Raw genomic sequence first — 111,638 nt, forward strand, 5'->3', positions numbered from 1 at the left:
GGCGAGCAAGGAGGCAACTGTGGAGCTGACACGGCTTGTAGGTTCCTGCGACGAGGGCGAGTGCCCGACGCTGTACCTGACGGACCGGGGCACCCTCGCCGTCCAGGGCGAGCTCGTGACCGAACACAGCCTCCAGATCCCGGCGCACGAGATGTTGGTGGAGGTTCCCGTCGAACTCATTCGAAAGGCCGTCCGTGACAACCTCATCTAGGACTCTCGGGGATTGGTTCTCGGCGTTCGAGCGCGAGGCTTTTCGACTCGAAACGCTCGACGACTACAGCCAGTCCGGTGGAGTCGACGCCTACCGAGCCTTTCTCGCCGGTGAGGAACAGCCGGATGATTACAAGAACGCGGGATGGGTCAGAACAGTGGCCGATGCCACGCGGGCGGGCAAGCGCATGTACCGGGTGCACATCCTCTCGCGGCCGCTCACGGACTACCTTCGCTTCGAGCTCGCATGGGGATACCACCGCAATATGACGGCTGGTGAGGAGTTCTTCATCCTGGACGTCACCGACCGGGAGAACCCCGTTCCCGAAGCACCGGACTTCTGGCTCTTCGACGACGAGACTGCGGTCTCGATGAGCTACGACGGGGGCAAGTACCTCGGCGTCGAATTCCTCACTGGCGGCCGGGCCGCGGAACTCAGGGCGTGCCGCGACGCCGTGATGGCTCAAGCGATTCCGTTCTCCGAATGGTGGGCCGAGCACAGCGAGTGAACAGAACGCGGCTTGGACCGGCGCTGCGGGAACTGCGACAGGCCTCCGGAAAGGAGGCCAAGGCGGTGGCCCGCAGTGCCGTCATGTCCCCGAGCAAGCTGAGCAAGATCGAGACCGGCAAGGTGTCGCCCACCGTCGTGGATGTGGACCGCATTCTCACCGCTATAGGCGTGTCCGATGAGGTCAAGTCCGAGTACATGGCTGCCGCGCGGGCACAGGCCACAGAGGCGACCGCCTGGCGCCTGGTCCGGCGTCTCGGGTACCACCGCAAGCAGCAGCAGATCAAAGCGCTGGACGACTCCACCAGGCTTCTCCGCGTGTTCCAGCCCTCCCTCGTTCCGGGACTCCTGCAGTCGCCGGAGTACGTGCGTGCGGTCTTCGGGAGGAAGGGACTCGGTGAGGAACCGCTCGCACGGGCAGTCGCTGCGAGGCTGGTCAGACAGCAGTCCCTCTACGACGCCACGAAGACAATGCGGTTCGTCATCACCGAACCCGTTCTCCGGTGGCGTCTGGTGCCGCCTGCGATGATGGCCGGGCAGTTGGACCGCATCCTCTCCGCCTCTCGCCTGCCCCATGTCGACATCCGGATCGTGCCGCTGTCCGCACCGCAGTCCGATGTGCCGACGCACTCCTTCGTCATCCGGGACGACCGCACGGTGACGGTGGAGACCGTGCACGCCGAGGTCGCGGTCACCGATCCGCGGGATGTCGAGTTGTACATCCGCAAGTTCGATGGATTCGCGGCTGCGGCCATGGTTGGTGACGAGATGCGCCGAATGATCGAATCCATTCGAGACGAGTACTTGAGTGAAGAGCAAAGGCGAGGGTGAATGCACGGAATAAATCTCGGCCTGCCTCGCTCCGTTTCCCGGTGACCATTCACCTTTCATGGTTCGGGTCGACCTTTGACCGAACAGGAAATCCTCGCCGGCCACCCGCGTTCTACCCCTACATTTGTGCTCGCCCGATGATGGGAGCCGCAGGGAGTCCAGCATGCGCAGGAATCCGTCGTGCGCGCCCACCATTCGATGAGTGCGACGAAGCGGAGGTACACATGGCCACCACCGTTCCGAGTCGGCCGGGAGGCGTCCCGGTCTTCGACCGTGCCGAGTCCCGGCTGCCGATGGGTGTCGCCGGTACGACGTCCATGCCCGGGCTGGACGGCGAGAGCGGGCCCGGGAGGCCGTTCGCCTTCCGCTTCCTCGTCCCGGTCACCGGGGCCGGGGGGATCCTGCCCGCCGACATCGGCTACGACGACGAGACGCAGACCTGCATCTACGAGGGCCTCCCGCCCGGCGTCTACATGACCAGCAACCCGCCCAAGACCTACGGCCCGACGCAGCCCTCCGGGCAGATGGACGCGCCGGACGACCCGGGAAGCAGCAACGACTGAGATGCCGATCGCCGATGCCGTCCTCGTGCTGACGGGGACCTTCGATCCCACCGCCGACCTCGTGATCGAGGAGCTGAACCGGCGCGGAACCCCCGTCTTCCGGGCGGACACGGCGTGGTTCCCGTCGAGGCTGGCCCTGGCGGCCGGCCTCGACGGGGCCTCCGGCTGGACCGGCACGCTGGCCACCGAACGGCGCACGCTGGACCTCGCGGCCGTGCGGTCGGTCTACTACCGCCGCCCGACCGCACCGGAGTTCCCCGCTGAGATGTCGGCGGAGGCCCGCAGCGTGGCCTCCGCCGAGGCACGACGGGGGTTCGGCGGCCCGCTGTCGGCGCTGCCCTGCCGGTGGCTGCCGCCGCCGGGCCGCGCGGCGGATGCCGAGTACAAGCCGTTCCAGCTCCGGGTGGCGGCCGAATGCGGGCTTCGGGTCCCGCGAACGCAGTTCGCGGGCTTCGCGGCGCCGGACGGCAGCACCGTCCGCTGGTCGCTCTGAGGGTGCGGGAAGTCGGCGGCATCGACTTCCTGTGCGCGCGGATGCGGCTTTGCGCCGGATTCCGGCCGTTCTGGTCCGGATAGTGGCTCGATCGGTGCGCTTGTGAGTGACTGAGCGCGTGCATAGCGTGACCGGGTCGCGCTGCGACGCTCACACGAACGATGTGGAGGTGGCTTCGCCATGCCTGGAACGCCCGAGTACACCGAACCCATCGAGCCCACGGCCGCCGTCGCCGCGGCGAACCGGAAGGCCGCGGAGGAGTCCCGGGCCGCCGACGAGAAGGACGGCCGGGACTTCGCCGACGCCAGCCGGTTCATGATCGCCCCGCCGGACGTCCCGGTCATCATGTCCCGCAAGGGCGGGAGCGAGGTGGTCTGGGACTTCACCGCGTACGAGTTCCTCGACCCGGACCTGCGCGCCGAGATGCCGACGGTCAACGGGAGCCTCCACCGGCAGGGCGAACTGACCGCGGTCGCCGGGCTGTTCCACGTCACCAGCTGTCCGGCGTACCGGGTCTACCAGGTGCGCGGCTACGACCTCTCCAACATGACGATCATCGAGTCCGACGAGGGCCTGGTCGTCATCGACCCGCTCGCCTGCTACGAGACCGCGCAGGCCGCGCTCCGGCTGTTCCGGGACAGGACCGAGCTCACCAAGGAGCAGCGGCCGGTCAAGGCCGTCGTCTACACCCACTGCCACGTGGACCACTTCGGCGGTTCGCGCGGCCTGTTCGCCGAGCTCGGCGATCCGCTGGAGCCGGGCGTCCCCGTCGTCGCGCCGGAGGGCTTCCTCGAACACGCCGTCAGCGAGAACATCTACGCGGGCCCGGCGATGGCCCGGCGCGCCCAGTACATGTACGCGGCGCAGCTGGACAAGGGGCCGGCGGGGCAGGTCGGTGCCGGCCTGGGCCTGACCATCTCCACCGGCGAGGTGACCCTCGTCCCGCCGACCGTCCACATCGGCGGGCCCGAGCACCAGCCGGTGCCGAAGGCGCAGTGGAACGAGCAGGCCCACGTCATCCCCTGGCGGCCGGGGCTGTACCAGTACGAGCTGGCCGGCGTGCAGCTGCTGTTCCAGCTCACCCCGGGCACCGAGGCCCCGGCGGAGATGAACATCTACCTGCCGGGCGCCAGGGCGCTGTGCATCGCCGAGAACGCCACCCACACCATGCACAACATCCTCAGCCTGCGCGGCGCGCAGGTCCGGGACGCGCACGCGTGGTCGAAGTACCTCACCGAGGCGATCCAGACCTTCGGCAAGGAGACCGACGTCCTGTTCGCCTCGCACCACTGGCCGATGTGGGCCGAGGTGGACGAGTCGACCGGGAGTCCGAGCAACGCGCGCATCCTCGAATTCCTCAACGAGCAGCGCGACATGTACGGCTACCTCAACGACCAGACGCTGCGGCTGATCAACGCCGGCCAGACCGGCATCGAGATCGCCGAGGAGCTGAAGACCCTCCCGCCGGGCCTGAACGACCGCTGGTACGACCGGGGTTACTACGGTTCGATGAGCCACAACCTCAAGGCCGTCTACCAGCGGTACATGGGCTGGTACGACGCCAACCCGGCCCACCTGTGGGAGCTGCCGCCGGTGCAGGCGGGCGCGGCCTACGTGCGGGCGATGGGCGGCGCGGAGGCGGTGGTGGCCAGGGCGGCGGAGGCGTACGGCCAGGACACCCCGGAGGGTTTCCGCTGGGCGGCCGAGCTCCTGAACCACGTGGTCTTCGGCGCGGCGGCGCAGGACGGCGGGATCTCCGCGGAGGCCCTCCAGCAGGCCAAGGAGCTCCAGGCCAGGGTCCTCACCCAGCTCGGCTACGGCGCCGAGAACGGCACCTGGCGCAACGCCTACCTGGTCGGCGCCCAGGAGGTCGTGGCCGGTCCGCAGCCGGCGATCCTCAGCCAGTCCTCGTCCGACCTGATCCGCAGCACGAGCCTGGAGCAGTACTTCTCGGCGCTCGCCCGCAGCGTGGACGGGCCGGCGGCCGCCGAGCAGTACCGCGTTCCGATCGTGCTGGACTGGGTGTTCACCGATGAGACCGGCGTCGAGACCGGCGTCCGGTGCACCACGACGCTCCGCAACGGGGTGCTGGTCTTCGTCGACGGCGGCGACCGCCTCGTCGGCGTCCCGGACGCCGTCATCAGGCTGACCCGCGGGACGCTCAACGAGCTGGCCGAGCGGCCCGGGTTCAAGCGCAACTTCGACACGGCGGTCGAGGACAAGCTGGTCCTCCTGGAGGGCGAGCACGCCCAGGAGGCGGCGGACCGGGTCTTCGGCACGCTGACCCTCCCCGACCCGCAGTTCCCGATCGTCACCCCGTAACGGCCCACCCGGCAGGACCCGTTCCGGCGGTTCCCCGCTCCCCCGGGGGGCCGCCGGGGGGCCGCCGGGGGGCCGCCGGGATGCCGCCGGGATGCCGACGGGTGCCGACGGGGTGCCTCCGGGATCGGGACCGGCTCCGAACACGTCGCCCCGCCGAGCTGCTGCTCGGCGGGGCGAGGTGCTGCGGGGATCGCGCGGTCAGGGCTGCTGGGGGTCGGGCTGCTGGGGGTCGGGCTGGGGCGCGGTCGCCGGGCCCGCGCCGGGCGCCGGGCCGGTGGGGGCCCCGGTCCCGGTGCTGTTCGGGTTGGTCTTGGGCGCCGGGTCGGGGATGTCGGCCATCGGCAGGGACTGCTTGGGGGTGCCGCGCAGGGCCTGGTTCATGGCGTCCCGCCAGATCGGGCCGGGGCCGTCGGCGCCGAAGACCTCGGCGCGGTACTTCCCGTTGATGGTGATGTTGCGCATCTCCACGCCGCCCTGGGGGCCGCCGATCCAGACGGCGGTGGCGAGCTGCGGGGTGTAGCCGTTGAACCAGGCGGCCCGCTTGCGGTCCGAGGTGCCGGTCTTCCCGGCGATCTGCCGGTTGTCCTCCAAGCTGAGCGCCGCGCCGGTGCCGTTGTTCTCGGTGACGCCGTTCAGGACGGTGTTCAGCGCCCGCGCCGTCGAATCGGAGAACACCTTCTCGCACTGGCCGGCCGGGACGGGGACGTCCTTGCCGTCGACGGTGGTGATCCGGTTGATGGCGACCGGGGCGCAGTGGGTGCCCTGGGCGGCGAAGGTCGCGTAGACGTTGGCCATGGTCAGCGGGCTCATCTCCTCGACACCCAGGGCCATCGCGGGGACCTCCTCCAGGGGCTTGCCGCTGGCCTTGGTGGTGATGCCGAGCTTGTTGGCCATCTGCTTGACCGCGCAGAGGCCGATCTCCTGCTCCATCTGGATGAAGTAGGTGTTGACCGAGAGGGCCATCGCCATCTTCAGCTGGTACGGGCCCTTCTCGCTCGCGGACTCGTTGGGGACGACCGTCTTGGGGCGGGCGTCGTTCTTCCAGGTCCCTTCGCAGGTCTTCATCGTCGGGTACTCGAGCTTGTTGGGGGACGAGTACTCCTGGGTCGCCGGCAGGCCGGCCTCCAGTGCCGCGGCCGCGACGACCGGCTTGAAGGTGGAGCCGGGCTGGAAGCCGTTGCCGCCGCCCATCGCCGCGTCGACGTTGAGGTTGACGACGGTCTGGTTCTGGTTGGTGTCCAGGCCGTACGGGCGGGTCTGGGCCATCGCCAGGATCTTGCCGGTACCGGGCTCGACCATGGAGGCGGCGGCGGACACGGTGTCGGTGACCCGCACGTTGCTGCTCACCGCGTTCTGGGCGGCGGCCTGCTTGTCCGGGTCCAGCGTGGTGTAGATGTTCAGGCCGCCCTGGTTCCAGAACTTCTTGCGCTCGTCGGCGCTCTTGCCGAAGACCGGGTCCTGCTTGACCACGTGGCGCACGTAGTCGCAGAAGAAGCCCATACCGGCCTGCGCGGTGATGCAACCGTTCTGCGGGGCCTTGAAGTTGAGGCCCAGCGGGGTGGCCTTCGCCTCCTTCGCCTGCTCGGCGGTGAGGTGCTTGTTCTCCAGCATCTTGTCGATGACGGTGTCGCGGCGGTTCTGCGCGGCCTGCGGGTGCAGCTTCGGGTCGTACTGGGACGGGTTCTGCACCAGCCCGGCGAGCGTGGCCGCCTCGGCGACGGTCAGGTCCTTGTTGCTCTTGCTGAAGTAGCGCTGGGAGGCGGCCTCCACGCCGTAGGCGCCGTTCCCGTAGTACGTGATGTTGAGGTAGTTGGTGAGGATCTGCTCCTTCGGCACCTCCTCCTCCAGCTTGATGGCGACCTTGAGCTCCTGGATCTTGCGGCCCAGGGTCTTGCGCTGGGCCTCCAGGACGGCGTCCCGGTCGTCGCCGGCCTGTTCCACGTTGACGTTCTTCACGTACTGCTGGGTCAGCGTGGAGGCGCCCTGGGAGGTGGTGCCGCTCTCCGCGTTCTTGCTGATGGCGCGCAGCACGCCCTTGAGGTCGACGGCGCCGTGCTCGTAGAAGCGGGCGTCCTCGATGTCGACCTGGGCCTGTCGCATGAACGGCGACATCTGCTCGGCGGTGATGACGGTGCGGTCGCGCTCGTAGACCTTGGCGATCAGCCCGCCCTTGGCGTCGAAGATCTGGGTGGCCTGGGTGAGCGGCGGGGTCTTGAAGTCGGAGGGGACGTCCTCGAACCCCTCCGCCGTGTTCTTGGCCGCCAGCCCGATGCCGCCGGCGACGGGCAGGGCGAGGCCGGCCAGCAGGACGCCGGACACCACGCTCACCCCCAGGAAGGTCGCACCGAAGCGGGCCAGCCGGAGCGGCGCCTTGCGGGGCGGCTGGGCGGCCGCGTCCTCGGCGGAACTCCATATCGGGGGGTGGTTCGAATCCATTCCGGAATGCTAACCGGTGAAAGTCACCGGCCGAACGGTTTTTCGGGCGTGGTTGTCACGGCTGTGCAACAGGCGGGGGACCGGCTCCGGCAGGGCGGGTCGTGTACGCACTGAATGAATGCGGGGGAATTGGGTGGTCCGTACGCAATGCGGACCGATCCGTGTGCGGCGCCGCCCCCTCCCGTGGTCCTGCACTCACTGTGATGCGGTGGGCGGGCCGAAAGGTTGCGGGCGTCCGGTCAGGCGGCGGCACCTCCGGTCCCGGGGGCGGCGTCTTCGGCCTCGGGAGCGCTCTCCAGGACCGCTTCGACGTCGACCTCGACGTCGACCAGGTTGCCGACCACCGTGCCGCCCCGGTCCACCACGTCGTTCCAGCTCACGCCGAAGTCCTGGCGGTTGATCCGGGTGCTGGCGGTGAATCCGGCGCGCCGCCGGGGGCCCAGGTCGCGCCCGTCCTCCCACCACGGGGTGTCCCACTGCCCGAGGTAGGTCACGTCGAAGGTGACCGGGCGGGTCACGCCGCGGATCGTGAGCCGGCCGGTGACCTCGAAGCCGCTCGCGCTCACCTGGTGGACCTGCGATCCGACGAAGCTCCAGGTCGGATGGTGCTCGACGTCGAAGAAGTCGGCGCTGCGCAGATGCGCGTCCCGCTCGGGCGAACCGGTGTACACCTGGGTCGCGTCGATGGTCGCCTCGACCCTGGCCTGCTCCGGAGCGTCCGGGTCGACCTCCAGGAAGCCGTGCACGTTCTTCAGCTGGCCGCGCACGTAGGTGACCATCATGTGTCTCGCGCGGAACTCCGCACCGGTGTGGCTGGGTTCGAAGAACCATTTCGTGGTGGCCATGGCGACTCCGTGGGGTGGTGGCCGGCGGGTCCCCGAGATTCCCTCCAGCCAGCGTAGGACGAAGCCGGCCCGCGGTCGTCCGGACGGCGGCCGACCCGCACCGCCGCCTCCCCCGCACCGCGGCCGCCCGCCGGACTGGCAGCACCACCGCGACCGGGCCAGGCTGGTGGGGACGGACCGCCCAGCCGAGGAGGCAGGTATGACCGGCGAGCCGATCCCGGGGATCGACCCCACCGCGGTGCCCAGCGGCGAGGGCTGCGCGGAGTGCCTGGCCGGTGGCGGGTGGTGGTTCCACCTGCGGCGCTGCGCGGCCTGCGGCCACATCGGCTGCTGCGACTCCTCCCCGGCCCAGCACGCGACGAAGCACGCCCGCGGGGCCGGCCACCCGTTCCTGGTCAGCTTCGAGCCCGGCGAGGACTGGTTCTGGAACCTGGAGACCGGCGCGTACTACGAGGGCCCGCCGCTGGCGCCGCCCACCGCCCACCCGGCCGACCAGCCCACCCCGGGCCCGGCCGGCAAGGTCCCCGCCGACTGGCAGTCGCGGCTGCACTGACGGCCCCGCGGCCGCACCGGCGGCCCCGAGGCATTCGGCCGGGCACAACCGAGCCGGTCACAGCCGGGCCGAGCCGGGCACAGCCGGGCCGGTCACAGCCGGGCCGAGCCGGGCACAGCCGGGCCGGTCACAACCGAATCGTTCCGGCGGCCCCTTGCGCCTCGCAAGGGGCCGCCGGGCGCTGTCCGCCCGCCCGGACACGGCGGAAATCCGGGCGACTCCCGCGGGCTTGATCCTCTACGGTGAACGCGCCCAGGGCGGCCGTTTACCGCCCGTCGACGTGGCGCGACCAACGCGCCCGCACCCCAGGGGGTCCCCTGCCATGACGCGCACCCTTGTCGCAGAGCTCCACGCGCACCTCGGAGAGACGGTCACCGTCTACGGGTGGGTGAACACGCTCCGACTCCAGCGGCGCATCCAGTTCGTGCTGGTCCGGGACCACACCGGTCTCGTGCAGGTCACCCACCTCCGCGGTGGGGAGGGCGATGCCGTCGAGGCCGCCTTCGAGGGCGTGACGGTCGAGTCCGCCGTGAAGATCACCGGAAAGGTCGTCGCCAACCCGCAGGTCAAGCTCGGTGGGCTGGAGATCGTCCCGTCCCGGGTGGAGGTGGTCTCACCGGCCGAGCCGAAGCTGCCGATCGACGAGAGGACCGGTATCGACCAGCGCCTCGACTGGCGCTTCCTCGACATCCGGCGCCCCTCCCAGCACCTGGTCTTCGACGTCCAGACGACCGTCGAGCGGGCGATGCGCGAGGTGGCGGCCGAGGAGGGCTTCACCGAGCTGCACACGCCGAAGCTGATGGGGACGGCCTCCGAGTCGGGCGCCGAGGTGTTCGAGGTCGGCTACTTCGGCCGCACCGCCTACCTCGCCCAGTCCCCGCAGTTCTACAAGCAGATGGCCATCGCCGGCGGCATCGACCGGGTCTTCGAGATCGGGCCGGTGTTCCGGGCCGAGCCGTCCTTCACCTCCCGGCACGCCACCGAGTTCACCGGGGTCGACGTCGAGATCGCCTGGATCGACGGGGTCGAGGACGTGATGGCCTTCGAGGAGCGGATGCTGCACCGCGTCCTGGCGGCCGTGGCCGAACGCCACGGCGCGGCGATCGCCGAGCACTTCGGCACCGCGGTCACGGTCCCCGGGCTGCCGTTCCCCCGGATCACGATGGCCGAGGCGCTGGCCCGGCTCCGCGCCACCGGCTGGGACCGGGAGGGCGTCAAGGACGACCTCGACCCCGAGGGCGAGCGCGCGCTGTGCGCCCTGATCGCCGAGGAGACCGGGCACGAGTTCGTCTTCGTCACGCGGTTCCCGGCCGCCGTACGGCCGTTCTACCACCTGCGGCCCGAGGACGACCCGACCGTCACCGAGTCCTTCGACCTGCTGTGGAAGGGCGTGGAGATCACCACCGGCGCCCAGCGCGAGCACCGGTACGACCGTCTCGTCGCCCAGGCCCGGGAGAAGGGCATGGACACCGGGCCGCTCTCCGGATACCTCGACTGCTTCCGCTACGGCACGCCGCCGCACGGCGGGCTCGGTCTGGGGCTCGGCCGGCTGCTCATGCTGGCGCTGGGCCTGCCGTCGATCCGTGAGGCGACGTTCCTCTTCCGGGGCCCGCACCGGCTCGAACCGTAGGACTCGAACCGCAGGACCCGAACCGTACGGCTCGAACCGTACGGATCGAGCCGTGGACGGGAACGGGCGGCCGGAACGACGGAACGGGCCGCGCCCGAGGAGGTCTCTTCCTCGGGCGCGGCCCGTTCCGTCGTGTCCGTCGGCCGTCGTGTCCGTCGGCCGGATTCCGTCAGCTGCGGCGCAGGGCCTCGGTGAGCCGGTTGGCGGCTTCGATGATGGCCTGGGCGTGCAGCCGGCCCGGGTGGCGGGTCAGGCGCTCGATGGGGCCGGAGACGGAGACGGCGGCCACCACGCGGTTGGACGGCCCGCGGACGGGGGCGGAGACGGACGCGACGCCCGGCTCCCGCTCCCCGATGGACTGGGCCCAGCCGCGGCGGCGGACGCCGCTGAGCGCGGTGGCGGTGAAGCGGGCGCCCTGGAGGCCTCGGTGGAGGCGCTCGGGCTCTTCCCAGGCCAGGAGGACCTGGGCGGCGGAGCCGGCCTTCATCGGCAGGGTGCTGCCGACGGGGACGGTGTCGCGCAGGCCGGAGAGTCGTTCGGCGGCGGCGACGCAGATGCGCATTTCGCCTTGGCGGCGGTAGAGCTGCGCGCTTTCCCCGGTGACGTCGCGCAGGTGGGTGAGGACGGGGCCCGCGGTGGCGAGCAGTCGGTCCTCGCCGGCGGCGGCGGAGAGTTCGGACAGGCGGGGGCCGAGGATGAAGCGGCCCTGCATGTCCCGGGTGACCAGGCGGTGGTGTTCGAGTGCGACGGCGAGTCTGTGGGCGGTGGGGCGCGCCAGACCGGTGGCGGCGACCAGCCCCGCCAGCGTGGCGGGGCCCGACTCCAGTGCGCTGAGCACCAGAGCGGCCTTGTCGAGAACGCCGACGCCGCTAGTGTTGTCCATAGCATGATATTGCAGTCTCAGTTGGCGAGACGCAAGTCCGTTTCGATGTTCGCCATCCTCTCAGATACCCGCAAAGCGGCTCTTCCGGGACTCCGCGTCTCACATGCTGGATGTGCCGGAGGGTGTGCCGAGGCACCGGAACCGCGCGCGGCGAAACGGCGGGGGGAGCAGCAGGGGGAGCAGTGGGGGGAATGGCGGGAGAAACGGTGGGGGGAACGGCAGGGGAAATGAAAAAAAGCCCCTGCCGTGTCACTGTCGGACACGGCAGGGGCCGTAAGAAGAATTCGGCGGCGTCCTACTCTCCCACAGGGTCCCCCCTGCAGTACCATCGGCGCTGAAAGGCTTAGCTTCCGGGTTCGGAATGGAGCCGGGCGTTTCCCTCTCGCTATGACCACCGAAATGATCGGGCCGGGCAATTGCTCGAAAGCATTGCCTTCGCCTCGCTGCAAATCATAGCAGGAGGGAAAACGAGGGGATTCCGCGGCCTCAGCGGCCGGCGTCCGCCGGGCCGGCCCCGCGGACCGGCCGGGCCGGGTCCGGTGCCGAGCCGGGCAGCGGGCTGGTGTCCAGGTACCGGGTCTCGTAGACCCGCTCGGTGAACCGCCAGCCGTCCGCCGTGCGCCGGTACCGGTCGTGGTAGATCGCGTGGTTGATCCCCTGCCGGCCGTCCTTGAGGCGCGCGAGCTCGTAGATGTGGGCGCGGCCGGTCGCGGTGTCGCCGTCGATCACGACCGCCCCCGGGTGGGTGTTCTGGATGAAGAAGTCCCACTGCTCCTGGAGCTTCTCGCCGCCGGCCCGGATCTGCTCCGGGCCGGTCAGCTCGATCGGGACGTCGGGCATCCGCAGCACGCCGTCGGGGGTGAACAGCGCGGCGAGGCGGGCGCGGTCGCGCATCATCACCGCGTCGGTGAACTCGGCCTGCAGGGCCGTGATCTCGACGCGGTCGGCGATCGCCTGGAAGTCGTTCATCGGGTTCTCCGTTCCGTTCCACCGGTACGACGGACAGGACAGAACAGCCGCTCGATATGTGACATGAGCGGGAAGGCGTCACATCCCGGGCCGCCGCGCTGTCATAGGAGGAGCGGAGAGCCGTCGAGTCGAAGGGGTGGGGACAGGGTGCGGGAAGCAGGGGGCGGCACCACGACCGAGCCGGGCCCGGGCGCGATCATGGGCGAGCGGCGCCGGCTGATCGACCTGGCGTACCGGCTGCTCGGTTCGCCGGTGGACGCCGAGGACGTGGTGCAGGAGACGTACGCCCGCTGGTACGCGCTGCCCCGGCGGGAGCGGGAGGCGATCGTCTCGTCCGGCGGCTGGCTGACCACGGTGGCCAGCAGGATCTGCCTCAACCGGCTCGGCTCGGTCCGGGTGCGGCGGGAGCGCCACGTCGGCGGGTGGACCCCCGGGCCGCTGCCCGCGCGCCGGGAGTGGACGGACGCCGCGGCCGACCCCGCGGCCGATCCGGCCGATCCGGCGGGCCCGGCGGCGGGCCCGGCCGACCGGATCACCCCGGACGGGACGGTGAGCACGGCCTTCCTGGTGGCCCTGGAGGCCGTGACCCCGGCCGAACGGGTCGCCTTCGTCCTGCACGACGTCTTCGGCCACCCCTTCGTCGAAGTGGCCGCGATCGTCGGCCGCAGCCCGGCCGCCTGCCGCCGGCTGGCCGCCTCCGCCCACCGCCGGATCCGGGCCGCGCAGGCCCCGGCCGCGCCGGGGGCCTGATCAGCCGCGTCCGGCGGGTGCGCCCCCCGGAGAGGCTCCGGCCGTGGACACAGGGGCGGCCGATCCGGAGTCGTGCGCGGGCGTGAGGCGCGTCGCGCCGGGCGGGCGGGGCCCCCGTCCGGCGCGCGTGCGTCGTGTCCACGCCCGTGCGCACACCATCGAGCCCACCCCTGTGCGCCGATCGTCCAAAAACCGACCGATAAGGTGTTAATCCAACATTCATCCATGCCGCATAGCCTCCGGGGGCTAGCCTCATGCTGAACGTCATCGTCCGACCGGGAGGCGAAAGCCCCGTGCAAGGCACTGTCACCACACCAGGCGGCTCCACGGTGGCCGGGGGCCAGGGCGAAGCGTTCCTGCTCGTCGTGGACGACGAACCCAACATCCGCGAGCTGCTCTCCGCCTCGCTGCGTTTCTCCGGCTTCCGCGTCGCCTCCGCCGCCAGCGGGACCGAGGCGCTCGAACTGGTCGCCGCCGAGCGCCCCGACCTGGTCGTGCTCGACGTGATGCTCCCCGACCTCGACGGCTTCACCGTCGTCGAGAAGCTGCGCGAGCGCACCAGCCGCGGACAGATAGCCGGCCCGGCCCACGGGCACCCCGGCGACCACCTGCCGGTGCTCTTCCTCACCGCCAAGGACGGCGTCGGCGACAAGGTGCAGGGCCTGGCCGCCGGGGCGGACGACTACGTCACCAAGCCGTTCAGCCTGGAGGAGCTGATCGCCCGGATCCGCGCGATCCTGCGCCGGGCCGGCGGGCCCGCCGAGGACGGCCGGCTGATCGTCGCCGACCTCAGCCTCGACCCGGTCGCCCACGAGGTCACCCGGGGCGGCACCCCGGTCTCGCTCTCCCCGACCGAGTTCAAGCTGCTGCACTACCTGATGGCCAACGTCGGCCGGGTGGTCTCCAAGTCGCAGATCCTCGACCACGTCTGGGCCTACGACTTCGGCGGGGACCTCTCCATCGTCGAGTCGTACATCTCCTACCTGCGCCGCAAGCTCGACTCCGGCCCGGCGCACGGCCCCAAGCTGATCCACACCGTGCGCGGCATCGGCTACGCCCTGCGCCGCCCCCCGCAGGGCTGACCGGGTCCGCTCGTGCTCGCCCGCTTCTCCGCCCGGATGTCGCTGCGCGCCCGGCTGCTGGTGCTCGTGCTCGCCCTGGTCACCACCGGGCTCGCGGTCAGCGACACCTTCGTGCTCGGCACCGTCCGGAGCCAGCTGGTGCAGCAGCTGGACGAACAGCTCCAGCGCTACGGGCCGCCGCTCTCCCGCAAGCCCCCGGGCCAGCTGACCGCGCAGACCGCCGGCCGGCCCGCCGTCGCCGGCCGGCGGGTCAGCCTGCCCAGCCAGTACCTGGTGCAGTACCTCTCCTCGGACGGCAAGGTCCAGGCGCTGATGCGCCAGCCCGTCTCGGACAGCGACCCGGCGCCCCAGCTGGAGGGACTGGACCCGACCCGGACCGCCCCCGACGTCCCCTTCGACCTGCCCGACCAGCGCGGCCAGCACCGCTGGCGGGTCCTGGTGCTGCCGCTCCAGACCCCCCGCGGGCAGGCCGCCAACCCCAGCGCGTACGCCTCGCCGGCGGTCACCCCGACCCACGTCATGGTGGCGGTCTCCCGCGAGGACATCGACGCCACCCTCGGCAAGCTGCGCACCTCCTTCCTGGCCATCGGCGGCGGCGTCCTGGTGGTGATCGCCGCGCTCGGCCTCTTCGCCGTACGGGCCGGGCTGCGGCCGCTGCGCCGGATCGAGGAGGGCGCCGAGCGGATCGCGGCCGGCGAGCTGTCGCACCGGATGCCGGAGCTCTCCCCGGGCACCGAGGTCGGCCGGCTGTCGGTCGCGCTCAACGGGATGCTCACCCAGATCGAGGCGGCCTTCGCGGCCCGCGCCGAGTCCGAGGCCCGGATGCGGCGCTTCGTCGCCGACGCCTCGCACGAGCTGCGCACCCCGCTGGCCGGGATCCGCGGCTTCGCCGAGCTGTACCGGATGGGCGGGCTGCCCGCCGAGGCCGACGTCAAGCGGACCATGACCCGGATCGAGAGCGAGGCCGACCGGATGGGCGCCCTGGTCGAGGACCTGCTGGTGCTCGCCCGGCTGGACGAGGAGCGCCCGCTCGACCTCGCCCCGATGGACCTGCGCACCCTCGCCGCCGACGCGCTGCACGACCTCACCGCCCTCGACCCGAGCCGCCCGGTCGCGCTCACCGGCCCGGCCGGCACCGGCGCGCCCGGCGCCGCGCCCGTCATCGGCGACGAGGCCCGGCTGCGGCAGGTGGTCACCAACCTGGTCGGCAACGCGGTCAAGCACACCCCGCCCGGCACCCCGGTCCGGATCGGGGTGGGCAGCGTCCCCGGTGGCGTCTGCCTGCTGGAGGTCGCCGACTCCGGCCCCGGCCTCACCGAGGAGCAGGCCCAGCGGGTCTTCGACCGCTTCTTCCGGGTCGACCCCTCCCGCAGCCGCGACAACGGCGGCGGCGCCGGCCTCGGCCTCGCCATCGCGACCGCCCTCACCCGCGCCCACGGCGGCACCCTCACCCTGCACACCGCCCCGGGCGAGGGCGCCACCTTCCGCGTCGAACTGCCCTGCCAGCACTGACCGGATTTCCGGCGGGTTCGCCCGAATGTCGGGAATTCCGGCCTTTGTGAGCGGACCGCCCCCGACTTTGTCGACTCGTCAATTCCCCGGCGAACCAGGAAGACACGGCGCCCGGTCATTGCCGGAATCCGGCATGGAGCGTCAAGAATGCGTATGCCTATGATCGGTGCTGCCCGGCCGTCGGAAACTCTTCCGGCCGAGGCTTTTGCTTTCCTGCAGGCCCGAAAGGGGTCATTGTGAAACTCCGCCGTTCGCTGGTCTCGGCCGCCCTCGTCGCCGCCGTCGTCTCGCCCGCCGTGGTGCTCTCCGCGGCACCCGCCTTCGCGGAGTCGGCGTCCGCGGCGCAGACCCGGAGCGACAACGGCTCGATCGCCGAACTGGAGCGGGCCGCCGCCGACGCCGCCAAGGCGTACACGGCGGCCGTCGCCAACGAGGCCAAGGTGCGGGCCGAGACCTCCGCCTTCCTCGACAACTCCCAGCCCTACCAGGGCACGTACGAGGAGGCCAAGGCCGCCGCGGTGACGGCCGCCGCGGCCAAGGACGCCGCCAGGAAGGAGGCCGAGGCGGCCTCCGACGCGTTCCGCGTCGCCACGGAGGAGGAGCTGCCCGCGGCCAGGGAGCGGCTGAACAAGGCGTACGCCGCCGCGAACGCCGCCAGCGCCGCGGACACGAAGGCCAAGGCCGCCGTGACCGCCGCCAGGAACGCCCTGGACGACGCCCGGGTCGAGGCGTTCCGGCGGATCCACACGGCGGACCAGGCCACCAAGGCCGCGGCCGCCGCCAAGGCCGCCGCGGACCAGGCCCTCGCCGAAGCGAGGGCGGCCGCCGAGAAGCCGGTCGAGCAGCCCGCCGAGAAGCCCGCCGAGAAGCCGGCGGAGCAGCCCGCGGCGGTCACCCCGGTCTCCAACACCACCACCACGGCCAAGACCGGCACCACGGGCAAGTCGACCGTCTCGACCACGTCGGGCACCTCGACCACGTCGACCACCCGGGCCACCACCGGCTCGACCACCGAACTCGCCGAGACCGGCTCCAACCCGGCCACCCCGTACCTCGCCCTGGGTGCCGGCCTCGCGATCAGCCTCGGCGCCGCGGCCCTCTACGTCTCCCGCCGCAAGCCGGCCACCCGCCCCACCTCCTGACCCACCCCGGTCGCGCCCGCTCGGGAGGACGGCGCGACCACCCCGGAACCGCAGGACAGGCCCCGGCCCGTCCTGCGGTTCCGGCGTTCCCGGCCCCGGACTCCGGATCGGGTGCACCCGGCGGAGCCGTCGCGGGGTTCACGCCGGCCGGGCGCCGGTAGCACGCGGATCCGGCCGGGGCGACCGGGGCGCGGGCCTGTCAAGCGCCGGTTCGGCCAACAACTTCCGGTCGTCCGCCCCGTCGTTCGTTGCCCCGGCCCGCGGGGGGTCCGCAGACTGTGCGGACCGCACCGCGGCCGTGGCGCAGCGCACCGGGCTGTCAAACACACCCCACCTGCAGTTCCCTCGTAAGGATGGTGGATACTGCTCCTTGTGAACGTGTTCACGTTCACAAGCGGACAAGCTTGCGTGGTTGAGCAACGGTCTACGGCTATAGATGAAGTTTGTCCGGAAGATGCCCGTCGTCACGCGGGCAGGTTGGGAGAGAGGGCGACGTGGAACTGGCAATCGCTCACGAGACCATCGCGCGATGGCAATTCGGCATCACCACCGTCTACCACTTCCTCTTCGTCCCGCTCACGATCAGCCTGGCCGCGATCGTGGCCGGTCTGGAGACCGCCTGGGTGCGGACGAACAAGGAGAAGTACTTCCACGCCACCAAGTTCTGGGGAAAGCTCTTCCTCATCAACATCGCGATGGGCGTGGTCACCGGAATCGTCCAGGAATTCCAGTTCGGCATGAACTGGTCCGACTACTCCCGCTTCGTCGGTGACGTCTTCGGCGCCCCGCTCGCGATGGAGGCGCTGATCGCCTTCTTCTTCGAGTCCACCTTCATCGGCCTGTGGATCTTCGGCTGGGACAAGCTGCCGAGGAAGATCCACTGCGCCTGCATGTGGATGGTGGCCCTGGGCACCGTGCTCTCCGCCTACTTCATCCTGGCCGCCAACTCCTGGATGCAGCACCCGGTCGGCTACGCGATCGACCCGGTCACCGGCAAGGCCCAACTGACCGACGTCGTCAAGGTGCTGTTCCAGAACACCACCCTCGTGGTCGTCTTCCACACCCTGACCGCCGCCTTCCTCACCGGTGCGGCCTTCGTCGTCGGCATCGCCTCCTTCCACCTCTGGAAGGCCAAGCGCAAGCCGGAGACCGCCGACCCGAAGAAGACCGCCGCGATGCGGACCTCGCTGCGGCTCGGCCTGGTGCTCGCGGTGGTCTTCGGCGCCGGCACCGCGCTCAGCGGCGACACCCTGGGCAAGGTCATGTTCGAGCAGCAGCCGATGAAGATGGCCGCCGCCGAGGCGCTCTGGGAGACCCAGGCGCCGGCCCCGTTCTCGGTCTTCGCGGTCGGCGACGTCAGCAAGGGCCACAACTCGGTCGCCCTGGAGATCCCCGGAATACTCTCCTTCCTCGCCCACAGCGACTTCAGCTCCTCCGTCCCCGGCATCAACGACACCGCCGCCGCCGAGGCCGCCCAGCACGGCGGCGACCCCAAGGACTACATCCCGAGCATCTTCGTCACCTACTGGGGCTTCCGCCTCATGATCGGCTTCGGGATGACCTCCTTCCTGGCCGGCCTGATCGGCCTGTGGACCACCCGGAGGAAGCTCTTCCTGCGCCCCGAGTTCCGCACCGGCGAGACCGAGGTGCCCCGGCTGATGCTCACCCCCAGGCGCGAGCTGGGGCCGCTGCTGACCAAGTGGAGCTGGCGGATCGGCATCCTGACCATGGGCTTCCCGCTGATCGCCAACAGCTTCGGCTGGATCTTCACCGAGATGGGCCGTCAGCCCTGGGCCGTCTTCGGCCTGATGACCACGGCCAGCGCCGTCTCCCCCAACGTCGGTGTCGGCACCCAGATCGGGGCGCTGGCGACCTTCACCGCGCTGTACGCGATCCTCGCGGTCATCGAGGTCCGGCTGCTGGTCAGGTACGCCAAGGCCGGCCCGGTGGTGACCGAGCAGCCGCCCACCAAGGACCCGTCGCTGCGCGGACCGTCCTCGGACGAGGACGCCGACAAGCCGCTCGCCTTCGCCTACTGAGGCGCCGGGACACCGGGGAACTGAGGATCTGACATGCAACTCCACGACGTCTGGTTCGTGCTGATCGCGGTCCTGTGGATCGGCTACTTCTTCCTGGAGGGCTTCGACTTCGGGATCGGCGTGCTGACCAAGCCGCTGGCCCGCAACACCGCCGAACGGCGGGTGCTGATCAACACCATCGGCCCGGTCTGGGACGGCAACGAGGTCTGGCTGCTGACCGCCGGCGGCGCCACCTTCGCGGCCTTCCCGGACTGGTACGCGACGCTCTTCAGCGGCTTCTACATCCCGCTGCTGGTCATCCTGGTCTGCCTGATCGTCCGCGGTGTGGCCTTCGAGTACCGGGCCAAGCGCGACGGCGCCCGCTGGCAGCGGAACTGGGAGGAGGCCATCTTCTGGACCTCCCTCCTCCCGGCCTTCCTCTGGGGCGTGGCCTTCGCCAACATCGTGCGCGGCGTGGACATCGACGCGCAGAAGAACTACATCGGCACCCTCTGGGACCTGCTGAACCCGTACGCGCTGCTCGGCGGCCTGGTGACGCTCGCCCTGTTCACCCTGCACGGCTCGGTGTTCGCCGCGCTCAAGACGGTCGGCGAGATCCGCGAGCGGGCCCGCAGGGCCGCCCTGCTGTCCGGTCTGGTGACCGCCGTGCTGGCGCTGGCCTTCCTGATCTGGACCCAGGCCGACCACGGCAACGGCCGCAGCCTCGCCGCGATGATCGTCGCGGTGGTCGCCCTGCTCGGCGCCCTGGCGGCCAACCAGCTCGGCCGCGAGGGCTGGGCGTTCAGCCTCTCCGGGGCGACCATCGTGGCCGCGGTCGCGATGCTCTTCCTGGCGCTCTTCCCGGACGTCATGCCCTCCACCCTGAACCCGGAATGGAGCCTGACCGTCAGCAACGCCGCGTCCTCGCCGTACACGCTGAAGGTGATGACCGTCGTGGCGGCGATCTTCACCCCGCTGGTGCTGCTCTACCAGGGCTGGACGTACTGGGTGTTCCGCAAGCGGATCGGCGTCCAGCACATCCCCGGGCACAACCCGGCCGCCCCGCTCGACCAGGCCTGACGCCATGAAGCCGGTCGACCCCCGACTCCTCGGGTACGCCCGCACCACCAGGGCCTTCCTCGTCGGATCCGTGCTGCTCGGCGCGGTCGGCGCGGCCCTGGTGGTCGCCCAGGCGAGTCTGATCGCCGAGATCGTCGTCCGCGCCTTCCAGCGCGGGGCGACGCTCGGCGAGCTGACCACGCCGCTGCTGCTGCTCGCCCTGACGGCGGTCGGGCGCGGGCTGGTCGGCTGGCTCACCGAGCTCACCGCGCACCGGTCCGTCGCCCGGGTGAAGTCCACCCTGCGGCGCCGGCTGCTCGACCACGCCACCGCGCTCGGCCCGTCCTACCTGGCGGGCCGGCGCACCGGCGAACTCACCACCCTCGCCACCCGCGGCATCGACGCGCTGGACGACTACTTCGCCCGCTACCTGCCGCAGCTGGCACTGGCCGTGGTCGTCCCGGTGATCGTGCTGCTGCGGATCGTCGGCGCCGACTTCACCTCGGCCGCGATCATCGCCGGGACGCTTCCGCTGATCCCGCTGTTCATGGTGCTGATCGGGATGGCCACCCAGTCCCGGATGGACCGGCAGTGGAACACCCTGGCCCGGCTCTCCCACCACTTCCTCGACGTGGTCGCCGGACTGCCCACCCTCAAGGTGTTCAACCGGGCCCGCACCCAGGCCGCCACCATCGCCCGGATCACCGCCGACTACCGCCGCGCCACCCTGCGCACCCTGCGGATCGCCTTCGTCTCCTCCTTCACCCTGGAACTGCTCTCCACCCTGTCCGTCGCGCTGGTCGCCGTCACCGTCGGCTTCCGGCTGGTGGACGGCACGCTCGACCTGGAGACCGGGCTGCTGATCCTGGTGCTCGCCCCCGAGGTGTACTTCCCGATCCGCCAGGTCGGCGCGCTCTACCACTCCAGCGTCGAGGGGCTGACCGCCGCCGACGAGCTGTTCCGGGTGCTGGAGACCCCGCTGCCCGCCGCCGGCACCACCCCGGCGCCGGACCTCGCGGGTGCCGAGATCGCCGCCGACGGCCTGGTCGTCCGGCACCCCGGGCGCACCGAGCCCGCCCTGGACGGCGCCGGGCTGACCCTGAGCCCGGGCTCCAGCACCGCGCTCACCGGCCCCAGCGGCGCCGGCAAGTCGACCCTGCTGGCCGTCCTGCTCGGCCTCACCGCCCCGGACTCCGGCACCGTCCGGATCACCGCCGCCGACGGCCGCGTCCACGACCTGGCCGAGCTGGACCCGCAGAGCTGGCGGCGGCAGATCGCCTGGGTGCCGCAGCACCCGCACCTGTTCGCCGGGACGGTCGCCGAGAACCTGCGGCTCTACCGGCCGCAGGCCACCGACGAGCAGCTGTGGACGGCGCTGCGGGCCGCGCACGCGCTCGACTTCGTGACCGACCTGGCGGCCGTCCTGGGGGAGGACGGCGCCGGGCTCTCCGCCGGGCAGCGCCAGCGCCTCGCCCTCGCCCGGGTGCTGCTCGCCGACGACCGGCCGCTGGTGCTGCTGGACGAGCCGACCGCCAACCTGGACGGCGCCTCCGAGGCGGCCGTCGTGGACACCGTCCGGGCGCTGGCCGCCGATCCGGCGCGCACCGTGCTGGTGGTCGCGCACCGGCCGGCCCTGCTGGCCGCCGCCGACCGGCGGGTACGGCTGGCGGGGCCCGCCGCCGCCCCGCCCGCCCCGCTCACGGACGGTGGTCACTGCGGCGATCACCACGGTGGGAAGCACAGCGGGAAGCCGACCCCCGCCCCCGCCGTCGCCGAGGAGACCGGCCCCGAGGGCGGCACCACCCCCCGGCTGGCGCTCTCGATCCTGCTCGGCGCGCTCGCCCTCGGCTGCGCCGTCGCCCTGATGGCCACCTCCGGCTACCTGATCTCCCGGGCCTCCGAGATGCCGCCGGTGCTCTACCTGATGATGGCCGTCACCTCGGTACGGGCCTTCGGCATCGGCCGCAGCGTCTTCCGCTACGCCGAGCGGCTGGTCTCGCACGACGCGGTGCTGCGCACCCTCGGCACCCTGCGGGCCGCCGTCTACCGGCGGCTGAGCGCGCTCGCCCCGGCCGGACTGCCCGCCTTCCGGCGCGGCGACCTGCTCTCCCGGCTGGTCGCCGACGTGGACGCGATCCAGGACCACTACCTGCGCTGGCGGCTGCCGGCCGCGGTGGCCGGCCTGGTCGCGCTGGCCTCGACGGTGGCGATGACCGCCTTCCTGCCCGCCGCCGGGCTGGTGCTCGGCCTCGGGCTGCTGCTCGCGGGCGTGCTGGTGCCCGCCCTGGCCGCCCGCTGGTCGGCCGGTGCCGAACGGCGCCAGGCCCCGGCGCGCGGGCGCCTGGCCACCGCCGTGGTGGACGCCTTCACCGGCACCGCCGAGCTCACCGTGGCCGGCGCCCTGCCCGGCCGGCTGGCCGCCGTCCGCACCGCCGACGCCGCGCTGACCGGGCTGGCCGCCCGCTCGGCCGCCACCACGGCACTCGGCACCGGGCTGATCGCCCTGCTCACCGGGCTGACCGTGACCGCCGCGGCCGCCGTCGGCGTCCAGGGGGTGCGCGACGGGGTGCTGGCGCCGGTCTGCCTGGCCGTGGTGGTGCTGACCCCGCTGGCCGCCTTCGAGGCCGTCACCGGGATGCCGCTCGCCGTCCAGGCCCGCCAGCGCAGCCGCGCCGCGCGGGCCCGGCTGGACGAGGTGCTGAACGCCCCGGTGCCGGTCACCGAGCCGGCCGAACCGGTGGCACTGCCCGAGCAGCCGCTGCCGGTGGCGGTGCGCGGGCTGACCGTCCGCCACCCCGGGCAGGCGGTGGACGCGCTCGCCGGGGTGGACCTCGACCTCGCCGCCGGCCGCCGGATCGCCGTGGTCGGCCCGTCCGGCTCCGGCAAGACCACCCTCGCCCAGGCGCTGCTGCGCTTCCTGGAGCCGAGCGCCGGGACGGTGCGGTTCGCCGACGGCCGTCCACAGGCTGTGGACAGCCGCGCGCTGGCGGGCGAGTCCGTCCGCCGGGTGATCGGGCTCTGCGCCCAGGACGCCCACGTCTTCGACAGCTCGCTGCGGGAGAACCTGCGGCTGGCCCGGCCGGAAGCGGCGGAGGACGAGCTGCGCGCCGCGCTGGCCGGCGCCCGGCTGCTGGAGTGGACCGAGGGCCTGCCGGACGGCCTGGACACCATGGTCGGCGAGCACGGCGCCCGGCTCTCCGGCGGCCAGCGCCAGCGGCTGGCACTCGCCCGGGCCCTGCTCGCGGACTTCCCCGTCCTGGTCCTGGACGAGCCCGCCGAGCACCTCGACCTGCCCACCGCGGACGCCCTGACCGCGGACCTGCTGGCCGCCACCGAGGGCCGCACCACGGTGCTGATCACCCACCGGCTGGCCGGGCTGGACGACACCACGGTGGACGAGGTGCTGGTGCTGGACGGCGGGCGGGTGGCCGAGCGGGGCCGCTGGTCCGAGCTGGTCGCCGACCCGGACGGGCGGCTGCACGCGATGCGGCGGCGGGAGCGGGAGGCGGACGGACTGCTGGAGCCGGTGGGCCGCTAGCCGCGCGGCCCGCCGTACCGCCCGTCGTACCGCCCGTCGTACGGGTCGTCGTACTGCCTGCCGAACTGCCCGTCGCGCCGCCCTTCGGCTGAAAAGCGTACAAACTAGGCTTTCTCCATGGACCCCACGCCGGACCTCCCCGAGGCCACGCCCGAGCCGACACCCCATCGGGTGCCCGAGATCGCCTCGCTGGGGCTGGACACCCTGGTCACCGAGGTCGCCGAGCGCCTCCAGTCGGCCGCCGCGGTCACCGACCGGATGCAGCGGCTGCTGGAGGCGGTGGTCTCGATCGGGGCGGGGCTGGACCTGCACGCCACCCTGCACCGGATCGCGGTGGGCGCGGCCGAACTGGTCGACGCCCGGTACGCGGCGCTCGGCGTGATCGCCCCCGGCGGCACCGGTCTGGCCGACTTCATCCACGTCGGGGTCGACGACGGGACCGCCGGCGAGATCGGCGAACTGCCCGCCGGCCGGGGCATCCTCGGCGTGCTCATCGACCGCCCCGAGCCGCTGCGGCTGACCGACCTCGGCGCCGACCCGCGCTCCTCCGGGTTCCCCCCGCACCACCCGCAGATGAGGACCTTCCTGGGCGTGCCGATCCGGGTCCGCGCGGAGGTGTTCGGCAACCTCTACCTCACCGAGAAGAAGGGCGGCGGGGCCTTCACGCCCGAGGACGAGCAGGTGGTGCACGCACTCGCCGCGGCGGCCGGTGTGGCCATCGAGAACTCCCGGCTGTACGAGGAGGGCCGCCGCCGCGAACGCTGGATCGCCGGCGCCGCCGCCGTCACCACCGCCCTGCTCTCCGCCGAGCAGGCCGAGACCGCGCTGACCGTCGCGGCCGAGCAGGTGCGGGAGCTGGCGGACGCCGCGCTCGGCATGATCCTGCTGCCGACCGGCCCGGAGGACGGCGACGAGGGCGACGGGCAGATGCGGGTCGCCCACGCCTCCGGTGAGCTGGCCGAGTTCGTGCGCGGCGAACTGCTGCCCAGGGAGAGCTTCGCGGCCCGGCTGCTCGCGGGGGAGAGCGTCTACCTGGACGACATGTCCAGCGACCCGACCGTGGTGATCCGGCTCGCCCGCCGCTTCGGCCCGTCCATGGCGGTGCCGATGGTCGCCGCCGGGCGGGTGCTCGGCGGGCTCTGCGTCTGGCGCCCCTGCGGAGCGGTGCCGTTCACCGACAGCGAGAAGCAGCTCGCCGAGACCTTCGCCTCGCAGGCCGCGCTCGCCCTGCGGCTCGCCGAGGGCCAGCGCGACCAGCAGCGCCTGGCTGTCTTCCAGGACCGCGACCGGATCGCCCGCGACCTGCACGACCTGGTGATCCAGCGGCTGTTCGCCACCGGGATGATGCTGGAGAGCGCCGCCCGGCGGGCGGTCGTCCCCGAGGTGAAGGTCGGCATCGGCAAGGCGGTGGACGAGCTGGACGCCACCATCCAGGAGGTCCGCACCACCATCTACGCCCTCCAGCACGACAACCACGGCGACGCGCCGGACACCCTGCGCACCCGGGTGCTGCGCGAGGCCAGCCAGGCCGCGGCCGCGCTCGGCTTCAAGCCCGCGGTGAGCTTCGTCGGGCCGGTGGAGAGCCTGGTCGGCGAGAACACCGGCCGCCAACTGCTGGCCGCCCTGCGCGAGATGCTCTCCAACACGGCCCGGCACGCGCGCGCCTCCCGGGTCGGGGTGGAGATCGACGCCACCACCCACCTGGACGAGGACGGCCGCCCGGTGGGCGGCGACCCGGAGTCGCTGGACCGGGGCGGGCGGCCGGGCGTCCTGCTCACCGTGACCGACGACGGGGTGGGCATCCCGCCGGGCGGCCGGCGCAGCGGCCTGCTCAACCTCACCCGGCGCGCCGAGGCGCTCGGCGGCGACGCCTGGCACGAGAGCGGGCCGTACCGCAAGGGGACGATGGTGCGCTGGACCGCCCGGCTCTGAGCGGTCCACGGCGGTTCCCGGCCGGTTGCCGGTCGGTCACGGGCCGGCCCGGGCCGGTTCCGGGGCGGTTTCCGATCGAGACGCGTGAAAGTTAAACGAGAGAGAACTTCCCGACCAACGGCGCAAGTTGTGAACGTTCTGGGCTTTCGGGGGCTCCGTGTGCACACATAGCTTTACTCCGCTCGGAGGGGAATCCGGAGGGCAACCGGACGGAGGGGGCAGTGAACGCTGCCGGCCGCGGCTACACCGCAGCAGGGGCAAGTCGAGGGGGGTTCCGCGCCGAACGGGCGGCGGACGGGCGCTACCGCTGGCAACTGAAGGCGCCCAACGGACGGGTGGTCGCGATCACCCCGGCCGCGTTCGAGACGGCCGGCGAGGCCGAGCGGGGCTTCGACGGCCTGCGGGTCGTGGCGGTCGAACTCACCGCGCGGATCACCCACGTGCGGGAGGGCATCGGCTGGATCTGGGTCGTCCCGGGTTCGCGGGCCCTGCCCGAGGTGCGCTCCAGCCGCGCGTACGAGCGGTACGCGACCTGCCAGAACGCCTTCCGGCGGTTCGTGGTGCTGCTCTCCAAGCAGCCTCCGCGCGAACTCCCGGAACCCGTGGTGCCGTTGAGACGCACCGATGGCCGCTGAGCGGCGCGGTCCGCGGCTGCTGATCGTGCCGGCGGCCGACCGCTGCCTCGGCTGGGCGCTGCGGGCCGCCAACGGTCGGCCGCTCGGGGTAGGCGTGCGGACCTACCGGAGCGAGGAGGAACTCGCCGAGTCGGTCCGGGAACTGCTGATCGAGCGGGCCGCGCTGCGATGTTCGGTCGGACAGTCCGAGGGGCGTCAGTGGGTCTGGGCCGCCTACCTGCCGGTGCGCAGCACCCGGCGGGGGGCGGCCGACGCCGTTCCGGTGGCCCGCAGCGCCCGGGGGTACCTGCGGCGGGACCAGTGCCAGGCGGGGGTCGAGGGGTTCCTGGCCGGACTCCAGTGGGTGGGGCAGGAGTTGCGGCGGTCCGGGCGGGACGGCCGCTGGCCGTTGTGAGCGTGTGAGTCGATGACGGTCCGAGTCGGATGACGGACCGTCATTCCGGCGTTCCCGGAAGGGGATCCTCCATCGGATCCCGTTACCGGAAGGCGATCCTCCATCGGATCTCCGTCCGTGCTGTTCCGGTGAAGGACAGGTTTCCGGCAACACTCCGAGCAGCCTCCTGGAGAAGAACGTCGACCGGGCTCGGAGCCCCGGCAGTGCCCCTGTCACGTGCACGCTGACCAGTGGCTAAACCTCGCTGAACCGATGAGTCGACATTCACCGGCCGGGCTCGACCTCTCTTCCGGCGGAACCTCCCCGGCGGACAGGATCGGCACTGCCGGCGAGGCCGCAGCGGACGCGGCCACACGGCCCCGAACTCCCGAACGGAGTACGGGTTTCACGCGATGTACGTCTCTCCCCCGGAGGAAGAGGAACATGCGTAAGACCGCTGCCAAGCTGCTCACCGTCGCCGCCCTGGCGACCTCCCTCGCCACCGTCGTCGGCGGCACCGCCGTCGCCGACCCGGCCACCGGTGTCACCCCGCGCGCCATCGACATCGTGGGTGTCGGCTCCGACACGACCCAGTCGGTGCTGAACCAGCTCGCCGCCGACTACAACGCGTCGCTCACCAGCTCCACCTCCCCGCGCCTCTACAGCTGGGACGCGATCCCGGCCGGCACCATCACCACCAAGACCGGTGCCACCGCGATCACCCGCCCGAACGGCTCCGGCGCCGGCATCACCGCGCTGAACGCCAACACCAGCGCCACCGTGGACTTCGCCCGTTCCTCGCGCGGCCCGGTGGCCACCGACCCGACCACCGACGACTTCGTCGCGCTGGCGCAGGACGCGGTCTCCTGGGCCGCCAAGAGCGGTGGCAACGCCCCGGCGAACCTGACCACGGCGAACCTGAAGGGCATCTACTCCTGCACGATCACCAAGTGGAACCAGATCAACGCGTCGCTCCCGAACGCCACGATCAAGCCCTTCCTGCCGCAGACCGGTTCGGGCACCCGTTCCTTCTTCCTGACCGCCATCAACGGTGGCGTCACCCCGCTCACCCCGGGCGCCTGCGTCAACAGCAGCGTCCAGGAGAACCAGGGCAGCGACACCCAGCTGAACGACATCAACGCGCTGGTCCCCTACTCCGTCGCCCACTACATCGGCCAGGTGTACTTCGGCAAGGGCACCGGCGCCGACGTCCAGGGCCCGCTGACCATCCGCAACATCGACGGCAACGCGCCGGTCGACACCGTGAACAAGGTCATCAGCGACACCTTCGTGGCCACCCAGTACGGCCGCGTGGTCTACAACGTCTTCCGTGACGCCGAGTGGAACGCCACGGACGCCCACGGCACCGCCCTGCGCGCCATCTTCGGCGCCGGTGGCTGGATCTGCACCAACGGTGCCACGGACATCCAGAGCTACGGCTTCCTGCCGCTCTCGCCCTTCGCCTGCGGCAGCGTCACCCACTCCTGATCGAACCAGCACCGCACCGGCGGCCGCAGGGGCCTCGCCCCTGCGGCCGCCGGCCCGGCTGAACCCTCGGACCGGGGAGCAGGGCGCACCACGGCCGTACAGCCGGGACCGTCCCCCCGGCACCCTCACCGGGGCCGTGCCGCCGGCCGCGTTCCGCCCCGCGGCGGCGCCACCCCCGCGCGAGCTTCCTCGAACCGCACCACCGATCACCTCTCCTCTCCCTCTCCCAAGGAGTTCGGCATGTCCCGCATCAGTGCCCGCCTGGCCGCGACCGGTGCCACCGTCGTCCTCGCCCTGACCGGTGTGAGCGGTGCGGCCGTCGCCGACACCGCCGCCACCCCGGCCTCCGGCCAGGCCGTGATCACCACCGACGTGAGCTTCCTGGCGGACGCCGCGCTCAACGGCATCCTGGTCATCCCGCTGCAGCCGGCCGACCCGAAGCTCGACGCCGACACCGGCCTCACCGTGACGCTCCCGGTGACCGACGGCGCCGCGAACATCCCCGGCTTCTACGGGCACGTGCAGTTCGGCGGCGGTCTGCTCTTCATCAACCTCTCGACCGGCAAGAGCGTGACCTTCAAGCAGCTCGACTTCTCGGTGGCCAAGGGCTACTTCACCGCCGTGCCGAACGGTTCGACCACCCCGGTGCCGCTGCTGGACCCGCGCGGCAACAACGTGATCGGCCGCACCGGCACCACCCAGACCCTGAACTCCTCCAGCTTCCAGGTGGACGCGGCCGGCGCGAACTACCTGGACACCAACCTCGGCACCACGTACTTCAAGGGCGGCCAGCAGATCGGCTCGCTCGCGCTGTCCTTCACCCCGGCGAGCTGATCCCAGCTCCACCCGGCCGCAGATCGGAGGGCCCGTGCCTCGGCGCGGGCCCGCCGCATGCGGATCTTCCAACTCCGGTACGGAGTCGCCGCGTTGTGGTCTCGTACACCTGGCCGACCGGATCCCGCCATGTCCGGCTGGCCGAATGGTACGCACGGAATCGTCCGTCCCCAGCGCGATCCGACGCCCTCGCGCCGCTCCCTCGGCGGCCCGCATCTCCCGGAGGCCTCGCATGAGAACCCGCGTACCCGACCGAAGAGGTCGGGGAAGGTGGCGCCGTCGACTACCGGCCCTGGCCCTCGCCAAGGCGGTGGTGGCGGCGCTCGCTGTCATTCCGATCGGGTTGGGCGCGGCGCCGCAGGCTCACGCCGACTCCTCGACGACCGTGACCGGTCCGAAGGTGTGGATCCCGGCCGCCGGAACGTACGGCGACGAGGGCAGTGTGACGGTCTCCCAGACGGCCAACCTGACCAACCAGGTGCTCCAGGTCTCCTGGAGCGGCTTCACGCCGACCGTCACCCAGAGCGGCGGCCCGGTGACGACCACGCCCGTGGAGTCGACCCTCAACCTGTACGCGGTCCGGGTCTACCAGTGTCGCGGCACCGACCCCGCCGTGACGGACTGCTACGGCAGCACCCTCTACGGCGGCGACCGCGAGGCGGGCTTCGAGCAGCCGGCCCGCCCGGTGCACACGGAGACGCCGGACTGGCCCACGAACATGGTGCTGGCCCCGACCGGCCCGGACGGCTCGGGCACCGCCTCCATCGAGGTGTGGAGCGCCAAGGAGAGCACCACGCTCGGCTGCGACGCCACCCACCCCTGCTCGATCGTGGTCGAGCCGAACTACGGCGGCGACCCGACGGACCTGTACAACATCCGCGGCGGCAAGGCCGACTGCAACGACCACCGGATGGACAAGGACAGGTTCTACAACGCCGCTTCGGACGGCGTCATGAAGCCCGGCCGGATCAACTCGAAGACCAAGAACCGCACCAGTGAGCAGTGCGCCTGGCTCAACCGGACCGTGGTCCCGCTCTCCTTCGCGCCCACCCCGGACTCCTGCGTCGCGAGCGCCCAGGACTTCGGCACCGCCGGTCTGGAGATGGCCAACCGGGCGATGCAGCAGTGGCGTTCGGGCCTGTGCCTGGGCGAGTCCCCGATGACCGTGGGCTACATCCCGGCCGGTGGCGAGCCGCAGGCCCGGTCGGCCTTCCTGGGCGGCAGCAGCAGCATCGACCTCGCGCTGACGGCCCGGCCGGACACGTCACCGCCCCCGCGGCCGTACGTCTACGCCCCGCTGGCGACGACCGGCATCTCCGTGACCTTCGTGGTCGACGACCCGAACACCGGTCGGCAGATCAAGGACATGAAGCTGAACGCGCGGCTGCTGGCCAAACTGCTGACCCAGTCCTACGCGTCGCCCGGTGCCGACATCCCGTCCGTGGCCGGCAACCCGATCTGCCTCTTCACCGACCCCGAGTTCAGGCAGCTGAACCCGGAGACCCCGGAGAACGGGATCAGCTGGCCGACCAGCTGCGGCGGAGCCCTGACGATCTTCCCCGGTGTCCCCGGCGGCACGACGGACTTCACCTACCTGCTGACCTCGTGGATCGCGGCCGACCCGGACGCCGCCCGCTTCCTCGACGGCGAGCCGGACCCGTGGGGCATGCACGTCGACAGCTTCTACCTGAAGCCCCGGTTCACCGGCTACCCGGCCGAGGCCTTCCAGCCCCAGGACATGTCCGGGACGAGCACGCCGCAGGACGGCGCCGACACGGCGCACTGGAAGCAGTTCGAGTGGGTGCCCTCCACCGAGGGCCTCTCCCGGGTCGCCCGCAACCAGGTCCAGAACCGCCCGAACTGCCAGCAGCCGACCTACAACGCCAACGGCGGGCACGACGCCTGCGCCGCGCAGCCGGCCGGCCAGCGCATGATGCTCGCCATCATGGACACCGCCCAGGCCAAGGCGTTCTCGCTGCCCGAGGCCACGCTGCTCAACCCGGCCGGCGCCTACGTGTCGCCGTCCACGGCCGGCTTCCAGGCCGCCGTCGCCGACATGCCGACCGACCCCGCCACCGGGGTCCAGCAGCTGCCCTACGGCACGCCCGACACCGCGTTCTCCCGTGACCAGCGGGCGTACCCGCTGAGCTACGTCCAGTACGCGATGGTCCCGACCGGCGGGGTGCCCGCCGCGAAGGCGGCGGTGATCTCCCGCTTCCTCAAGACGGTGACCACCACCGGGCAGACCTACGGCATCGCGCCCGGCCAGCTGGCCCAGGGCTTCCTCGCCCTGAACAACGCCCAGCGCCAGCAGGCCCAGCAGGCCGTCCAGCACGTCGAGGCCCAGGACGGCAAGCTGCCCGGGAACCAGACCGCCCCGGCGGCCGAGAAGCCCGAACCGGGCACCCCGGAGAACGGCAACGGCGGCTCGGGCTCCGGCGGCACCGTCGACGGAACCAGCCCGGTGAGCACCTCCGGCACCGGCACCACCGGCGCGGACGGCAACTCCGGCGGCACCGGCTTCGGGTCCTCCGACGGCCTGTCCGGCGGCGGGCTCTCCGGCACCGGCTCCACCGGCTCCACCGGGACCGGCACGGCCGGCGGCGCCGCGGCCCCCGGCACGGCCGCCGGCGGCAAGCCCGGCGCGAGCGCCGCGCCCTCCGGCGGACCGCTCGCCGCGGCCCCGGTCGGCACCCCGGTGCCCGACCGGCCCGGCACCGCCCGGCTGCTGCTGCCCGTCGCGCTGATCGCCGGCCTGGTGCTGCTGGTCGGCGGACCGGCCGCGCTGTTCCTCGGCGGCACCCCGGCCGGGGCGAAGGTGCTGACCGGCGCCCGCACCCAGTGGTCGCGGCTGCGCCGCAAGTAGGAACCCGCGCTCGGCGGGGCCGCCGTTCCGGCCCCGCCGAGCGCTTCCTCCCGCCGAGGCAGCGCCCCGGACCCTCACCGAGCACGCCCGTTCCCGAGCACGGAGAGCACACATGACATCCGCCGCTGAGCCCGCGGCACCGTACGCCGGGGCGCCACGCCAACCCGACCACGGGCCCGATCAGGACGTCCCGCGCACCATCACCGCCCCCGCGACCCCGGGTGACCGGGTGTTCCGCGGCGTGCTGCGGCTGGCCGGCCTCTCGGTCTTCGCGATCATGGGACTGATCGCCTTCTTCCTGGTCCTGCGCGGCACCGACGCGCTGCGCGCGGTCGGCTGGTCCTTCCTGACCGAGCAGAAGTGGCAGACCGCCGCCCACAACTTCGGCATCGCCGCCGTCCTGCCCAACGGTCTGCTGATCGCGGTGATCGCGCTGGTCATCGCCGTCCCGGTGGCACTCGGCACCGCGATCTTCATCTCCGAGTACGCCCCGGTGCGCCTGCGCGCCGCGCTGATCTCGCTCGTCGACCTGATGGCGGCGATCCCCAGCATCGTCTACGGCCTGTGGGGCCTGTTCTTCCTCCAGCCGCGGATCATCGGCTTCGTCCGCTGGATGGCCAACCACCTGGGCGACGCCATTCCCTTCCTCAAGGTGCGCATCGGCGACATCGGCACCTCGTACACCTCCTCGACCTTCATCGCCGGCGTGGTGGTCTCCCTGATGATCATCCCGATCGTCACCTCGCTCAGCCGGGAGGTCTTCTCCCAGGCCCCGCAGGGCGAGCGGGAGGGCGCGTACGCGCTGGGCTCCACCCGCTGGGGGATGGTCCGCGCCGTGGTCCTGCCGTTCGGCAAGGGCGGCGTCATCGGCGCGGTGATGCTGGGCTTCGGCCGCGCGATGGGCGAGACCATCGCCGTCGCGCTGATCATCTCGCCGAACTTCAAGGCCATCACCCACATCCTGGAGAACGGCGCCAACTCGATCTCCGCGCTGATCGCGCTGCGCTTCGGCGAGTCGGACTCGCTGTCGCTCTCCGCGCTGATGGCCGCCGGTCTGGTGCTGTTCGCGCTCACCCTGCTGGTCAACGTGCTGGCCGGGGTCGTCATCAACCGCTCGCGCTCCGGCGCCGCGACGGCGGACTGAGCATGACGAACCCCCGAACCGCCCGCGGGGACAGGGCCTGTCCACGGACGCCCGCCCGCGGGGCGACGACCGGCCCACGCAGCCACCCGAACCGTGAAGGGACCATCCGATGACCACGCTCGACCTGCCGCCGGTCGCGGTGTCCGGGCCCGCCGGTGAGCCCGCGCCCCCGGGGCCCGCCGCGGCCGGGGCCCCGGGCCCCGAGAAGAAGCTCCGGATCGGCGGCGTCACCCGCGACGACGTCCTCACCGTGGCGGGCGCGACGGCCGGCTCGCTCGCACTGGACTGGGTGCTGTACGAGCGGGTGCTGCCGTTCAGCGGCGCCTTCGGCTTCCTGCTCTGCTGGTACCTGCTCTTCCTGGCCGGCTACTACCTGCTCGGCCGGCTCCAGTGGAACCCGATGATGGTGCGGGACCGGCTGGTCGCCGTGGTCGCCTGGAGCTCCGGGCTGCTGGTGGTCGCGCTGATCGCCGACCAGATCGGCTACGTCGCCAGCCGCGGCTGGGAGGCCGCCCAGCACCTCAACTTCTTCACCGAGTCGATGGAGCACACCGGCCCGCTCGACCAGCTCACCTCCGGCGGCGCGCTCAACGCGATCGTCGGTTCGCTCGAACAGCTCGGCCTGGCAACCCTGTTCGCCGTTCCGCTGGGCATCGCGGCGGCCGTCTTCATGTCCGAGGTCGGTGGCCGGATGGCCCGCCCGGTGCGGACCCTGGTCGAGGCGATGACGGCGCTGCCGTCCATCGTGGCGGGCCTGTTCATCCTCGGCGTCGTGATCATCACCTTCGGTTTCGAGAAGAGCGGCTTCGCGGCCTCGCTCGCGCTCACCGTGATGATGATGCCGATCGTCACCCGGGCCGCCGAGGTGGTCATCCGGCTGGTGCCCGGCACCCTGCGCGAGGCCTCGTACGCGCTCGGCGGCAGCCAGTGGCGCACGGTGTGGAACGTGGTGCTGCCGACCGCCCGGCCCGGCCTGGTGACCGCGGTGGTGCTCGGCATGGCGCGCGGCGTCGGCGAGACCTCGCCGGTGCTGCTCACCTCCGGCTTCACCTCGCAGTTCAACGGCAACCCCTTCGAGGGGCACCAGGTGTCGCTGCCGCTCTACATCTGGAACTACGTCAAGCAGCCGTACGACGGCATGATCGCGCGCGGCTTCGCGGCCGGGCTGACGCTGATGGGCGTCGTGCTGGTCCTGTTCGTCACCGCGCGCGTGCTCGGCGGCCGCCGGCCCGGGCAGCTGACCCGGGCCCAGAAGCGCCGGATCGACCGGGACGCCCGCCGCCAGGAGGCGGCCGCGCTCGGCGCCATCGCCCGTCCGTACGCCCTCCACTCGCAGGCGAAGCACTGATGTCCGGACCAACCACCCTCCGTCCCCGAGGAGTTCACATGTTCCGGGAGGCCGCAAGGCGCTCCACGGCCCGGCTGCTGGCAGGGGCCATGTCCCTGTCGCTCGCCACGGCCTCCCTGCTGATCGGGCAGACCCCGGCCCACGCCGCCTCGATCTCGCTGAGCGCGGACGGCTCCAGCTGGGCCGGCCCCGCCATCGACCAGTGGCGCCAGGACGTGTCCCCGCAGGGCATCCAGATCAACTTCAACCCGGTCGGCTCGGCGGCCGGCCGTACCCAGTGGTCGATCGGGCAGGACGACTTCACCGCCTCCGACGTGCCGTTCCGCTCCTCGCCGGACACCGGCCTCGGGCAGAACGGCCACGCGAACGGCGGCGGCGAGCGGGAGAACCCGGTCTACGGCTACTCCTACGTGCCGATCACCGCGGGTGGCACCACCTTCATGTACAACCTGGTGGTCGGCGGCAAGCAGGTCCGCGACCTGCGGCTCTCCCCGCAGACCATCGTGGACATCTTCACCGGCAAGATCACCAACTGGAACGACCCGAAGGTCACCAGCGACTACGGCAAGGCACTGCCCAACCTGCAGATCACCCCGGTGATCCGCTCCGACGGCTCCGGCGCCACCGCGCAGTTCACCCGCTGGATGGAGCACACCCACAAGGACCAGTGGGAGTCCTACTGCAAGGCCGTCAACGGGGTGAGCTGCGGCGACTACACCGAGTTCTTCCCGCCGTCCGGCCGGATGGTCGCGCAGAACGGCTCCGACGTGGTGGCCGGCTACATCAAGTCCCCGGGCAACGTCGGCACCATCGGCTACGACGAGTACGCGTTCGCCAAGCGCAGCAACTGGCCGGTCGTGAAGGTGCTCAACCAGGCCGGCTACTACGCGCTGCCGACCGCCTCCAACGTCGCCGTCGCGCTCACCGCCGCCAAGATCCGCGGCGTGGACGACGGCACCCCGGCGGACGACCCGAACTACCTGCAGCAGAACCTCGACGGCGTCTACACCATGGACGACCCGCGCGCCTACCCGATCTCCAGCTACAGCTACCTGATCGTGCCGCGGGCCGGGGCGGCCAACCCGCCGCCGCCGCGCTTCAACAACGACAAGGGCTCCGCCCTCAGCCGCTTCCTCTCGTACGTGCTGTGCGAGGGCCAGGGCAAGGCGGACGACCTCGGCTACTCGCCGATCCCGCGCGGCCTGGTCAAGGGCGGGCTGCTGCAGACCAGGAACATCCCCGGCAACACCAGCCCGGTCGACCCGAACACCCTCTCCAACTGCGCCAACCCGACCTTCAACTCGGCCGGGGAGCTGACCGTCCTCAAGAACGCCCCGATGCCGAGCCCCTGCGACAAGGCCGGCAGCCCGCTGGACTGCACGGTGCAGAACGGCCAGCCGGTCAAGACCGGTTCGGGCGCGGGCGGTTCCGGCGGCGCGGCCGGCGGCTCCGGCGGTGCGGCGGGCGGTTCCGGCGGCACCGGCGGGTCCGGTGGCTCCGGAGGCGGAACCGGCGGCGGCGCGGGTGGCGCCGGTACCGGTGGGGGCGCGGGAACGGCCGGCGGTGCCGGCGACCCGAACGCGGCCGGCGGCGCGGCCGGCGGTGACCCGAACGCGCCCGGTGCCGGCGACGCCACCGAGGACGTGGTCGACCCGCAGACCGGCCAGGTGGTCGCCCGCGGCCGCGGCGGCGCCGCCACCGAGGTGGCGGCCAACGTGGTCGAGGTCAGCGGCAAGCCCGAGGACTGGATGCTGTCCTCCCTCACCGCGCTGGAACTGCTCGCCGTGGTGCTCGTCCCGCCGCTGCTCGGCCGCCGGCTGCTGCGCCGCCGCAACGGCTCGGGCGGTACCTCGTGACGGCCCCGGTGCTGGAGAAGCCGGTCGCGGTGAGCGCGCCGGAGCAGCCGGCCGCCCCCGTCGGGCCCGCCGCCCCGGCCCGGCCCGCCGTCTCCCCCGGGCGGCGGCGGTTCCTCCAGGGCGCCTGGGCGGTCAGCCTGGCCGCGGCGCTGGTGCTCGGCTTCGTCGGGTACCTGTTCACGCTCTCGCACGTCCAGCAGAAGCACTACCAGTCCACCGCGTACAAGACCTTCCGCGACCAGCTGGCCCGGGCGGTCGCCCCGACCGGCGCGGCCGCCGACGGCGACCCGGTGGCACTGCTGGACATCCCGGCGATCGGCCTGCACCGGGCCGTGGTGGTCGAGGGCACCACCGGCCGGGACCTGATGCGCGGCCCCGGCCACCGCCGGGACACCGCGCTGCCCGGCCAGCGCGGGGTCGCCGTGGTCTTCGGCCGCGGCGCCACCTTCGGCGCGCCGTTCGCCGAACTGTCCAGGCTGCGGGTCGGCGACAAGATCGAAGCCACCACCGGCCAGGGCACGTTCACCTACACCGTCAACGTGTACGGCGACGGCGACCACCCGATCGTCGACCAGGCCCGCAACCGGATGGTCCTGGTCACCGGCGACTCCGACTGGATCCCCGGCTCCACCGTGCTGATCGGCGCCCGGCTGGACGGCGACCCGCAGCAGAACCCCGGCGGCCGGCCCGCGACCGTCCCGTACGACAAGGCACTGGCCGCGGACAAGGGCGCGCTGGCCACGCTCCAGCTGTGGTCGCTCGGCCTGCTCGGCGCGGTGGCCGGCGCCCTGCTGCTGGCCCGGTACTGGCGGCGCTCGGCCGCGTACCTGAGCCTCGCGCCGGTGGTCGGCGCGCTGCTCTGGGCGGTCTACGAGAACGCCGCCGCCCTGCTGCCCAACCTCTACTGACGCGCGCCCGGAGGACCGTTCCGATGACCGACGCACCACTGACCGAAACCCCGCCGGCCGACCCGGTCGCCGACACCATCACCCTCCCCCCGGTCGCCCCCGCCCCGTACGCCGACCGGCGGTACGCGGACGGCCACCCCGACGACGAGCCGCTCGCCGGACTGGAGACCCGCGACGTCTCCGCCTGGTTCGGCAGCCGCAAGGTCCTGGAGCGGGTCTCGCTGGCGATGCCGGCCGGCGAGGTCACCGCGCTGATCGGCCCGTCCGGCTGCGGCAAGTCCACCTACCTGCGGATCCTCAACCGGATGCACGAGATGGTGCGCGGCGCCGCCCTCTCCGGCGAGGTGCTGCTGGAGGGGGACGACGTCTACCGGCCCGGCCGCCGGCCCGCCGAGGTGCGGCGCCGGATCGGCATGGTGTTCCAGCGGCCCAACCCGTTCCCGGCGATGTCCATCCAGGACAACGTCTCCAGCGGGCTCAAGCTGGCCGGGATCAAGGTGTCCAAGGACGAGCGCCAGCACCTGGTCGAGACCAGCCTGCGCCGGGCCGGGCTCTGGGACGAGGTGTCCACCCGGCTGCACACCCCGGGCGGGGCGCTCTCCGGCGGCCAGCAGCAACGCCTGTGCATCGCGCGGTCGTTGGCCGTCTCGCCGGACATCCTGCTGATGGACGAGCCGTGCTCCGCGCTCGACCCGACCTCCACCCGGCGGGTCGAGGAGACGATCGCCGAACTGCGCGGGCGGCTCACCATCGTGATCGTCACCCACAACATGCAGCAGGCCCAGCGCGTCTCGCAGACCTGCGCGTTCTTCCTGGCCACCCACGACACCCCGGGGCGGATCGTCGAGGCCGGGCCGACCGAGCAGATCTTCGGCAGCCCGCGCGACCAGCGGACCTCGGACTACGTCAACGGCCGCTTCGGCTAGGCCGCTCCGACCGCTCCGACCGCTCCGGCCGCTCCGGCCGTTCCCGGCCGGAGCGGTTCCCGTTGTCCTACCGGCCGAGGAGCCGCTCCAGCACCGCCGCGACGCCGTCCTGCTCGTTGCTCACGGTGTGCAGCGGCACCGCCGCCAGCACCTGCGGGTGCGCGTTGGCGACGGCGTACGCGGTGCCGGCCCAGGCCAGCATCTCCAGGTCGTTCGGCATGTCGCCGAAGGCCACCACCTCGCTCCGGTCGATCCCGCGCCCGGCGCACCAGCGGGCCAGCGTGCTGGCCTTGGTGACGCCGGGCGCGCTGATCTCCAGCAGTGGGATCGCCGCCGAGCGGGTGATCTCGGCCAGGTGCCCGGCCGCCTCCCTGGCCTCGGCGAGGAACTTGTCCGGATCGAGGTCCGGGTGCTTGGCCAGCAGCTTGAACAGGCCCCGCACCGACCCGCCGGCCCCCAGCAGCTCCTCCGCCGTGCCGACCTCGTGCTCCAGCTCGTCGCCCCACATCGGCACCGCGTACCCGGGCTCGCGGGCCCAGCCGCCCGGGTGCTCGAAGGCGAACGCGGTGCCCGGCAGCTTGGCCCGCAGCGCCTCGACCACCGCCAGGGTGGTCTCCACCGGCAGCGGGAAGGTCTCCAGCAGCTCGCCGCGCCGCACGTCCACCACCGCGCCGCCGTTCGAGCAGATCGCCACCCCGTGGCCGCCGATGTGCGGGCTCACCTGCTGCATCCAGCGCGGCGGCCGCCCGGTCACGAACACCACCTGCACCCCGGCCGCCTCGGCCGCCGCCAGCGCCGCGGCGGTGCGGTCGGTGACGGTGCCACCGGAGCAGAGCAGGGTGCCGTCCAGGTCGGTGGCGATGAGGCGGGGCGCGGTACGGGGTTCGGTCACCGGTCCATCTTCGCCCATCGGCGCGGCAGGGTCACCGGCCCGGCCCCGCGCCCACCGGCCGTCCGCGCCGTGATCAAGCCCTTCATACTCCGTTTCCGGCCGATCCCCAGGCCCCCGGGGTGCCCGGCCGGCCGCGCCGGGAATGACTGCCCACGGCCACCCCGTCGGCAGGAAGAGCCATGCCCACACGCCAGCTCCGCGACCAGCCGCCCCCGACCGCCCGCCCCGACACCCGCGACCCGCGGGCGTCCGACGCCTCGCGCGACCCGGTCCTGCTCGGCGACGTCCTCTTCCACACCCTCGCCGAACTCGCCCGCCGCACCTGCGCCCCGTCCCTGCCCGCCCAGCGCACCCGCCCGCACCCCTAGGCCCTCGCTGGCACCGTGCCGGGCGGGGGCGGGGCCGCCGTTCAGGAGGAAAGGCGGTTCAGTGCCGCGGTGGTGATGCCTTCGACGGCGGCCGGGGTGGAGCCGGGCTGGCCGGTGAGCTCGACGATGGCGACCCTGGTGCCGCTGCGCAGGACCGCGACCCCGCCGGCGGCGGTGCCGTCGCCGTTGTAGGCCGGGTACCAGCGGGCGGTGCCGCCGGTGACGGCCAGGCTGTGGGCCGCGCCGTAGTACCAGTGGCCGGCGGGCTCGTCCTGGCAGCCCTCGACGAGCGCGACGAGCTGCTGCTCCCAGGTGGCGGCCGCGGTCCCGGTGGGGGCGTTCGCGGCCGACTCGATCAGCATGCCCTTGGTGTCCAGGGTCCAGTGCACGGACGCGTACGCGGTGGCCTTGTCCTTGGTCAGGTCGTGCATCGTCTCCTCGCCGGAGCACGCGGACAGCCCCTGGCGTCCGGTCAGCTCGATGGTCGCGCCGACCGGGTTCATGCCCTTCTGGAAGTCCTCGCTCTGGACAAGGTGGGCGGAGCCGAGTCCGGGCGCGGCGACCGCGGTGCGGTGCGGTGCGCTGTGCGCGGCCCCGTCGGCGGTGGCCGCCTGGGTGCCGACGACGCTGGCCGTGATCAGCGCGGCGGCGAAGCAGGCCGCGGCGGCGACCCGGTTGCGGCGAACGGACTTCTGCTGGACGGCCTGGTTCTCGGTCATCTGGTCCCCCTGCTGGTCGGGACGCCTGCTGCGCCCTCGTACAACCGGGGAGATGCCGCCGGGGGAGGGAAAGCCGGAGCCCGGAGCGGCTGTTTCACAGCTGTGACAGAGCGGCCCTGACGACGTGGTCCATCGCGGCCGTGCCCAGGCAGGCGTGGACGTTCAGCACTCCGTAGTGGCTGCCGCTGCGCAGCACGGCGATGCCGCCGCAGGGCTCCTTGCCCTCGGGCGCTCTGCCGGTGGTATTGAGGGTTCCCTCGTAGGTGCCCATCCAGCTCGCGGTGGCGTCCGGGGCGAGCTGCAGTGTCGTGGTCCTTCCGTAGACCCAGTGCCCTGGCGGTTCCTCCTTGCAGGGCACCTCCTCCAGCAGCAGGCGCTCGGTGAAGTTCTGCGCCAGGGAAGGGCTCGGGGCCTCGGCGGCGACCTCGCGGGCGACCTGGTCGACGCGGTCGGCGGCCGGCGGGGGGTCGCCTGGTTCGGTGCGGGGGCTGGTCGTCAGTCCGCGGAAGTGGGCGCCGGGCCCGCCCAGGGTCTGTTTGGGGGTCGTCTCGCCGGAGCAGGCCGAATTGGCGTCGAACACGTCGCCGTACCAGTCGGTGACGTGGATCTGCCCGATGCCGATGTCCGGGCCGAACGCCGCGGGTTCCACAAGGTTCGCGGTCGTCATCGGCCCGGTCGCACTGGTCGGAGAGGCGGAGCCGGAGGCCGAGGACGCGGGCGCCGGGACGGACCCGCCGGGCGTCGCGGGAGCGGACGCGCCCTGGGACGCCCCGCCGACCGCGGCACCCGACTGCGCTGCCGGGTGCGCGGTGTCGCCGGGGGGCGGTGGCAGGACGAACCGGCCGGCCGCCAGCCCGAGCGCGGCGGCCGCCACCAGGGCGGCGACGGCGGACCGGCGCCGGACGGCGACGCGGCCGCGGCCCGCCGGAGGGGCGCCGTTCACAGGCCGGTGACCAGGCGCTCGCGCATGAAGTGGCGGGCCCGGTCGATACGGTCCTTGACCGTGCTCAACGGGGCGTCCAGCTGCTCGGCCACCTGGACGTAGGTCAGGTCGCCCAGGTCGCGCAGCACGAAGGCCTCCACCAGGGCGGGGTGCTGCCGCTCCAGCGCGGCCAGCGCCTCCATCAGGTCGAGCCGGGTCCCGGCGATGACGCTGGTGGTGCGCGGGTCGACGGACTCGGGGAGGTCGGCGTGGCTGTCCTCGGCGCGCCGGCGCATCGAGCGGTAGGTGGACCGGGCGGCGTTCGAGGCGATCACCGTCACCCAGCCCTGGAAGGAGCCGCGGCCGCCGTAGTCGCCCAGGTGCGTGCTGATGGACAGCAGCGCGTCCTGCGCTGCCTCCTCCGCGTCGGCGTGGTGGGGCAGGAAGCGCGAGCAGCGGCGCAGCACCACCGGCCGCAGCTTGGCCAGCAGGTACTCCATCGACCCCGGGTCGCCCGCCCGAGCAGCCGCCACGAGCCGTTCCAGCTCGCCTTCCTCGAACATCCGGATCCCCCCGTGTCGTCCCGCCCGGCATGCCGTCCGTCGAACGGGAGTTCCGCACTCCCCCCGACTCCGGCAGAATGCTGCCACATGCGCAAGCTCGGCCGTTACCTCCTTCTGGAGCGGCTCGGAGCCGGCTCCTTCGCGACGGTCTGGAAGGCCTACGATCCGGAGCTCGACACCGAGGTCGCGGTGAAGGTGCTGGCCGAGAACTGGGCCGCCAACGCCGATGTGCGCGAGCGGTTCCTGGCGGAGGCGAGGCTGCTGCGCCGGATCGCCAGCCCGCGGGTGGTCCGGGTGCACGACGTCGGGGTGCAGGAGGACCGGCCCTACTTCGTCATGGACTACGTACGCGGCGGCACCCTGGCGGACCGGGTCGGCCAGTGCGACCCGCAGGAGGCGCTGCGGCTGGCCGCGGAGGCGGGCTACGCGGTCCAGGTCCTGCACGAGGCGGGCGTGGTGCACCGCGACGTCAAGCCGTCCAACCTGCTGCTCGCCACCGGCTCCGCGCCCGCCGCGGTGCTGGTGGCGGATCTGGGCAGCGCGAAGCAACTGGCCGACGCGTCCGGGCTGACGGTGACCACGGGCACGCCCGCGTACATGGCACCGGAACAGGCCTTCCAGACCGGCGGGTTCGACGGGAGGGCCGACGTGTACGCGCTGGCCGTCGTGGCCTACGAGCTGCTGACCGGGCAGAAGCCGTTCGGCCCGGGCGGACGCGCCACAGCCCTGATGACCGGCCGGTCCACCGCCTCGACGCTGCCGGTGCTCCCGGCCGGAACGGAGCTCCCGCCGAACATCGCCCTGCTGCTACGGGCCGCGATGTCCGTCGAGCCGGCGGACCGACCGCCGACCGCCGAGGCCTTCGCGGACGCGCTGCTGGCTCCGGTCCCGCAGTCCCGGCGCCTGGAAGGCCCGGGGTGGCTGACCCCGCGCGCGGTCTGTCTGGCGTCGGGCGCGGTGTTCACGGCGACGACCCTGCTGAGCTGGCTGCGGCGTTGAATCCGGCAGGGGGCCGGTCCGCACCGGCCCGAACGGCGTCCCCGACGAGCGGGCCCGGCCGCTGACGGCTGCCGTAGGGTCGGCGGTATGCGACTGAGCACCGTGATCCTCCCCGTCCACCGGTGGAGCGAAGGGCAGAAGATCTGGCGGCGGGCCGAGGACCTCGGCTTCCACACCGCGTACACCTACGACCACCTGTCGTGGCGGTCCTTCCAGGACGAGCCGTGGTTCGGCTCGCTGCCGACGCTGACGGCGGCGGCCTGCGCCACCGAGCGGCTGCGCCTGGGCACCCTGGTGACCTCGCCGAACTTCCGGCACCCGGTGACGCTGGCGAAGGAGCTGATCACGCTGGACGACGTGTCCGGCGGCCGGTTCACGCTGGGGATCGGGGCCGGCGGGACGGGCTTCGACGCGACGGCGCTGGGGCAGGAGGCGTGGTCGCCGAGGGAGCGGGCGGACCGGCTGGGGGAGTTCGTGCCGCTGCTGGACGAGCTGCTGCGCAGCGACGCCACCACGCGCGAGGGCACGTACTACTCGGCGGTCGAGGCGCGGAACATCCCCGGCTGCGTGCAGAGCCCGCGGCTGCCGTTCTACGTGGCGGCGACCGGCCCGCGCGGGCTGCGGCTGGCCGCCGAGCACGGGCAGGGCTGGGTGACGTACGGCGACCCGAAGGGCCCGGCGGACGTGCCCGTCGAGCAGGCGCCCGGCGTGATCGCGCGGCAGATCGAGAAGCTGGCGGCCGCCTGCGAGGAGCGGGGCCGGGACGTCGCGACGCTGGAGAAGGTGCTGCTCCAGGGCTCGACCGCGGAGAAGCCGCTGCAATCGGTGGAGGCCTTCGTCGACTGGGCGGGCACCTACCGGGAGCTGGGCGTCACCGAGCTGGTGATCCACTGGCCGATCCCCGACTCGATCTTCGCCAACGACCTCGCCGTCTTCGAGGAGATCGCCACCGAGGGCCTCGCCCGGCTGGGCTGAGCCCCGTCGGCGGGGCGGGCGTCGGCCCGGGGCGCTAGTCTGTCGGCCGCATACCGAACTGATCATGCGTCACCACGGGGGTTCCTTCGTCATGCCTTCTTCCAGCTCCGGCTCCAGGAGACTGCTCGCCACCGCCCTGGTCGCCGCCGCGGCGTTCGGCCTGGCCGCCTGCGGCCCCGACGACAGCGCGGACCAGGGCGCGGGGGGCGGGGCGACCACCGCCGCCTCCGCCGCGCCCACCGCCGCCCCGGCCGGCGCCGCGAGCCAGGCGCCGAGCGGCAAGCCCGCGGGGACCGGCAAGCCCGCCGCGACGGGCACGCCGTCCGCCGACGGCGAGCCGGAGGGCTTCTGCACCCACGGGCCGCTGCCCGCCGGGCAGAAGTGGGTCTACCCGGCGAAGGGCACCAGCGCGACGACCCTGGTCTACAAGGACACCAAGGACGCCTGCGGCGTGAACGACGTCGTCTTCGAGCCGGTGGGGGCGGACAAGAGCGCCCCGTTCGCGCCCACCGCCAAGGGCCACCTGAGCTCGGTGCTGGCCCCGCCGAAGGACGTCAACCTGGCCGACCTGGTGAAGCACGTCAACGAGTGCCTCGCCGCGCCGCACAACGAGAAGGGCTCGTACCCCTGCTCGGCCGGTGACTACAAGGTGGCGATCGACGCCTCCGGCAAGGTCACCGAGCTGTGGGAGCGGGCCCACAGCTGACGGGCGCCGGGAGCGGCGCCGGCCGGCTCACATCACTTCGAGCCGTTCGGCGCCGCCCGCGCAGCCGAGCTGCCGTTCGGCGGCCCGCTCGGCGAAGCCGCCCGCCAGTTCTCCCATCCGCTTCCGGCCGGGGCCGTCGGGAAGGTGCCCGCCGTCCTTCACGGTGATCCTGAGGACGGCCCGGTAGGCCTCGGTCCGGCCGTTCACCGAGCAGCCGAAGGCGGCCGCTCCGAGGGTGTCGCCGCCGGACCGCACGTCCCCGAACTCCGCGTCGGCGGTCAGCGACCGCCCGTCCTCTCCGGAGATCCGGCAGTGCAGGGACGGCTTGACCTCGGCCGTCGCCGACGTGTACTCCGTGACCGCGAAGACCCGGGGGGCCCGGCCGAGCAGCCCGGCGACGGCCGGGTCGTCCAGCAGGCCCCGGCACTCCCCGTGCGACAGGGAAACGGCCGGTGGCCGGTACGCGCCGTGGTCGAGGTACAGGTGCCAGCCGAGCAGGCCGCCGCCGAGCAGCAGCGCCGTCGCGCCGGCGAGCAGCGCCTGGGAACGCTTCATGAGCACCGGTCCTTCCTCGCCTCCACCAGCGCGGCCCGGGTGAGCTCTTCGAGGTCGGCCCGGCCGCCGTCGCCGGAGGCGCGGGCGGCCTCCCCGGCGGTGACCTCCAGCTGGACGTAGTCGTTCGAGGTGTACTTCCCGCCCAGGCAGCTCGCGGCCACGGCCGCGCCGCCCGGCCACGAAGTGCCGAGGCCGGCGATGTCGAAGGCGCGCGCCTGCGGGTGCTTGGCGCCCTCGGCGGTGAGGGCGAGCTCGCCCTGGCGCCGGACGGACGTGAAGGTGATCGCACCGCGTCCGTCGACCCGGACGACACAGGTCTGCGGGTCCTGGCCGATGAGGGCCTTCGTCTCCTCCTCCACGTCCTGGCCGCCGTCGGGCAGCAGCCGCGCGAGCGGGGTGCCGGCGCCGGTGGGCATCCGGCAGAGGTGGGCGGCCCGGCCGGGCGGGTCGGCGGGGCGGTGGCCCCGCCAGTCCAGGTAGCCGACGGTCCCGGCCCCCGCCACCGCGAGGACCAGCACGCGGGGGAGCCACCACCGGCTGTCGAGGCGCCACCCCCACCGGTTCGTCAGGAAGCGGCTCCACCGGGCCGCGAGGTCCTTCACGCGCCGCCCTTCGCGTGGTTGACGTGGTTGTTGACGACCCCGTTGCTGTAGCCGTTCATCACGTTGATCCCGGCGCTCTCGGCGAGGCGGTTGACGTCCTCGCGGCTCATCCCGGAAGTGCCGCCGGCGTCCTTGACGGCCTGCTTGACGCTGCCCACCGCCTGGTTCTGTCCGCTCGCGTTCTCGTCGCGCGCCGTCTGGTCGCCGGCCGCCGTGGTGTCCTGCTTGTTGGCCTCGATCACGCTCTCGGCGATCGAGTCGATGATCTGGTCGGCGACCTCGCCGCCCAGCGGGATCTTGTCCGTCACGGTGCCGATGACGGCGCTGAAGGCGTCCTTGCCGTAGCCGACGTTCTTCTCCAGCGCCTCGTTGAACTCCTTGTCGGACTCGGCGTGCTTGTAGTGCACCTCGTCGACCCGGGCCTCGTTGAGGATGCCGCTGGCGATCCCGCCGGCGTGGGCGATGTTGTTGATGTCGACGTTGAGCCGGGCGAAGTCGGTCTGCCCGCCGTCCATGTGGCCGCGGATGAGGGCGGTGGTGTACGCCTGGTTGGCGTTGACCACGGCGCCGTAGGACTCCGGATCGCGCCCGAGCGCGTCCATCAGCCCCTCCACGGAGGACTTGCCGAGGTTGGCCGGCGAGCCGTTGACCGGCAGCTCGTGGGTGAGGGCGAGCGCGTTCTGCACGTCGCCGATGTACTCGGCGGTCATGTGCCCGAGGCTGCCCCGCATGGCGGCGAGCTTGCCGTCGCCCTTGATGTCGTCCAGTCCGCCGTCGTCGCCGTGCCGGCCGAAGGTGTCCACGACCCGCTTCATCAGGTCGGCCTGCTCGGTGGTGTGCCGCTCCGGCGGGACGGGCCCGGGCTCGTCGTACGGGTGGCCGGTGGTGGCGGCCTCCAGGGCGCGGCCGAAGGCGGCCGGCCCGGCCTGCTTGCTCGCGTCCCACACCTTGGAGTCCCGCGAGGTCGTGTCCGGGATCCAGTCCTTGTCGTGGGCGTAGTAGTCGAAGTAGTCCGAGGGCTTGGGCTTGCCGCCCTGGTTGACCGTGCCGTCCTGGTTGTACGCGGTCGGCTGCTCGGTGAAGAACTTGTTGGCGGCCTCCGGGCTGTGCGCGAGCGCCTCCAGGACGGCGGTGGTGGGACGGAAGCCGGAGCCCGCCTCGTCGCCCCCGGTCAGGTTGAAGCCCTGGATCTTGGAGCCGGGCGGCGGGGCCGGCCAGTACCTGTCCTGGGTGTCGAGCTGGGTGACGTGCTCGGCGATCGGGTTGATGAAGTGGGCGTCGTAGTTGCCGTTCATCAGGATGCCGGAGAGCACCTGGTAGCCGTACGGCACGTAGTCGAGGCCGGAGGCCCGGTAGGGCTTGTCCCAGACCGGCTGGGATCCGGCCTTGCGCAGCGCGGCGGACCACTCGTCCGACAGGTGCGGCTCGTTGGTGGTGCGGGTGGCGGTGGCGAGGGTGAGTCCCAGGTTCTTCTGGAGGTTCTGGTAGGCCTTCCAGCGCGGGGACTTGTCGTCGCGGGGGTGCGCCGGGTCGCCGACCATGCCGTTCCAGGACTTGATCAGGCCGTCCGGGCCGAGGTCCTGGTAGAACTTGGTGGCGAACTTCGGGTCGTTGCCGTGCGAGGCCAGCAGCGAGTTCAGCTCGGTGAGTTCGGGCTCGGTGATGTCGCCGCCCTTGGCGGCGAGCTGGGCGGCGCGCTTGCCGTCGGCCTCGGGTCCGCCGCCGATGGCCTTGCCGTTGAAGGACTTCTGCCCGTCCGTCATGCTGTCGGCGCGCAGCGCGTAGGCGATCCGCTCGTCGGCGGCGGCGGCCTCGGCGACGGCGGCGTCGATCGCCTTGCGGGCGGCCTCCGCCTTGTCGCCCCACTCCTTCTGGTAGTCCCGGAGGGCCTCGTAGTCGTGCCGGGTGGCGTTGTCGGCCGGGGGCCAGCTGACGGTGCCGTTGTCGGTGACGGTCAGCCCGGCCGTGCGGGCGTCCGCGACCGCCTTGTCCAGTTTGGTCTTCGCCGCCTTGAACTCGGTCGACGCCTCCGTGAAGATCGAGGCGAAGGCGTTCGCCTCGGTGACGGCGGCGGTCAGCTGCTCGTTGGTGCGCTGCAGGCCGGGGCGGGCCTGGTCGGCCGAGGGGCCGGTCCAGCAGGCGGAGTTGACCTGGGCGATGACCGTTCTGTCCCAGTCGTCGTCCATGGACTTGAGCTTCTGGGCCACGGTGGTCCAGGCGGTGGCGGCGGTGTCCAGGACGCCGAAGTCGGCGGTGCTGAGCTCGTGGAAGTCGACCATCGCTGCTCTTCTCTCAGGCGCCGAGGTCGTGCTGGACGGCCGACTCGTTCTGGCGGTAGTTGGTGGCGGTGGCGCGCAGCGCCTGGGTGGTCTGCCCGATGGTGCCGCCGAGCGCGGCGACGCACTGGTCCCAGGTGCCGGCGGCGCCCGCCGCGGCCTTGCCGGTGCTCCAGTTGGCGAGCGAGGTGGAGACCTTGGCGGTGGCCTCGTCGGCGCCCCGGCCGTCGGCGTTGAGGCGGGCGTGGATCTGGTCGGAGTTGTTCCCCGCGGTGGTCAGCGCGTTGGGGTCGGCGCTGAAGCCGGTCCCGCCCCCGCCGCCTCCCCCGCCCGGTGCCGAGGCCGAGTTGAGCTGCGTGCGGGCCGTCTCCTGGGCGCGGGCCCGGTCGGTCAGGTTCCCGTCCGCGTCGTAGGCCCAAGGGTTCATCATCCGGTCGAACGCGGTCGCCCGATCAGACATGTCGATCGATCCCCTCCCGTGCCGGCACGCTGTTCCGGCACCCCCGTTGGCAAAGAATGTGGCAAGTACGTCAAGAGTTCGACAAAGGGTACAGGCGGGTTCCGGTTTTGCCGAACCCCTAGGGGAGAGGGGGGCCGACGTCATACCGCAGCAGCAGACGGGCTCGTCATTCGAGCTCATGACCCCTGCCGCGCAAGACCGTTACGGTGGTCGGCGTGTCCACAGCTGTCATCAAGACGGACGGCCTCACCAAGAGGTTTCCCCGGGTCACCGCGCTCGACCAGCTCACCGTCGAGGTGCGGCCGGGTGTGGTCGGCCTGGTCGGGGCCAATGGCGCGGGCAAGTCCACTCTGATCAAGATCCTTCTCGGGCTCGCCCCGGCGACCTCCGGCCGGGGCGAGGTCCTCGGCCTGGACGTCGCCACCCGCGGGTCCGAGATCCGCGCGCAGGTCGGCTACATGCCCGAGCACGACTGCCTGCCACCGGACGTCTCCGCGACCGAGTTCGTGGTGCACATGGCCCGGATGGCGGGCCTGCCCGCCACCGCCGCCCGTGAGCGCACCGCGGACACCCTGCGGCACGTCGGCCTCTACGAGGAGCGGTACCGCCCGATGGGCGGCTACTCGACCGGCATGAAGCAGCGGGTCAAGCTCGCCCAGGCGCTGGTGCACGACCCGAAGCTGGTGCTGCTGGACGAGCCGACCAACGGCCTCGACCCGGCCGGCCGGGACGAGATGCTGGGGCTGATCCGCCGGGTGCACACCGACTTCGGCATCTCGGTGCTGGTCACCACCCACCTGCTCGGCGAGCTGGAGCGGACCTGCGACCACCTGGTCGTGATCGACGGCGGCAAGCTGCTGCGCTCCTCCTCCACCGCCTCCTTCACCGAGGCGACGGCCGTCCTCGCGGTCGAGGTCGGCGACCACCCGGAGGACCACGGCCTGGAGCCGGGCCCGGCGGTCCGCGAGCGGCTCGCCGCGGTCGGCCTGTCCGTCCAGTCCGAGGGTTCGCACCAGCTGCTGGTCCGGCTGGCCGACGAGTCGACGTACGACACCATCCGCGACGCCGTCGCCGAACTGGGCCTCGGCCTGGTCCGGTTGGAACAGCGCCGGCACCGGGTCGCCGAACTCTTCACCGACTCCCAGGACACCGAGCAGAGCAAGGGAGGGACGAACGATGGCGCTGCCTCCTGACACCAGGTCCGCCGACACCGGCGTCATCCACGACATCGGCTACCGCGGCTACACCGGCCCCCGGCTCGGCCGCTCCTACGCGACCCGCGCGCTCTTCACCCAGAGCCTGCGCGCCGCGTACGGCCTCGGACGCTCCGGCAAGTCCAAGGTGCTGCCGATGCTGGTGCTGGGCGTGGTGACCGTACCCGCGCTGATCATGGTGGCGCTCTCGGTCGTGATGAAGCGCGAGGAGCTGCCGGTCGAGTACGCCGGCTACCTCTCCATGCTCAGCCTGGTGGTCTCGGTCTTCCTCGCCTCCCAGGCGCCGGTACTGCTCTCCCGGGACCTTCGCTACCAGACCGTCCCGCTCTACTTCTCCCGCCCGATCACCCGCACCGACTACGTCCGGGCCAAGTTCGGCGCCATGGTCTGCGCCCAACTGCTGCTGATGGCGGCCCCGTTGCTGGTGCTGTACATCGGCGCGCTGCTCGGCGGGATGGACTTCGGGCACAACACCGGGCACTTCCTGTACGGCCTGGTCGCGGCCGTCCTGTACGCGGTGGTGCCGACCTCGGTCGCCCTGGTGATCGCGGCCGCCACCCCGCGCCGCGGCTTCGGGGTGGCCGCCATCATGGGCTACCTGGCGGTCAGCGCCGCCCTGGGCGCCGCCGCGGTCGGGATCAGCAACCCCAGCACGACCGGCTCCGACACCGCGCAGTGGATGTCGCTGATCTCGCCCACCGACCTGGTGGAGTCCCTGGTCAACGAACTGTTCGGCCTCGGCGAGGGATTCGACCGCCGGCACGCGCCGGGCGGCCTGGGCCTCGCCGTGTTCGCGCTCGTCGCGGTGGCCATGGTGGTCGGCTCGTACCGGCTGCTGCTGCGCCGCTATCGCAGTGTCTAATCCAACTGCAGTGTCTGAGAGGGCGGCATGGCCACCATCAGCATCGACAAGGTCTCCCGCTGGTTCGGGAACGTGGTCGCGGTCAACGACATCACCATGTCCATCGGCCCCGGCATCACCGGCCTGCTCGGCCCCAACGGGGCGGGCAAGTCCACCCTCATCCACATGATGAGCGGCTTCCTGGCCCCCTCCAGCGGCTCCGTCACCCTGGACGGCGCGCCGATCTGGCGCAACCAGCAGGTGTACCGGCAGATCGGCCTGGTGCCCGAGCGGGAGTCGATGTACGACTACCTGACCGGCTGGGAGTTCGTCCTCGCCAACGCCGAACTGCACGGCCTGCCCCAGCCGGGCGCCGCCGCCGCCCGGGCGCTGGACCTGGTGGAGATGGCCTATGCCAAGGACCGCCGCACCGGCACCTACTCCAAGGGCATGAAGCAGCGGGTCAAGATGGCCTCCGCACTGGTCCACGACCCGTCCGTGCTGCTGCTCGACGAGCCCTTCAACGGCATGGACCCGCGCCAGCGGCTCCAGCTGATGGAGCTGCTGCGCCGCTTCGGCGCGGACGGCCGGACCGTGCTGTTCTCCTCCCACATCCTGGAGGAGGTCGAGCAGCTGGCCCGGCACATCGAGGTGGTGGTCGCCGGACGGCACGCCGCCTCGGGCGACTACCGCAAGATCCGCCGGCTGATGACCGACCGCCCGCACCGCTACCTGGTCCGCTCCAGCGACGACCGCCGGCTCGCCGCCGCGCTGATCGCCGACGGCTCGACCACCGGCATCGAGGTGGACGAGCGGGAGCGGGCGCTGCGGATCGAAGCGGTGCACTTCCAGGGCTTCACCACCCTGCTGCCGAGGGTCGCCCGGGAGGCCGGCATCCGGCTGTACACCGTCTCCCCGGCGGACGAATCGCTGGAGAGCGTCTTCTCCTACCTGGTCTCCGCATGAGCGGGCACGTGAGCGCCGCCGCCAGGACCGTCGTTGCCCAGGAAGGGGCGGACCGACCATGAACCCCACCGTCGCCAGGCTGACCCTGCGAGGGCTGCTGGGCCGCCGCCGCGGCCTGCTGCTGCTGGTGGTCCCCGCCCTGCTGCTGATCGTCGCGGCCATCGCCAGTGTGTCCAGCGCCGACCCCCACGAGACGGCCGGCAACATCCTCGGGGCCCTCGGCCTCGGCACGCTGATCCCGATCCTCGGGCTGGTCGTCGGCACCGGGGTGATCGCCAACGAGATCGACGACGGCTCGATCGTCTACCTGCTCGCCAAGCCGCTGCCCCGGTGGCGGATCGTCACCACCAAGCTGGTCGTCGCGATCGGCGTCACCTGGCTGTTCTCGGTCGTCCCGACGCTGCTGGCCGGGCTGCTGCTGGTCGGCACCCAGGACGGCGTGGCGCTCGGCTACACCGTGGCGGTGCTGGTCGCCGGCGCCGCGTACAGCGCGCTGTTCCTGCTGCTCGGCGTGGTCACCCGGCACGCGGTGGTGGCCGGGCTCGCGTACGCCCTGATCTGGGAGTCGACGGTCGGCAACTTCGTCGAGGGCGCCCGCACGCTGAGCATCCAGCAGTGGGGCCGCTCGGTGGCCGAGGCGGTCGCCGGGCAGAACGCGATCACCTCCGACGTCTCGCTCGCGGCGGCCGTGCCGCTGCTGCTGGTGGTCACCGTCGCGGCGACGGTGTTCGCCTCGGTGAAGCTGGCCGGGATGACGCTGGCCGGCGAGGAGTGAGCCCGGCCCGGCACTGAGCCCCCGTACGGCAGTGGGCCCGCTAGGGCAGTGGACCCGGTACGGCAGTGGGCCCCGGACACCTGAGAAGGGTGTCCGGGGCCCACTGCCGCGTTCTCGCCTGCGAGCGGCTCAGAGGGTGCGGTTGCGGCCCGCGCCCCAGCCGGCCGCGCCGACCACCAGGACCAGCACCAGCATCAGCACCAGCGGGGTCTCCCAGCCGCCGGTCAGCTGGCGCAGCGCACCCGCGCCGACCGGGCCCGCCGCCGCGACCAGATAGCCGATCGCCTGCGACATCCCGCCCAGCTGGGCGGCACCGGCCGCGGTGCGGGTGCGCAGCACGATGAACGCCAGGCCCAGGCCCAGCGAACCGCCCTGGGCCACGCCCAGGATGGTCGCCGACACCCACGCGGCGGAGACCGGCGCGACCAGCAGCATCGCGATGCCCAGCCCGTTCAGGGCGACCATGGTCAGCGCCAGCCCGCGCTGGCTGGTCATCCGGCCGGCCATCAGCGGCACCAGGAAGGCGCCCGCCACCTGCACCAGGTTGGAGAAGGCGAAGACCAGACCGGCCTGGCCGCGGTCCATGCCGTGGTCGGCCAGGATGGTCGGCATCCAGGCGACCAGGGTGTACACCAGCAGCGACGAGATGCCCATGAAGAGGCTGATCTGCCAGGCCAGCGGGGACTTCCAGATGCCCTCGATCGGCTTGGCCGGCGCGGCGGCCGCGGCCACCGCCCCCTGCCGCTCCTGACGCGAGCGCAGCACCTGAGGCAGCCAGGCGACCGCCGCGATCAGCGCGAGCAGCGACCAGGCGCCCAGCGAGGCCCGCCAGCCGCCGCCCAGCGCGTGCTCCAGCGGGACGGAGGTGCCGGCCGCGAGGGTGGCGCCGACCAGCATGGTGGTCGAGTAGACGCCGGTCATGGTGGCCGCGCGGTCCGGGAACTCGCGCTTCACCAGGCCCGGCATCGACACGTTCAGCACCGCGATGGCCACGCCGATCACCACGCAGCCCGCGTACAGGGCCGCCACCGAGGGCAGCACCCGCAGCAGCACGCCCGCGCCGAGCACCAGCACCGCGCCGAGCACCACCCGCTCGGCGCCGAAGCGGCGGGTCAGCCGGGGCGTGAGCGGGGCGCCGACGCCCTGGAACAGCACCGGGACGGTGGTGATCAGCCCGCTCGCGGTGGCGGACAGGCCGAAGGTCCGCTGGATCTCGCCGACCATCGGGGAGACCGCCGCCAGGCAGGCGCGCATGTTCAGCGCGACCAGCAGGATGCCGGTCAGCAGCAGGAGCGGATGGGCCGCCCGGGTGCGGAGGGGGAGCGGGGCGGACGTGGTGACAACCGGCTGCTGGGCACGGGTGACGGCCATGGATGTGCTGTTCTTTCGTGAAGGTGCGTGGATGCGGACGGCGGAAGGGAGGCTCGCGCCGTCCTACTTCCGCGCCGCGATGGCCGCGAGCAGCTGCTCGACGGCCGCGGTCGGGCCGGCGAGCAGCGCACGACACGCCGCCTCGGCCCGGTCCGGGTCACCGCTCTCGATCGCGTCGACCAGCGCCTCGTGGGTCGCGACGACCGCCTCGGGCATGTCGTGGTCGCCGAAGGCGGAGGTCATCGCCTCGCGCACGGAGGCGCCGAAGTAGCGGTACACCTCGGCCAGCGCGGGGTTGTGCGCGGCCTCGACGACGGCGGTGTGGAACTCCAGGTCGTGCTCGACGGTGGCCTCGCGGCTCGCCCGCTCGGGGTGCGCCGCGAACACCTCGGCCTCACGGGCCAGCGCGGCGCGCATCCGCCGGATGTCCTCGGGGGTGTGCCGCAGCGCGGCCAGCCGGGCGCCCTCGGTCTCCAGCGCCGCGCGGACCTCCAGGACGTCCCGGATGCCCGAGCGCTGGACGCCGCGCAGGACGGACGCCGGGTCGCTGGTGGAGCGGACGAACGTCCCCTCGCCCTGCCGGGAGACCAGCATCCCGGCGTGCACCAGCACCCGGATGGCCTCCCGCACGGTGTTCCGGCCGACGGCCAGCTGCTCGGCCAGCTCGTGCTCGGTGGGAATCCGCGAGCCCACCGGCCACGCCCCACCCGCCAGCTGCGCCCGCAACTGCTCGATCGCGGTGTCCACCAGGGAGCGCCGCCCGGCCGCCTGCAAACCGCCGCTCATGCCGGACCTCCCTTTCCACCGCACACGTCATCACCGGTCGTCGGTCATCCTACAACCGCTTGCCCGGTCATCCTACAACCCACCCCTGACCAGCCCATGAACCCTGGATGTACCCCCGGACACGGATCCCGCGCCCGTCGGTGGGGTGGCCGGGCGCCTCCCCGCCGGAGGCGTCAGCGCTGCGGGTAGAGGCGCTCCAGGACCGCGGCGACGCCGTCCTCGTCGTTGCTGGTGGTGACGGCGTCCGCGACGGCGAGGAGTTCCTCGTGGGCGTTGGCCATGGCGACGCCGTGGGCGGCCCAGCCGAACATCGGGACGTCGTTGGGCATGTCGCCGAAGGCGATGGTGTCGGCGGCGCGGACGCCCAGGCGGCGGGCGGCGACGGCCAGGCCGGTGGCCTTGGACAGGCCGAGCGGCAGCAGTTCGACGACGCCGGCGCCGGCCATCACCACGCCGACCAGGTCGCCGGCGGCGCGCCGGGCGGCCTCGGCGAGGGCGTCGTCGGTGAGGGCGTGGTGCTGGATGTAGAGCTTGCTGAGCGGGGCGTCGAACAGTCCGCCGCGATCGACCCGGACGACCGGCAGGTCGGAGCCGATCAGCAGCTCGTAGCCGGGGCCGGCCAGCACCTGGCCGTCGAGGCCGTCCTGGTTGGCGGCGACGGCCAGCGGGCCGGTCTCGGCCTCGATCTTCTCGATCGCGAGCGCGGCGAGCCGCCGGTCCAGGGTGAGCGAGGTGAGCAGCTTGTGCGCGCCGGCGTCGTACACCTGGGCGCCCTGTCCGCAGACCGCTATCCCGGTGTAGCCGATCTCGTCGAAGACCGGGCGGGCCCAGACCGCCGAGCGCCCGGTGACGATGATGTGCAGCGCGCCCGCGCCGGTGGCCGCGGCCAGGGCGGCGCGGGTGCGCTCGGAGACGGTCTCCCCGCTGGTGAGCAGGGTGCCGTCGAGGTCGGTGGCGACCAGCCGGTAGGGCAGGCCGCCACCGCCGGGGGAGGCGAGGCTGGGGCTGATGGTGCTCATGGGCCTTACGTCTCCCGGGAGTTGCGGGTGGTGCTGGGTGGTGCGGGCCGGGTTACTTGACCGGTTCGAGGACGGTCCGCCCGCCGAGGTACGGCCGCAGCGCCTCGGGCAGGACGACCGAGCCGTCGGCCTGCTGGTGGTTCTCCAGGATCGCCACGATGGTGCGCGGGACGGCGACCAGGGTGCCGTTCAGGGTGGCGAGCGGGCGGGTCTTGCCCTCCTCGCGCATCCGGATCGCCAGCCGGCGGGCCTGGTACTCGGTGGTGTTGGAGGTCGAGGTGACCTCGCGGTACTTGCCCTGGGTGGGGATCCACGCCTCGATGTCGAACTTGCGCGCGGCCGAGGCGCCGAGGTCGCCGGAGGCGACGTCGATCACCCGGTACGGCAGCTCCAGCGCGTTGAGGAAGTCCTTCTCCCACTGGAGCAGGCGGCGGTGCTCGTTCTCCGCGTCCTCGGGGGTGGTGAAGACGAACATCTCCACCTTCTCGAACTGGTGGACGCGGATGATGCCGCGGGTGTCCTTGCCGTAGGTGCCGGCCTCGCGGCGGAAGCAGGACGAGTAGCCGGCGTAGCGCAGCGGCAGCTTGTCGGCGTCGAGGATCTCGTCCATGTGGTACGCGGCGAGCGGGACCTCGCTGGTGCCGACCAGGTACCGGTCGTCCTCGGCGAGGTGGTACACGTTCTCGGCGGCCTGGCCGAGGAAGCCGGTGCCGTCCATGGCGGCCGGGCGGACCAGGGCCGGGGTGATCATCGGGGTGAATCCGGCCGCGGTGGCCTGGGCGATCGCCATGTTGACCAGGGCGAGCTCCAGCAGCGCGCCGACGCCGGTCAGGTAGTAGGAGCGGGCACCGGCGACCTTGGCGCCGCGCTCGGTGTCGATCGCGCCGAGGATCTGGCCGAGCTCGACGTGGTCGCGGGGCTCGAAGCCCTCGGCGGCGAAGTCGCGCGGGGTGCCGATCTCCTCGAGGGTGACGAAGTCCTCCTCGCCGCCGACCGGGGCGGCCGGGTCGATGAGGTTCGCCAGCGAGCGGAGCAGGCGGTCGGCCTCCTCCTTGGCCGCGCCCTGTTCGGCGTCGGCGGCCTTGACCTCGGCGGCCAGGTCCTTGGTGCGCTGCAGCAGGGCGGCCTTCTCGTCGCCCTTGGCCTGGGCGACCTGCTTGCCGAGCACCCGCTGCTCGTTGCGCAGTTCGTCGAAGCGGCTGCCCGAGGACCGGCGCCGTTCGTCGGCGGAGAGGAGGGCGTCGACCAGGTCGACGTCCTCGCCACGGACGCGCTGCGAGGCGCGCACTCGGTCAGGGTCCTCACGGAGCAGGCGAAGGTCAATCACAGGCCCAAGCGTACCGGGCGACCGTTCCTCCACCAGTACGGCATTTCCCCTGGGGATAACTCCCCCGATCCTGTGGATAACTTCTGTGGGGAACGCTCCGCCGCCGGGTTATCCACAGGCCCGACCCCTGGCCTGTGGATCCAAGGGGAGGGTGGCCCTCCGTGTGAACGAACCAGGGAATTGAGGTTTCAAACCTCAATCAACCTTCCCGAGTGAGGGAATTGAAGCACTCGGACGGGTGATTTGCTGGCAACCGGGTGACTCTGGTCCGATTGGTCATCTCTGCGACGCAAACCGATGGTCCGACCAGTTCTGGGCAATGGCTATACCGGTTTGTCGACTCTCCCCCGGCCTGTGGATAACTCGGGGCTGTGGACAGCGGGGAGCCCTGTGGACAGCGGCCCCCGGCCCCGGGCCGCCTGTGGACGACGGACGGGGCCGTCCGCCCCGCCCGGTCGACCCGATCCAAAACAGTCGGAAAAGGTCGGAAAGACAAAAGATGCAATCAGGGTGTCCGGACGGCTGCGGAGGTCGGGGATGCCCCGCGGGCCTCAGATGTTCCCGCGGCCGTCGAGGGCGCGGGAGAGCCAGTCCGCCGCCGAGGAGAAATCCTCGTCCGAGGTCCCCGGCCGCCGGTGGGTGGACTCCTGCCGGTCGGCACGCGGATAGGAGCCCAGGTACCGCACCTGCGGGCAGATCCGCTTGAGCCCCATCATCGCCTCGCCGACCCGGCGCTCGGACAGGTGGCCCTCGCAGTCGATCAGGAAGCAGTAGCTGCCCATGCCCTCGCCGGTCGGGCGGGACTCGATCCGCATCAGGTTGACCCCGCGCACCGCGAACTCCTGGAGCAGCTCCAGCAGCGCGCCCGGGTGGTCGTCCGGCAGCCAGACCACCATCGAGGTCTTGTCCGCGCCGGTCGGCGAGGAGACCCGGCCCGGACGGCCGACCAGCACGAACCGGGTGGCCGCGCTCTTGGCGTCCGCGATCTCCTTGACCAGCGGCTCCAGCCCGTAGATCGGCGCCGCGAACTCCCCGGCGAACGCGCCGTCGTAGCGGCCCTCGGAGACCAGCCGGGCGCCGTCCGCGTTGGAGGCGGCCGACTCCCACTTCGCCTCCGGCAGGTTGGCCGCCAGCCAGCGCCGCACCTGCGGCTGGGCCACCGGGTGGCTGGTCACCGTCTTGATCCCGGACAGCTCGGTGCCCGGTCGCACCAGCAGCGCGAAGGTGATCGGCAGCAGCACCTCACGGTAGATCATCAGCGGTGCGCCGGAGGCGAGTTCGTCGTTGGTCGCGGTGACCGCGCCCTCCACCGAGTTCTCGATCGGGACGAACGCCCCGGACGCCTCCCCGCCGCGCACCGCGTCCAGTGCCAGCGCCACCGAGGACAGCGGCACCAGTTCCCGGGTCGCCGCCTCGGGCAGGGTGTGCAGGGCCGCCTCGGTGAACGTGCCGGCCGGTCCGAGGTAGGTGTAGCGGGTGGCCGACATGATGCCTCCGTGGGAATCTCGGTGCTGCGCGGGCGGAGTGTGCCGAAGCAGTCACCCTAACGACTCCGCGGCCCCGGCAGGAAAGCGTTCCACCGACCGGAACCGCGGCGATGCGTCCCGGTGAATCCGGGGGAACTACCCCTCCAACAACTGCTGTCCGAGGTAGCCGCCGGGCGGCGGGCCCGGTGGCAGCGCGTACAGGCCGCCGGCCTCGTGCCGCAGGAAGCGGGAGAGGCCGTCGCCCCGGGAGAGCTTGCGCTGCACCGGGGTGAAGCCCTTGCGCGGGTCGGCCTGGAAGGCGAGGAAGAGCAGCCCGGCGTCCGGGGAGCCGTCCGGCAGCAGCCCGTCGTGGTACGAGAAGCCGCGGCGCAGCATCGCCGCCCCGCCGTTGGCCGCCGGGGCGGCGACCCGGATGTGCGCGTCGGCGGGGATCGCCAGGGTGCCGTCCGGGCCCTGCGCGGCGAGGTCGACCGGGGACCGCTCGCCGGCCCCGGCGGGTGCGCCGAGCGGGGCGCCGTCCGACTTGCGCCGCCCGATCACCCGCTCCTGCCGGTCCACCGGAAGCGCCTCCCAGTGGTCCAGCAGCATCCGGATCCGCCGGAACACCAGGTACGAGCCGCCGGCCAGCCAGCCCGGGTGGTCGCCGCCGGCGGCGCAGAACACCGTGGCGGCGAAGCCCTCCTCGTCCGGCCGGGGGTTGTTGGTGCCGTCGATCTGGCCCATCAGATTGCGTCCGGTCACCGGCCGCGCGGCGGCGCCGGGGGTGCGGGCGAAGCCGGCCGACTGCCAGCGCAGCGCCGCCGTCCCGGCCGCGAGCCGCTGCAGCACCCGCAGGGCGTGCACGGCGACCAGGGCGTCGTCCGCGCCGATCTGGACGAACAGGTCGCCGTCGCCGCGGGCCGGGTCGAGCGCGTCGCCGGGGAAGGCGGGCAGCGGTTCGAGCCCGGGCGGGCGGCGGTCGGCCAGCCCGGCCTTGTCGAACAGGGCGGCGCCGAAGCCGACCGTGACGGTGAGCGAGCAGGGCCCGGCGTCCAGCGCGACCTGGCCGTCGAACTCCTCGGCCGGCTCCCCTGCGGTCAGCCGCTCGGCCGCCTTCGTCCAGCGCTGCAGCAGGGTGCGCAGCCCGTCCCGGCCGACGCCCACGGCCAGGTCGAAGGCGGCGAGCTGGACCCTGGCCTGTGCCGGGTCGGTGATCCCGGCCTGGTGCTCGCCGCGGAACGGCACCCGGGCGGAGCCCAGCGTCCCGCCGGACGGGCCCGCCGCGTCCGCCGTCCCGCCCGGCCGGCCGTCCAGGGCGACGGCCCCGGCGACGCCCGCGCCGGCGCCGGCCAGCAGTCCGGCCCCGGCGGTGCCGAGCAGCGCCCGCCGGGTGAAGCCCGCGGGTCCCGCCGGACCCGACCCGTGGTCCGTCGGGCCGGGCTCCGCCGCAACGGGCTCCGTGGATGTGTCCGTCATCCCGCTCACCCGATCCTGAACTGCTGGGTCGGAGTGGTCTGGTCGATGTCGGAGGAGCGGATCTGCACCGACACCACCCAGTTGCCCGCCAGCGGGAGCTGCGCGGTGCCGATCCAGTGGCCGGTGCCCTCCGGGGTGAGCGCGACCGGCAGCGGGCCGAGGTCGCGGTCCGGCAGGGTGAAGGCGAGCTCCACCTCGGGGACGTCCACCGGCTGCCCGTCCGCGCCCGCGAGCGCGAGCGTCACCTCGTTCGGCCCGGTCCGGGCGGGGTTGAGGGTGACGGTCGCGGTGCCCTTGGCGTTCGGCGTCCGGCCCTTGGTGTCGTACGGGAGCTTGAGCTCGACGGTGCGGCCCGGCTCGGTCTGCGGCGCCACCGGGGCCCCGCCGGCCGCCGGAGCGGCGGCCGCCCCGGCCTTGAGCTCGCCCGCGACCCGTCCGGGCGGGGAGTTGGTGAGCATCGTGGTGACCACCAGCACCGCCACCGCGACCAGCGCCTCGACCAGCACCGAGCGGCGCAGCCCGGCCCGGGTCGGGGTCAGCCCCCGGTCGCGTCCGGCGCTCCGCAGGGCGGCCCGCTGGCGCTCCAGCTGCGCCTGCCGGACCGGGTCCTCGCTGTGCGTCGCCACGGCGACCGGTTCCGGCAGTTCGGCCGGTGCGACCTCCACCGACTCGGCCGGGGCCGAGCGCAGCCGGGCCAGCCAGGAGCGGGAGATCCAGGCGACGCCGAGCATCGCGACCACGCAGCCGCTCTTCACCAGCAGCAGCCGCCCGTACTCGGTGCCGGTCAGCGCGCCCCAGCTGCCCAGGCCCCGCCAGGACTGGTAGATCCCGGTGGCGGCCAGCACGGCCACCGAGCCGAAGGCGATCCTGGAGAAGCGGTCCACCACCTCGGCGCCGACGCCCTCGCGCAGCGCGACCAGCAGCGCGGCCAGCCCGCCCAGCCAGAGCGCCATGGCGAGCAGGTGCAGGATGCCGAGCGGCAGCGCCAGCCAGACCTGGATGCCCACCGAGGCGTGGTCGGCGCCGACCCAGGTCGCCGAGAGGGCGACCGCCAGCACCAGCCCGGCCACGCCGAGCCCGAGCCGGACCTCGCGCTGCGGCCGTTCGGCGGCCCGCCGCTCCAGCTCGCGCAGCTCGGCGGCCTCGGCGTCCTCCTCGGACACCGCGAGACCGGCGGAGCCGTCGGTGTCCTCGGAGCCCTTGGAGCCCTCGGAGCCGTCCTCGTCCCGCGGCTTCGGGACGACCGGCCGCGGCGGCTGCCCCAGCTGCCCGACCAGCAGCGACAGGAACACCCCGCCCGCCGCGAGCAGCAGCAGCCGGGCGGCCAGCGCGGTGCCGATCCGCTCGTCCAGCGTGGCGCGCATCAGCGACAGGTCGAAGGCCTGCCCGATCCCCGAGCCGCGCTCGTACGGGCCGCGCAGCATCAGCACGGCGACGGTGGAGACCAGCAGCGCCGTCCAGCCGGTCATCAGCAGCCGCTGCACCCGGCGCCGGGCGGTGCCGGCCGGCCAGCAGATCAGGACGAAGGCGGCGACGCCGACCAGCAGCGCGAACGCGGTGTACGCGACGGTGCGCCCGGTCCCGTACAGGAAGGCGACCAGGCCGTCGGCCTCCGCGCCCTGCAGCGCGGTCGCCGACACCGAGGTGTCCGAGGGCGCGCCGATGGAGAAGGTGAACGCCCCGCCGACCGGGTGCGAGTCGTCCGAGACCGCCCGCCAGGCCACCGTGTACGTGCCGTTGGCGAGCCCGCCGCGCAGCCCGACCCGGGCGGTGTTGCCCTTGCCGTCGGCGTGCGCCGGGTTGCCGGTGTCCACGGCCTGGCCGGCCGGGTCGAGCACCCGGACGGAGTCGCCGGAGAGCGAGACGGACTCGCTGAAGGTCAGCGTCACCGCCTGCGGGGCGGTGGCGACGACCGAGTTCTGCCGCGGGTCGGTGGAATCCAGGGTGGCGTGCGCGGAGGCCGGACCGGCGCCCGCGAGCATCAGCGCGAGCAGCGCGCCGAGCATTCCGAGCACCCCGGCGATCCGGCGGTGGGTGGCCTTCTCCAGGCCGGCCGACTGCATGGTGGCGGTCCCCTTAACTCTGGCTGGGCCGGTAGGTGAGCTCCTTGACCGGAACCTTGACGGAGATGGTGCCGGACTTGGCGAAGGTGAGGTCGAGCTCCAGCTCGTCGCCGAGGGCCGGGGTCTTCTGCCATCCCATGATCATGAGGTGGTTGCCGCCCCGGGCGAGCTGCAGGGTGCCGTGCGCGGGGACGTCGAGACTGTCCACCTGCTCCATGGTCGACGCGGTCGAGCGGTGCATGGTGACCGACCCGGCGGCCGGGCTGGTCACCTTGAGCAGCTCGTCCTGTCCGCCGTCGTTGCGGACGGTCAGGTAGCCGGCCGCCATGCCGCCGGCCGGGGGCAGCGGGATGTAGGAGTCGGCGACGCTGAGCCTGGCCGGGCCGCCGGCGGCACCGTCCTGCCCGCCCGTGCCGCCGCCCGTCCCGCAGGCGGCCAGGATGGCGCCGCCGCCCAGGGCCGTCGCGACGACGGCACCGAGCAGGGCGGTGCGGCGGAAGCGGCCGGTTCCGGTCTGCACCGAGGTCACGCCGCGACCCCCTTGGCGAGCAGCGGCAGGTCGTGCTCGTAGGTCTTCTCCTCGGTGCCGCTCATGTAGAGCACGTGCGCCTTGTCGTCCGAGGGGAGGAAGGCCAGCACCTGCGCGCCGTGGGTGGAGGTGACCGTGCCGTCCCCGTTGACCACCGGGTCCTCGATCATGATGCCGAGCGACTTGGCCGCGGTCTTCACCTTGGCCAGGTCCCCGGTGAGGCCTATGAAGTCGCTGCCCATCGAGTCCAGCCAGGTGCGCAGCACCTGGGGGGTGTCGCGCTGCGGGTCGGTGGAGACGAAGACGACGTTGACCTTCTGCCGGTCCGCCTCGGGCAGCGCCTTCATCGCGACGCCGATGTCGCCCATGGTGGTCGGGCAGACGTCCGGGCAGCTGGTGTAGCCGAAGAACAGCAGGGTGGCCTTGCCGTTGGTCTGCTGCCGCAGGTCGAAGGGCCGGCCGGAGGTGTCGGTCAGCTGGAGGTCCGGCTTCTCGAAGTTCTTGGCGAGCTTGGTGCCCTGGTACGGGGTGTCCTCCTTCTGCCGGGTGACCTTGGCGACGGTGGAGTCGCCGCCGGAGGAGCCGCAGGCGGAGAGGGTCAGGGCGGCGGCCAGTGCCAGGGCGGCCGCGCCGGCCAGGCGGGTGGTGCGGGTGGTGCGGGGCATGCGAGTTCCGATCGTGCGCGGTGGGCCGCCGGCGGGGCCGCACCCGTCCTGCGGGTGCGGCGCCGCCGGCGCGGGGGTCAGGAGGCGGAGCCGCCGTTCTTGCGGCGCAGGCCGAGCACGCCGACGGCGGTGCCGATCACACCGACCACAATGCCGACCACGCCCAGGGTGCGGGCGGTGGAGTCGCTGGACTTGGCGTCGCCGGTGGAGGCGGCGTGGTCGGAGCTGTCCCCGTGGGCGCCCGCGGCCGGGGACGCGGTGACGCCGTGGCCGTCGCCCTCGGCGGCCTTGGTGAGCTTCAGGACGGGGGCGGGCTTGGCCGGCTCGGGCTGGCCGTCCTTGGACTCGTCGATCCAGCGGGCGATGTCGCCGTTGTCGTAGGTCTGGAGGGTCTTGAAGACCAGGCTGTCGGTGTCGGTCGGCAGCGGGCCGAGCGAGACCCGGAACTCCTGGAACTGGCCGGGGGCGATCTTGGTGCCGGCGTCGGCGGTCCAGGTGATCTTGGAGACGGCCTCGGTGACGTCGTTGCCGTGCACCTTGATCGGCTTGTCGAGCTTGGCCTTCTCGACCGCGGCGGTCCAGCCCGGCAGCGGCAGGGTCCGGACCGAGGCCAGCGGGTGGTCCAGCGGGAGGTTGACCTCCAGCTTCACCGTGCCCGCGGTGTCGCTCTCGTTCGGCACCCGGAAGTCGACGGCCGTGTAGCCGCCCTGGGCGGCCGCGCCCGGGTTCACGGTGACGTGCGCGAAGGCGGGGCCGGCCAGCGCCACCACGGAGGCGGCGGCGGTGAGGGCGACGGCGGCGAGACGACGGGTGGGAAGGGAACGCATGATGCGGGTCTCCGATCGGAGCTCGGCGGCAGCCGGTACCGGGCGACGGACACGATCCGTACCGCGGGGGCCGCGCGTGGGGAGGTGGGGGCAGAGCCTCGGGCCGCCCCGGTGGTCGGGGGAACGGCCGGACGGTGCGCACACCGGCACCCGACGCGGCCGCAGGGCCGCCGGGAGACGCCGGTCAGTACGCGAGGGCCCCGCACGGCGGACCGCGCCGCACCACGCTGTGCCGCAGCACCGCACCCGTCGGGAACAGGCTCTCCCCGCCCCGGGCACCGAACCGGCGGGCCGGGCCCGCCACGCCGAACAGACCGCGCAGCAGCGCGGCCACCAGCGCGAACGCCGTGCGCAACGGCGCCGCCCAGTGCTCCCGGGCCGCCGTGGCGGCCACCCGCAGCAGCCGCCACAGCGCCGCCTCGCCGCGCCGCAGCCACCAGCCCGCGACCAGTGCGGCACCCAGGTGCCCGGCCAGCATCGACGGCGTCATGCCGAGGACACCGGCCTGCCACCAGGGCGCGGCGGCGAACGCGTGCGGATCCAGGCCCGCGGAGGAGACCAGCTGCTCCGCGGACGGGCCGCCGGACAGGCCGAGCAGCGTGCCGGGGCGCGCCTCGTTGCAGATCAGCCGACCGGCCACCTGCGGCACGGTCAGCGGCCCGGGGCCGCCGTGGTGCATGCCCGGCATGGAGCCGTTGAAGCCGTTGAAGCCGTGGAAGAGACAGTGCAGCCCGAGCTGCCCGGCACCCAGCGCCCCGGCGATGCCCGCCAGCGAACGCTCCCGCCCGCCGCAGACCGCCGCGAACGCCAGCACCGCGGCGAAGCCCAGCGCCAACGCGGTCGGCGGCACGTTCCCGCCCCCCGCCAGGGCGTGCCCGGCGGCCGCTATCAGGGTGCAGACCAGCGCGAACGGGACCGCCCGGGCAAGCCGCAGGTCCCAGGCGGCGGACCCCACCGGCTGAGCCGGTCCGGGGGCGCCCGGGAGCGGGGCGGCGGCGAGGGCAGTCATGGCCGGGCCATCCTCTCATTGCGTACGCCGCCGACACGGGCAGGGTGGGAAATCCCTACGAATGCCCCTTTCGGCGGCGGCGTGCGAGGGGGCGTACGCGTCGCCCGGCACAGACCCCGTCCCCCGGTCCATCCGCCGAACGGGCGGTAGCGGCCCCCGGGCACGGTTCACCCGCGAATCGCCCGGAGATACCTAGTTGTATGTGGAGCCGCAGCCAGGAGGGACCTCCCGTGGACATCTGGTGGACTCTGCACCTCAAGCGCGACCCGGCCAGCGTCCCGCTGGCCCGGCGCATCCTGCTCGGTGCGATGGCGACCGCGGGCGTCGACCCGCAGATCGCGGACGACCTCGGCGTCGCCCTCACCGAGGCCTGCGCCAACGCCGTCGAGCACGGCGCCACCGGGCGGCCCGACGACGGCTTCCAGGTCACCGCCTCGATCTGCGGCGACCGGCTGCGGATCGAGGTCACCGACTCCGGACCCGGCCTGCCCGCGCCCGCTCCCGCCGGGGCCGCCGCTCCCGCCGCGGTCCGCCGCCCGGCCGCCCCGGCGCCCGCCCGTCCGGCGGCGGCCGGCCGGGCGCCCCGCCGCACCCGCCGCGGCCGCGCCACCGTCCCGGCCCGCGTCCTCGCCGCCCACCGGCCCCGCCGCGACGGCCACCCGTACGACACCCACGTCCTGCCCTGCCGTCCCAGCGCCCCGACGCTGCGCCCGGTCGACCTGGACACCCTTCCCGACCTCACCGCCGAATCCGGCCGCGGCCTCTTCCTCATCCACGCGCTCACCGACCACGTCCAGCTGCGCAACCATCCGCTGCGCGGGGCGATCGTCAGCTTCGACAAGATCCTGAAGTGGCAGGACGGGGCGCTGCTGCGCGCGGCGTCGTAGGACAAGTGGCGGCCGGCGGCCGGCGGCCGGAAACGACGAGGGGCGCGGGCTGTGGGCCCGCGCCCCTCGGGGTCGACCGGGGAGGGGTCAGCTCCGGGTGGCCGACTTGCGGCGGCGCAGGGCGACCAGGGTGCCGGCGCCGACGGCCAGGACGGCCGCGCCGCCGAGGGCGATCGGCAGGGTGCTGGAGCTGGAGCCGGTCTCGGCCAGGTGCGGGCCGCCGGAGGGCGAGGGGGAGGCGGTGGCGGCCGGGGCCTTGGTGGCCGGGGCGGTGGTGGCCGTCGTGGCACCGGTCTCGCCCACGTTGAACTCGCCCAGGTAGTCGTCGAGGAACTGGGTGCACGCCTGCGGCTTGTTGTTGGCCGGAGTCGGGACCTTGTCGTTGTCGAAGGCGTCCGAGCCGGCTTCGTAGTTCGCGCCGTAGTGACCGACCGGGGCCTTGGCGGTGGCGGCGATCCGGACCTTGTAGGTGATCTTCTCGCCCTTGGCCAGCTTGAAATCGGGCGCCAGGAGGGCCCGGTCGTCGAGCTTGGCGGGCTTCCAGCCGGACCCGGTGTCCAGCTGGACGTCGAAGAACTCGGTGCTCCACTGGACCGGACGGTCCCCGAACTCATCGGTCACGTAGAGGGAGTTGTGGACGACGGGGAGGTCGACGCCGCTCTTGTTCTCCCAGGTCATGGTCATCTCGGCGGCCTGGCCGCCCTTGACCAGGGTGGTGCCGTACAGGCCGGTGCCGGTGACCTTGAGCAGGTTGCTCTGGTAGACGCCCCCGTGGCAGCGGTTGTCGACGGTCGGCGTCGGCACCGGCCGGGTCGGCAGGTTCGTCGGCTTGGCGGTGGCCGTCGGGGCCGGGCTGCCGGGGGTGGTGGCGCCGGCGCTCGGCGGGGTGGAGGCCGACGGCGTGGCCGTGGCGCCGGCGCTCGGAGAGGCGGTGATGCCCACGGCACCGGCGGTGGCGGCGCCGGCGGTGGCGCCGAGCGAGAGTGCCACCAGCGTGGACGCGGCCAGGAGTCGGGAATTGCGCATGGTGGAGGTCCCCCATTTTTGGATGAAATTTGGCTGAAATCAGGCGAATTGAGGCCATGGTCGAGCCGTTGGCACTGGTCGCGACCGCGCACCCTACCGTGCTGCCGTGGCCGGATTTCGACCAGGGGACGTTCTGCCGTTCTCCGGTTGCCGGGCGCGCGCGGCGGTCGGACGATGGGGGGCATGATGCACCAGATGCGAGCCGAGTACGGGGCCGGCGGCGAGGCCGGCGGGGTGCGGCTGTGGCACGTGGTCCGGGGTGAGGAGAGCGTGGCGATGTGCGGCCGCGAGCTCGATCCGCAGGCGCGGGTGCGGTCGGCGGTGGACTGGGGGAAGACCCCGGAGCTGTGCTGCCACACGTGTGGGGCGTACTTCCTGCGCGAGGCGCCGTACCTGGCGGCCGAGCACCCGTAGACGGCGCTACCGTGCTCGGCATGGAGGAACCCCTCGTCCGGCCGCGGCCGTTGACCGACGAGGCCGCCGGGCTGCGTGCCGGTGTGCCGGAACTTTCCGAGTACGTCGACCGGTTGTGCGCGCTGGTCGAGCGGGTGGACCCGCTGATCCACGCGTTCGTGCCGGAGCCCGGCCGGCACGAGCGGCTGCGGGCGCAGGCGCGGGAGCTGGCCGCGCGGTACCCGGAGCCGGACGGGCGGCCGCCGCTGTACGGGGTGGCGGTGGGCGTCAAGGACATCGTGCGCGTGGACGGGCTGCCCACGCACGGCGGTTCGGCGCTGCCGCCCGGGGTGCTGGCCGGACCGCAGGCCGTGGTGGTGGACCGGCTGCGGGCGGCGGGGGCGCTGGTCGCGGGCAAGACGGTGACCGCCGAGTTCGCCGCGAGCGCCCCGGGTCCGACCCGCAATCCGCACCGCCCGGGGCACACCCCGGGCGGCTCCAGCAGCGGTTCGGCGGCGGCGGTCGCGGCCGGGCTGGTGCCGCTGGCGATCGGCACCCAGACGGTCGGCTCGGTGATCCGCCCGGCCGCGTACTGCGGGGTGGTGGGCTTCCGGCCGACGTACGGGCGGATCCCGATCGCGGGGGTGATCCCGAACGCGCCGAGTCTCGACACCCTGGGGACCTTCACCGCCGACCTGGCGGGCGCCGCCCTGGTGGCCCCGCTGCTCTGCGACGACTGGCGGCCGGAGCGCGGCGAGGCGCCCGGACCCGTGCTCGGGGTGCCGGACGGCACGTACCTGGAGTACGCCGAACCGGCCGCGCTGCGGGCCTTCGAGGAACAGCTGGCGCGGCTGGCGCGGGCCGGGTTCACGGTGCGCCGGGTCGAGTTGTTCCCCGACTTCGCCGGGATCACCCGGCGGCTGCAGACGGTCAACCGCTTCGAGCTGGCCCGCGGCCACGCCGACTGGTTCGCCCGCTTCGGCGGGCTCTACCGGCCGGAGACGGTGGCGGGCATCCGGGCCGGCCGGGCCGTCGCGGCCGAGGACCGGGAGGCCGCCCTGCGGTTCCGGGAGCGGCTGGTCGAACGGGTGGCCGCGGCGGGTGCGGCGGCCGGGGTGGACCTGTGGCTGGCGCCCTCGGCGACCGGCGGGGCGCCGGAGGGCCTGCACAGCACCGGGGACGCGGTGATGTCCCTGCCGTGGAGCTTCCTCGGGCGGCCCGCGCTGAGCCTGCCGGCCGGGCGGACCGCGGAGGGGCTGCCGCTGGGGCTCCAGGTGGTCGGCGCGGCGGGCGGCGACGAGCGGCTGCTGGCCCAGGCGGCCTTCATCGAAGGGGTGTTGGCGGGGCGTTAGGCGAGTGCCGGGTCGGCCGGGTCGGTGGCCCCGGCGCGCAGCAGGCGCAGCAGCAGGCGGCCGGCCCGCTCGTACGGGGCGTCCTCGTCGTGCAGCACGGCCTGGGAGTTGGCCGTCTCCAGGACCGCGATCAGGGCGAAGGCGAGGTCCCCGAGGTCGGTGTCGGGGCGCAGGCCACCGGTGGTCCGGGCGGCGTCGAGGGCCTCGACGACGGTGTCGGACCACTCCCGGGCGCAGCCGGCCAGGGCGTCCCGGACGGGGCCGGGGCGGGCGTCGAACTCGGCGGTGACCTCGTAGAAGAAGCAGCCGCCGGGGAAGACCCGGGCGCGGGAGTAGGCGAGCCAGCTCTCGCAGAGGGCGCGGGCCCGGGCGAGGCCGGGCGGGACGTCGGCGACCGGGGCGACGACGGCGTCGGCGAAGATCCGGCGGGCGGCCCGGACGGTGGCCAGCTGCAGTTCCTCCTTGGAGCCGAAGCCGGCGAAGACGCCGCTCTTGCTGAGCCCGAGGTCGGTGGCGAGGCGGCCGATGGAGAGCGCGTCCAGGCCCTCGACGGAGGCGATGGAGACGGCGCGGCGCAGCACCGCCCGGCGGGTCTCCTCGCCGCGCAGGACCCGTCCGTCGGTGGTCGGTCCGGCCATCGTCCGCCCCTGTTCTGCTCGTCGTGCGTGCCGCCCAGGGTAGTGCGTGGACCTCGGGGGCCGCGGAAAGCCGCTGAAAACTGCACGAACGGTCGTGCTAATATCTCGCCGCGAGCGAGGCGTGACAAGGAGCGCGGAGAGCAGGGAGATCCGATGGACCCGGTTCAGGCACTGATCCGTACGACCCTCAACCCCACGGCCCGGATCGCTCCCGGCCTGGCCGGGCGGGCCGCCTTCGAACTGTTCATGCACCCGGTGCGGCGCAGCCGGGTGCGCGACTCGGAGCGGGAGGTGCACGGGCGGGCGGTCACCGAGCGGCTCGCCGTGGGCGGCAAACCGGTGGTCGGCTACCGCTGGGGGAGCGGCGAGCGGCCGGTCCTGCTGCTGCACGGCTGGCGCTCCCGGGCCTCCCGGTTCGCCCCGTACGTGCCCCGGTTGCGGGCGCTCGGGCTGAGCGCCGTCGCCTTCGACGCGCCGGGCCACGGCGACTCCGGCGGCCGGACCACCAGCGTGCTGGAGTACCGCGAGCTCGCGCTGCGACTCCAGGAGCGGTACGGGCCGTTCGAGGCGGTGGTGGCGCACTCGCTCGGCGTCTGCGCGGCCTTCGGGGCGCTGGCCGACGGCCTGCGGGCCGGTCGGCTGGCGGCCGTCTCCGGGGTGTCCCGGGTCGGCTTCTTCCCGGCCGCGTTCTGTGCCGGGCTCGGGCTGAACGCCGAGGTCGAGCGGGCGCTGCGGGAGCGGATCGAGCGGGAGCTGTTCGGCGGGGACGCCGGGGGCTGGGAACGCTACGACGCGGCGCGCCGGGTCGAGGCGGTCGCCGGGCCGGTGCTGGTGGTGCACGACGAGGGCGACGGCATCGTCCCGCCGAGCGAGGCGCAGCGGCTGCGCGGGGCGTACGGGGAGCGGCTGGACCTGGTGGTCACTCAGGGGCTCGGCCACCGCAGGATCATCGCGGAGCCGACCGTCGTTGATCAGGTGATCGGATTCATCTCTGCCGGCCGGGAGGTCGCTGTCGTATGAGGATCGTCGAACTGCACGCACAGGCCATGGAGTTGGCCGTCCAGGTGGTGGACGGCCTGCGGCCGGACCAGCTCGACCTGCCCACCCCCTGCGCCGGGTGGACGCTGCGCAAGCTGCTGGAGCACTGCGTCGGCCAGCACCGGGGCTTCGCCGCGGCCGCCCGCGGTGCCGGGCCCGACCTCGCGCTGTTCGCGGACGCCCCGCTCGGCGCGGACCCGGCGGGCACCTTCCGCCGCACCGGCACCGACCTCGTCGAGGCCTTCCGGGCGGCGGCAGCCGAGGACCGGCCGCTCTGGCTGCCCGAGATCCGCGACGGCGGCCCGTTCCCGTTCACCCAGGCGGTGGGCTTCCACCTGCTGGACACCCTGGTGCACGGCTGGGACGTCGCCGCCGCGCTCGGCACCGCGGACGGGCTGGTCGCGGCGGTGGACGGCGACGACGCGCTGGCCGCCGCGCTGCTGACGGTGACCGAGGCGGTCCCGAACACCGAGGAACACCGGGCGCCCGGCCGGGCCTTCGGCCCGGGGCTCGAACCCGGCGGCGGCGACGGGCGGTTCGCCCGCGCCCTGGCGCTGCTCGGCCGCGATCCGGTCTGGAAGCCGTAGCGGCTCGGGGCGCGGGGCTGCAGGGCCTCCGGGCCTCCGGGCCTCCCAGGGTTTCCGGGACGCAGGGGATCCCGGAAACCCTAGGAGGCCCGGGTGGCGCCGGTGCCCCGGGCCCCGGAGCCCCGGGTCTCGGGGCCGCGCGGCTCGTCGGGGAAGCGCGGCCCGCCGATCAGGAAGAGCAGGGCGGCGGTCGGGAAGCCGAGCGAGGCGGCCAGCAACACGATGAACTGCCAGAACATCTTCCGCTCCTCGTCAGTCGCGGGCGGCCCGGACACCCGAAGGTGATCCCAAACCCGGCCCGCTCCGATTGGCCGAATCGTCCGGTCACTGTCCGACGGTATGGCCGAATCACCCCGGCTGCCACCGGGCGTCGCGCCCCGGCCCGCGCCACACCGGCGCACGGGTCTGGGCGCGGGCCACGCGCGGCGGCCACACTGTCGGGATGCAGCTACAGCTCGCAGGGGAAGCACGGCGGCCCGACCGCGAGAGCGAGGACTTCGTGGCGGCCTCGCCGGAGGCGCTGGTCCTGCTGGACGGCGCGAGCTCGCCGGCCGGTCTGGAGTCCGGGTGCCGGCACGGGACGGCCTGGTACGTGCGCCGGCTGGGCGTGCACCTGCTCGCCCGGCTCACCGACCGGGCGGACCGTTCGATCGCCGAGTGCCTGGCCGACGCCATCGTGGAGACGGCCGCGCTGCACGGCGGCCGCTGCGACCTCGCCCACCCCAACACCCCCGCCGCGATGGTCGTCGCGGCCCGGCGGCACGGCGAGGCGCTGGAGTACCTGGTGCTCGGCGACTCCCTGCTGGTGCTGGAGTTGAAGGACGGTCCGCCGAAGGTGATCGGGGACAACCAGCGCTTCCCCGGCGGGGAGGAGCTACGCCACCAGGTCTGGGAGACCGTCCCCGGCTCGGCCGAGCGGGCCGCGCTGCACCTGGAGTACGCGATGGCCGTACGCGCCGCCCGCAACCGGGGCGCCGGCCCGTGGATCGCCGCCGCGAGCCCCCGGGCGGCCGAGCACGCCGAGACCGGCTTCGTCCGGCTGGACCGGCTGCACGCGCTGGCGGCCCTCACCGACGGTGCCTCGCGCTACACCGAGCGCTTCGGGCTGGGCAGTTGGGGCGACGTGCTGCGGCTGCTCGCCGAGTCGGGGCCGGGCGAGCTGATCGCCCAGGTCCGGGCGGTGGAGCGGGCGGACGCCGGCTGCGAGCGCTGGCCGCGCGGCAAGACGCACGACGACGCCTCGGCCCTCTACGCGCTGCTGTAGCGGGGCCGGCACCCGGACCGCGGGCGCGGGGCCGGGGTCGGGTTCGGGCGGCGCAGAGACGACAGAACGGCGGAACGACGGAACGACGGAACGGCCGCAGGCGACACCTGCGACCGTTCCGCCGTTCCGCCGTTCCGGCTCCGGGGTCCTCAGTGGCCGTCGGCGGGGATGGTGCCGAGCCGGCCGGCCTGGAAGTCCTCCATGGCCTGCTGGAGTTCGCGGTGGCTGTTCATGACGAACGGGCCGTAGTGGGCGACGGGCTCGCGGATCGGGAGGCCGCCGAGGAGGACGACCTCGAAGTTGTTGTCGCGGGAGTCCTGCTTCTCGTCGGCGCGCAGGGTGATGGAGTCGCCGTCGCCGAAGACGACGGCCTGGCCCCGGTGGAAGGGGCGGTGCTCGGTGCCGGCCGAGCCGTTGCCGGCGAGGCCGTAGGCGAGGGCGTTGAAGTCGGCGCGCCAGGGCAGGGTGATCTGGGCGCCGGGGCTGATCGAGGCGTGGATCATGGTGATCGGGGTGAAGGTGGTGCCCGGGCCCTGGTGGCCGTCCAGCTCACCGGCGATGACGCGCAGGAGCGCGCCGCCGTCCTCGGTGCTGAGCAGCTTGACGCTGCCGCCGCGGATGTCCTGGTACTTCGGGGTGATCATCTTGTCCGAGGCGGGCAGGTTGACCCAGAGCTGGAGACCGTGGAAGAGGCCGCCGGACTTCACCAGCGACTCCGGCGGGCTCTCGATGTGCAGCAGGCCGGAGCCGGCGGTCATCCACTGGGTGTCGCCGTCGGTGATGGTGCCGCCACCGCCGTGCGAGTCCCGGTGGATGAACGTTCCGTCAATGATGTACGTGACGGTCTCGAAGCCGCGGTGCGGGTGCCAGGGGGTTCCCTTCGGCTCGCCGGCCGCATAATCCACCTCGCCCATCTGGTCCATCATGATGAACGGGTCGAGGTACTTCTGGTTGATCTTGGCGAAGGCGCGGCGGACGGGGAAGCCCTCGCCTTCGAAGCCCTCGGGGGCGGTCGCCACGGTGAGGACCGGCCGTGCGCTCGTGACGGCGGGGTCCGGCGTGGCGACGCGCGGGAGGGTCAGCGGGTTGTCGACGGTCACGGCGGGCATGTCGGCCTCCTTCGGGGGGTGTCTGGCCTACGTGCACGAGGTTAGTTCAATTCTCAACAACAAGCAAGTTGAAAATTGAACTATGTAGTGACGGAGGAGCGGGGGCTCCTCTTCCAGGATGGGTCAGCCGTACATCCGGCGCATCGTGAAGTCGACCATCTGCTCGACGGCCTTGGCGTCGAACACCATCCGGTGCTCGCCCTCCATGTCCAGCGCGAAGCCGTAGCCGGTCGGCAGCAGGTCCAGGACCTCGGCGCCGGTCACGGTGAAGTGCTTGGACTCCTTGCCCGCGTAGCGGCGCAGCTCCTTCAGCGAGCTGAACATCGGGATCACCGGCGTCGGGGTGTTGTGCAGCGCCAGGAAGCCGGGGCGGTCGCCGCGGGGGCAGTGCACCTTCGAGGTGATGAAGATCGCCTGGAAGTCCTCGACCGCCATCGAGCCGGTGGTGAAGGCCCGCACGGCGTCCGCGAGTGAGGGCGGCGAGGGTTCGGGGTACAGGGACTGCTGGGGGGGCTGCGACTGCCCGCCGTAGGCGTCGGGTCCGGGCATGCCGTTCATGCCCTGCTGCGGTCCCGCCTGCTGCTGGTAGGGGTCGCCCGGGTATGTGTTCTGGTCATATCCGTACACACGGACAGGCTAGCGGGAGCGCACCCTCTTGTGCTGGCATCGATCCTGACAAGGAGTGGTCGCCCCGACTGTGGGACGTGACCACGTTCATAGCGGATTCACCGGCGGGGGCTTGCCCAAGTTACCGCTGGGTAGCATCATGATGCCTACTGGTGGGTACGGGACGCCGGAACGCGGCGGTCTCCCGGAAGCGACGAACCGGAGATAACGGCCATGGGTCACTACAAGTCCAACCTGCGGGACGTGGAGTTCAACCTCTTCGAGGTGTTCGGCCGCGAGCAGGTGTACGGCACCGGACCGTTCGCGGACATGGACGTCGAGACCGCGAAGAACATCCTCAGCGAGATCGCACGCCTCGCCGAGAACGACCTCGCGGCGTCCTTCGCCGACACCGACCGCAACCCGCCGGTGTTCGACCCGGAGACCAACACCGCGCCGGTCCCGGCCACCTTCAAGAAGAGCTACCAGACCTTCATGGACGCCGAGTGGTGGCGTCTGGGCATCCCGGAGTCGATCGGTGGCCAGGTCACCCCGAACTCGCTGATCTGGGCCTTCGCCGAGCAGATCCTGGGCTCCAACCCGGCCATCTGGATGTACTCCTCCGGCCCGGCCTTCGCCGGCGTCATCGCCGAGGAGGGCACCGAGGAGCAGCTCGAGGTCGCCAAGCGGATGACCGACCGCCTGTGGGGCTCCACCATGGTCCTCACCGAGCCCGACGCGGGCTCCGACGTGGGCGCCGGCCGCACCAAGGCGATCCAGCAGGAGGACGGCTCCTGGCACATCGAGGGCGTGAAGCGCTTCATCACCTCGGGCGAGCACGACATGTCCGAGAACATCATCCACATGGTGCTGGCCCGCCCCGAGGGCGGCAAGCCGGGCACCAAGGGCCTGGGCCTGTTCATCGTCCCCAAGTTCGACTTCGACTGGGAGACCGGCGAGCTGGGCGAGCGCAACGGCGTCTACGCCACCAACGTCGAGCACAAGATGGGCCTCAAGGCCTCGAACACCTGCGAGATGACCTTCGGTGCCAAGCACCCGGCCAAGGGCTGGCTGCTCGGCGAGAAGGTCGACGGCATCCGCCAGATGTTCAAGATCATCGAGTTCGCCCGCATGATGGTCGGCACGAAGGCCATCGCCACCCTCTCCACCGGCTACCTGAACGCCCTGGAGTACGCCAAGGAGCGCGTGCAGGGCGCCGACATATCGCAGTTCCTGGACAAGACCGCCCCGCGCGTCACCATCACCCACCACCCGGACGTGCGCCGCTCGCTGCTGACCCAGAAGGCCTACGCCGAGGGCATGCGCGCGCTGGTCCTGTTCACCGCGTCCACCCAGGACGACATGATGGCCGCCAAGCTGCGCGGCGAGAGCGACGAGGCCGCCGAGCGCCTCAACGACCTGCTGCTGCCGATCGTCAAGGGCTACGGCTCGGAGAAGTCCTACGAGCAGCTCGCCCAGTCGCTCCAGACCTTCGGCGGCTCCGGGTACCTCCAGGAGTACCCGATCGAGCAGTACATCCGGGACGCCAAGATCGACACCCTGTACGAGGGCACCACGGCGATCCAGGGCCAGGACTTCTTCTTCCGCAAGATCGTCAAGGACGGCGGCCAGGCGCTCACCGCGCTGAACGAGCAGATCCAGAAGTTCATCGGCTCCGCCGAGGGCGGCGACGCCCTGGCCGCCGAGCGCGACCTGCTCGCCAAGGCCGCGGGCGACCTGGAGGCCATCGTCGGCAAGCTGATCGCCGACCTGACCTCGGTCGAGCAGGACGTCAAGAACATGTACAAGGTGGGCCTCAACACCACCCGCCTGCTGATGGTCTCCGGCGACGTCGTGGTCGGCTGGCTGCTGCTGCGCCAGGCCGCGGTGGCCCTGGCCAAGCTGGAGGCCGGCGCCTCGGAGAAGGACGTCCCCTTCTACCAGGGCAAGGTCGCGGCGGCCCGCTTCTTCGCCAAGAACGTCCTGCCGACCGTCGCCCCGCAGCGACTGATCGCCGAGGGCATCGACAACGAGATCATGGAGCTGGCGGAGGAGGCCTTCTAGGCCACCCGTCCCGGGGCCACCCGCCACCGCCCTTCCCGGGGCGCGCCGTGCGGGACGCCTCCCGGCATTCGAACCGCCTGACACACCCTCGCACCGAAGGGCCCGGCTGCCACCGGGCCCTTCGGTGTGTCCGCGGCCGCGGTCCGGAGGACGGAAACCACCGGCCGCGCGGGCCGGTTCGCGGTTGAGGCGTTCCGAATGCCGTGTCCGTGTACGGGCATATGCTCAGGTGCGAAGTCGACTCCCCATCCGGCTTCGGCCCTCACTCGACCCAGGAGCAGTATGTCGACCGCCGCCCGCCAGGCATTTTTCGACCGGACGCACAGCGACGACCTGATCGCGTTCCTCGGCACCTCGCCCTCGCCGTACCACGCGGTGGCGAGCGCCGCGGAGCGGCTGGAGAAGGCGGGCTTCCGGCAGGTCGCCGAGACGGACGCGTGGGACGACGCGGCCGGCGGGCGCTACCTGATCCGCGGGGGCGCGCTGATCGCCTGGTACCTGCCGCAGGGGGCGGGCCCCGAGACCCCGTTCCGGATCGTCGGCACCCACACCGACTCGCCCAACCTGCGGGTCAAGCCCGTCCCGGACACCGGTTCCGAGGGCTGGCGGCAGGTCGCGGTGGAGATCTACGGCGGCGTCCCGCTGAACACCTGGCTGGACCGCGACCTCGGTCTCTCCGGCCGGCTCGCGCTCAAGGACGACACCGTCCGGCTGGTCCAGCTGGACGAGCCGCTGCTGCGCGTCCCGCAGCTCGCCATCCACCTGGACCGCCAGGTCAACGAGGGCATGAAGCTCGACAAGCAGCGCCACCTCACCCCGATCTGGGGCCTCGGCCCGGTCGACGAGGGCGCGCTGATCTCCTACGTCGCCGGGCGGGCCGGTCTGGCCGCCGCCGACGTGGTCGGCTGGGACCTCATGACCCACGACGTCCAGCCCGCCTCCTACCTGGGCCGCGACCGCGAGCTGCTGGCCGCCCCGCGCCTGGACAACCTGCTCTCGGTGCACGCGGCCACCGCCGCGCTCGCCGCCGTCGCCACCGCCGACGGCGCCGCCGACCTGCCGTACATCCCGGTGCTGGCCGCCTTCGACCACGAGGAGACCGGCAGCGAGTCCGACACCGGCGCGCAGAGCCCCCTGCTCGGCAACGTCATGGACCGGACGATCCACGCGCGCGGCGGCACCACCGAGGACCGGGCCCGGGCGCTCGCCGGCACCGTCTGCCTCTCCTCGGACATGGGCCACGCCGTCCACCCGAACTACAGCGAGCGGCACGAGCCGGGCCACCACCCGATGCCGAACGGCGGGCCGATCCTCAAGGTCAACGTCAACAACCGCTACGCGACCGACGGCGTCGGCCGGGCGGTGTTCGCCGCCGCCTGCGAGAAGGCCGGCGTGCCGTGGCAGAGCTTCGTCTCCAACAACGCCATGCCCTGCGGGACGACGATCGGCCCGATCACGGCGGCGCGACTGGGCATCAGGACGGTGGACTGCGGCATCGCGGCGCTCTCCATGCACTCGGCGCGCGAGCTGTGCGGGGCGGAGGACCCGTACCTGCTGGCGAGCGCGCTCAAGGCCTTCCTGGAGGGCTGAGAACGGCGGCGAGCGGGGCCCGGCGGTCGTCCGCCGGGCCCCTTCGCGTCGTTCCGCGCCGTTCCGCGAAGCCGCGCGTCGTCCGGTGTTACTCCATCCCGGCGAGGACCAGCGGCAGGCGGCGGGCGCCGTCGGCCACCAGCGTCACCGGCACGCCCCAGTCCTGCTGGTGCACGTGGCAGGCCGGGTACTCGATCTCCGGGTCGTCGTCGCAGGAGGCGGCCATCGCCGAGACGTGCAGCACGCCCTCGGTGACCTCGGCGGAGAGCACCAGTTCACGGGAGAGGTCGGTGTCCGCGCCCGCGCCGGAGACCAGCAGCTCGGGCGGGGTCGCGCTGACCAGCAGCCGGGTGGAGGGGCCGTAGCGCTCGTCCAGCTTCTGGCCGTTCGGCGCCTCGAAGACCACGTCCAGCCGGAAGGCGCCCGGGGCGACCTCGGTGGCCGCGCGCCGGGTGCGGTGCGCCACCGACTCGACCTGCACCGCCTCCTCCGGCAGCCGCAGCCTGGTCAGCCGGTGCCGGGCCGACTCGACCACCACGATGTCCCCGTCCACCAGGACCGCCCCGGAGGGCTCGCGCAGGTCGGTGGCCAGGGTGCTGACCTCGCCGCTCGCCGGGTCGTAGCGGCGCAGCGCGTGGTTGTAGGTGTCGGCGACGGCCACCGAGCCGTCCGGCAGCACGGTGACGCCCAGCGGGTGCTGGAACAGTGCCTGACCGGCCGCGCCGTCGCGGTGGCCGAAGTCGAACAGGCCGCTGCCGACGGCGGTGCGGACCGCCTTTGTTTCACGTGAAACCCAGCGCAGCGAGGAGGTCTCGGAGTCGGCGACCCAGAGCCGCTCGCCGTCCGCCGACACCGCGAGGCCGGACGGCTGGGCGAACCAGGCCTCGGCGGCGGGCCCGTCCACCAGGCCCTCGTTGGTGGTGCCGGCCGCGACCGCGACGGTGCCGGCGGCCGGGTCGTACGACCACAGCTGGTGCACGCCGGCCATCGCGATCCACACCCGGCCGTCGAACCAGGCGACGTCCCACGGCGAGGAGAGGTCCACCTCGCGGGCCGGGCCCTCGGTGGCCGAGCCCTGCCACCACTGGCGGCCGGTGCCGGCCAGGGTGGTCACCCGGCCGTCGGCGAGACGGACACCGCGCAGGGCGTGGTTGACGGTGTCGGCCACGACCACGTCGTAGTCGTACGGGTGGCCCTCGGGGAGCAGCGCGAGGCCCTGCGGCTCGCTGAACCGCGGGCCGGCGCCGTCCGCGCCGTCGCCGTCCACCAGGCCGCGCTGCCCGTCGCCGATCCGGCGCACCACCGTCTCGCCGTCCTCGGCCAGCTCGACCAGCGAGTGGTGGCCGGAGTCGGCGACCAGGAAGTGGCCGTTCGGCAGCCGGACCGCCTTGCCGGGGAACTTGAGGTCCCCGGCGCTCGGCTCCGGCGCCACGTACGGGCCGTCGCCGCGGCGCAGCGTGCCCTTCGCGGCGTGCTCGGCCTCCAGCTCCTCGACCAGCCGGGCGAGCGCGTGGGCGTGGCCCTCGCCGGCGTGCTGGGCGACCACGTAGCCCTCCGGGTCGATCACCACCAGCGTCGGCCAGGCCCGGACGGCGTACTGCTTCCAGGTCACCAGCGCCGGGTCGTCCAGCACCGGGTGGTGCACCTCGTAGCGGGCGACGGCGTCGACGACCGCCTGGTGGTCGGCCTCGTGCACGAACTTCGGCGAGTGCACCCCGACGATCACCACGGTGTCGCGGTGCTTCTCCTCCAGCTCCCGCAGCTCGTCCAGGACGTGCAGACAGTTGATGCAGCAGAAGGTCCAGAAGTCCAGGATGGTGATCTTGCCCCGGAAGTCGGCGAGCGCTAGCTCCTTGCCGCCGGTGTTCAGCCAACCGCCTGCCCCGACCAGCTCGGGGGCGCGTACACGTGCACGAGATGCCATGCGTCAATCAAACCGCACGCCGGGTGCCCGCATTCCGGGCGTGCCGGGTGAGATCGGACTGCCAGCGGGTCTCGCCGTCCTGGGTGCGGGCGGTGGGGCGCAGGCCGAGGGCGCGGGCGACGGCGGCGGAGGCGTGGTGGTCGGGGTGGATGTGGGCGGCGGCGGTGGTGACGCCGGCGGCGGCGAGGTGGGCGAGCAGGGCGCGGGCGGCCTCGGTGGCCAGGCCGCGGCGCTGCCAGGGGGTGCCGACCACCCAGGCGACCTCGGCCTCGGAGGCGTCGGGGCGGACGGTGGCCTGCACGTAGCCGGTGAGGGCGCCGTCGGCGCGCAGCCGCAGCACCCAGTTGCCCCAGGCCTCGGCCGGGTCGGGGGAGCCGGCGGCGAGCCGGGCGCAGCGGGCGCGCTGCTCCTCGACGGTGGCCGGGCGGCCGCCGGTGAAGGCGTGCAGGGCCGGGTCGGCGAGCGCGGCCGCCAGCTCCTCGGCGTGCCCGGGGGCGATCGGCAGCAGGTCGAGGCGCTCGCTGCGCAGCTCGGCGGTGGTGAGGCCGCTGGTGAGGCCGCTGGTGAGGCCGTTGGTGAGGTCGGGGTGCATGGCGGTATTGAAGGGGATCGGGGGCCGCCGTGCGACGGGGTTTTCGGCCGGTGCTCCGTGGCGGTGCTTCTCCGCGGCCGGGCGCTCGGGGTCGAATGGGGCGACGTCAACACGGAGGAGGTCGCACGGTGCGGTATCTGGTCAGGGAGAAGCTGTTCGCGGTCGGCGACGACTACTGGATCGAGGACGACCGGGGGCACAAGGCGTTCCTGGTGGACGGCAAGGTCCTGCGGCTGCGGGACACCTTCGAGCTGAAGGACGCGCACGGGCGGGTGGTCGCGGTGGTGAGGGAGAAGATGCTCGCCGTCCGCGACGCGATGAGGATCGAGGACGCCGACGGCGAGGTGGTCGCCACCGTCCGGGAGAAGCTGTTCACCCCGTTCCGGGACAAGTACCTGGTGGAGCTGGCCTCCGGCGGCGAGCTGAAGATCCACGGCAACCTGATCGACAAGGACTACCGGATCGAGAACCGGCACGGCGACGAGCTGGCCCGGATCAGCCGCAAGTGGTTCCGGATCCGGGACACCTACGGGGTGGAGATCGCCGACGGTGCGGACGCCGGTCTGCTGCTGGCCGTCGCGGCCTGCGTCGACCACCTGGTGCGGGAGGAGGACTGACCCGTCCCCGGTTTCCCGGCCCCCGGTCCGCCCCTCACCCGGGTGGGGTATCTTTTGCCAACCCTTGACCAGGCAGGTCGGGGGCCCCGACCGGCACGGTCGCGGGGGACGGCGTGAGCGGACCGGGGGCTGGAACCACGATGAACGACATCCTGCACGGGCTCGGTGCGGCGGCGGCCTACGGCACCCTCGGCGTGGTGCTGCTGCTCCTCGGCATCGGCCTGGTCGACCTGCTGACGCCCGGCAAGCTCGGCCGGCAGATCTGGGTCGAGCGCAACCGCAACGCCGCCGTCCTGCTCAGCTCCGCCCTGCTCGGCATCGGCGGCATCGTCTTCACCGCGATCATGTACACCTATGCCGACTTCGCCAAGGGCCTGGTGTCGACGGCCTGCTACGGCCTGCTCGGGCTGGTGCTGATGGCCGTCGCGTTCTGGCTGGTGGACCTGCTGACGCCGGGCAGGCTCGGCGAGATCCTGGTCGATCCGGAGCCGCACCCGGCGGTGTGGGTGTCCGCGGCCTGCAACATCGCGGTGGCGGCGGTGGTGTCGGCCGCGATCGCGTAGGCCGCGATCGCGTAGGCCGGGGCCGCGCTGCGCCGGGCGAGGCTACGCCGGGCGGGGCGCCTCGCCCAGGACGTGCTCCCGCCCCCAGTCCCCCAGCGGCCCCAGCGCCGTGTTCAGGCGGTGCCCCGCCCCGGTCAGCGCGTACTCGACCCGGGGCGGCACCTCGTCGTACGCCTCCCGGTGCACGATGCCGTGCGCCTCCATCTCGCGCAGGTGCGCGGCCAGCACCTTCTCGGTGATCCCCGGCAGCAGCCGGCGCAGCTCGCCGAAGCGGCAGTGCGGGCGTTCGCCCAGGGCCCAGAGGATCGACACCTTCCACTTGCCGCCGATCACGTCCATCGCGGCGTCGGTCCCGCAGACGTGCGCCCCAGGCCTCGACACGATCGCCATGCCCACCCCTTCCGGCCCCTGCCAGCTCGATGCTCACCCCAGGGTAACCACCCACTTCGAAGTGCGTACTTGATCGTTTCCGGGGCCGGCGCGGAGGCTGACTGCCATGGCAACCAACCCCGTTGAGAACACCCCCAGGACCCCGCTCACCCTGCTCGGCCTCGGCGCGATGGGCACCGCGCTGGCCGAGGCCTGGCTCGCCGCCGGGCACCCGCTGACCGTTTGGAACCGCACCGCCGCCCGTGCCGACGGACTCGCCGCCCGCGGCGCCACCGTCGCCGCCACCGTCGCGCGGGCCGTCGCCGCGAACCGGCTGGTCGTCGTCTGCCTGCTCGACGACGCCTCCGTGCCGGCGGCGCTGGACGGCGTCGACCTGACCGGCAAGGACCTGGTCAACCTGGTCACGAGCACTCCCGGGCAGGCCCGTGCCCGGGCCGCCTGGGCCGAGGAGCGCGGCGCCCGCTACCTGGACGGCGGGATCATGGCCGTCCCGCCGATGATCGGCGTCCCGGCGGCCGGGGCGTACGTGTTCTACAGCGGCTCGTCCGAGCTGTTCGAGGAGCACGGGGGCGCCCTCGCCGTCCCGGCCGGCACCCGCTACGTGGGCGCCGACGCCGGGTACGCGGCGCTGCACGACGTGGCGCTGCTCAGCGGGATGTACGGGATGTTCGCCGGGATCGCGCACGCCTTCGCGCTGGTCCGCGGCGAGGCCGTGGCGCCGAGCGGGCTGGCGCCGCTGCTGGGCGACTGGCTGGCCGCGATGTCCGGCTCGGTGGCCAGGACGGCGGCGCAGCTGGAGAGCGGCGACTACGCCCGGGACGTGGTGTCCAACCTGGCGATGCAGGTGGCCGGCAAGGAGACGCTGCTGCGCACCGCCGAGGAGCAGCGGGTGAGCGCCGAACTCCTCGAACCGTACTTCCGGTTGATGGAGCGCCGACTGGAGGCCGGTGGCGGCGGCGAGGACCTGACCGGGGTCGTCGACCTGCTGCGACGGTGAGGGCCGGCCGGTAACGTACCGGCATGGCAGACCTCGAAGAACGCGCCACCGTCGTCGCGTCCGAACCAGGGCAGGCCGGGGCGGGGGTGGTCGTCAGACCGCGCCGCGCCGACGACCTCGCCGACTGCGTCCGGGTGCTGGGCGACGTCCACACCGTCGACGGCTATCCCGCCGACTGGCCCGACCGCCCCGCCGCCTGGCTGACCCCGGACGGCCTGCTCGCCGCCTGGATCGCCGAGTCGGACGGCCGGCTCAGCGGGCACGTCGGCCTGGCCCGCAGCGCTCCGGGCGACCTCGCTCCCGTCCTGTGGAGCGGGCGCACCGGCGGCCGCCCGGAGCTCACCGCCGTGATCGGCCGGCTCTACGTCGCCCCCGGGGCGCGCGGCCACCTGGTCGGCGCCCGGCTGCTGGCCTGCGCCGTGGCGCACGGGCGGGCGCTCGGCCTGCACCCCGTCCTCGACGTGCTCGCCACCGACACCGCCGCCGTGGCCCTCTACCGCCGCCTCGGCTGGACCCACCTCGGCGGCGGAGACCAGCAGTGGGCCTCCGGACGCACCGTCACCGTCCACTGCTTCGCCGCCCCGAGGGGGTGAGTTCCGGCCCGCCCGGCCGTCGTGGCCGGGCGGACGGGCGGACGGGCGGACGGGCGGGCGAAGGCCGGAAAGGCGGGCAGAGACGGGGAGGGGGAGGGCCGGGGCTCAGGCCGCGGGGCGGTCGGACACCGGGCGGCGGCGCAGGGCCGGCGTGGTGAGGGCCGGGGGCTGCCAGACGCCGTCGGCCCGGTAGAGGTCGGTGCCGGGCGGGACGATGGCGTCGATGCGGTCGAGGGTGGCGTCGTCCAGGACCAGGTCGGCGGCCTTGAGGGCCGATTCGAGCTGCGCCGCGGTGCGCGGGCCGATGATCACCGACGTGACGGCCGGGTGGGCCGCCGGGAAGGCGGTGGCCAGCTCGGGGAGGGTGCGGCCGAGCTCCTCGGCGAGGGCGGTGAGGGCCTCGACGGCCTCCAGCTTGGCCGCCGTGGTGGGCAGCTCCGGGTCGAAGCGGTGCGGGTGGAGGGCGGCCCGGCCCCGGCTGAGGTCGATCGGGCGGTCCTTGCGGTAGCGGCCGGTCAGGAAGCCACCGGCGAGCGGGCCCCAGGTCAGCGCGCCCATGCCCAGCCGCTGGACGACGGGCAGCACCTCGCGCTCCACGCCCCGGGCGAGCAGCGAGTACGGCGGCTGCTCGGTGCGGAAGCGCTGCAGGCCGCGGCGCTCGGCGACGTGGTGGGCGTCCACGATCTGCTCGGCGGGGAAGGTGGAGCAGCCGAAGGCGCGGATCTTGCCCGCCCGGACGAGGTCGCCGAGGACGGAGAGGGTTTCCTCGATGTCGGTGGTGTGGTCCGGTCGGTGGACCTGGTACAGGTCGATCCACTCGGTCCGCAGCCGACGCAGGCTCTCCTCGACCTCGCGGACGATCCAGCGCCGCGAGTTGCCGCCCCGGTTGTGGCCCTCGCCCATCGGGAAGTGCACCTTGGTGGCGAGCACGATCTCGTCGCGGTCGCCACGGGCGGCCAGTGCCTTGCCGACGATCTCCTCGGACTCGCCGGCCGAGTACATGTCCGCGGTGTCGATGAAGTTGATGCCCCGGTCGACCGCGGTGCCGATCATCCGGGCGCAGTCGTCGTGGTCGGAGTTGCCGACGGAGCCGAACATCATGGTGCCGAGGCAGTAGGTGCTCACCTCGATGCCGGTGCCGCCGAGAACGCGGTAGCGCATGGCCGTTCCCCCTGGTTGGCGATCAGTTGCGTGTCAGAGATTAGGAGTTGGAGTGCACTCCAGCGCAAACGCGGCTCGGCTCCCTCGGGTGGGGGAGCCGGATCACCGCACCGGGGGAGGAGCGGCGGGGGTGGCGCGGGCGAGCCTGTCGGCATGGTGAGGAACGGGTGGGCGGTGACCGGCTGGGGCCTCGGGTACGCCGGGTTCGGGCTGGGGTGCGCGCTGGGCGGGACGCGGCTGCTGGGGGCGGACTGGCCGGGGTGGGTGGTGGCCGCCGTGGGGCTCGCCTCGGCGGCCGCCGGCGTGGCGGTGGTGCGGCGAACGCCGGTGCGGGGGCTGTGGTGGCTGCTGTGGCTGGTGTGCGGGGCGGCCGCGGTCGGGGCCTGGGGCCTGCTGATGGACCTGGTGACGCTGCTGTTCGGCCAGCGGGTGGACAGCGTCCCCGACGCGGTGGAGCGCACCCTGGCGGCGGTGGGGGCGGTGCTGCTGGCCCGCACCGCCCCGGGGCTGCGGCCCGGTGCCCGCGGCGGCCCGGGCGGCCGGGCCGAACGGGTGGCGCCGGCTCCCGCAGCGGCCCCGCCGATCATCCAACTCGCCGCCTGGGCAGGCACGCTGGCGTTCGTTCCGTACGTGCTGATGAAGCTGATCTGGGCGTTCGGCGGCAGCTTCGCCGGGATCAGCGGCGACCAGATGTACGCGAGCTACGTGCGCAACGGCTCCTCCGGGCTCTGGCTCGCCCTGGAACGCCGGGGCCTCGACGGCACCGTGCTGCTGGCGCTGCTCGGGGTGTTCCTGCTCTGGGGACTGGTCCGCCCGTGGGGGCAGGTCTTCCCGCGCTGGACCCTGCCGCTGCGCGGCCGCCGGGTGCCGCGCTGGCTGCCGCTCACCCCGGCCCTGCTGGGCGCGGCTTCGCTGGCGCCGTACGGGGTGGTCGGGATCGGCTACCTGACGCTGTGCACCGCCGGGGTGGCGCGGATCAGGCTGGGGGAGTTCGCCAGTGAGCAGAGCGCGCTGGAGATCTCCTGGGTCGGGATGTGCGGGTTCGCCGGGTACGGGGTCGCGCTGGCGGTGGCCGCCCGGTCGTACTGGCGGCGGACGAGGGGGTGACCTCGCAGTGGTTTGCTGAGGCGGCAACAAAGCTTGCCGATGCTGTAGGGCGGGCCGCAGCCTGGCGGTGGAGGTGAGCGCCATGGGCGAGACGGCAGGGACGGCAGGAACGGTCAGGACGGCAGGAACGACCGGGACACCCGGGACGACCGGGATCGGGGAACGCGAGCGCTACGACGTGGTGGTGGTCGGCGCCGGAGCGGCGGGGCTGAACGCCGCGCTGGTGCTGGGCCGGGCCCGTCGCCGGGTCGCCGTGGTGGACGCCGGCGAGCCGCGCAACGCGCCCGCCGCCCACATGCACGGCTACCTGAGCCGGGACGGCATGCCCCCGGCGGCGCTGCTGGCGGTCGGGCGGGAGGAGGTCGCCCGGTACGGGGTGGACCTGATCGACGCCCGGGTCGAGCACATCGAGTCCGTCGAGCACAGCGATCACATCGAGTCGGCCGAGCAGAGCGATCGGATCGAGTCCGCCGAGCCGGCCGGGTCCGCCGGGTCGGGCTTCGTGGTCCACCTGGCCGGCGGGCCGGTGCTGCACGCGCGCCGGGTGGTCGTCGCCACCGGGCTGCGGGACGGGCTGCCGGAGCTGCCGGGCCTGGTCGAGCGGTGGGGCCACGACGTGCTGCACTGCCCGTACTGCCACGCCTGGGAGGTCCGCGACCGCCCGCTCGGAGTGCTCGGCACCGGCCCGGGGGCGGTCAACCAGGCGCTGCTGCTGCGGCAGTGGTCGGCGGACGTGGTGCTGCTCGCGCACACCCTGGCGCTGACGGACGCCGAGCGGGAACGGCTCGCGGCCCGGGAGGTCCGGGTGGTCGAGGGCCGGATCGTCCGCCTGGTGTCCGACGACGGGCGGCTGCGCGGCGTCGAACTCGCCACCGGGCAGGTGGTGCCGCGCGAGGCGGTGTTCGTCTTCCCGTGGCCGGTGCCCCGGGACGCGCTGCTCTTCGGCCTCGACTGCGCCCGGGACGACAACGGCTGGGTCACCACCGACCGGACCGGCCGCACCAGCCTCCCCGGCGTCTGGGCGGTCGGCAACGTCGCCGACCCGCGTGCCCAGGTGGTCACCGCCGCCGGGATGGGCGCGGCGGCGGCCTTCGCGCTCGACCACGACCTCGTGGCCGAGGAGCTCGACCGGGCGGTGCGGACGTACCGCGCGTCCGGCGCCGCCCTGCCCGCCTGAGCGGGAAGCTTTCGTCAACCCACCCACGATCGGAGAATCCGGATGTCAGCGCAGCAGCACGGCCACTCCCACGGGCACGGCCACTCCCACTCCCATGGGCACTCCCACGGCCACGGGCACGTTCCCGCCGCCGACTTCGACTGGGACGCGCTCGCCGCGCACCTGGAGCTGGAGGCCGACCTGCGGGCCGGCGCCGTCACCGAGGCCGGACGCTGGCTGCTCGGCCTGCACGGGGAGGGCGAGGTGCGGCGGGTCCTCGACGTCGGCAGCGGCCCCGGGGTGATCGCCGGACTGCTGGCGGAGGTCTTCCCGGCGGCCGAGGTGGTGGCGGTCGACCAGTCGGCCGCCCTGCTGGAGCGCGCCCGGACCCGCTCCGGCGGTCGGCTCGGCACCCAACAGGCCGACCTGCCCGAGGAGTTCGGCAAGCTCGGCGAGGCCGACCTGATCTGGTCCGGCAACGCCGTCCACCACCTGGGCGACCAGCAGGCCGCGCTCACCTCGCTCGCCGGGGTGCTGCGGCCCGGCGGTCTGCTCGCCGTCGCGGAGAGCGGCCTGCCGGCGCGCTACCTGCCGCGCGACTTCGGCCTCGGCCGGCCCGGCTTCCAGGCCCGGATGGACGCCGCCCACGAGGACGGCTTCAGTGCCATGCGGGCCGAACTGCCCGGCAGCACCCAGGAGATCGAGGACTGGCCGGCCATGCTGCGGCGGGCCGGACTGACCCCGACCGGCACCCGCACCTTCCTGGTCGACCACCCCGCCCCGCTCGCCGGGCCCGTCCGCGGCTACCTGCACACCCAGCTGACCCGGCGTCACGACCAGCTCGCCGAGCAGCTCGACGCCGAGGACCGGGCCACCCTGGAGGCACTGCTCGCCGAGGACGCCCCCACCGGCATCCTGCACCGTCCGGACGCCTTCTACCTCTCCGCGATGACCGTCCACACGGCTCGCCGGGACTGATCCGGCGGCCGCGGGGTCCTCGACCGTACAGCTGGCGACCGTACGGCCCGCGACCGTACGGCCGGAGACCCGACGGCCCGCCGCGTCAGCCCGCGAGGAAGGCGGCCACCGTACGGGTGAAGGCGGCCGGATCGTCGAGCCACGGGTAGTGGCCGGCGCCGGGCTGGACGGCGGCACGGGCGTGGCGGAACAGCGCGGCCGCGGCGCGGACCGCCCCGGGCCGCGGGTCGGGGTCGTACTCGCCGGCCAACAGCAGCGTCGGCACCGGGAGTTCGGCGACGGCGGCGCGGACGGCGGCGGGCCGGAAGCCGCCGCCGTGGTACGCCGCGGCGGCCTCCGGGTGGCTCTGGACGGCGCAGTCGGCCTCGTGGGCGCGGGCGGTGGCGTTCCAGTCGCCGTGGAAGAGCGGTGCCACGGCGCCGGGGTCGGCGGTGCCGCCGGCGAAGGCGGCGCGGACGGCGGCCCGGGCGGCCGGGTACCACTCCTCGTCGGCGAGGCCGCGGGCCTCGGCCGCCTCGCGGTAGTCGTCCTCGGTGGCGGTGCCGCCGAGGATCCGGAGGCTGGGCGTGACCAGCACCAGCCGGCCGGTGCGCCCGGGGTGCCGCAGTGCGTACAGGGTGGCGAGCGAGCAGCCGGCGGAGTGGGCGAGGAGGTCGGCCCGGTCGAGCCCGAGGTGCGCCCGGAACGCCTCGACGTCGGCCACCTGCCGGTCGACCCGGTAGCCCGCCGGGTCGGCCGGGCGCGCCGATCGGCCCGTGCCGCGCAGGTCGAGGACGTGCAGGGCGCGGTGCGCGCCGAGGCCGCCGAGGTCGCCGAGGTACGCGGCGTCGCGCATCGGGCCGCCGGCGAGGACGAGCAGCGGCTCGCCCTCGCCGAGGACGCGGTAGCCGAGTGGGGTGCCGTCGGGGCCGGTGAAGGTCGTCATCGAAGGATCGTGGCAACCGCAGACCGGCCGGGGCAACGGGAAATCGGCCGGGCCCCGCCGCCGCGGGGCCGTTCACACCGGTCAGCCCGCCGAGCCGCCGAAGCGCGCCGTCCAGGCCGCCAGGTCCTCGTCCGTGATCTTGGCGAACAGCACCGGCGGCACCGTGAACGCCGTCCCGGCCGGCACCAGGTCCAGCGCCCGCGCCTCCTGCGGGGCGATCCAGTCCCGGGTGGCGGCCGGGGAGTCCTCGGGCAGCGCGAAGGCCCCGCGCATCGCCGCCGCGGTGGCCGGGATGAACGGTTCGGAGACCACCGCGTACAGGTGGATCAGGTTCATCGCGGTGCGCAGGGTCAGCGCCGCCGCCTCCGGGTCGGTCTTCACCTGCAGCCAGGGCGCCTTCTCGTCCAGGTACGCGTTGCCCGCGCTCCACAGCGCGCGCAGGGCCTGCGCCGCCTTGCGGAAGTTGAGCGAGTCCAGCTGGGCCTCGTACTCGGCGAGCAGCGCGGCGACCTGCTCGCCGAGGCGCTGCTCGGCCTGCCCCGGCGCGTGCCCGCCCGGGACGTCGTCGCCGAAGCGCTTGCGGCTGAAGGAGAGCACCCGGTTGACGAAGTTGCCGAGGGTGTCGGCGAGGTCCTTGTTGACCACCGAGGCGAACAGGTCCCAGGTGAAGCTGGAGTCGTCCGACTCGGGCGCGTGCGCCATCAGGAAGTAGCGCCAGTAGTCGGCGGGCAGCAGCTCCAGCGCGACGTCGGTGAAGACGCCGCGCTTCTGGCTGGTGGAGAACTTCCCGCCGTAGTACGTCAGCCAGTTGAAGGCCTTGACGTAGTCGACCTTCTTCCACGGTCGGCGCGAGCCGAGCAGCGTGGCCGGGAACATCACGGTGTGGAACGGGACGTTGTCCTTGGCCATGAACTCGGTGTAGCGGACGGTCTCGTCGACCTCGTACCACCAGGACTTCCAGTCCCGCAGCTGCCCGGCCGGGGCCGCGTCCGCCCATTCCTTGGTGGCGCCGATGTACTCGATCGGGGCGTCGAACCAGACGTAGAACACCTTGCCCTCGGCGGCCAGTTCGGGCCACACGTCGGCGGGCACCGGGACTCCCCACTCCAGGTCGCGGGTGATCGAGCGGTCCTGGAGGCCCTCGGTCAGCCACTTGCGGGCGATCGAGGAGGCCAGCACCGGCCAGTCGTCGGCGTGGGCGGCGACCCAGTCCTCGACCTCCTCGGTGAGCTTGGACTGGAGCAGGAACAGGTGGCGGGTCTCCCGGACCTCCAGGTCGGAGCTGCCGCTGATCGCCGAGCGCGGCTCCAGCAGGTCGGTCGGGTCGAGCACCCGGGTGCAGTTCTCGCACTGGTCGCCGCGGGCCTTGTCGTAGCCGCAGTGCGGGCAGGTGCCGACGATGTAGCGGTCCGGCAGGAAGCGGCCGTCGGCGTTGGAGTACACCTGGCGGATCGCGCGCTCCTCGATGAAGCCGTTGCGCTGCAGCTCGCGGGCGATCTCCTGGGTGATCTCCCGGTTCTGCGGCGAGGAGCTGCGGCCGAAGTGGTCGAAGGAGAGCCCGAAGCCCTCGTACACCGCCCGCTGCGCGTCGTGTGCCCGGGCGCAGAACTCCGCGACGGGCAACCCGGCTTCCTGGGCGGCCAGTTCGGCGGGCGTGCCGTGCTCGTCGGTGGCGCAGATGAACAGCACCTCGTGCCCTCGTCGGCGCAGGTACCGGGCGTGGACGTCCGCCGGGAGCATGGACCCGACCATGTTGCCCAGGTGCTTGATCCCGTTGATGTACGGAAGGGCGCTGGTGATCAGGTGCCGAGCCATCCTCGGATGCTCCGATTTCTCCCGCACGCGCACCCCACCCGGAGTGCCGTGTCAGGCGCAGGGGTCCACTGTGGGCTGCAAGCCTAGGGCAAGCGGGGGGTCCTGGCGCACGCGGCGGGCCGGGGCGGACCGCACTTCCGGAGTGGGGCGGACCGGGCTTCCGGAGCGGGGTGGACCGCAGGTCCGGAGCGGGTCGGACCGTGCTTCCGGGCCCGGGGCGGACGGCACTTCCGGGGCGGCGTGGACGGCACGTCCGGGCCGGGCGTCACGGCCGGCTGAAGTCGCCGTACCGGTCGAACTCCCCGGACTTCACCCCGCGGACGAAGGCGGCCCACTTGCGGGGGGTGGTCTGCACGACGACCTCGGGCCGGTCGGACTCTCGGATCTCCACCAGCTCGCCCGCCGATCTGACCTCGACGCAGTCGGTGCTCTCGCCGCTGGCCGAGGCCTTGCGCCAGGTACTCATGCGAAGTCTTTCAGCAAGGCCCGGATGAAGTCCCGGGACTCGTCCGGCCCGAGCGCGATGGCCGCGGTCTCCTCCTTGATCCGGCGGTAGGAGGCCAATTCGGCCTGGGTGTGCACGAATTTCGGCCCGTGGGAGAGATCGATCTGGACGGTGTCGAGTTCCGGGACGGGTCCGCGGGCGAGGTACAGGCTCTCTCCGGAGCCGGTGTAGGTGGGCACGCTGAACGGGATCACCCGGATCTCCACACCGGGCCGTTCGGAATTCTCCAACAGGCTCCGCAACTGGTCGCGCAGTACTTCCGGACCGCCGAACTGCATGCGCAGCGCGGACTCGTGCAGGAATGCGCTGTACGGCTTCGGGTGGTCGACGAAGATCTGCTGGCGCCGAATCCGGAATGCCTTCCGGACGTCGGCCTCCTGCCGGTACTGCGGGGGGAGCCGCTCGAACACCGCGGCGGCGTACTCCGGGGTCTGCAGCAGTCCGGGGATGAAGGTGCTGTTCAGGATGGAGAGGGAGGACGCGTGGTGCTCCATCTCCGCGATGTCGATGATCGCGTTCGGCAGCCGGCCGCGGTAGCCGTCCCACCAGTACTTGCGCCGGTCCTGAGTCATCGTCAGCAGCGCGTCCAGGTAGGGGCCGTCCGCGCAACCGCAGGTGAGTGCCCAGATCCGGAGCCGCTCGGCGCTGATGCCCGACTTCCCGTTCTCCATCTGGGAGATCTTGGGCAGGTCGGTGCCGATGGTGGCGGCCAGGCTCTTGGGCGTGACGCCCACGAGCTCGCGCATCCTGCGCAACTCGATCCCGAGGCGCTGCTGGCGCACGGTCGGCGACAAGCGGGGTGGCATGACTCTCTTCTCCGGGTCGCGGCTGGCGTCGATGCTTCCGGTGAAGTGTGCCGCGCGTGCCGGGCCCTAGCTACCGAAATGGGGGATACCCCACGATGGAGTGAACGTCCTTCCGCTCGGTAGCAACTCTGGCACCTTGACCCTATGGTCATCCGTGTCACTCGCTGACTTGTTGCCGCCTAAACAGTCGTCAAACAGTCGTCAATCGGCCGTAATGACACATCAGATGCATGGTCGCGGCGCCCGAAATCATCGACCGGAGACAGCCATGCCCCTCCCCTCCGTACTCGGCCTTCCCCATCGGCCCCACCGGCCCCACCCGTCCCGGCGCATTTCCGCATCCCGGTGAATGCGCTTCTCGTCGCCGGATTGTCGGCGCTCCTGCTCGCCGTCCTGTTCGTCGGCTGGCTGGTCTGGCTGGTGAACGTCAAGCCCTCCGAACTTCGCGCGGTGAAGCGCGAGTTGGCGGCCGGCCATGCCGCCGCGGGGGACCGGAAGTAGCCGCGCGGCCGGCCGGGGCGCGGCTCAGCCCCGGGAGAGCCGTTCCGTCAGCCGGGACTCGGCCGCCGGCCACTCGTCGGCGAGCATCGAGAAGTAGACGCTGTCCCGCCAGCTGCCGTCGGGGCGCAGCCGGTGGCGGCGCAGGGTCCCCTCGTACTGGGCGCCGAGGCGCAGGACCGCGGCGCGGGAGCGCTCGTTGCGGGCGTCGGTCTTCCAGAAGACCCGGCCCATGCCGAGGTCCTCGAAGGCGTGGCGCAGGAGCAGCAGCTTGGCCTCGGTGTTGACCGCCGTGCGCCAGACCGAGCGGGCGTACCAGGTGCCGCCGATCTCCACGGACTCGTCCGGCGCGCTGTGGTCGTGGTAGCCGGTGACGCCGACGGCCCGGCCGCTCGCGAGGTCGACGGCGGCGAAGTTCACCGACTCGCCCGCGGCCGCCTCCGCGATCCGGGTGTCGAGGATCGCGCCGAGCTCCTCCTGCGAGCCGGGCTGCGGCGACATGGTCCAGCGCCAGACGTCGGGGTCGGGGCCGATGGCGGTCCAGAGGTCGGCGAGGTGGCGGCGCTCCAGCGGCTCCAGGCGGATGTGGCGGCCGGTGAGGGTGACGGGTGCGGGCTGCTTCGCGGTCATGATCCGAACGTAGCCCGATTGTGCACTAGAGGCAATAGGTGTTTGAACTAGTGCAAAAGCCTGAGTGCAGAAGATCCAGTGCAGAAGATCCAGCGCGGAGGATCCAGCGCGGAGGATCCGGGACGACGAAGGGCCCCGCAGGACGGTGCGTCCTGCGGGGCCCTCGGTGAAGAGCGGGTTCCGACTCAGATGAACGAGTTGATCTGGATCGTCTCGTCGCGGCCCGGGCCGACGCCGATGGCGGAGATCGGCGCGCCCGACATCTCCTCCAGCGCCTTCACGTACGCCTGGGCGTTCTTCGGCAGATCGGCGAAGGACTTCGCCTTGCTGATGTCCTCGGTCCAGCCCGGCAGCGTCTCGTAGATCGGCTTGGCGTGGTGGAAGTCCGACTGGTTGTAGGGGAGCTCCTCGACCCGCTTGCCGTCGATCTCGTACGCGACGCAGACCGGGATCTGCTCCCAGCCGGTCAGCACGTCCAGCTTGGTGAGGAAGAAGTCGGTGAGGCCGTTGACCCGGGTCGCGTAGCGCGCGATCACGGCGTCGAACCAGCCGCAGCGGCGGTCGCGGCCGGTGGTGACACCGCGCTCGCCGCCGATCCGGCGCAGCGCCTCGCCGTCCGCGTCGAGCAGCTCGGTCGGGAACGGGCCGGAGCCGACGCGGGTGGTGTAGGCCTTGAGGATGCCGATGACCCGGTCGATCTTGGTCGGGCCGATGCCGGCGCCGGTGCAGGCGCCGCCCGCGGTCGGGTTCGACGAGGTCACGAAGGGGTACGTGCCGTGGTCGACGTCGAGCAGGGTGCCCTGGCCGCCCTCCAGCAGGACGACCTTGTCCGCCTTCAGCGCCTCGTCCAGGACGAGGGTGGTGTCGGAGAGGAAGGGCTTGATCTTCTCCGCGTAGCCCAGGTACTCCTCGACCACCAGGTCGGCCGGGATGGTGCGGCGGTTGTACAGCTTGACCAGGATCTGGTTCTTGTCGTGCAGCGCCGCCTCGATCTTCTGGCGCAGGATCGACTCGTCGAACAGGTCCTGGACCCGGATGCCGACGCGGTTGATCTTGTCCGCGTAGGTCGGGCCGATGCCGCGGCCGGTGGTGCCGATCCGGCGCTTGCCGAGGAAGCGCTCGGTGACCTTGTCCAGGGTGCGGTGGTACGGCGTGATCAGGTGGGCGTTGCCCGAGATCAGCAGCTTGGAGGTGTCGATGCCGCGCTCGTTCAGGCCGGCCAGCTCGGAGAGCAGCACGGCCGGGTCGATCACGACGCCGTTGCCGATCACCGGCGTCACGTTCGGGCTGAGGATTCCGGAAGGGAGCAGGTGCAGGGCGTACTTCTGGTCGCCGATGACCACCGTGTGACCGGCGTTGTTGCCGCCCTGGTAGCGGACCACGTAGTCCACGGAGCCACCGAGGAGGTCGGTGGCCTTCCCCTTGCCCTCGTCTCCCCACTGAGCGCCAACGAGCACGAGTGCCGGCACAGGCGTACACCCCTTCCGGTTGGGGCATCCTGCGTAGGCCGCAGTCTGCCCCGAGATAGACGAAGCCCCTGGCGCAATGGCGCAAGGGGCTCTTGCACCGAGAGATTACCTGAGGAAGGACCGGTCGTGTCGTCCCTGTCCACGCCTGCTACCGGCGGCCCGGAGCCGCTCCTGCTGCTCCTCGACCCGGTGGCCCGGCAGACCGACGGCGAGTCGGTGCGGATCGCGAAGGACGTGCTCTGCGGGGGCGCGGACGTGAAGGTGGCCTTTCCGGAGAGCCCTTCCGAGCTCGACCGGGTGCTTTCGCACCGGGGCCGGAGGCGACCGGTGGTGATCGGTTCCGACCTCGCGCTGCAGCGGGTGCTCCAGGCCCTGCATCGCCAGCGTGAGCTGGGCACGGAACCGGTGGGGATGGTTCCGGTCGGCCGCTCGCAGGAGCTGGCGGCGGCCCGCGCGCTCGGCGTGCCGGGGGAGCCGGTCCGGGCCGCGCGGGCGGTGCTGTCGGGCGCGCCGCGCCGGCTGGACCTGCTGGTGGACGACGGTGGCGGGGTGGCGCTGGGCGGGGTGCGGATCACCGGCGGGGGTGCGCGGCGCATGGTGGGCCGTTCGGGTGGCTGGCGTTCGCTATGGGCGAAACTGGCTGCGGCCGAGCAGGCGAACGCACTCACCGAGGACGGCGCCGACCACAGCTCCCGGGTCCGGGTCGAGGCGGACGGCCGACTGCTCGCGGACGTCCACCGGCCGGTCCGGCTGGTCCAGGTCACGCTCCCGTCCGGTGCCTCGGACGGGACGGGCGAGATGGACGTGGTGGTCGCCGCCTCCGGCGCCCTGGTGCGCGCCCGGGCGGCGAGCGTGTCGGTGGTCGGGCGGGGCTTCGACTACGAGGCGGACGGCCGCCCGGTCGGTCCGGTCCGGGCGCGGACCTGGACGGTGCACCCGGGAGCCTGGGGCCTGCTGCTGCCGGCCGCCTGAACGCCCGCCCGACCGCCTGAACGCCCGCCCGACCGCCCGACCGCCCGACCGGTGGGCGACCGGCGGGCGACGGGTGGGGGAACGCCGGGTGAGCAGGCTCACGTTCGTCCGTGCCCGGACCCCCGCCGCCGCGCACCCGGAACTCCCCAACAGGCGCGAACCACAAGGCCAAGCGGCGCCCGCCGGAATTCCCCCCACCCGAAATCCCCGGCCGGTAAGGGGTTTTGTCTACGCGCATCAACTCGCGATCGCCGGACAAACCCGCAGTCCCGGGGTCCGACAGCCCGGGTCAACTGCCCTAGACTCGAAGGCGTGCCACGTGGTGACGGAAGACTCAACCACGATCTTCTTCCCGGTGAGAAAGGCCCCCAGGACGCTTGTGGCGTCTTCGGTGTCTGGGCTCCCGGCGAGGAGGTCGCCAAGCTCACGTTCTTCGGCCTTTACGCCCTGCAGCACCGCGGTCAGGAATCCGCGGGCATCGCAGTGAGCAACGGCTCCCAGATTCTCGTCTTCAAGGACATGGGCCTCGTTTCCCAGGTCTTCGACGAGGCATCGCTGGGGTCGTTGCACGGGCATATCGCCGTCGGACACGCCCGCTACTCGACCACCGGTTCCTCGGTCTGGGAGAACGCCCAGCCGACCTTCCGGGCGACCGTTCACGGTTCGCTGGCCCTCGGGCACAACGGAAACCTGGTGAACACCGCCGAACTGGCGGCCATGGTCGCCGAACTCCCCGGCGAGGAGCACGTCTCGCGCTCCGGCCGGAGCGCCGCGACCAATGACACCGACCTGGTGACGGCGCTGCTCGCCGGCCACCCGGACCTCTCCATCGAGGAGACGGCCAAGGTCGTGCTGCCCCAGGTCAAGGGCGCGTTCTCGCTCGTCTTCATGGACGAGCACACCCTCTACGCCGCCCGTGACCCGCAGGGCATCCGCCCGCTGGTGCTCGGCCGGCTGGAGCGCGGCTGGGTGGTCGCCTCCGAGACGGCGGCGCTGGACATCTGCGGCGCCTCCTTCATCCGCGAGGTCGAGCCCGGCGAGCTCATCGCCATCGACGAGAACGGGATGCGCAGCTCCCGGTTCGCCGAGGCCAAGCCCAAGGGCTGCGTCTTCGAGTACGTCTACCTGGCCCGCCCCGACACCTCCATCGCCGGCCGCAACGTGCACCTCTCCCGCGTGGAGATGGGCCGCCGGCTGGCCAAGGAGGCGCCCGTCGATGCCGACCTGGTGATAGCGACGCCCGAGTCCGGCACCCCCGCCGCGATCGGCTACGCCGAGGCCAGCGGCATCCCGTACGGCTCCGGCCTGGTGAAGAACGCCTACGTGGGCCGCACCTTCATCCAGCCCAGCCAGACGATCCGCCAGCTCGGCATCCGGCTCAAGCTCAACCCGCTGCGCGAGGTCATCGCGGGCAAGCGCCTGGTGGTCGTGGACGACTCGATCGTGCGCGGCAACACCCAGCGCGCGCTGGTGAAGATGCTCCGCGAGGCCGGCGCCGCCGAGGTGCACATCCGGATCTCCTCGCCGCCGGTGAAGTGGCCCTGCTTCTTCGGCATCGACTTCGCCACCCGCGCGGAGCTGATCGCCAACGGCATGACCATCGAGGAGATCGGCCGCACCCTCGGCGCGGACTCGCTCTCCTACATCTCGATCGACGGCATGATCGAGGCCACCGCGCAGCCGAAGGACCGGCTCTGCCGGGCCTGCTTCGACGGCGAGTACCCGATGGAGCTGCCGGACCCGGCGCTGCTCGGCAAGCTCCTGCTGGAGGCCGAGATCAAGGGCGGCCAGCAGCCGCCGGCCGTCCGCGGCAAGCCGACCAGCGGCAGCGACCTGGACGGCGTCCAGTCGCTGCTCGGCGGGGCGGGCGCGGCCGACGCGCTGCGCCGGCCGTAACGAACCGACGGTGGGGTCCCGTGAACCGGGGCCCCACCGCTGTTCCACCCCCTGCTGTTCCGTAGAACCACCCCCACCTGACCCGAAAGGGCCGCACGCAGTGACCAGCAACCAGAACGGTGCCACCTACGCCGCCGCCGGTGTCGACATCGAGGCGGGCGACCGCGCCGTCGAGCTCATGAAGCAGTGGGTGAAGAAGGCCAACCGCCCCGAGGTGGTCGGCGGTCTCGGCGGTTTCGCCGGCCTCTTCGACGCGTCCGCCTTCAAGAACTACGAGCGGCCGCTGCTGGCCTCGGCCACCGACGGCGTGGGGACCAAGGTGGCCATCGCCGCCGCCATGGACAAGCACGACACCATCGGCCACGACCTGGTCGGCATGGTCGTCGACGACCTGGTGGTGTGCGGCGCCGAGCCGCTGTTCATGACCGACTACATCTGCGTCGGCAAGGTCGTCCCGGAGCGGGTCGCCGCGATCGTCAAGGGCATCGCCGAGGGCTGCGCGCTGGCCGGCTGCGCCCTGGTCGGCGGCGAGACCGCCGAGCACCCGGGCCTGCTGGGCCCGGACGAGTACGACGTCGCGGGCGCCGGCACCGGTGTGGTGGAGGCCGACGCGCTGCTCGGCGCGGACCGGGTCCGGGCCGGCGACGTGGTGATCGCGATGGCCGCCTCCGGCCTGCACTCCAACGGCTACTCGCTGGTCCGCCACGTGCTGCTGAACGAGGCCGGCTGGAAGCTGGACCGCAAGGTCGAGGAGTTCGGCCGCACCCTCGGCGAGGAGCTGCTGGAGCCGACCCGGATCTACTCGCTGGACTGCCTGGCGCTCACCCGCGCCACCGAGGTGCACGCCTTCTCGCACGTCACCGGCGGCGGCCTGGCGGCCAACCTGGCCCGGGTCGTCCCGGACGGCCTGCACGCCCGCCTGGACCGCGGCACCTGGACCCCGCTGCCGGTCTTCCAGACCGTCGCCGAGGTCGGCAAGGTGGCCACCCTGGAGATCGAGAAGACGCTGAACATGGGCGTCGGCATGGTCGCGGTCGTCCCGCCGCACTCGGTGGACGTCGTGCTGTCGATCCTGGAGGACCGCGGCGTGGAGGCCTGGCTGCTCGGCGACATCGTCGAGCGCGGCGACGGGCACGAGGGCGGCGCGGCCCTCTACAACGCCTACGAGGGCTTCCGGGCGAGCTGACCCCGGCGTGACGACGAGAGGGCCCCTCCGGAGCACCGGAGGGGCCCTCTCGCGTGCGGTGGAGGCGGTCGGCGGACCGTGCGGAACGGGTCGGCGGACCGTACGGGGGAACGCCGGGCGGGGCGGTCCGGCGCGAGGGAACGCCGAAGACCGGTCCGGCGCCCTGGCGGGTGCCCGAACCGGTCGGCGGGACTGCTGTGGCTACGAGCGGCGGGAGGCCTGGGACGCCCCGGTGCCTGGCCCGTTGTCGTCCTCGTCGTCGAGGTCGGCGTAGCGGGCTGCGTACTCCGCGTACGGGTCGTCCTCCTCCTCCTCCTCGATCGGCTCCGGCTCGATCGAGGCGGTGGACGGAGATACGCCCAGCTCGTTGGACAGACGGTTAGCGTCGAACCCGCCGCTGTTGTACTTCAGCTCGCGGGCGACCTTCGTCTGCTTGGCCTTGGCCCGGCCGCGCCCCATGGGTCGACCCCCTCAACGATGGGGCTCACGGCCCCGAGTCTGACACGTGTTCATGATCAGGACCGGCCTGCCCGAATGGGAGGACCGTCCCTTGGAGCATTAACGGTACCTGTTTCCGCCGCTGGACGGTACGTCGTCGGTGTGACGTGGCGCGCACCGACCGCACCCGCGACCAGGTCTTCCCAGGTCAAGGGAGGTTTTGCGGCGTTTTGCGCGCTGTCCAGAGGTGTCTGAGGTCCGTCGTTCCAGGACTGATTATCCCCCCTAGGGGGGCCTCGGATCACCCGTTCGGCGGGAGAAGTGAGAATCCGGTTCCACATCGTGATGCGCGGGGGGACCGTCCCCACGGCCCCCCCGCGCATCACCGGGTCGGTTGTCGACCCGTCAGGCGCGGCGGGCGCCGGGCAGCAGCACCGTGCGCAGGGCGCTGATCTCGCGCATCCGCTTCTCGGCCAGGCGGTCGGCGGCGACCGCGGGCGGGATGCCGTCGGCCGTCGCCCGGGTGAAGATCTCCAGGGTGGTGTCGAAGATCTTCGTGGCCTTGTTCTTGGCCCGATCGAAGTTGAAGCCGTCGATCTCGTCGGCGACCTGGATGACGCCGCCGGAGTTCACCAGGTAGTCCGGCGCGTAGAGGATGCCGCGGTCGGCCAGGTCCTTCTCGACGCCCGGGTGGGCCAGCTGGTTGTTGGCCGCGCCGCAGACGACGGAGGTGCCGAACTCGCCCAGCGCGGCGACCGTGGCGTCGGTCAGCGCGCCGCCGAGGGCGCAGGGGGCGTAGACGTCCAGCTTGGCCTGGAGCAGGGCGGTGGTGTCGGCGACGACCTCCACCTCCGGGTGGGCGGCGCGCACCCGGTTGACCGCGGCCTCGAAGGGGTCGGTGACGACGACCGTGGCGCCGTCCGCGACCAGGTGGCCGACCAGGTAGTGGCCGACCTTGCCGACGCCCGCGACGCCGACCCGCTTGCCGCGCAGGGTCGGCTGGCCCCAGCGTGCCTGGGCGCTGGCGCGCATGCCCTGGAAGACGCCGAAGGCGGTCAGGATGGACGAGTCGCCGGCGCCGCCGTGCTCGGGCGAGCGGCCGGTCACGAACTCGGTCTCGCGGGCGATGACGTCCATGTCCTGGACGTAGGTGCCCACGTCGCAGGCGGTGATGTAGCGGCCGCGCAGGGACTCGACGAAGCGGCCGTAGGCCCGGAGCATCGCCTCGTTCTTGTCCTTGTTCGGGTCGCCGATGATGACGGCCTTGCCGCCACCGAGGTCCAGGCCGGCCAGCGCGTTCTTGTAGGACATTCCGCGGGACAGGTTCAGCGCGTCCTCCAGCGCCGCCTCCTCGGAGGCGTACGGGAAGAAGCGGGTGCCGCCGAGGGCCGGGCCCAGGGCGGTCGAGTGGATGGCGATGATCGCCTTCAGGCCCGAGCTGCGGTCGTGGCAGAGGACGACCTGCTCGTGACCGTCGCCGGGGGCGCCGTCCTGTTCGGTACGGAAGATCCTGCTGAGCACGCCGGGTGCGGAGTGCGTGGCGGGGGTCTGTACGTCGGTCACTGTGGTGACTCCAGTATCGAAGGCCCGCTGCTGTGGTGCGGGCGTCTGAGGCGAAGCGTAGCCGCGCCCGTGCCGCCGATCGGCCGTCTTGTCCGAGCTGGGGCCGGTCGTCCGAGGAGTGAGACGGGAAGGCGGACGGGGTGCGGGCGCGAACGGGTTCGGGGGCGCGCCCTCCCGGGGCCGGGCGGTGCGTGCGACCATGCAGGACGTGACCGTCGTACGTACTTCCGTACAACCGCCCTACGCCGCCCACCTGCGGGTCTACGAGCCGCTGGCCGCCTATCCGGAGCCCGAGCGGGCGCACTGGCAGGCCTGTGCGGCGGAGCGCGGTCCGGACGCCGCCGAGCCGTCGCAGCCGGTGGCGGCGGCGGTGCTGGAGGAGCAGCGGGAGGCGCTCGCCGGGCTGGCCGCCCGCACGCCCCGGGCGCTGCCCGAGCGGGAGAGCGGGCGGGCGTACCTGCGGGTGGTGGACGGCGTACTGTACGTCTGCCCGTGGGCGACCCGACTGCGCAGCTGGCAGGCGCTGGAGGAGCTGCGGGCCGGGGCGCCGGTGGCGCTGCTGGACACCGCGCTGCCGCCGGTGACCCGGGCGGCCGCCGAGGCGGACCTGGAGCGCTGGCGGGCCGAGCACCCGGACGCCCGGCCGTGGATCCTGACCAGCCGGTGGGAGGTGCCGGTGCGCTGGTTCCTGCCGTTCGGGGACGAGGACCGCTGCTTCGTGCCGGGCGGGGACGGACCCGCGGACGGACCGGGAGGGGAAGGGGAGGAGAGGCCCGGGGGCCGGCCGGCGGCGCTGTTCTACCTGGTGCCGATGGCGCAGGCGCGCCGGCGGGTGGCGCGGGCCTTCCGGGCGCTGCGCGAGGCGGTGCCGGACGGGGAGCTGGTGCAGGGGGCGGAGCGGGTCGGGCGCTGGCTGGAGGAGTTCCATCCGCGCTCGCTGGTGGAACTGGACTACGGGGGCCTGGTGCATCTGCTGGGCCCGGAGCGGTTGCTGGCGGACCGTTCGGCGGGGGAACTGGAGGAGGGGCTGCGGGCGCTGCGGGCGGGGGACACCGCCGAGGCGCTGCGCGTGTACGGGGAGCTGACGGTGCGGTGGCGCCGGGTGCTGGCGCTGCGGCACGCGAACTGATGTCCGACCGCGCGTGTATGACTGTAAGAGTCCTAAGCACTGCACGTCCGATGACCAAGGTCCTGGTTCGGGTCAATAGCTGCCGAACGTGACACTACTCACCGTTGACGCGAACTTACCCCTATGTGCAAAAATGGGACAACCAGCCCAACTTCACGTGAGCGTGCCCACTTTTGGGTGGTTCTGGAGTCGATGCGTGCTTTGCGGGGAAACGGAGGGTCTGGTCCCTTCGTAACCGGATGTCATCGCTATGTGACTGTCCGTTATGGGGTGGTCCATCGCCATCCGTCGGCCTTGAACCCGTGAGGGGTCAATTTTGGCGGTTTGGTCGATAGGGCTGGACGGATGGTGTAGTTGTAGACACCAGGACAAGCCGTTCGTCCTATAACCGACTCGGCCCGTCTATGCCATTTCGGGCATCGCGGGCCAAGGTGCAGAATTTGAAGGATAGAACCGCCCTGGTTCGGTTCTCCCGAGGAGGCCGCTCATGACCGCTCGTACCCCTGATGCTGAGCCGCTGCTGACGCCGGCAGAGGTTGCCACCATGTTCCGCGTGGACCCGAAGACGGTCACTCGCTGGGCAAAGGCGGGCAAGCTGACGTCGATTCGCACGCTCGGCGGTCACCGCCGTTACCGTGAGGCGGAGGTGCGCGCTCTGCTTGCTGGGATTCCCGCCCAGCGCACTGAGGCCTGATAGGCCAAAGGCTCTTTAAAGGGGCCGCTTACCGGACTCCGCCGGGTCCGGTAAGCGGCCCCTTTGTCGTGCCCGCCCGAGGGTGTTCCGCGCCCGGGCGAGTGGTCGGAATGTTGAACTCCGGATAACGATTTGATGCGCGTGGGGCGGGGGGGATTTACAGTGAATAGCTGTACAATTTTACATATTAAATTAACGGGGTTCCGAGAAGGGTCGCGCGAGGCCGATTCCTGGGGAGGTTCCGTGACGACCGTCACACGGTCCGTCACTTGTGGTCTAGACCTGGCCGGGGTAGTGGGCCGAACGGTCAAAAGCGAGAGGCCCGGAACCTGACGGTTCCGGGCCTCTCGCACTGCGGCGATCCCGACGGGACTTGAACCCGCGACCTCCACCTTGACAGGGTGGCGAGCTAACCAACTGCTCCACGGGACCAGAGTGTTTCCTGATCTCGTTCACTCGCTTGCCGCGCTGCGAACAAGACAGACTGTAGCCCATGGTGGGCCCCCAGGTCGAACTGGCTCCTGAAGGCCCACCGCAGCTCACACGGCCACCCGGGTCAGAGCGTCGCCCGCGCCGCCGCCATCGCCTTCGTGATCCGCTTCTCCGACACGGGGCTCGGCGTGCCCAGCGACTGGGCGAAGAAGCTGACCCGCAGCTCCTCGATCATCCAGCGGATCGCCCGCACCTCCGCGGACGGCTGGTGCCCGGCCGGCACCGCCGCCAGCAGCTCCCCGTACTCCTGCTGGACCTGCTGCACCTTCAGCAGCTGCTGGGCGTCCCGCTGCGGGTGGTTGGGCAGCGCCTCCAGACGGCGGTCCACCGCCAGCAGGTAGCGCTTGAGGTCCGGCAGCCGCTGCCAGCCGGTGGCCGTCACGAAGCCCGGGTGCACCAGCGAGGCCAGGTGCAGCCGGACGTCGTTCACCGCGTTCAGCAGCACCGGGCTGCTCACCGACTTCAGCCGGGTCGAGGCCTTGTGGAAGGCGATCAGCGCGGTGGCCGTCTTCAGCGTGGTGTCCGCGGACAGGTCGTACAGGTCCGTGCGCACCTTGTCGTGCAGCTTGCCGAAGGCCGCCTCGTCCCAGGCCGGCCCGCCGGCCAGGGTCATCAGCCGGTCCGTGGCGGCGGCCACGACGTCCTCGAACAGGGCGCCGATCGAGCCGTGCGGGCTGTGCGAGAGCGCCAGCTTCGCCTGGTTGCCCAGCCGGCCCTGGATGGACTTGGCCGGGGAGGTGGTGGTCAGCATCAGCAGCCGCCGCGTCCCCTCCCACATCGACCGGGCCTGCGCCTCCGGGGTGTCGAACAGCTTGACGCCGACCGACGGGCCCTCGTCCACCAGGGCCGGGTAGGCGCGCATCGAGTGGCCGCGCGAACGCTGCTCGAAGGTGCGCTGGAGCACCGGCAGCGAGGCCGGCCAGGCGGTCAGCCCGCTCTGCTCGATGCCCTGGCCGGACGCGGCCGAGGAGAGCGTCTCCTTCAGCTTGGGCTTGAGCCGGAGCCGCAGCTCCTCCAGGTCCTTGGACTCGGCGAGCTTCTTGCGGCCGTCCACCACCCGGAAGGTCACCTTGAGGTGATCGGGCACCCGGTCGTCGTCCCAGGCCTCCGGGGGCACGGTGACCGCCGTCAGGCGCTTCAGGGCGTGCTCCAGGGCCGGGAGCAGGGGCTCCTGGCGGTCCTTCACCGCACGCAGCGCCGCCCTGGCGAAGTCCGGCGCCGGAACGAAGTTGCGCCGGATCGCCTTCGGCAGCGACTTGATGTACGCGGTGACCAGCTCCTCCCGCAGACCGGGGATCTGCCAGTCGAAGCCCTCCGCGGTCACCTGGTTCAGCACCGGCAGCGGGATGTGCACGGTCACGCCGTCCGCGTCGCTGCCCGGCTCGAACTGGTAGGTCAGCTTGAAGCGGAGCTTGCCCTGCTGCCAGTGGTCCGGGTAGTCGGCCTCGGTGACGCCGTCCGCGGCGTCGTTGATCAGCATCGACTTCTCGAAGTTCAGCAGGTCCGGCTGCTCGTGCCGGGCCTTCTTCCACCAGGAGTCGAAGTGCCGGGTGGAGACGATCTCGTCGGGCAGCCGGGCGTCGTAGAAGTCGAACAGGGTCTGGTCGTCCACCAGGATGTCCCGGCGGCGGGCCCGGTTCTCCAGCTCCTCGACCTCGCCGAGCAGCTTGCGGTTCTCCGCGAAGAACCGGTGGTGGGTCTCCCAGTCGCCCTCGACCAGCGCGTTGCGGATGAACAGCTCGCGACAGAGCTCCGGGTCGATCCTCCCGTAGTTGACCTTGCGCTGGGCGACGACCGGCATCCCGTAGAGGGTCACCTTCTCGTACGCCATGACGGCGCCGGCCTTCTTCTCCCAGTGCGGCTCGCTGTGGCTGCGCTTGATCAGGTGGCCGGCCAGCGGCTCGACCCACTCCGGCTCGATCTTCGCGTTGATCCGCGCCCAGAGCCGGGAGGTCTCCACCAGCTCCGCCGACATCACCCAGCGCGGCGGCTTCTTGAACAGGCCGGAGCCCGGGAACACCGCGAAGCGGGCGCCGCGCGCACCGCCGTACTCGCGCTTCTCCACGTCGAACAGACCGATGTGGGAGAGCAGGCCGGCCAGCAATGACTGGTGGATCCGGTCGGCGTCCGGCTCGGCGTCGGGGTGCGGCTCCTCGATCGTCACGCCCAACTGCTTGGCGACGGTGCGCAGCTGGACGTAGATGTCCTGCCACTCCCGTATCCGCAGGTAGTTGAGGAACTCCGCCTTGCACATCCGGCGGAACGCCGAGGAGGAGAGCTCGCTCTGCTGCTCCCGGACGTAGCGCCACATCGCCAGGTAGGACAGGAAGTCGGAGGTCTCCGAGTTGAACCGCTTGTGCCGCTCGTCGGCGGCCTGGCGCTTCTCGGCCGGGCGCTCGCGCGGGTCCTGGATGGAGAGCGCGGCGGCGATCACCATGACGTCGCGGACGCAGCCGTTGCGGTCCGCCTCCAGCACCATGCGGGCCATCCGCGGGTCCACCGGGAGCTGGGCGAGCTTGCGGCCCAGCTGGGTCAGGCGCTTGCGCGGATCCTTCTCCTCCGGGTCGAGCGCGCCCAGCTCGTGCAGCAGGGCGACGCCGTCCTTGATGTTGCGCGAGTCCGGCGGGTCCAGGAACGGGAAGGCGGCGATGTCGCCGAGGCCGGCCGCCGTCATCTGGAGGATCACCGAGGCCAGGTTGGTGCGCAGGATCTCGGCGTCGGTGAACTCGGGGCGGGAGAGGAAGTCCTCCTCCGAGTAGAGCCGGATGCAGATGCCGTCCGAGGTACGGCCGCAGCGGCCCTTGCGCTGGTTGGCGCTGGCCTGGCTGATCGCCTCGATCGGCAGCCGCTGCACCTTGGTGCGGTGGCTGTAGCGGGAGATCCGGGCGCTGCCCGGGTCGATCACGTACTTGATGCCGGGGACGGTCAGCGAGGTCTCGGCCACGTTGGTGGCCAGCACGATCCGGCGGCTGCGGGAGCGCTGGAAGACCTTGTGCTGCTCGGCCGAGCTGAGCCGCGCGTACAGCGGCAGGATCTCGGTGTTCTTCAGCTTCAGCTTCCCGAGGGCGTCCGCGGTGTCGCGGATCTCGCGCTCGCCGGAGAGGAAGACCAGGATGTCGCCGGGGCCCTCGGCCTGGAGCTCCTCGGCGGCGTCGCAGATCGCCTGGACCTGGTCCCGGTCGCGGTCGGCCTCGTCCGCCTCGTCGTCGGCCTCGTCGACGATCGGCCGGTAGCGGACCTCGACCGGGTAGGTGCGGCCCGAGACCTCGATGATCGGGGCGTCGCCGAAGTGCCGGGCGAAGCGCTCCGGGTCGATGGTCGCGGAGGTGATCACGACCTTGAGGTCCGGGCGGCGGGGGAGCAGCTGCTTGACGTAGCCGAGGATGAAGTCGATGTTGAGGCTGCGCTCGTGCGCCTCGTCGATGATCAGGGTGTCGTACTGGTGCAGGTCACGGTCGGTCTGGATCTCCGCGAGCAGGATGCCGTCCGTCATCAGCTTGACCAGGGTGTCCTGGCCGACCTGGTCGGTGAACCGGACCTTCCAGCCGACCGCCTCGCCGAGCGGGCTGTCCAGCTCCTCCGCGACCCGCTCGGCCACCGTGCGGGCGGCGATCCGGCGCGGCTGGGTGTGGCCGACCAGGCCGCGCACGCCACGGCCGAGCTCCAGGCAGATCTTCGGGATCTGGGTCGTCTTGCCGGAGCCGGTCTCGCCCGCGACGATCACCACCTGGTGGTCCCGGATCGCCGCCAGGATCTCGTCCTTCTTCTGGCTGACCGGGAGCTCGGCGGGATAGCCGATCCTCGGGACGGCGCGCCGGCGCCGCTCGACGACCGCCTCGGCGCGGTCGATCTCGGCGGCGATCTCGGCGGCGACCTTCTGCCGGGCCTCGGGCTTGCGGACCCTGCGGGCCCCCTCCAGCCGGCGCCCGATCCGCACCTGGTCGCGCAGGGTCAGCTCGGGCAGACGGGCGGCCAGCCCGCCGATTCCGGGGCCCTCGGCGGGGACGGTGGCGGACTGGACTGCGGGAGAACTCACTGCGGGCATCCCTCTAGGTTCGCAAGGAGGCACGGCGGAGCGCACCTCGGTTTTCGAGCCCCTCCAGTGTCACAGCCGTCGGCGGCGAATCGCGAACGGCGGGCAACGGTCCGAGGCCGTCCCGGGCTCCGGGAGGTTGAGGAGGTGCTCATGGGAGCCCACAAGACCGCCCGGGACGAGGAGTTCCGGACGTTCGTCGGCAGCGCGTGGTCACGGCTGCTCAGGACGGCGTTCCTGCTCGCGGGGGACCGGCACGGCGCCGAGGACCTGGTCCAGCAGGCGCTGGAGCGGGCGTACGCGGCGTGGAACCGGGTGCGTGCCGCGGACGACCCGTACGCCTACGTGCGCCGGATCGTGATCAACGAGCACGCCAGACGGTTCCGGCGGCGGCTGGTCGAGTACCCGGTCACCGAGTTCCCGGACCGGCCCGCACCGGCCGGCGCCGACCCGGACGACCGGGCCGTGCTGCTCGCCGCACTCGGCACCCTGCCGCCGCGCCAGCGCCAGGCCGTGGTGCTGCGGTACTGGGAGGACCTCAGCGAGACCCAGACCGCGGTGGCGATGGGCTGCTCGGTCGGCACGGTCAAGAGCCAGGCGGCCAGAGGCCTGGCCAAGCTCCGCGGGGCCTCCTCACTCATCGGACTGACCAGCATCGGAGGGGCAAGATGAGCAACGAGTTCCTGCCCGGGAACACGGCGACCGGAGACGAGACGGCGGCCGTGCGGGCCCTGGGCGAACTGGCCGGGAGCGTCGAGACCGGGACGGTCCCGTACGACCGGCTGGTCGCCGGCGGCCGGCGGCGACTGCGGCACCGGCGGCTGCTGACCGCCGGGGTGGCGGCGGTGCTGGTCGCCGGCATCGCCGGGGGCACGGCGGTGCTCGGCGAGCGCGGCCGGCAGGCCGTCTCGACCGTGGTGGCGGCCTCGGCCGCGGCCTCGGCCACCGCGGTGAGCACCACGGGCGCGCCCACCACCCGGGACCCGTTCAACCCCGTCCGGGTCAAGGTCGCCGAAGGCAGCGCGAACGGCCACACCTGGCAGGCCTGGACCGCGCTGTGGCCGGCCGTCCCCGACAAGGAGGCGTTCGCCAAGCAGGCCCGGATGATCCAGGCGGAGCGGCACGAAGCCAACCCGGCGGCGAAGCCGGTCACCCAGAAGGACATCGACGACAACTGGAACACGCGCATCGACAGGGTGAACTACTACTACACCGTGGACGGCAAGCGGCAGGCGGACGACACCCTGCACGCGGTCTCCGCGCCGGGCGGGTTCCCCGGCGTCAGCGGCGGCTCGTCGCTCGGCCTCAACGACGGCGCGGGCGTCCCGCCGGTGGTGATCGAGGGGGTCCAGGCCGACATCACGAAGGTCGTGGTCGCCTGGAAGAGCGGCGGCACCACCGAGGCGGTGCCGGTCGTGGTCGGGGACTCCCCGTTCCGCTACTACGGCATCCTGGCGAAGCCGGGCACCGACGCGGCGACCGTCACCTACTACGCGGCGGACGGCTCGGTGGATCGGGTCAAGGACACCTGGCTCCGGACCTCCTGAGCCGGTGGCCGCCGGTGGCCGCCGGGCCGCTGGGGCGGCGGGGTGGCGGCGGGTGGCCGGGGTGGCCGTCGGATGGCCGGGGCGGTCGGGGCGGTCGGGGCGCCCGTCACGGGCGGAGCGCGGCCTGGTCGGCGTCCGGGAGCCAGTCGCGGGCCGGGTCGTACTCCAGCCACCGGTGGCGGGCCGCCCCGGTGGTGAACGCCCGCAGCAGGTCGTCCAGTCGGGGGTGCGGGTCGGTGTCCGGACCGGTGCGCCAGAGCAGCGACCAGGCGTAGAGCGGGGTCGGGTCCGCCAGCGGGACGGTGCGGACACCCGGGCGCCCGGGCGGCGGGCCGTCGGCGGGGACGAGGGAGAAGCACGCCGGGTCGGCGCGGACCTGGTCCACGAAGTGCTCCAGGCCCAGGTTGGTCGAGCCGACCCGGCGGGCGATCCCGAAGCGCTCGGCGAAGCGGGTCAGGAAGTCCAGCCGGTCCACCGCCGCCGGGTAGCGCAGCACACTGTCCCGCAGGTCGTCCGGGCGCAGGACGTCCCGGCCGGCCAGCGGATGGCCGGTGCTCAGCAGGACGTCCACCGGCTCCAGCCGGACCAGCCGGTGCGTCAACTCGCCCCCGCCGCCCGGCAGCCGGTGCACCCGGCCGAACCCGGCGTCCGACTCCCCGCGCAGCACGGCCGCCGCGACGGACGGCAGGTCCCGGCCGGGCACCGGCTCCACCTGCAGCCCCGGCGCCGCGTCCACCGCCTGCGCGAGCGTACGCATCGGGGCGTACAGGTGCCCCCACACGTCGATCCGCAGCGGCCGCGCCGCGCACCCCGCGGCCGCCACCGCCCGCTCCCCCTGCGTCAGCGCCCGCCGGGCCGGCTCCAGGAACCGCAGCCCCGCCCCGGTCAGCCCCACCCCGCGCGCGTCCCGGTCCAGCAGCCGCACCCCCAGCACCGCCTCCAGCCGCGCCACCCGCTTCGACAGCCCCTGCTGGCTGATCCCCAACCGCCCGGCCGCCCGACCGAAGTGCAACTCCTCGGCCGCCACGACGAACGCCCGCACCTGCGCCAGATCAAGATCCACCCGGGCACCTTAGGGCCTGCCCGCGCACTCCCGCGGGGCACCCGACCCCGCCCTGGCCCCGGTCGCGGTCGCGGCGCGGTCGGGTGGGTCGTCGCCGCCCCGCGGCCGGGCGCTTCGCTCCGCCGTGCCGCGTGGTGCCGCCGCGGCCCGTCGCTCCCGGCCGGACAACCGGTGGTTGTCGCCGTCGTCCCGCGGTTGTTGGACCGGCCGGGGCGGCGCGCGGTGGGGTGAGGGGGTTACCGACGGAGGAGCGGGGATGAAGGCGCTGGTGGCGACGGGGCGGGCGGCGGAGCCGGTGCGGTTCGCGGAGGTGGAACAGCCGCGGCCGGGGCCCGGGGAGGCGCTGGTGAAGGTGGAGGCGTTCTCGGTGAACCGGGGCGAGACCTTCCAGCTGGAGGCGCCCCGGGCCGGGTGGCGGCCGGGGAAGGACGTGGCCGGGCTGGTGGTGCAGGCCGCCGCCGACGGGTCGGGCCCGGCCGTCTGCCGCCGGGTGGTCGGGCATCCGCCCGCCGCCGGGTGGGCCGAGTACGTGTGCGTCCCGACCTCCTCCCTCGCCGAACTGCCCGACGGCCTGGACACCGTACGGGCCGCCGCGCTGCCGCTGGCCGGCCTCACCGCGCTGCGGCTGCTCCGGGCGGCGGGGCCGCTGGCCGGACGGCGGGTGCTGCTCACCGGGGCCTCCGGGGGCGTCGGGCACTACGTCACAGAGCTGGCCGCCGCGGCCGGGGCCGAGCTGACCGCCGTCACCGCCTCCCCGGAGCGCGGCCGGCGGCTGGTCGAGCTGGGAGCGGCCGAGGTGGTCCACGAGCCGGGCGAGGCGCGCGGTCCGTACGACCTGGTGCTGGAGTCCACCGGCGGCGCCGCGCTGCCGCTCGCGCTGGCCCGGCTGGCCCGGCGCGGCACCCTGATCTGGTTCGGCCAGGCCTCCCGGACGCCCGTCACGCTCGACTTCTTCGACTTCTTCGCGGGCCCGGAGTCGGCGGTCGTCCGGCACTTCCACTACGCGGACTCGGACGTCCCGGACGGCGCCGACCTGGCCACCCTGGTGCGCCTCACCCGGGAGGGGCGGCTGACCCCGGAGCTCGGCCGGGTCGCGCCCTGGGCGGAGACCGCCGCCGTGCTCACCGACCTGCGCGAGCGCCGGATCCGCGGCAAGGCCGTCCTGACCCTCGCCTGACGCCCGCCCGATGCCCGCCCGGCACCCGCCCGACGCCTGCCCGACGCCTGCTCCGAACGACGCGAACGACGCGAACGACTTCGAAGGGAACCCCCGCCGTGCCCGACCTCTCCTTCCTCGACACCCCCGGCCTGCTGCCCGCCTTCGTCGAGGAGAACCGGCCGCGCGCCCACGGCGCCGGCCTGGACCCGTACGAGTACGCCCGGGTCACCGCCCCGCTGACCTCCCCGCACGACTGGCCGGCCGCCTGCCGGGCGGCCGGCCACCGGCACGCCGGGGCGGCGGAGCGGGCCGCCGCCGAGGGCCGCACCGTCACCGCCGGCGAGCGGTACCGGAGCGCCGCCCGCTGGTACCACTTCGCCGGGCTGCTCCCGCACCCCGACCGGGCGGCCGCGGCCCGGGCCGCCGCGGAGGCCGACGAGGCGATGCGGCGGGCGCTGGCCCTGCTCGACCCGGAGGCGGAGCGGGTCGAGGGGGAGGGCTTCGCGGGCTGGCTGCGCCGCCCGGCGGCCGGCGGGGCGGCCGACGGGAGCGGCGGCCGGGCCCCGGTGGTCCTGGTGGTGCCGGGGATGGACTCGGGCAAGGAGGAGTTCCACGCGGTCGCCGACGCCCTGCTCGCCCGGGGCGTCGCGGTGCTCGCCGTCGACGGGCCCGGACAGGGCGTGCTGGCCGCCGGCAGCGCGCCGGAGCCGGAGTACCACCGGGTGGTCGGCCGCGCCCTCGACGCGCTGACCGGCCGTGCGGGGCTGGACCCGGACCGGACCGCCGTGATCGGCCTCAGCCTGGGCGGCCACTACGCGGCCGTGGCCGCCGCCCGCGAGCCGCGGCTGCGCGCCGCCGCGATGGTCAGCGGCCCGTACCGGCTGGACTGGGAGGGCCTGGTCCCGTTCGTCACCGCGACCCTGGCGCAGCGCTGCGGCGGGTACCAGGCGGCCCGCGCCTTCGTCGAGCGGATCGACCTGACCGCCCTCGCGCCGGCGATCACCGTCCCGCTGCTGGTGGTCGAGGGCGGCGAGGACCGCATCCCGGGCGTCACCGCCGCCACCGCCCTCGCCGAGCACGCCCCGGACGCCGAACTGCTCCTCGTGCCGCACGGCAACCACCTGCTCGGCACCGCCCTGCCGGACTGGCTCCCCGCCACCGCCGACTGGCTCACCGCCCGGCTGACCGGCTGACCGGGCGACCGGCTCACCGCCCTGCTCACCGAGCCGCTGACCGGCTCACCACGGCCGACCGGCCGGGCACCCGGTGCCCGAGCGAGGCGGCGGCGAACAGCAGGCCGCCGGCCAGGAAGAACGGCTCGTAGCCGAAGGTCGCGAACCGGGCCGGCGCGTCCAGCTCGGCACTCGAGCGGCTGCCGACGGCCAGCGCGATCCAGTCCGGCACGGACGGCGCGGCGTGCAGCACCAGCAGCGCGGTGGTGCCCCACAGCGCCGTGCCCAGCAGCCGGGCCGGCACCCGTGCGCCCCACCGCCGCAGCGGCGCCAGCGCCACCGCGGCGGCCACCGCGCACAACGGGATCGCGATCACGTCGATCACCAGCAGCGGCGTGCTGCTCCACACCGACCGCCCGTCCGGCAGCCCCAGCCGTCCGTCCGCCAGCCAGTACAGATGCACCAGCGCGAAGGCCGCGGCCCACCCCGCCGCCGCGTACCCGGCTCCCCGCACCACCCGGTTCCAGCCCGTGTCCCGTGTCGTCTCCATGCCGTCCACGGTCCCGCGCCGCCCCCGCCCGCCGGATCGTCCCTCGGACGGGTCCCCCTCCCCCTCCAGGGGGAACCGGGTGGCCGTCCCGAGGGATCGCCAGCATTGTGCAGCTGATGCAGCTAAAATGCAGGCATGACAGCCATCACCATTCGCGAGGTCCCGGACCCGATCCTGGACACCCTCAAGCTGAAGGCCGCGCGGGCCGGAAAGAGCCTCCAGGCCTACCTGCTCGACCTCGTCACCCGCGAGGCGGCCACCCCGTCGCTCGCCGAGATGATGACCAGGCTCGACCGGGAGACCCGAACCGAGGTCAGCACGGCCGACATCCTCTCGGCCATCGACGAGGGCCGGGAGCGCCGGTGACATCCACCGTCGTCGTGGACTGCTCGGCCCTGGTCCGAGTGCTCACCGACCACAGCCCGGTCGGCCACGCCGT

General features: G+C 73.0%; 103 protein-coding genes, 1 tRNA gene, 1 rRNA gene and 1 pseudogene (1 of these 106 only partly in view). 61 read left to right on the plus strand and 45 right to left on the minus strand.

Going from position 1 to position 111,638, the window contains the following annotated elements:
* Positions 1 to 19 precede the first annotated feature (19 nt).
* The 6 genes from ACGFSC_RS33860 to ACGFSC_RS33885 all read left to right on the plus strand — a co-directional run bounded on the left by ACGFSC_RS33860 (position 20) and on the right by ACGFSC_RS33885 (position 4,927).
* Positions 20 to 211 (plus strand): hypothetical protein, encoded by a 192-nt coding sequence (locus ACGFSC_RS33860; RefSeq protein ID WP_359905104.1) that lies wholly within the window; start codon positions 20 to 22, stop codon positions 209 to 211.
* Entirely contained in the window at positions 195 to 719 is a 525-nt protein-coding gene (locus ACGFSC_RS33865; protein WP_359905101.1) for a DUF6879 family protein, read from the plus strand. The genes ACGFSC_RS33860 and ACGFSC_RS33865 overlap by 17 nt, the downstream gene beginning before the upstream one ends.
* On the plus strand, positions 716 to 1,549 hold the full coding sequence (locus ACGFSC_RS33870) for a helix-turn-helix transcriptional regulator (RefSeq protein ID WP_359905098.1): 834 nt from the start codon (positions 716 to 718) through the stop codon (positions 1,547 to 1,549). Before ACGFSC_RS33865 ends, ACGFSC_RS33870 begins: the two co-directional genes overlap by 4 nt.
* A 224-nt stretch (positions 1,550 to 1,773) precedes the next feature.
* Positions 1,774 to 2,112: a hypothetical protein gene (locus ACGFSC_RS33875; protein WP_359905095.1), complete on the plus strand. Its 339-nt coding sequence runs from the start codon at positions 1,774 to 1,776 to the stop codon at positions 2,110 to 2,112.
* Between the two features lies 1 nt (position 2,113).
* Entirely contained in the window at positions 2,114 to 2,605 is a 492-nt protein-coding gene (locus ACGFSC_RS33880) for an MvdC/MvdD family ATP grasp protein (protein ID WP_359905093.1), read from the plus strand.
* A 180-nt stretch (positions 2,606 to 2,785) separates the two neighbouring features.
* Positions 2,786 to 4,927 (plus strand): alkyl sulfatase dimerization domain-containing protein, encoded by a 2,142-nt coding sequence (locus ACGFSC_RS33885; RefSeq protein ID WP_359905090.1) that lies wholly within the window; start codon positions 2,786 to 2,788, stop codon positions 4,925 to 4,927.
* Between the two features lie 198 nt (positions 4,928 to 5,125).
* On the opposite strand, the gene ACGFSC_RS33890 is transcribed toward ACGFSC_RS33885, so the two are convergent.
* A complete protein-coding gene (locus tag ACGFSC_RS33890; protein ID WP_359905087.1) occupies positions 5,126 to 7,363 on the minus strand; it encodes a transglycosylase domain-containing protein in 2,238 nt (745 codons plus the stop codon).
* Between the two features lie 239 nt (positions 7,364 to 7,602).
* The gene (locus ACGFSC_RS33895; RefSeq protein ID WP_359905084.1) at positions 7,603 to 8,208 is read right to left on the minus strand and encodes a YceI family protein; all 606 of its coding nucleotides are present in this window, start codon (positions 8,206 to 8,208) and stop codon (positions 7,603 to 7,605) included.
* Positions 8,209 to 8,407: 199 nt separating this feature from the next.
* Between ACGFSC_RS33895 and ACGFSC_RS33900 the strand changes: the two genes are divergently transcribed.
* Both ACGFSC_RS33900 and aspS read left to right on the plus strand, forming a co-directional pair.
* Complete coding sequence (locus tag ACGFSC_RS33900) at positions 8,408 to 8,761, plus strand: UBP-type zinc finger domain-containing protein (protein WP_359905082.1); 354 nt, start codon at positions 8,408 to 8,410, stop codon at positions 8,759 to 8,761.
* Between the two features lie 322 nt (positions 8,762 to 9,083).
* Entirely contained in the window at positions 9,084 to 10,391 is a 1,308-nt protein-coding gene (aspS, locus tag ACGFSC_RS33905) for an aspartate--tRNA(Asn) ligase (protein ID WP_359905079.1), read from the plus strand.
* A gap of 169 nt (positions 10,392 to 10,560) precedes the next feature.
* Here the strand turns inward: aspS and ACGFSC_RS33910 are convergent, their stop codons facing one another.
* From ACGFSC_RS33910 to ACGFSC_RS33920, 3 genes are all read right to left on the minus strand, one after another.
* The gene (locus ACGFSC_RS33910; protein ID WP_030246527.1) at positions 10,561 to 11,274 is read right to left on the minus strand and encodes an IclR family transcriptional regulator; all 714 of its coding nucleotides are present in this window, start codon (positions 11,272 to 11,274) and stop codon (positions 10,561 to 10,563) included.
* A gap of 282 nt (positions 11,275 to 11,556) precedes the next feature.
* Positions 11,557 to 11,673, minus strand: a 5S ribosomal RNA gene (rrf, locus tag ACGFSC_RS33915).
* Positions 11,674 to 11,760: 87 nt separating this feature from the next.
* Entirely contained in the window at positions 11,761 to 12,243 is a 483-nt protein-coding gene (locus ACGFSC_RS33920) for a nuclear transport factor 2 family protein (RefSeq protein ID WP_359914348.1), read from the minus strand.
* Between the two features lie 198 nt (positions 12,244 to 12,441).
* Between ACGFSC_RS33920 and ACGFSC_RS33925 the strand changes: the two are divergent.
* The 18 genes and pseudogenes from ACGFSC_RS33925 to ACGFSC_RS34010 all read left to right on the plus strand — a co-directional run.
* Positions 12,442 to 12,990, plus strand: a pseudogene (locus tag ACGFSC_RS33925) (sigma factor); the annotation flags it as partial.
* 296 nt (positions 12,991 to 13,286) lie between these two features.
* A complete protein-coding gene (locus ACGFSC_RS33930) occupies positions 13,287 to 14,075 on the plus strand; it encodes a response regulator transcription factor (RefSeq protein WP_359914346.1) in 789 nt (262 codons plus the stop codon).
* A 12-nt stretch (positions 14,076 to 14,087) separates the two neighbouring features.
* Positions 14,088 to 15,587, plus strand: a complete 1,500-nt coding sequence (locus ACGFSC_RS33935) for a HAMP domain-containing sensor histidine kinase (protein ID WP_359914343.1) — start codon at positions 14,088 to 14,090, stop codon at positions 15,585 to 15,587.
* A 236-nt stretch (positions 15,588 to 15,823) separates the two neighbouring features.
* Positions 15,824 to 16,729, plus strand: coding sequence for an LPXTG cell wall anchor domain-containing protein (locus tag ACGFSC_RS33940; protein WP_359914341.1), 906 nt, complete (start codon positions 15,824 to 15,826; stop codon positions 16,727 to 16,729).
* A 494-nt stretch (positions 16,730 to 17,223) separates the two neighbouring features.
* Positions 17,224 to 18,768, plus strand: coding sequence for a cytochrome ubiquinol oxidase subunit I (locus tag ACGFSC_RS33945; protein WP_359914338.1), 1,545 nt, complete (start codon positions 17,224 to 17,226; stop codon positions 18,766 to 18,768).
* A gap of 33 nt (positions 18,769 to 18,801) precedes the next feature.
* Positions 18,802 to 19,827 carry a cytochrome d ubiquinol oxidase subunit II gene (gene cydB / locus ACGFSC_RS33950; RefSeq protein ID WP_359914335.1) on the plus strand — a complete coding sequence of 342 codons (1,026 nt, stop codon included), beginning with the start codon at positions 18,802 to 18,804 and terminating at the stop codon, positions 19,825 to 19,827.
* A 4-nt stretch (positions 19,828 to 19,831) separates the two neighbouring features.
* Positions 19,832 to 23,344 carry a thiol reductant ABC exporter subunit CydD gene (gene cydD / locus ACGFSC_RS33955; protein ID WP_359914332.1) on the plus strand — a complete coding sequence of 1,171 codons (3,513 nt, stop codon included), beginning with the start codon at positions 19,832 to 19,834 and terminating at the stop codon, positions 23,342 to 23,344.
* A gap of 117 nt (positions 23,345 to 23,461) precedes the next feature.
* Positions 23,462 to 25,276, plus strand: coding sequence for a GAF domain-containing protein (locus tag ACGFSC_RS33960; protein WP_380636410.1), 1,815 nt, complete (start codon positions 23,462 to 23,464; stop codon positions 25,274 to 25,276).
* Between the two features lie 221 nt (positions 25,277 to 25,497).
* Positions 25,498 to 25,911: a hypothetical protein gene (locus tag ACGFSC_RS33965; RefSeq protein ID WP_359914330.1), complete on the plus strand. Its 414-nt coding sequence runs from the start codon at positions 25,498 to 25,500 to the stop codon at positions 25,909 to 25,911.
* The gene (locus tag ACGFSC_RS33970; protein ID WP_359914327.1) at positions 25,901 to 26,305 is read left to right on the plus strand and encodes a hypothetical protein; all 405 of its coding nucleotides are present in this window, start codon (positions 25,901 to 25,903) and stop codon (positions 26,303 to 26,305) included. Before ACGFSC_RS33965 ends, ACGFSC_RS33970 begins: the two co-directional genes overlap by 11 nt.
* 423 nt (positions 26,306 to 26,728) lie before the next feature.
* Positions 26,729 to 27,772, plus strand: coding sequence for a substrate-binding domain-containing protein (locus ACGFSC_RS33975; RefSeq protein WP_359914324.1), 1,044 nt, complete (start codon positions 26,729 to 26,731; stop codon positions 27,770 to 27,772).
* A gap of 240 nt (positions 27,773 to 28,012) precedes the next feature.
* Positions 28,013 to 28,606 (plus strand): hypothetical protein, encoded by a 594-nt coding sequence (locus tag ACGFSC_RS33980; protein ID WP_359898086.1) that lies wholly within the window; start codon positions 28,013 to 28,015, stop codon positions 28,604 to 28,606.
* 385 nt (positions 28,607 to 28,991) lie between these two features.
* Positions 28,992 to 31,472, plus strand: coding sequence for a hypothetical protein (locus ACGFSC_RS33985; protein WP_359898084.1), 2,481 nt, complete (start codon positions 28,992 to 28,994; stop codon positions 31,470 to 31,472).
* 112 nt (positions 31,473 to 31,584) lie between these two features.
* On the plus strand, positions 31,585 to 32,616 hold the full coding sequence (gene pstC / locus ACGFSC_RS33990) for a phosphate ABC transporter permease subunit PstC (RefSeq protein ID WP_359898082.1): 1,032 nt from the start codon (positions 31,585 to 31,587) through the stop codon (positions 32,614 to 32,616).
* A 109-nt stretch (positions 32,617 to 32,725) separates the two neighbouring features.
* A complete protein-coding gene (gene pstA / locus ACGFSC_RS33995) occupies positions 32,726 to 33,964 on the plus strand; it encodes a phosphate ABC transporter permease PstA (RefSeq protein WP_359898080.1) in 1,239 nt (412 codons plus the stop codon).
* A gap of 38 nt (positions 33,965 to 34,002) precedes the next feature.
* Positions 34,003 to 35,820, plus strand: coding sequence for a phosphate ABC transporter substrate-binding protein PstS (locus ACGFSC_RS34000; RefSeq protein ID WP_359898078.1), 1,818 nt, complete (start codon positions 34,003 to 34,005; stop codon positions 35,818 to 35,820).
* Positions 35,817 to 36,728, plus strand: a complete 912-nt coding sequence (locus ACGFSC_RS34005) for a class E sortase (protein WP_359898076.1) — start codon at positions 35,817 to 35,819, stop codon at positions 36,726 to 36,728. Before ACGFSC_RS34000 ends, ACGFSC_RS34005 begins: the two co-directional genes overlap by 4 nt.
* 23 nt (positions 36,729 to 36,751) lie before the next feature.
* Positions 36,752 to 37,654, plus strand: a complete 903-nt coding sequence (locus ACGFSC_RS34010; protein WP_359898075.1) for a phosphate ABC transporter ATP-binding protein — start codon at positions 36,752 to 36,754, stop codon at positions 37,652 to 37,654.
* A gap of 67 nt (positions 37,655 to 37,721) precedes the next feature.
* On the opposite strand, the gene ACGFSC_RS34015 is transcribed toward ACGFSC_RS34010, so the two are convergent.
* Entirely contained in the window at positions 37,722 to 38,564 is an 843-nt protein-coding gene (locus tag ACGFSC_RS34015; protein WP_380359105.1) for an HAD family hydrolase, read from the minus strand.
* 161 nt (positions 38,565 to 38,725) lie between these two features.
* On the opposite strand from ACGFSC_RS34015, the gene ACGFSC_RS34020 reads away from it, so the two are divergent.
* Positions 38,726 to 38,914 (plus strand): hypothetical protein, encoded by a 189-nt coding sequence (locus ACGFSC_RS34020; protein ID WP_359898072.1) that lies wholly within the window; start codon positions 38,726 to 38,728, stop codon positions 38,912 to 38,914.
* Between the two features lie 41 nt (positions 38,915 to 38,955).
* On the opposite strand, the gene ACGFSC_RS34025 is transcribed toward ACGFSC_RS34020, so the two are convergent.
* The 3 genes from ACGFSC_RS34025 to ACGFSC_RS34035 all read right to left on the minus strand — a co-directional run bounded on the left by ACGFSC_RS34025 (position 38,956) and on the right by ACGFSC_RS34035 (position 41,118).
* The gene (locus ACGFSC_RS34025; RefSeq protein WP_359898070.1) at positions 38,956 to 39,633 is read right to left on the minus strand and encodes a hypothetical protein; all 678 of its coding nucleotides are present in this window, start codon (positions 39,631 to 39,633) and stop codon (positions 38,956 to 38,958) included.
* A gap of 94 nt (positions 39,634 to 39,727) precedes the next feature.
* Positions 39,728 to 40,576: a hypothetical protein gene (locus ACGFSC_RS34030; RefSeq protein ID WP_359898068.1), complete on the minus strand. Its 849-nt coding sequence runs from the start codon at positions 40,574 to 40,576 to the stop codon at positions 39,728 to 39,730.
* A complete protein-coding gene (locus ACGFSC_RS34035) occupies positions 40,573 to 41,118 on the minus strand; it encodes an RNA polymerase sigma factor (protein WP_359898066.1) in 546 nt (181 codons plus the stop codon). Before ACGFSC_RS34035 ends, ACGFSC_RS34030 begins: the two co-directional genes overlap by 4 nt.
* Positions 41,119 to 41,205: 87 nt before the next feature.
* Here ACGFSC_RS34035 and ACGFSC_RS34040 point away from each other — a divergent pair, with 87 nt between their 5' ends.
* From ACGFSC_RS34040 to ACGFSC_RS34050, 3 genes are all read left to right on the plus strand, one after another.
* Positions 41,206 to 42,117 carry a serine/threonine-protein kinase gene (locus ACGFSC_RS34040; protein WP_359898064.1) on the plus strand — a complete coding sequence of 304 codons (912 nt, stop codon included), beginning with the start codon at positions 41,206 to 41,208 and terminating at the stop codon, positions 42,115 to 42,117.
* A gap of 87 nt (positions 42,118 to 42,204) precedes the next feature.
* A complete protein-coding gene (locus ACGFSC_RS34045; protein ID WP_359898062.1) occupies positions 42,205 to 43,092 on the plus strand; it encodes an LLM class flavin-dependent oxidoreductase in 888 nt (295 codons plus the stop codon).
* A gap of 91 nt (positions 43,093 to 43,183) precedes the next feature.
* On the plus strand, positions 43,184 to 43,798 hold the full coding sequence (locus ACGFSC_RS34050; protein WP_359898060.1) for a hypothetical protein: 615 nt from the start codon (positions 43,184 to 43,186) through the stop codon (positions 43,796 to 43,798).
* 27 nt (positions 43,799 to 43,825) lie between these two features.
* Here ACGFSC_RS34050 and ACGFSC_RS34055 read toward each other — a convergent pair whose 3' ends face one another.
* The 4 genes from ACGFSC_RS34055 to ACGFSC_RS34070 are packed head-to-tail and all read right to left on the minus strand — an operon-like array spanning position 43,826 to position 47,691.
* Positions 43,826 to 44,353, minus strand: coding sequence for a hypothetical protein (locus tag ACGFSC_RS34055; RefSeq protein WP_359898058.1), 528 nt, complete (start codon positions 44,351 to 44,353; stop codon positions 43,826 to 43,828).
* Entirely contained in the window at positions 44,350 to 44,955 is a 606-nt protein-coding gene (locus tag ACGFSC_RS34060) for a hypothetical protein (protein WP_359898057.1), read from the minus strand. The genes ACGFSC_RS34055 and ACGFSC_RS34060 overlap by 4 nt, the downstream gene beginning before the upstream one ends.
* A complete protein-coding gene (locus tag ACGFSC_RS34065) occupies positions 44,952 to 47,234 on the minus strand; it encodes a hypothetical protein (RefSeq protein ID WP_359898056.1) in 2,283 nt (760 codons plus the stop codon). The genes ACGFSC_RS34060 and ACGFSC_RS34065 overlap by 4 nt, the downstream gene beginning before the upstream one ends.
* Positions 47,235 to 47,247: 13 nt before the next feature.
* Positions 47,248 to 47,691 (minus strand): hypothetical protein, encoded by a 444-nt coding sequence (locus ACGFSC_RS34070; RefSeq protein ID WP_359898054.1) that lies wholly within the window; start codon positions 47,689 to 47,691, stop codon positions 47,248 to 47,250.
* A gap of 215 nt (positions 47,692 to 47,906) precedes the next feature.
* Here ACGFSC_RS34070 and ACGFSC_RS34075 point away from each other — a divergent pair, with 215 nt between their 5' ends.
* From ACGFSC_RS34075 to ACGFSC_RS34090, 4 genes are read left to right on the plus strand one after another with little or no spacing between them, the layout of a single operon-like run.
* Positions 47,907 to 48,884 carry an ABC transporter ATP-binding protein gene (locus ACGFSC_RS34075; RefSeq protein ID WP_359898052.1) on the plus strand — a complete coding sequence of 326 codons (978 nt, stop codon included), beginning with the start codon at positions 47,907 to 47,909 and terminating at the stop codon, positions 48,882 to 48,884.
* On the plus strand, positions 48,868 to 49,767 hold the full coding sequence (locus ACGFSC_RS34080) for an ABC transporter permease (RefSeq protein WP_359898051.1): 900 nt from the start codon (positions 48,868 to 48,870) through the stop codon (positions 49,765 to 49,767). The genes ACGFSC_RS34075 and ACGFSC_RS34080 overlap by 17 nt, the downstream gene beginning before the upstream one ends.
* A 27-nt stretch (positions 49,768 to 49,794) precedes the next feature.
* Positions 49,795 to 50,712: an ABC transporter ATP-binding protein gene (locus ACGFSC_RS34085; RefSeq protein WP_359898049.1), complete on the plus strand. Its 918-nt coding sequence runs from the start codon at positions 49,795 to 49,797 to the stop codon at positions 50,710 to 50,712.
* 58 nt (positions 50,713 to 50,770) lie between these two features.
* Positions 50,771 to 51,487: an ABC transporter permease subunit gene (locus ACGFSC_RS34090; protein ID WP_359898047.1), complete on the plus strand. Its 717-nt coding sequence runs from the start codon at positions 50,771 to 50,773 to the stop codon at positions 51,485 to 51,487.
* A gap of 129 nt (positions 51,488 to 51,616) precedes the next feature.
* Here the strand turns inward: ACGFSC_RS34090 and ACGFSC_RS34095 are convergent, their stop codons facing one another.
* The 11 genes from ACGFSC_RS34095 to ACGFSC_RS34145 form a co-directional block, all read right to left on the minus strand.
* Positions 51,617 to 52,858 (minus strand): MFS transporter, encoded by a 1,242-nt coding sequence (locus tag ACGFSC_RS34095; RefSeq protein ID WP_359898046.1) that lies wholly within the window; start codon positions 52,856 to 52,858, stop codon positions 51,617 to 51,619.
* A gap of 63 nt (positions 52,859 to 52,921) precedes the next feature.
* Complete coding sequence (locus ACGFSC_RS34100) at positions 52,922 to 53,644, minus strand: FadR/GntR family transcriptional regulator (protein WP_359898045.1); 723 nt, start codon at positions 53,642 to 53,644, stop codon at positions 52,922 to 52,924.
* Positions 53,645 to 53,817: 173 nt separating this feature from the next.
* Positions 53,818 to 54,663, minus strand: a complete 846-nt coding sequence (locus tag ACGFSC_RS34105; RefSeq protein ID WP_359898043.1) for an HAD family hydrolase — start codon at positions 54,661 to 54,663, stop codon at positions 53,818 to 53,820.
* Between the two features lie 52 nt (positions 54,664 to 54,715).
* Positions 54,716 to 55,990, minus strand: a complete 1,275-nt coding sequence (gene serS, locus ACGFSC_RS34110; RefSeq protein WP_359898041.1) for a serine--tRNA ligase — start codon at positions 55,988 to 55,990, stop codon at positions 54,716 to 54,718.
* Positions 55,991 to 56,541: 551 nt separating this feature from the next.
* Positions 56,542 to 57,477, minus strand: a complete 936-nt coding sequence (gene pheA / locus ACGFSC_RS34115) for a prephenate dehydratase (RefSeq protein WP_359898039.1) — start codon at positions 57,475 to 57,477, stop codon at positions 56,542 to 56,544.
* Positions 57,478 to 57,612: 135 nt separating this feature from the next.
* Positions 57,613 to 58,932, minus strand: a complete 1,320-nt coding sequence (gene efeB / locus ACGFSC_RS34120) for an iron uptake transporter deferrochelatase/peroxidase subunit (RefSeq protein ID WP_359898038.1) — start codon at positions 58,930 to 58,932, stop codon at positions 57,613 to 57,615.
* A gap of 5 nt (positions 58,933 to 58,937) precedes the next feature.
* Entirely contained in the window at positions 58,938 to 60,995 is a 2,058-nt protein-coding gene (locus ACGFSC_RS34125) for a FixH family protein (RefSeq protein WP_359898037.1), read from the minus strand.
* Between the two features lie 13 nt (positions 60,996 to 61,008).
* Positions 61,009 to 61,524, minus strand: coding sequence for a copper chaperone PCu(A)C (locus tag ACGFSC_RS34130; RefSeq protein ID WP_359898035.1), 516 nt, complete (start codon positions 61,522 to 61,524; stop codon positions 61,009 to 61,011).
* Positions 61,521 to 62,189 (minus strand): SCO family protein, encoded by a 669-nt coding sequence (locus ACGFSC_RS34135; protein WP_359898031.1) that lies wholly within the window; start codon positions 62,187 to 62,189, stop codon positions 61,521 to 61,523. Before ACGFSC_RS34135 ends, ACGFSC_RS34130 begins: the two co-directional genes overlap by 4 nt.
* 77 nt (positions 62,190 to 62,266) lie before the next feature.
* Complete coding sequence (locus tag ACGFSC_RS34140; RefSeq protein ID WP_359898029.1) at positions 62,267 to 63,016, minus strand: YcnI family protein; 750 nt, start codon at positions 63,014 to 63,016, stop codon at positions 62,267 to 62,269.
* Positions 63,017 to 63,200: 184 nt separating this feature from the next.
* Positions 63,201 to 64,025, minus strand: coding sequence for a hypothetical protein (locus ACGFSC_RS34145; RefSeq protein ID WP_359898027.1), 825 nt, complete (start codon positions 64,023 to 64,025; stop codon positions 63,201 to 63,203).
* A 230-nt stretch (positions 64,026 to 64,255) separates the two neighbouring features.
* On the opposite strand from ACGFSC_RS34145, the gene ACGFSC_RS34150 reads away from it, so the two are divergent.
* Entirely contained in the window at positions 64,256 to 64,912 is a 657-nt protein-coding gene (locus ACGFSC_RS34150) for an ATP-binding protein (RefSeq protein ID WP_359898025.1), read from the plus strand.
* Positions 64,913 to 64,999: 87 nt separating this feature from the next.
* On the opposite strand, the gene ACGFSC_RS34155 is transcribed toward ACGFSC_RS34150, so the two are convergent.
* Positions 65,000 to 65,938 (minus strand): LAETG motif-containing sortase-dependent surface protein, encoded by a 939-nt coding sequence (locus ACGFSC_RS34155; RefSeq protein WP_359898024.1) that lies wholly within the window; start codon positions 65,936 to 65,938, stop codon positions 65,000 to 65,002.
* Positions 65,939 to 66,121: 183 nt separating this feature from the next.
* Between ACGFSC_RS34155 and ACGFSC_RS34160 the strand changes: the two genes are divergently transcribed.
* Together ACGFSC_RS34160 and ACGFSC_RS34165 are read left to right on the plus strand one after the other, a co-directional pair.
* The gene (locus ACGFSC_RS34160) at positions 66,122 to 66,352 is read left to right on the plus strand and encodes a hypothetical protein (RefSeq protein ID WP_359898022.1); all 231 of its coding nucleotides are present in this window, start codon (positions 66,122 to 66,124) and stop codon (positions 66,350 to 66,352) included.
* Between the two features lie 20 nt (positions 66,353 to 66,372).
* Entirely contained in the window at positions 66,373 to 67,683 is a 1,311-nt protein-coding gene (locus tag ACGFSC_RS34165) for an amidase (RefSeq protein WP_359898020.1), read from the plus strand.
* Here ACGFSC_RS34165 and ACGFSC_RS34170 read toward each other — a convergent pair.
* Positions 67,680 to 68,321, minus strand: a complete 642-nt coding sequence (locus tag ACGFSC_RS34170; protein ID WP_359898018.1) for a TetR/AcrR family transcriptional regulator — start codon at positions 68,319 to 68,321, stop codon at positions 67,680 to 67,682. The two genes, ACGFSC_RS34165 and ACGFSC_RS34170, sit on opposite strands and share 4 nt — an antisense overlap.
* Before the next feature lie 153 nt (positions 68,322 to 68,474).
* On the opposite strand from ACGFSC_RS34170, the gene ACGFSC_RS34175 reads away from it, so the two are divergent.
* Both ACGFSC_RS34175 and ACGFSC_RS34180 read left to right on the plus strand, forming a co-directional pair.
* Complete coding sequence (locus ACGFSC_RS34175; RefSeq protein ID WP_359898017.1) at positions 68,475 to 69,341, plus strand: alpha/beta hydrolase; 867 nt, start codon at positions 68,475 to 68,477, stop codon at positions 69,339 to 69,341.
* Positions 69,338 to 69,946 carry a TIGR03086 family metal-binding protein gene (locus ACGFSC_RS34180; RefSeq protein WP_359898015.1) on the plus strand — a complete coding sequence of 203 codons (609 nt, stop codon included), beginning with the start codon at positions 69,338 to 69,340 and terminating at the stop codon, positions 69,944 to 69,946. Before ACGFSC_RS34175 ends, ACGFSC_RS34180 begins: the two co-directional genes overlap by 4 nt.
* Positions 69,947 to 70,026: 80 nt before the next feature.
* Here ACGFSC_RS34180 and ACGFSC_RS34185 read toward each other — a convergent pair whose 3' ends face one another.
* The gene (locus tag ACGFSC_RS34185) at positions 70,027 to 70,185 is read right to left on the minus strand and encodes a hypothetical protein (RefSeq protein WP_359898013.1); all 159 of its coding nucleotides are present in this window, start codon (positions 70,183 to 70,185) and stop codon (positions 70,027 to 70,029) included.
* Positions 70,186 to 70,388: 203 nt separating this feature from the next.
* On the opposite strand from ACGFSC_RS34185, the gene ACGFSC_RS34190 reads away from it, so the two are divergent.
* Positions 70,389 to 71,210, plus strand: a complete 822-nt coding sequence (locus tag ACGFSC_RS34190; protein ID WP_359898011.1) for an integrase — start codon at positions 70,389 to 70,391, stop codon at positions 71,208 to 71,210.
* Between the two features lie 149 nt (positions 71,211 to 71,359).
* Here the strand turns inward: ACGFSC_RS34190 and ACGFSC_RS34195 are convergent, their stop codons facing one another.
* A complete protein-coding gene (locus tag ACGFSC_RS34195) occupies positions 71,360 to 72,319 on the minus strand; it encodes a pirin family protein (RefSeq protein ID WP_359898009.1) in 960 nt (319 codons plus the stop codon).
* 123 nt (positions 72,320 to 72,442) lie between these two features.
* Positions 72,443 to 72,946: an SseB family protein gene (locus ACGFSC_RS34200; protein ID WP_380635241.1), complete on the minus strand. Its 504-nt coding sequence runs from the start codon at positions 72,944 to 72,946 to the stop codon at positions 72,443 to 72,445.
* 213 nt (positions 72,947 to 73,159) lie between these two features.
* Between ACGFSC_RS34200 and ACGFSC_RS34205 the strand changes: the two genes are divergently transcribed.
* Both ACGFSC_RS34205 and ACGFSC_RS34210 read left to right on the plus strand, forming a co-directional pair.
* Positions 73,160 to 74,989: an acyl-CoA dehydrogenase gene (locus ACGFSC_RS34205; RefSeq protein ID WP_359898008.1), complete on the plus strand. Its 1,830-nt coding sequence runs from the start codon at positions 73,160 to 73,162 to the stop codon at positions 74,987 to 74,989.
* A 282-nt stretch (positions 74,990 to 75,271) separates the two neighbouring features.
* Positions 75,272 to 76,579, plus strand: coding sequence for a M18 family aminopeptidase (locus tag ACGFSC_RS34210; protein WP_359898007.1), 1,308 nt, complete (start codon positions 75,272 to 75,274; stop codon positions 76,577 to 76,579).
* An 88-nt stretch (positions 76,580 to 76,667) separates the two neighbouring features.
* On the opposite strand, the gene ACGFSC_RS34215 is transcribed toward ACGFSC_RS34210, so the two are convergent.
* Positions 76,668 to 78,503, minus strand: coding sequence for an NHL domain-containing thioredoxin family protein (locus tag ACGFSC_RS34215; protein ID WP_359898005.1), 1,836 nt, complete (start codon positions 78,501 to 78,503; stop codon positions 76,668 to 76,670).
* Positions 78,504 to 78,510: 7 nt separating this feature from the next.
* A complete protein-coding gene (locus tag ACGFSC_RS34220) occupies positions 78,511 to 79,095 on the minus strand; it encodes a GNAT family N-acetyltransferase (RefSeq protein ID WP_359898004.1) in 585 nt (194 codons plus the stop codon).
* A 128-nt stretch (positions 79,096 to 79,223) separates the two neighbouring features.
* On the opposite strand from ACGFSC_RS34220, the gene ACGFSC_RS34225 reads away from it, so the two are divergent.
* Positions 79,224 to 79,712, plus strand: a complete 489-nt coding sequence (locus tag ACGFSC_RS34225) for an LURP-one-related family protein (protein WP_359898003.1) — start codon at positions 79,224 to 79,226, stop codon at positions 79,710 to 79,712.
* A gap of 140 nt (positions 79,713 to 79,852) precedes the next feature.
* Positions 79,853 to 80,275 (plus strand): DUF350 domain-containing protein, encoded by a 423-nt coding sequence (locus tag ACGFSC_RS34230; protein WP_359898002.1) that lies wholly within the window; start codon positions 79,853 to 79,855, stop codon positions 80,273 to 80,275.
* A 42-nt stretch (positions 80,276 to 80,317) separates the two neighbouring features.
* On the opposite strand, the gene ACGFSC_RS34235 is transcribed toward ACGFSC_RS34230, so the two are convergent.
* A complete protein-coding gene (locus ACGFSC_RS34235) occupies positions 80,318 to 80,665 on the minus strand; it encodes a helix-turn-helix domain-containing protein (protein WP_359898000.1) in 348 nt (115 codons plus the stop codon).
* A 106-nt stretch (positions 80,666 to 80,771) separates the two neighbouring features.
* Here ACGFSC_RS34235 and ACGFSC_RS34240 point away from each other — a divergent pair, with 106 nt between their 5' ends.
* Together ACGFSC_RS34240 and ACGFSC_RS34245 are read left to right on the plus strand one after the other, a co-directional pair.
* Positions 80,772 to 81,662: an NAD(P)-binding domain-containing protein gene (locus ACGFSC_RS34240; protein WP_359897998.1), complete on the plus strand. Its 891-nt coding sequence runs from the start codon at positions 80,772 to 80,774 to the stop codon at positions 81,660 to 81,662.
* A 23-nt stretch (positions 81,663 to 81,685) separates the two neighbouring features.
* Positions 81,686 to 82,255 carry a GNAT family N-acetyltransferase gene (locus tag ACGFSC_RS34245; protein WP_359897996.1) on the plus strand — a complete coding sequence of 190 codons (570 nt, stop codon included), beginning with the start codon at positions 81,686 to 81,688 and terminating at the stop codon, positions 82,253 to 82,255.
* 105 nt (positions 82,256 to 82,360) lie between these two features.
* On the opposite strand, the gene ACGFSC_RS34250 is transcribed toward ACGFSC_RS34245, so the two are convergent.
* On the minus strand, positions 82,361 to 83,416 hold the full coding sequence (locus tag ACGFSC_RS34250; RefSeq protein WP_359897994.1) for an aldo/keto reductase: 1,056 nt from the start codon (positions 83,414 to 83,416) through the stop codon (positions 82,361 to 82,363).
* Positions 83,417 to 83,569: 153 nt separating this feature from the next.
* On the opposite strand from ACGFSC_RS34250, the gene ACGFSC_RS34255 reads away from it, so the two are divergent.
* The 3 genes from ACGFSC_RS34255 (at position 83,570) to ACGFSC_RS34265 (ending at position 86,657) form a co-directional block, all read left to right on the plus strand.
* Positions 83,570 to 84,523, plus strand: coding sequence for a hypothetical protein (locus ACGFSC_RS34255; protein WP_359897992.1), 954 nt, complete (start codon positions 83,570 to 83,572; stop codon positions 84,521 to 84,523).
* 82 nt (positions 84,524 to 84,605) lie between these two features.
* The gene (locus ACGFSC_RS34260) at positions 84,606 to 85,700 is read left to right on the plus strand and encodes an NAD(P)/FAD-dependent oxidoreductase (RefSeq protein WP_359897990.1); all 1,095 of its coding nucleotides are present in this window, start codon (positions 84,606 to 84,608) and stop codon (positions 85,698 to 85,700) included.
* A gap of 42 nt (positions 85,701 to 85,742) precedes the next feature.
* On the plus strand, positions 85,743 to 86,657 hold the full coding sequence (locus ACGFSC_RS34265) for a class I SAM-dependent methyltransferase (RefSeq protein WP_359897989.1): 915 nt from the start codon (positions 85,743 to 85,745) through the stop codon (positions 86,655 to 86,657).
* A gap of 85 nt (positions 86,658 to 86,742) precedes the next feature.
* Here ACGFSC_RS34265 and ACGFSC_RS34270 read toward each other — a convergent pair whose 3' ends face one another.
* The 4 genes from ACGFSC_RS34270 to ACGFSC_RS34285 form a co-directional block, all read right to left on the minus strand.
* Entirely contained in the window at positions 86,743 to 87,582 is an 840-nt protein-coding gene (locus tag ACGFSC_RS34270) for an alpha/beta hydrolase (protein ID WP_359897988.1), read from the minus strand.
* A gap of 81 nt (positions 87,583 to 87,663) precedes the next feature.
* Positions 87,664 to 89,397, minus strand: a complete 1,734-nt coding sequence (gene metG, locus ACGFSC_RS34275; RefSeq protein ID WP_359897987.1) for a methionine--tRNA ligase — start codon at positions 89,395 to 89,397, stop codon at positions 87,664 to 87,666.
* A 265-nt stretch (positions 89,398 to 89,662) separates the two neighbouring features.
* Positions 89,663 to 89,863, minus strand: a complete 201-nt coding sequence (locus ACGFSC_RS34280; RefSeq protein ID WP_359897985.1) for a DUF397 domain-containing protein — start codon at positions 89,861 to 89,863, stop codon at positions 89,663 to 89,665.
* Positions 89,860 to 90,708 (minus strand): helix-turn-helix transcriptional regulator, encoded by an 849-nt coding sequence (locus tag ACGFSC_RS34285; protein WP_359897983.1) that lies wholly within the window; start codon positions 90,706 to 90,708, stop codon positions 89,860 to 89,862. Before ACGFSC_RS34285 ends, ACGFSC_RS34280 begins: the two co-directional genes overlap by 4 nt.
* Before the next feature lie 345 nt (positions 90,709 to 91,053).
* On the opposite strand from ACGFSC_RS34285, the gene ACGFSC_RS34290 reads away from it, so the two are divergent.
* Entirely contained in the window at positions 91,054 to 91,209 is a 156-nt protein-coding gene (locus ACGFSC_RS34290) for a hypothetical protein (protein WP_359897981.1), read from the plus strand.
* Positions 91,210 to 91,233: 24 nt separating this feature from the next.
* Here ACGFSC_RS34290 and ACGFSC_RS34295 read toward each other — a convergent pair whose 3' ends face one another.
* Both ACGFSC_RS34295 and ACGFSC_RS34300 read right to left on the minus strand, forming a co-directional pair.
* Positions 91,234 to 91,836, minus strand: a complete 603-nt coding sequence (locus ACGFSC_RS34295; RefSeq protein ID WP_359897979.1) for a GNAT family protein — start codon at positions 91,834 to 91,836, stop codon at positions 91,234 to 91,236.
* A gap of 185 nt (positions 91,837 to 92,021) precedes the next feature.
* Positions 92,022 to 93,305 (minus strand): adenylosuccinate synthase, encoded by a 1,284-nt coding sequence (locus tag ACGFSC_RS34300; RefSeq protein WP_359897977.1) that lies wholly within the window; start codon positions 93,303 to 93,305, stop codon positions 92,022 to 92,024.
* Between the two features lie 126 nt (positions 93,306 to 93,431).
* On the opposite strand from ACGFSC_RS34300, the gene ACGFSC_RS34305 reads away from it, so the two are divergent.
* From ACGFSC_RS34305 to purM, 3 genes are all read left to right on the plus strand, one after another.
* Positions 93,432 to 94,277, plus strand: a complete 846-nt coding sequence (locus tag ACGFSC_RS34305; protein ID WP_359897975.1) for a diacylglycerol kinase — start codon at positions 93,432 to 93,434, stop codon at positions 94,275 to 94,277.
* A gap of 312 nt (positions 94,278 to 94,589) precedes the next feature.
* On the plus strand, positions 94,590 to 96,173 hold the full coding sequence (purF, locus tag ACGFSC_RS34310; RefSeq protein WP_359897974.1) for an amidophosphoribosyltransferase: 1,584 nt from the start codon (positions 94,590 to 94,592) through the stop codon (positions 96,171 to 96,173).
* Positions 96,174 to 96,273: 100 nt separating this feature from the next.
* Positions 96,274 to 97,359, plus strand: a complete 1,086-nt coding sequence (purM, locus tag ACGFSC_RS34315; protein WP_359897972.1) for a phosphoribosylformylglycinamidine cyclo-ligase — start codon at positions 96,274 to 96,276, stop codon at positions 97,357 to 97,359.
* A gap of 201 nt (positions 97,360 to 97,560) precedes the next feature.
* On the opposite strand, the gene ACGFSC_RS34320 is transcribed toward purM, so the two are convergent.
* Together ACGFSC_RS34320 and ACGFSC_RS34325 are read right to left on the minus strand one after the other, a co-directional pair.
* Positions 97,561 to 97,818 (minus strand): DUF3073 domain-containing protein, encoded by a 258-nt coding sequence (locus ACGFSC_RS34320; protein WP_359897971.1) that lies wholly within the window; start codon positions 97,816 to 97,818, stop codon positions 97,561 to 97,563.
* A 384-nt stretch (positions 97,819 to 98,202) separates the two neighbouring features.
* Positions 98,203 to 99,360, minus strand: coding sequence for a Glu/Leu/Phe/Val dehydrogenase dimerization domain-containing protein (locus ACGFSC_RS34325; protein WP_359897969.1), 1,158 nt, complete (start codon positions 99,358 to 99,360; stop codon positions 98,203 to 98,205).
* Between the two features lie 199 nt (positions 99,361 to 99,559).
* Here ACGFSC_RS34325 and ACGFSC_RS34330 point away from each other — a divergent pair, with 199 nt between their 5' ends.
* Both ACGFSC_RS34330 and bldC read left to right on the plus strand, forming a co-directional pair.
* Entirely contained in the window at positions 99,560 to 100,489 is a 930-nt protein-coding gene (locus tag ACGFSC_RS34330) for a hypothetical protein (RefSeq protein ID WP_359897968.1), read from the plus strand.
* A 487-nt stretch (positions 100,490 to 100,976) separates the two neighbouring features.
* Positions 100,977 to 101,183 (plus strand): developmental transcriptional regulator BldC, encoded by a 207-nt coding sequence (bldC, locus tag ACGFSC_RS34335; protein WP_014137253.1) that lies wholly within the window; start codon positions 100,977 to 100,979, stop codon positions 101,181 to 101,183.
* A gap of 358 nt (positions 101,184 to 101,541) precedes the next feature.
* Here bldC and ACGFSC_RS34340 read toward each other — a convergent pair.
* Both ACGFSC_RS34340 and hrpA read right to left on the minus strand, forming a co-directional pair.
* Positions 101,542 to 101,615 (minus strand) — tRNA-Asp (locus ACGFSC_RS34340).
* A 124-nt stretch (positions 101,616 to 101,739) separates the two neighbouring features.
* Positions 101,740 to 105,720 carry an ATP-dependent RNA helicase HrpA gene (gene hrpA / locus ACGFSC_RS34345; RefSeq protein ID WP_380635216.1) on the minus strand — a complete coding sequence of 1,327 codons (3,981 nt, stop codon included), beginning with the start codon at positions 105,718 to 105,720 and terminating at the stop codon, positions 101,740 to 101,742.
* A gap of 141 nt (positions 105,721 to 105,861) precedes the next feature.
* On the opposite strand from hrpA, the gene ACGFSC_RS34350 reads away from it, so the two are divergent.
* Complete coding sequence (locus tag ACGFSC_RS34350) at positions 105,862 to 106,380, plus strand: SigE family RNA polymerase sigma factor (protein ID WP_359897967.1); 519 nt, start codon at positions 105,862 to 105,864, stop codon at positions 106,378 to 106,380.
* Entirely contained in the window at positions 106,377 to 107,255 is an 879-nt protein-coding gene (locus ACGFSC_RS34355; protein ID WP_359897966.1) for a hypothetical protein, read from the plus strand. Before ACGFSC_RS34350 ends, ACGFSC_RS34355 begins: the two co-directional genes overlap by 4 nt.
* 106 nt (positions 107,256 to 107,361) lie before the next feature.
* On the opposite strand, the gene ACGFSC_RS34360 is transcribed toward ACGFSC_RS34355, so the two are convergent.
* Entirely contained in the window at positions 107,362 to 108,318 is a 957-nt protein-coding gene (locus ACGFSC_RS34360; RefSeq protein WP_359897965.1) for a LysR family transcriptional regulator, read from the minus strand.
* Positions 108,319 to 108,574: 256 nt separating this feature from the next.
* On the opposite strand from ACGFSC_RS34360, the gene ACGFSC_RS34365 reads away from it, so the two are divergent.
* Together ACGFSC_RS34365 and ACGFSC_RS34370 are read left to right on the plus strand one after the other, a co-directional pair.
* A complete protein-coding gene (locus ACGFSC_RS34365) occupies positions 108,575 to 109,495 on the plus strand; it encodes a zinc-binding dehydrogenase (RefSeq protein ID WP_359897964.1) in 921 nt (306 codons plus the stop codon).
* Positions 109,496 to 109,593: 98 nt separating this feature from the next.
* On the plus strand, positions 109,594 to 110,670 hold the full coding sequence (locus ACGFSC_RS34370) for an alpha/beta fold hydrolase (RefSeq protein WP_359897963.1): 1,077 nt from the start codon (positions 109,594 to 109,596) through the stop codon (positions 110,668 to 110,670).
* Positions 110,671 to 110,695: 25 nt separating this feature from the next.
* Here the strand turns inward: ACGFSC_RS34370 and ACGFSC_RS34375 are convergent, their stop codons facing one another.
* The gene (locus ACGFSC_RS34375) at positions 110,696 to 111,199 is read right to left on the minus strand and encodes a DUF3995 domain-containing protein (protein WP_359897962.1); all 504 of its coding nucleotides are present in this window, start codon (positions 111,197 to 111,199) and stop codon (positions 110,696 to 110,698) included.
* 135 nt (positions 111,200 to 111,334) lie between these two features.
* Here ACGFSC_RS34375 and ACGFSC_RS34380 point away from each other — a divergent pair, with 135 nt between their 5' ends.
* Both ACGFSC_RS34380 and ACGFSC_RS34385 read left to right on the plus strand, forming a co-directional pair.
* Complete coding sequence (locus tag ACGFSC_RS34380) at positions 111,335 to 111,565, plus strand: antitoxin (RefSeq protein ID WP_359897961.1); 231 nt, start codon at positions 111,335 to 111,337, stop codon at positions 111,563 to 111,565.
* Positions 111,562 to 111,638: the beginning of a type II toxin-antitoxin system VapC family toxin gene (locus ACGFSC_RS34385; RefSeq protein ID WP_359897960.1), read on the plus strand. It continues 328 nt past the right edge of the window; only the first 77 of its 405 coding nucleotides appear in the window; the start codon lies at positions 111,562 to 111,564; the stop codon falls past the right edge of the window. Before ACGFSC_RS34380 ends, ACGFSC_RS34385 begins: the two co-directional genes overlap by 4 nt.

It is taken from the genome of Kitasatospora sp. NPDC048715 (assembly GCF_043198905.1).
Classification (GTDB): Bacteria; Actinomycetota; Actinomycetes; order Streptomycetales; family Streptomycetaceae; genus Kitasatospora; species Kitasatospora lactacystinica.

Coding starts and splice junctions, on each gene's coding strand:
- ACGFSC_RS33875 (WP_359905095.1), top strand. CDS start 1,774: ATGGCCACCACCGTTCCGAGTCGGCCGGGAGGCGTCCCGGTCTTCGAC.
- ACGFSC_RS33880 (WP_359905093.1), top strand. CDS start 2,114: ATGCCGATCGCCGATGCCGTCCTCGTGCTGACGGGGACCTTCGATCCC.
- ACGFSC_RS33885 (WP_359905090.1), top strand. CDS start 2,786: ATGCCTGGAACGCCCGAGTACACCGAACCCATCGAGCCCACGGCCGCC.
- ACGFSC_RS33890 (WP_359905087.1), bottom strand. CDS start 7,363: ATGGATTCGAACCACCCCCCGATATGGAGTTCCGCCGAGGACGCGGCC.
- ACGFSC_RS33895 (WP_359905084.1), bottom strand. CDS start 8,208: ATGGCCACCACGAAATGGTTCTTCGAACCCAGCCACACCGGTGCGGAG.
- ACGFSC_RS33900 (WP_359905082.1), top strand. CDS start 8,408: ATGACCGGCGAGCCGATCCCGGGGATCGACCCCACCGCGGTGCCCAGC.
- aspS (WP_359905079.1), top strand. CDS start 9,084: ATGACGCGCACCCTTGTCGCAGAGCTCCACGCGCACCTCGGAGAGACG.
- ACGFSC_RS33910 (WP_030246527.1), bottom strand. CDS start 11,274: ATGGACAACACTAGCGGCGTCGGCGTTCTCGACAAGGCCGCTCTGGTG.
- ACGFSC_RS33920 (WP_359914348.1), bottom strand. CDS start 12,243: ATGAACGACTTCCAGGCGATCGCCGACCGCGTCGAGATCACGGCCCTG.
- cydB (WP_359914335.1), top strand. CDS start 18,802: ATGCAACTCCACGACGTCTGGTTCGTGCTGATCGCGGTCCTGTGGATC.
- cydD (WP_359914332.1), top strand. CDS start 19,832: ATGAAGCCGGTCGACCCCCGACTCCTCGGGTACGCCCGCACCACCAGG.
- ACGFSC_RS33960 (WP_380636410.1), top strand. CDS start 23,462: ATGGACCCCACGCCGGACCTCCCCGAGGCCACGCCCGAGCCGACACCC.
- ACGFSC_RS33970 (WP_359914327.1), top strand. CDS start 25,901: ATGGCCGCTGAGCGGCGCGGTCCGCGGCTGCTGATCGTGCCGGCGGCC.
- ACGFSC_RS33975 (WP_359914324.1), top strand. CDS start 26,729: ATGCGTAAGACCGCTGCCAAGCTGCTCACCGTCGCCGCCCTGGCGACC.
- ACGFSC_RS33980 (WP_359898086.1), top strand. CDS start 28,013: ATGTCCCGCATCAGTGCCCGCCTGGCCGCGACCGGTGCCACCGTCGTC.
- pstC (WP_359898082.1), top strand. CDS start 31,585: ATGACATCCGCCGCTGAGCCCGCGGCACCGTACGCCGGGGCGCCACGC.
- pstA (WP_359898080.1), top strand. CDS start 32,726: ATGACCACGCTCGACCTGCCGCCGGTCGCGGTGTCCGGGCCCGCCGGT.
- ACGFSC_RS34000 (WP_359898078.1), top strand. CDS start 34,003: ATGTTCCGGGAGGCCGCAAGGCGCTCCACGGCCCGGCTGCTGGCAGGG.
- ACGFSC_RS34010 (WP_359898075.1), top strand. CDS start 36,752: ATGACCGACGCACCACTGACCGAAACCCCGCCGGCCGACCCGGTCGCC.
- ACGFSC_RS34015 (WP_380359105.1), bottom strand. CDS start 38,564: ATGGGCGAAGATGGACCGGTGACCGAACCCCGTACCGCGCCCCGCCTC.
- ACGFSC_RS34020 (WP_359898072.1), top strand. CDS start 38,726: ATGCCCACACGCCAGCTCCGCGACCAGCCGCCCCCGACCGCCCGCCCC.
- ACGFSC_RS34025 (WP_359898070.1), bottom strand. CDS start 39,633: ATGACCGAGAACCAGGCCGTCCAGCAGAAGTCCGTTCGCCGCAACCGG.
- ACGFSC_RS34035 (WP_359898066.1), bottom strand. CDS start 41,118: ATGTTCGAGGAAGGCGAGCTGGAACGGCTCGTGGCGGCTGCTCGGGCG.
- ACGFSC_RS34040 (WP_359898064.1), top strand. CDS start 41,206: ATGCGCAAGCTCGGCCGTTACCTCCTTCTGGAGCGGCTCGGAGCCGGC.
- ACGFSC_RS34045 (WP_359898062.1), top strand. CDS start 42,205: ATGCGACTGAGCACCGTGATCCTCCCCGTCCACCGGTGGAGCGAAGGG.
- ACGFSC_RS34050 (WP_359898060.1), top strand. CDS start 43,184: ATGCCTTCTTCCAGCTCCGGCTCCAGGAGACTGCTCGCCACCGCCCTG.
- ACGFSC_RS34055 (WP_359898058.1), bottom strand. CDS start 44,353: ATGAAGCGTTCCCAGGCGCTGCTCGCCGGCGCGACGGCGCTGCTGCTC.
- ACGFSC_RS34065 (WP_359898056.1), bottom strand. CDS start 47,234: ATGGTCGACTTCCACGAGCTCAGCACCGCCGACTTCGGCGTCCTGGAC.
- ACGFSC_RS34070 (WP_359898054.1), bottom strand. CDS start 47,691: ATGTCTGATCGGGCGACCGCGTTCGACCGGATGATGAACCCTTGGGCC.
- ACGFSC_RS34080 (WP_359898051.1), top strand. CDS start 48,868: ATGGCGCTGCCTCCTGACACCAGGTCCGCCGACACCGGCGTCATCCAC.
- ACGFSC_RS34085 (WP_359898049.1), top strand. CDS start 49,795: ATGGCCACCATCAGCATCGACAAGGTCTCCCGCTGGTTCGGGAACGTG.
- ACGFSC_RS34090 (WP_359898047.1), top strand. CDS start 50,771: ATGAACCCCACCGTCGCCAGGCTGACCCTGCGAGGGCTGCTGGGCCGC.
- ACGFSC_RS34095 (WP_359898046.1), bottom strand. CDS start 52,858: ATGGCCGTCACCCGTGCCCAGCAGCCGGTTGTCACCACGTCCGCCCCG.
- ACGFSC_RS34100 (WP_359898045.1), bottom strand. CDS start 53,644: ATGAGCGGCGGTTTGCAGGCGGCCGGGCGGCGCTCCCTGGTGGACACC.
- ACGFSC_RS34105 (WP_359898043.1), bottom strand. CDS start 54,663: ATGAGCACCATCAGCCCCAGCCTCGCCTCCCCCGGCGGTGGCGGCCTG.
- pheA (WP_359898039.1), bottom strand. CDS start 57,477: ATGTCGGCCACCCGCTACACCTACCTCGGACCGGCCGGCACGTTCACC.
- efeB (WP_359898038.1), bottom strand. CDS start 58,932: ATGACGGACACATCCACGGAGCCCGTTGCGGCGGAGCCCGGCCCGACG.
- ACGFSC_RS34125 (WP_359898037.1), bottom strand. CDS start 60,995: ATGCAGTCGGCCGGCCTGGAGAAGGCCACCCACCGCCGGATCGCCGGG.
- ACGFSC_RS34135 (WP_359898031.1), bottom strand. CDS start 62,189: ATGCCCCGCACCACCCGCACCACCCGCCTGGCCGGCGCGGCCGCCCTG.
- ACGFSC_RS34140 (WP_359898029.1), bottom strand. CDS start 63,016: ATGCGTTCCCTTCCCACCCGTCGTCTCGCCGCCGTCGCCCTCACCGCC.
- ACGFSC_RS34145 (WP_359898027.1), bottom strand. CDS start 64,025: ATGACTGCCCTCGCCGCCGCCCCGCTCCCGGGCGCCCCCGGACCGGCT.
- ACGFSC_RS34155 (WP_359898024.1), bottom strand. CDS start 65,938: ATGCGCAATTCCCGACTCCTGGCCGCGTCCACGCTGGTGGCACTCTCG.
- ACGFSC_RS34160 (WP_359898022.1), top strand. CDS start 66,122: ATGATGCACCAGATGCGAGCCGAGTACGGGGCCGGCGGCGAGGCCGGC.
- ACGFSC_RS34165 (WP_359898020.1), top strand. CDS start 66,373: ATGGAGGAACCCCTCGTCCGGCCGCGGCCGTTGACCGACGAGGCCGCC.
- ACGFSC_RS34170 (WP_359898018.1), bottom strand. CDS start 68,321: ATGGCCGGACCGACCACCGACGGACGGGTCCTGCGCGGCGAGGAGACC.
- ACGFSC_RS34175 (WP_359898017.1), top strand. CDS start 68,475: ATGGACCCGGTTCAGGCACTGATCCGTACGACCCTCAACCCCACGGCC.
- ACGFSC_RS34180 (WP_359898015.1), top strand. CDS start 69,338: ATGAGGATCGTCGAACTGCACGCACAGGCCATGGAGTTGGCCGTCCAG.
- ACGFSC_RS34185 (WP_359898013.1), bottom strand. CDS start 70,185: ATGTTCTGGCAGTTCATCGTGTTGCTGGCCGCCTCGCTCGGCTTCCCG.
- ACGFSC_RS34190 (WP_359898011.1), top strand. CDS start 70,389: ATGCAGCTACAGCTCGCAGGGGAAGCACGGCGGCCCGACCGCGAGAGC.
- ACGFSC_RS34195 (WP_359898009.1), bottom strand. CDS start 72,319: ATGCCCGCCGTGACCGTCGACAACCCGCTGACCCTCCCGCGCGTCGCC.
- ACGFSC_RS34205 (WP_359898008.1), top strand. CDS start 73,160: ATGGGTCACTACAAGTCCAACCTGCGGGACGTGGAGTTCAACCTCTTC.
- ACGFSC_RS34210 (WP_359898007.1), top strand. CDS start 75,272: ATGTCGACCGCCGCCCGCCAGGCATTTTTCGACCGGACGCACAGCGAC.
- ACGFSC_RS34215 (WP_359898005.1), bottom strand. CDS start 78,503: ATGGCATCTCGTGCACGTGTACGCGCCCCCGAGCTGGTCGGGGCAGGC.
- ACGFSC_RS34220 (WP_359898004.1), bottom strand. CDS start 79,095: ATGCACCCCGACCTCACCAACGGCCTCACCAGCGGCCTCACCAGCGGC.
- ACGFSC_RS34230 (WP_359898002.1), top strand. CDS start 79,853: ATGAACGACATCCTGCACGGGCTCGGTGCGGCGGCGGCCTACGGCACC.
- ACGFSC_RS34235 (WP_359898000.1), bottom strand. CDS start 80,665: ATGGCGATCGTGTCGAGGCCTGGGGCGCACGTCTGCGGGACCGACGCC.
- ACGFSC_RS34240 (WP_359897998.1), top strand. CDS start 80,772: ATGGCAACCAACCCCGTTGAGAACACCCCCAGGACCCCGCTCACCCTG.
- ACGFSC_RS34245 (WP_359897996.1), top strand. CDS start 81,686: ATGGCAGACCTCGAAGAACGCGCCACCGTCGTCGCGTCCGAACCAGGG.
- ACGFSC_RS34250 (WP_359897994.1), bottom strand. CDS start 83,416: ATGCGCTACCGCGTTCTCGGCGGCACCGGCATCGAGGTGAGCACCTAC.
- ACGFSC_RS34255 (WP_359897992.1), top strand. CDS start 83,570: ATGGTGAGGAACGGGTGGGCGGTGACCGGCTGGGGCCTCGGGTACGCC.
- ACGFSC_RS34260 (WP_359897990.1), top strand. CDS start 84,606: ATGGGCGAGACGGCAGGGACGGCAGGAACGGTCAGGACGGCAGGAACG.
- ACGFSC_RS34265 (WP_359897989.1), top strand. CDS start 85,743: ATGTCAGCGCAGCAGCACGGCCACTCCCACGGGCACGGCCACTCCCAC.
- ACGFSC_RS34270 (WP_359897988.1), bottom strand. CDS start 87,582: ATGACGACCTTCACCGGCCCCGACGGCACCCCACTCGGCTACCGCGTC.
- metG (WP_359897987.1), bottom strand. CDS start 89,397: ATGGCTCGGCACCTGATCACCAGCGCCCTTCCGTACATCAACGGGATC.
- ACGFSC_RS34280 (WP_359897985.1), bottom strand. CDS start 89,863: ATGAGTACCTGGCGCAAGGCCTCGGCCAGCGGCGAGAGCACCGACTGC.
- ACGFSC_RS34285 (WP_359897983.1), bottom strand. CDS start 90,708: ATGCCACCCCGCTTGTCGCCGACCGTGCGCCAGCAGCGCCTCGGGATC.
- ACGFSC_RS34295 (WP_359897979.1), bottom strand. CDS start 91,836: ATGACCGCGAAGCAGCCCGCACCCGTCACCCTCACCGGCCGCCACATC.
- ACGFSC_RS34320 (WP_359897971.1), bottom strand. CDS start 97,818: ATGGGGCGCGGCCGGGCCAAGGCCAAGCAGACGAAGGTCGCCCGCGAG.
- ACGFSC_RS34330 (WP_359897968.1), top strand. CDS start 99,560: ATGCAGGACGTGACCGTCGTACGTACTTCCGTACAACCGCCCTACGCC.
- bldC (WP_014137253.1), top strand. CDS start 100,977: ATGACCGCTCGTACCCCTGATGCTGAGCCGCTGCTGACGCCGGCAGAG.
- hrpA (WP_380635216.1), bottom strand. CDS start 105,720: ATGCCCGCAGTGAGTTCTCCCGCAGTCCAGTCCGCCACCGTCCCCGCC.
- ACGFSC_RS34350 (WP_359897967.1), top strand. CDS start 105,862: ATGGGAGCCCACAAGACCGCCCGGGACGAGGAGTTCCGGACGTTCGTC.
- ACGFSC_RS34355 (WP_359897966.1), top strand. CDS start 106,377: ATGAGCAACGAGTTCCTGCCCGGGAACACGGCGACCGGAGACGAGACG.
- ACGFSC_RS34365 (WP_359897964.1), top strand. CDS start 108,575: ATGAAGGCGCTGGTGGCGACGGGGCGGGCGGCGGAGCCGGTGCGGTTC.
- ACGFSC_RS34375 (WP_359897962.1), bottom strand. CDS start 111,199: ATGGAGACGACACGGGACACGGGCTGGAACCGGGTGGTGCGGGGAGCC.
- ACGFSC_RS34380 (WP_359897961.1), top strand. CDS start 111,335: ATGACAGCCATCACCATTCGCGAGGTCCCGGACCCGATCCTGGACACC.